Annotated in this window: 107 protein-coding genes and 1 pseudogene (1 of these 108 cut by a window edge); 86 read left to right on the forward strand and 22 right to left on the reverse strand. The window is 69.7% G+C overall.

Annotated elements, in window-relative coordinates:
* Positions 1-216 precede the first annotated feature (216 nt).
* Together B7K20_RS13425 and B7K20_RS13220 are read left to right on the forward strand one after the other, a co-directional pair.
* A pseudogene (locus B7K20_RS13425) lies at positions 217-1,311 on the forward strand (DUF222 domain-containing protein); the annotation flags it as partial.
* 523 nt (positions 1,312-1,834) lie between these two features.
* Positions 1,835-3,169: a DUF2130 domain-containing protein gene (locus tag B7K20_RS13220; RefSeq protein WP_084100081.1), complete on the forward strand. Its 1,335-nt coding sequence runs from the start codon at positions 1,835-1,837 to the stop codon at positions 3,167-3,169.
* Between the two features lie 9 nt (positions 3,170-3,178).
* On the opposite strand, the gene B7K20_RS02715 is transcribed toward B7K20_RS13220, so the two are convergent.
* Positions 3,179-3,910 (reverse strand): alpha/beta fold hydrolase, encoded by a 732-nt coding sequence (locus B7K20_RS02715; protein WP_159449302.1) that lies wholly within the window; start codon positions 3,908-3,910, stop codon positions 3,179-3,181.
* 513 nt (positions 3,911-4,423) lie between these two features.
* On the opposite strand from B7K20_RS02715, the gene B7K20_RS02720 reads away from it, so the two are divergent.
* Genes B7K20_RS02720 through B7K20_RS02730 form a run of 3 tightly spaced genes read left to right on the forward strand, consistent with a single transcriptional unit; the run spans position 4,424 to position 6,044 of the window.
* Positions 4,424-4,825, forward strand: a complete 402-nt coding sequence (locus B7K20_RS02720) for a hypothetical protein (protein ID WP_144018504.1) — start codon at positions 4,424-4,426, stop codon at positions 4,823-4,825.
* A 15-nt stretch (positions 4,826-4,840) separates the two neighbouring features.
* Positions 4,841-5,320 (forward strand): aminoacyl-tRNA deacylase, encoded by a 480-nt coding sequence (locus B7K20_RS02725; protein WP_084100087.1) that lies wholly within the window; start codon positions 4,841-4,843, stop codon positions 5,318-5,320.
* A 10-nt stretch (positions 5,321-5,330) separates the two neighbouring features.
* Positions 5,331-6,044 carry a DUF6226 family protein gene (locus tag B7K20_RS02730; protein WP_084100089.1) on the forward strand — a complete coding sequence of 238 codons (714 nt, stop codon included), beginning with the start codon at positions 5,331-5,333 and terminating at the stop codon, positions 6,042-6,044.
* A 647-nt stretch (positions 6,045-6,691) separates the two neighbouring features.
* On the opposite strand, the gene B7K20_RS02735 is transcribed toward B7K20_RS02730, so the two are convergent.
* The 5 genes from B7K20_RS02735 to B7K20_RS02750 form a co-directional block, all read right to left on the reverse strand.
* Positions 6,692-7,291 carry a dienelactone hydrolase family protein gene (locus tag B7K20_RS02735; RefSeq protein WP_084100091.1) on the reverse strand — a complete coding sequence of 200 codons (600 nt, stop codon included), beginning with the start codon at positions 7,289-7,291 and terminating at the stop codon, positions 6,692-6,694.
* Positions 7,292-7,376: 85 nt separating this feature from the next.
* Positions 7,377-8,153, reverse strand: a complete 777-nt coding sequence (locus B7K20_RS02740) for an anti-sigma factor (protein WP_084100093.1) — start codon at positions 8,151-8,153, stop codon at positions 7,377-7,379.
* Positions 8,150-8,791, reverse strand: coding sequence for a sigma-70 family RNA polymerase sigma factor (locus tag B7K20_RS02745; protein WP_234985685.1), 642 nt, complete (start codon positions 8,789-8,791; stop codon positions 8,150-8,152). The genes B7K20_RS02740 and B7K20_RS02745 overlap by 4 nt, the downstream gene beginning before the upstream one ends.
* A gap of 247 nt (positions 8,792-9,038) precedes the next feature.
* Positions 9,039-9,200 (reverse strand): hypothetical protein, encoded by a 162-nt coding sequence (locus B7K20_RS13035; protein ID WP_159449303.1) that lies wholly within the window; start codon positions 9,198-9,200, stop codon positions 9,039-9,041.
* Between the two features lie 95 nt (positions 9,201-9,295).
* Positions 9,296-11,002 carry a cytochrome c biogenesis protein CcdA gene (locus B7K20_RS02750; RefSeq protein ID WP_084100095.1) on the reverse strand — a complete coding sequence of 569 codons (1,707 nt, stop codon included), beginning with the start codon at positions 11,000-11,002 and terminating at the stop codon, positions 9,296-9,298.
* Positions 11,003-11,070: 68 nt separating this feature from the next.
* Between B7K20_RS02750 and B7K20_RS02755 the strand changes: the two genes are divergently transcribed.
* The 4 genes from B7K20_RS02755 (at position 11,071) to B7K20_RS02770 (ending at position 14,096) form a co-directional block, all read left to right on the forward strand.
* Positions 11,071-11,904 (forward strand): patatin-like phospholipase family protein, encoded by an 834-nt coding sequence (locus B7K20_RS02755; RefSeq protein ID WP_084100098.1) that lies wholly within the window; start codon positions 11,071-11,073, stop codon positions 11,902-11,904.
* A 41-nt stretch (positions 11,905-11,945) separates the two neighbouring features.
* Positions 11,946-12,998 carry a 1-acyl-sn-glycerol-3-phosphate acyltransferase gene (locus B7K20_RS02760; RefSeq protein ID WP_234985686.1) on the forward strand — a complete coding sequence of 351 codons (1,053 nt, stop codon included), beginning with the start codon at positions 11,946-11,948 and terminating at the stop codon, positions 12,996-12,998.
* Complete coding sequence (locus tag B7K20_RS02765) at positions 12,991-13,482, forward strand: isoprenylcysteine carboxylmethyltransferase family protein (protein ID WP_084100100.1); 492 nt, start codon at positions 12,991-12,993, stop codon at positions 13,480-13,482. The genes B7K20_RS02760 and B7K20_RS02765 overlap by 8 nt, the downstream gene beginning before the upstream one ends.
* Before the next feature lie 65 nt (positions 13,483-13,547).
* Positions 13,548-14,096 (forward strand): helix-turn-helix domain-containing protein, encoded by a 549-nt coding sequence (locus B7K20_RS02770; RefSeq protein ID WP_084100102.1) that lies wholly within the window; start codon positions 13,548-13,550, stop codon positions 14,094-14,096.
* 75 nt (positions 14,097-14,171) lie between these two features.
* On the opposite strand, the gene B7K20_RS02775 is transcribed toward B7K20_RS02770, so the two are convergent.
* Complete coding sequence (locus B7K20_RS02775; RefSeq protein ID WP_084100104.1) at positions 14,172-15,944, reverse strand: MFS transporter; 1,773 nt, start codon at positions 15,942-15,944, stop codon at positions 14,172-14,174.
* 328 nt (positions 15,945-16,272) lie between these two features.
* On the opposite strand from B7K20_RS02775, the gene B7K20_RS02780 reads away from it, so the two are divergent.
* From B7K20_RS02780 to B7K20_RS02790, 3 genes are all read left to right on the forward strand, one after another.
* Entirely contained in the window at positions 16,273-17,163 is an 891-nt protein-coding gene (locus tag B7K20_RS02780) for a hypothetical protein (protein ID WP_084100106.1), read from the forward strand.
* Between the two features lie 75 nt (positions 17,164-17,238).
* Positions 17,239-17,781 (forward strand): SigE family RNA polymerase sigma factor, encoded by a 543-nt coding sequence (locus B7K20_RS02785; RefSeq protein WP_084100108.1) that lies wholly within the window; start codon positions 17,239-17,241, stop codon positions 17,779-17,781.
* A complete protein-coding gene (locus B7K20_RS02790) occupies positions 17,778-18,620 on the forward strand; it encodes a hypothetical protein (RefSeq protein WP_084100110.1) in 843 nt (280 codons plus the stop codon). Before B7K20_RS02785 ends, B7K20_RS02790 begins: the two co-directional genes overlap by 4 nt.
* Here B7K20_RS02790 and B7K20_RS02795 read toward each other — a convergent pair.
* The gene (locus tag B7K20_RS02795) at positions 18,601-18,987 is read right to left on the reverse strand and encodes a VOC family protein (protein ID WP_084100112.1); all 387 of its coding nucleotides are present in this window, start codon (positions 18,985-18,987) and stop codon (positions 18,601-18,603) included. The genes B7K20_RS02790 and B7K20_RS02795 overlap by 20 nt on opposite strands.
* 299 nt (positions 18,988-19,286) lie before the next feature.
* Between B7K20_RS02795 and ileS the strand changes: the two genes are divergently transcribed.
* Positions 19,287-22,487 carry an isoleucine--tRNA ligase gene (gene ileS, locus B7K20_RS02800; protein WP_084100114.1) on the forward strand — a complete coding sequence of 1,067 codons (3,201 nt, stop codon included), beginning with the start codon at positions 19,287-19,289 and terminating at the stop codon, positions 22,485-22,487.
* Positions 22,487-23,317, forward strand: a complete 831-nt coding sequence (locus B7K20_RS02805; RefSeq protein WP_084100116.1) for a sulfurtransferase — start codon at positions 22,487-22,489, stop codon at positions 23,315-23,317. Before ileS ends, B7K20_RS02805 begins: the two co-directional genes overlap by 1 nt.
* Here B7K20_RS02805 and B7K20_RS02810 read toward each other — a convergent pair.
* Genes B7K20_RS02810 through B7K20_RS02830 form a run of 5 tightly spaced genes read right to left on the reverse strand, consistent with a single transcriptional unit; the run spans position 23,314 to position 29,783 of the window.
* Positions 23,314-24,609, reverse strand: coding sequence for an amidohydrolase family protein (locus tag B7K20_RS02810; protein ID WP_084100118.1), 1,296 nt, complete (start codon positions 24,607-24,609; stop codon positions 23,314-23,316). The genes B7K20_RS02805 and B7K20_RS02810 overlap by 4 nt on opposite strands.
* A gap of 25 nt (positions 24,610-24,634) precedes the next feature.
* Positions 24,635-25,417 carry an ATP-binding cassette domain-containing protein gene (locus B7K20_RS02815; RefSeq protein WP_084100120.1) on the reverse strand — a complete coding sequence of 261 codons (783 nt, stop codon included), beginning with the start codon at positions 25,415-25,417 and terminating at the stop codon, positions 24,635-24,637.
* Positions 25,414-27,123, reverse strand: coding sequence for a dipeptide/oligopeptide/nickel ABC transporter permease/ATP-binding protein (locus B7K20_RS02820; protein ID WP_084100122.1), 1,710 nt, complete (start codon positions 27,121-27,123; stop codon positions 25,414-25,416). Before B7K20_RS02820 ends, B7K20_RS02815 begins: the two co-directional genes overlap by 4 nt.
* Positions 27,116-28,162 carry an ABC transporter permease gene (locus B7K20_RS02825; RefSeq protein ID WP_084100123.1) on the reverse strand — a complete coding sequence of 349 codons (1,047 nt, stop codon included), beginning with the start codon at positions 28,160-28,162 and terminating at the stop codon, positions 27,116-27,118. Before B7K20_RS02825 ends, B7K20_RS02820 begins: the two co-directional genes overlap by 8 nt.
* Before the next feature lie 49 nt (positions 28,163-28,211).
* The gene (locus tag B7K20_RS02830; protein ID WP_159449304.1) at positions 28,212-29,783 is read right to left on the reverse strand and encodes an ABC transporter substrate-binding protein; all 1,572 of its coding nucleotides are present in this window, start codon (positions 29,781-29,783) and stop codon (positions 28,212-28,214) included.
* Between the two features lie 686 nt (positions 29,784-30,469).
* Between B7K20_RS02830 and uca the strand changes: the two genes are divergently transcribed.
* From uca to B7K20_RS02850, 4 genes are read left to right on the forward strand one after another with little or no spacing between them, the layout of a single operon-like run.
* Positions 30,470-34,057: an urea carboxylase gene (gene uca, locus B7K20_RS02835; RefSeq protein WP_084100127.1), complete on the forward strand. Its 3,588-nt coding sequence runs from the start codon at positions 30,470-30,472 to the stop codon at positions 34,055-34,057.
* A gap of 9 nt (positions 34,058-34,066) precedes the next feature.
* Positions 34,067-34,828, forward strand: coding sequence for an amidohydrolase family protein (locus B7K20_RS02840; RefSeq protein ID WP_084100129.1), 762 nt, complete (start codon positions 34,067-34,069; stop codon positions 34,826-34,828).
* Positions 34,825-35,295 carry a hypothetical protein gene (locus B7K20_RS02845; RefSeq protein ID WP_084100131.1) on the forward strand — a complete coding sequence of 157 codons (471 nt, stop codon included), beginning with the start codon at positions 34,825-34,827 and terminating at the stop codon, positions 35,293-35,295. Before B7K20_RS02840 ends, B7K20_RS02845 begins: the two co-directional genes overlap by 4 nt.
* Positions 35,292-36,101: a creatininase family protein gene (locus B7K20_RS02850; RefSeq protein ID WP_084100133.1), complete on the forward strand. Its 810-nt coding sequence runs from the start codon at positions 35,292-35,294 to the stop codon at positions 36,099-36,101. Before B7K20_RS02845 ends, B7K20_RS02850 begins: the two co-directional genes overlap by 4 nt.
* Positions 36,102-36,258: 157 nt before the next feature.
* Here the strand turns inward: B7K20_RS02850 and B7K20_RS02855 are convergent, their stop codons facing one another.
* From B7K20_RS02855 to B7K20_RS02875, 5 genes are all read right to left on the reverse strand, one after another.
* The gene (locus tag B7K20_RS02855; protein ID WP_144018505.1) at positions 36,259-37,437 is read right to left on the reverse strand and encodes an MFS transporter; all 1,179 of its coding nucleotides are present in this window, start codon (positions 37,435-37,437) and stop codon (positions 36,259-36,261) included.
* 168 nt (positions 37,438-37,605) lie between these two features.
* Positions 37,606-38,313 (reverse strand): GntR family transcriptional regulator, encoded by a 708-nt coding sequence (locus B7K20_RS02860; protein WP_084100138.1) that lies wholly within the window; start codon positions 38,311-38,313, stop codon positions 37,606-37,608.
* 88 nt (positions 38,314-38,401) lie between these two features.
* Entirely contained in the window at positions 38,402-40,099 is a 1,698-nt protein-coding gene (gene atzF, locus B7K20_RS02865) for an allophanate hydrolase (RefSeq protein ID WP_084100140.1), read from the reverse strand.
* 204 nt (positions 40,100-40,303) lie between these two features.
* Positions 40,304-40,483 (reverse strand): hypothetical protein, encoded by a 180-nt coding sequence (locus B7K20_RS02870; protein WP_084100142.1) that lies wholly within the window; start codon positions 40,481-40,483, stop codon positions 40,304-40,306.
* A 32-nt stretch (positions 40,484-40,515) separates the two neighbouring features.
* The gene (locus tag B7K20_RS02875) at positions 40,516-41,076 is read right to left on the reverse strand and encodes a DUF2510 domain-containing protein (RefSeq protein ID WP_084100144.1); all 561 of its coding nucleotides are present in this window, start codon (positions 41,074-41,076) and stop codon (positions 40,516-40,518) included.
* Between the two features lie 174 nt (positions 41,077-41,250).
* On the opposite strand from B7K20_RS02875, the gene B7K20_RS02880 reads away from it, so the two are divergent.
* The 4 genes from B7K20_RS02880 (at position 41,251) to B7K20_RS02895 (ending at position 45,112) form a co-directional block, all read left to right on the forward strand.
* Positions 41,251-42,699, forward strand: a complete 1,449-nt coding sequence (locus B7K20_RS02880; RefSeq protein WP_144018506.1) for a folylpolyglutamate synthase/dihydrofolate synthase family protein — start codon at positions 41,251-41,253, stop codon at positions 42,697-42,699.
* Positions 42,700-42,771: 72 nt separating this feature from the next.
* The gene (locus B7K20_RS02885) at positions 42,772-44,178 is read left to right on the forward strand and encodes a folylpolyglutamate synthase/dihydrofolate synthase family protein (protein WP_084100148.1); all 1,407 of its coding nucleotides are present in this window, start codon (positions 42,772-42,774) and stop codon (positions 44,176-44,178) included.
* Positions 44,175-44,645, forward strand: a complete 471-nt coding sequence (locus tag B7K20_RS02890) for a DUF4233 domain-containing protein (RefSeq protein ID WP_084100150.1) — start codon at positions 44,175-44,177, stop codon at positions 44,643-44,645. Before B7K20_RS02885 ends, B7K20_RS02890 begins: the two co-directional genes overlap by 4 nt.
* Complete coding sequence (locus B7K20_RS02895; protein WP_084100152.1) at positions 44,642-45,112, forward strand: hypothetical protein; 471 nt, start codon at positions 44,642-44,644, stop codon at positions 45,110-45,112. Before B7K20_RS02890 ends, B7K20_RS02895 begins: the two co-directional genes overlap by 4 nt.
* 28 nt (positions 45,113-45,140) lie before the next feature.
* On the opposite strand, the gene B7K20_RS02900 is transcribed toward B7K20_RS02895, so the two are convergent.
* Positions 45,141-45,644: an adenine phosphoribosyltransferase gene (locus B7K20_RS02900; RefSeq protein ID WP_159449305.1), complete on the reverse strand. Its 504-nt coding sequence runs from the start codon at positions 45,642-45,644 to the stop codon at positions 45,141-45,143.
* A gap of 57 nt (positions 45,645-45,701) precedes the next feature.
* On the opposite strand from B7K20_RS02900, the gene ndk reads away from it, so the two are divergent.
* From ndk to B7K20_RS02985, 17 genes are all read left to right on the forward strand, one after another.
* Complete coding sequence (ndk, locus tag B7K20_RS02905) at positions 45,702-46,130, forward strand: nucleoside-diphosphate kinase (RefSeq protein ID WP_084100156.1); 429 nt, start codon at positions 45,702-45,704, stop codon at positions 46,128-46,130.
* Between the two features lie 99 nt (positions 46,131-46,229).
* Positions 46,230-49,814, forward strand: coding sequence for a chromosome segregation protein SMC (gene smc / locus B7K20_RS02910; RefSeq protein ID WP_084100158.1), 3,585 nt, complete (start codon positions 46,230-46,232; stop codon positions 49,812-49,814).
* A gap of 177 nt (positions 49,815-49,991) precedes the next feature.
* Positions 49,992-50,363: a hypothetical protein gene (locus B7K20_RS02915; RefSeq protein WP_084100160.1), complete on the forward strand. Its 372-nt coding sequence runs from the start codon at positions 49,992-49,994 to the stop codon at positions 50,361-50,363.
* A 62-nt stretch (positions 50,364-50,425) separates the two neighbouring features.
* Positions 50,426-51,604, forward strand: a complete 1,179-nt coding sequence (gene ftsY, locus B7K20_RS02920; RefSeq protein WP_084100162.1) for a signal recognition particle-docking protein FtsY — start codon at positions 50,426-50,428, stop codon at positions 51,602-51,604.
* Between the two features lie 270 nt (positions 51,605-51,874).
* The gene (locus B7K20_RS02925) at positions 51,875-53,113 is read left to right on the forward strand and encodes an ammonium transporter (protein WP_084100164.1); all 1,239 of its coding nucleotides are present in this window, start codon (positions 51,875-51,877) and stop codon (positions 53,111-53,113) included.
* Between the two features lie 2 nt (positions 53,114-53,115).
* Positions 53,116-53,454 carry a P-II family nitrogen regulator gene (locus tag B7K20_RS02930; RefSeq protein WP_084076838.1) on the forward strand — a complete coding sequence of 113 codons (339 nt, stop codon included), beginning with the start codon at positions 53,116-53,118 and terminating at the stop codon, positions 53,452-53,454.
* A gap of 17 nt (positions 53,455-53,471) precedes the next feature.
* Positions 53,472-55,232, forward strand: a complete 1,761-nt coding sequence (locus B7K20_RS02935) for an HD domain-containing protein (protein ID WP_084100166.1) — start codon at positions 53,472-53,474, stop codon at positions 55,230-55,232.
* Between the two features lie 90 nt (positions 55,233-55,322).
* A complete protein-coding gene (gene ffh / locus B7K20_RS02940; protein ID WP_084100168.1) occupies positions 55,323-56,918 on the forward strand; it encodes a signal recognition particle protein in 1,596 nt (531 codons plus the stop codon).
* Between the two features lie 20 nt (positions 56,919-56,938).
* Positions 56,939-58,030, forward strand: coding sequence for an amidohydrolase family protein (locus B7K20_RS02945; RefSeq protein WP_144018507.1), 1,092 nt, complete (start codon positions 56,939-56,941; stop codon positions 58,028-58,030).
* Positions 58,031-58,093: 63 nt separating this feature from the next.
* Positions 58,094-58,540, forward strand: coding sequence for an FMN-binding protein (locus B7K20_RS02950; RefSeq protein WP_084100172.1), 447 nt, complete (start codon positions 58,094-58,096; stop codon positions 58,538-58,540).
* Positions 58,537-59,910, forward strand: coding sequence for a ferredoxin reductase family protein (locus B7K20_RS02955; protein ID WP_084100173.1), 1,374 nt, complete (start codon positions 58,537-58,539; stop codon positions 59,908-59,910). The genes B7K20_RS02950 and B7K20_RS02955 overlap by 4 nt, the downstream gene beginning before the upstream one ends.
* A 103-nt stretch (positions 59,911-60,013) precedes the next feature.
* Positions 60,014-61,372, forward strand: a complete 1,359-nt coding sequence (locus B7K20_RS02960; RefSeq protein ID WP_159449306.1) for a ferredoxin reductase family protein — start codon at positions 60,014-60,016, stop codon at positions 61,370-61,372.
* 4 nt (positions 61,373-61,376) lie between these two features.
* Complete coding sequence (locus tag B7K20_RS02965; protein WP_144018508.1) at positions 61,377-61,877, forward strand: hypothetical protein; 501 nt, start codon at positions 61,377-61,379, stop codon at positions 61,875-61,877.
* The gene (locus tag B7K20_RS02970) at positions 61,874-62,671 is read left to right on the forward strand and encodes an FAD:protein FMN transferase (protein WP_084100179.1); all 798 of its coding nucleotides are present in this window, start codon (positions 61,874-61,876) and stop codon (positions 62,669-62,671) included. Before B7K20_RS02965 ends, B7K20_RS02970 begins: the two co-directional genes overlap by 4 nt.
* A 57-nt stretch (positions 62,672-62,728) precedes the next feature.
* Positions 62,729-63,364 carry a hypothetical protein gene (locus B7K20_RS02975; RefSeq protein ID WP_084100181.1) on the forward strand — a complete coding sequence of 212 codons (636 nt, stop codon included), beginning with the start codon at positions 62,729-62,731 and terminating at the stop codon, positions 63,362-63,364.
* A gap of 148 nt (positions 63,365-63,512) precedes the next feature.
* On the forward strand, positions 63,513-63,989 hold the full coding sequence (gene rpsP / locus B7K20_RS02980) for a 30S ribosomal protein S16 (RefSeq protein WP_084100185.1): 477 nt from the start codon (positions 63,513-63,515) through the stop codon (positions 63,987-63,989).
* A 2-nt stretch (positions 63,990-63,991) separates the two neighbouring features.
* Positions 63,992-64,222 carry a KH domain-containing protein gene (locus tag B7K20_RS02985; protein WP_084076829.1) on the forward strand — a complete coding sequence of 77 codons (231 nt, stop codon included), beginning with the start codon at positions 63,992-63,994 and terminating at the stop codon, positions 64,220-64,222.
* Between the two features lie 82 nt (positions 64,223-64,304).
* On the opposite strand, the gene B7K20_RS02990 is transcribed toward B7K20_RS02985, so the two are convergent.
* Positions 64,305-65,531, reverse strand: a complete 1,227-nt coding sequence (locus B7K20_RS02990; RefSeq protein WP_084100186.1) for a carbohydrate-binding domain-containing protein — start codon at positions 65,529-65,531, stop codon at positions 64,305-64,307.
* A 235-nt stretch (positions 65,532-65,766) separates the two neighbouring features.
* Between B7K20_RS02990 and rimM the strand changes: the two genes are divergently transcribed.
* The 14 genes from rimM to B7K20_RS03055 all read left to right on the forward strand — a co-directional run bounded on the left by rimM (position 65,767) and on the right by B7K20_RS03055 (position 78,704).
* A complete protein-coding gene (rimM, locus tag B7K20_RS02995) occupies positions 65,767-66,300 on the forward strand; it encodes a ribosome maturation factor RimM (RefSeq protein WP_084100188.1) in 534 nt (177 codons plus the stop codon).
* Positions 66,297-67,001, forward strand: coding sequence for a tRNA (guanosine(37)-N1)-methyltransferase TrmD (gene trmD / locus B7K20_RS03000; RefSeq protein WP_084100189.1), 705 nt, complete (start codon positions 66,297-66,299; stop codon positions 66,999-67,001). Before rimM ends, trmD begins: the two co-directional genes overlap by 4 nt.
* 129 nt (positions 67,002-67,130) lie before the next feature.
* Positions 67,131-67,478: a 50S ribosomal protein L19 gene (gene rplS, locus B7K20_RS03005; protein ID WP_084076825.1), complete on the forward strand. Its 348-nt coding sequence runs from the start codon at positions 67,131-67,133 to the stop codon at positions 67,476-67,478.
* Complete coding sequence (gene lepB / locus B7K20_RS03010; RefSeq protein WP_084100191.1) at positions 67,429-68,202, forward strand: signal peptidase I; 774 nt, start codon at positions 67,429-67,431, stop codon at positions 68,200-68,202. The genes rplS and lepB overlap by 50 nt, the downstream gene beginning before the upstream one ends.
* Positions 68,203-68,215: 13 nt before the next feature.
* Positions 68,216-68,887, forward strand: a complete 672-nt coding sequence (locus tag B7K20_RS03015; protein WP_084100193.1) for a ribonuclease HII — start codon at positions 68,216-68,218, stop codon at positions 68,885-68,887.
* A 60-nt stretch (positions 68,888-68,947) separates the two neighbouring features.
* The gene (locus tag B7K20_RS03020) at positions 68,948-69,274 is read left to right on the forward strand and encodes a DUF2469 domain-containing protein (protein WP_084100195.1); all 327 of its coding nucleotides are present in this window, start codon (positions 68,948-68,950) and stop codon (positions 69,272-69,274) included.
* A 49-nt stretch (positions 69,275-69,323) separates the two neighbouring features.
* The gene (locus tag B7K20_RS03025; RefSeq protein WP_084100197.1) at positions 69,324-71,081 is read left to right on the forward strand and encodes an MDR family MFS transporter; all 1,758 of its coding nucleotides are present in this window, start codon (positions 69,324-69,326) and stop codon (positions 71,079-71,081) included.
* A 60-nt stretch (positions 71,082-71,141) separates the two neighbouring features.
* Positions 71,142-71,792 (forward strand): TetR/AcrR family transcriptional regulator, encoded by a 651-nt coding sequence (locus tag B7K20_RS03030; RefSeq protein WP_084100199.1) that lies wholly within the window; start codon positions 71,142-71,144, stop codon positions 71,790-71,792.
* A gap of 45 nt (positions 71,793-71,837) precedes the next feature.
* The gene (locus B7K20_RS03035; protein WP_084100200.1) at positions 71,838-73,433 is read left to right on the forward strand and encodes an MDR family MFS transporter; all 1,596 of its coding nucleotides are present in this window, start codon (positions 71,838-71,840) and stop codon (positions 73,431-73,433) included.
* A 231-nt stretch (positions 73,434-73,664) separates the two neighbouring features.
* On the forward strand, positions 73,665-74,021 hold the full coding sequence (locus B7K20_RS13225) for a YraN family protein (RefSeq protein ID WP_234985687.1): 357 nt from the start codon (positions 73,665-73,667) through the stop codon (positions 74,019-74,021).
* Positions 74,018-75,544, forward strand: a complete 1,527-nt coding sequence (locus B7K20_RS03040; protein WP_234985688.1) for a YifB family Mg chelatase-like AAA ATPase — start codon at positions 74,018-74,020, stop codon at positions 75,542-75,544. Before B7K20_RS13225 ends, B7K20_RS03040 begins: the two co-directional genes overlap by 4 nt.
* Positions 75,541-76,707: a DNA-processing protein DprA gene (locus tag B7K20_RS03045; protein ID WP_084100204.1), complete on the forward strand. Its 1,167-nt coding sequence runs from the start codon at positions 75,541-75,543 to the stop codon at positions 76,705-76,707. The genes B7K20_RS03040 and B7K20_RS03045 overlap by 4 nt, the downstream gene beginning before the upstream one ends.
* 202 nt (positions 76,708-76,909) lie before the next feature.
* Positions 76,910-77,860: a tyrosine recombinase XerC gene (locus tag B7K20_RS03050; RefSeq protein ID WP_084100206.1), complete on the forward strand. Its 951-nt coding sequence runs from the start codon at positions 76,910-76,912 to the stop codon at positions 77,858-77,860.
* A gap of 13 nt (positions 77,861-77,873) precedes the next feature.
* Positions 77,874-78,704 carry a FliA/WhiG family RNA polymerase sigma factor gene (locus B7K20_RS03055; RefSeq protein WP_144018509.1) on the forward strand — a complete coding sequence of 277 codons (831 nt, stop codon included), beginning with the start codon at positions 77,874-77,876 and terminating at the stop codon, positions 78,702-78,704.
* A gap of 7 nt (positions 78,705-78,711) precedes the next feature.
* Here the strand turns inward: B7K20_RS03055 and B7K20_RS03060 are convergent, their stop codons facing one another.
* Positions 78,712-79,239: a M23 family metallopeptidase gene (locus tag B7K20_RS03060; protein ID WP_084100210.1), complete on the reverse strand. Its 528-nt coding sequence runs from the start codon at positions 79,237-79,239 to the stop codon at positions 78,712-78,714.
* Between the two features lie 363 nt (positions 79,240-79,602).
* Here B7K20_RS03060 and rpsB point away from each other — a divergent pair, with 363 nt between their 5' ends.
* The 15 genes from rpsB (at position 79,603) to B7K20_RS03135 (ending at position 94,543) form a co-directional block, all read left to right on the forward strand.
* The gene (rpsB, locus tag B7K20_RS03065; RefSeq protein ID WP_084100212.1) at positions 79,603-80,484 is read left to right on the forward strand and encodes a 30S ribosomal protein S2; all 882 of its coding nucleotides are present in this window, start codon (positions 79,603-79,605) and stop codon (positions 80,482-80,484) included.
* A 13-nt stretch (positions 80,485-80,497) separates the two neighbouring features.
* A complete protein-coding gene (tsf, locus tag B7K20_RS03070; protein ID WP_084100214.1) occupies positions 80,498-81,337 on the forward strand; it encodes a translation elongation factor Ts in 840 nt (279 codons plus the stop codon).
* Between the two features lie 54 nt (positions 81,338-81,391).
* Positions 81,392-82,141, forward strand: coding sequence for a UMP kinase (pyrH, locus tag B7K20_RS03075; protein ID WP_084100216.1), 750 nt, complete (start codon positions 81,392-81,394; stop codon positions 82,139-82,141).
* Positions 82,142-82,171: 30 nt separating this feature from the next.
* Positions 82,172-82,729: a ribosome recycling factor gene (gene frr / locus B7K20_RS03080; RefSeq protein WP_084100218.1), complete on the forward strand. Its 558-nt coding sequence runs from the start codon at positions 82,172-82,174 to the stop codon at positions 82,727-82,729.
* Positions 82,730-82,756: 27 nt separating this feature from the next.
* The gene (locus tag B7K20_RS03085) at positions 82,757-83,710 is read left to right on the forward strand and encodes a phosphatidate cytidylyltransferase (protein WP_084100220.1); all 954 of its coding nucleotides are present in this window, start codon (positions 82,757-82,759) and stop codon (positions 83,708-83,710) included.
* A complete protein-coding gene (gene rlmN, locus B7K20_RS03090; protein ID WP_084100222.1) occupies positions 83,707-84,819 on the forward strand; it encodes a 23S rRNA (adenine(2503)-C(2))-methyltransferase RlmN in 1,113 nt (370 codons plus the stop codon). The genes B7K20_RS03085 and rlmN overlap by 4 nt, the downstream gene beginning before the upstream one ends.
* Positions 84,820-85,377: a DivIVA domain-containing protein gene (locus tag B7K20_RS03095; RefSeq protein ID WP_234985689.1), complete on the forward strand. Its 558-nt coding sequence runs from the start codon at positions 84,820-84,822 to the stop codon at positions 85,375-85,377. It begins immediately after the preceding gene.
* Positions 85,374-86,525, forward strand: coding sequence for a 1-deoxy-D-xylulose-5-phosphate reductoisomerase (gene dxr, locus B7K20_RS03100; protein ID WP_084100225.1), 1,152 nt, complete (start codon positions 85,374-85,376; stop codon positions 86,523-86,525). The genes B7K20_RS03095 and dxr overlap by 4 nt, the downstream gene beginning before the upstream one ends.
* 15 nt (positions 86,526-86,540) lie before the next feature.
* Positions 86,541-87,851 (forward strand): RIP metalloprotease, encoded by a 1,311-nt coding sequence (locus B7K20_RS03105; protein ID WP_084100228.1) that lies wholly within the window; start codon positions 86,541-86,543, stop codon positions 87,849-87,851.
* A 55-nt stretch (positions 87,852-87,906) separates the two neighbouring features.
* Positions 87,907-89,040, forward strand: coding sequence for a flavodoxin-dependent (E)-4-hydroxy-3-methylbut-2-enyl-diphosphate synthase (ispG, locus tag B7K20_RS03110; protein WP_084100231.1), 1,134 nt, complete (start codon positions 87,907-87,909; stop codon positions 89,038-89,040).
* A complete protein-coding gene (locus B7K20_RS03115) occupies positions 89,037-89,960 on the forward strand; it encodes a GNAT family N-acetyltransferase (RefSeq protein ID WP_084100234.1) in 924 nt (307 codons plus the stop codon). Before ispG ends, B7K20_RS03115 begins: the two co-directional genes overlap by 4 nt.
* Before the next feature lie 48 nt (positions 89,961-90,008).
* Entirely contained in the window at positions 90,009-91,151 is a 1,143-nt protein-coding gene (locus B7K20_RS03120) for a sensor histidine kinase (RefSeq protein ID WP_084100237.1), read from the forward strand.
* Positions 91,148-91,840, forward strand: a complete 693-nt coding sequence (locus B7K20_RS03125) for a response regulator transcription factor (RefSeq protein WP_084100241.1) — start codon at positions 91,148-91,150, stop codon at positions 91,838-91,840. Before B7K20_RS03120 ends, B7K20_RS03125 begins: the two co-directional genes overlap by 4 nt.
* 110 nt (positions 91,841-91,950) lie before the next feature.
* On the forward strand, positions 91,951-92,634 hold the full coding sequence (locus B7K20_RS03130; protein ID WP_084100244.1) for a hypothetical protein: 684 nt from the start codon (positions 91,951-91,953) through the stop codon (positions 92,632-92,634).
* 106 nt (positions 92,635-92,740) lie between these two features.
* Positions 92,741-94,543 carry a proline--tRNA ligase gene (locus B7K20_RS03135; RefSeq protein WP_234985690.1) on the forward strand — a complete coding sequence of 601 codons (1,803 nt, stop codon included), beginning with the start codon at positions 92,741-92,743 and terminating at the stop codon, positions 94,541-94,543.
* Here B7K20_RS03135 and B7K20_RS03140 read toward each other — a convergent pair.
* On the reverse strand, positions 94,540-95,523 hold the full coding sequence (locus B7K20_RS03140) for a hypothetical protein (protein WP_144018510.1): 984 nt from the start codon (positions 95,521-95,523) through the stop codon (positions 94,540-94,542). The genes B7K20_RS03135 and B7K20_RS03140 overlap by 4 nt on opposite strands.
* 90 nt (positions 95,524-95,613) lie before the next feature.
* Between B7K20_RS03140 and rimP the strand changes: the two genes are divergently transcribed.
* The 18 genes from rimP to B7K20_RS03230 form a co-directional block, all read left to right on the forward strand.
* Positions 95,614-96,075, forward strand: a complete 462-nt coding sequence (gene rimP, locus B7K20_RS03145) for a ribosome maturation factor RimP (RefSeq protein ID WP_084100250.1) — start codon at positions 95,614-95,616, stop codon at positions 96,073-96,075.
* A 35-nt stretch (positions 96,076-96,110) separates the two neighbouring features.
* Positions 96,111-97,127, forward strand: coding sequence for a transcription termination factor NusA (nusA, locus tag B7K20_RS03150; RefSeq protein WP_084100253.1), 1,017 nt, complete (start codon positions 96,111-96,113; stop codon positions 97,125-97,127).
* A gap of 44 nt (positions 97,128-97,171) precedes the next feature.
* Entirely contained in the window at positions 97,172-97,462 is a 291-nt protein-coding gene (locus tag B7K20_RS03155; protein ID WP_084100256.1) for a YlxR family protein, read from the forward strand.
* A 116-nt stretch (positions 97,463-97,578) separates the two neighbouring features.
* On the forward strand, positions 97,579-100,281 hold the full coding sequence (gene infB, locus B7K20_RS03160; RefSeq protein ID WP_084100259.1) for a translation initiation factor IF-2: 2,703 nt from the start codon (positions 97,579-97,581) through the stop codon (positions 100,279-100,281).
* Positions 100,281-100,718 (forward strand): 30S ribosome-binding factor RbfA, encoded by a 438-nt coding sequence (gene rbfA, locus B7K20_RS03165; protein WP_084100262.1) that lies wholly within the window; start codon positions 100,281-100,283, stop codon positions 100,716-100,718. Before infB ends, rbfA begins: the two co-directional genes overlap by 1 nt.
* On the forward strand, positions 100,702-101,634 hold the full coding sequence (gene truB, locus B7K20_RS03170; RefSeq protein WP_084100265.1) for a tRNA pseudouridine(55) synthase TruB: 933 nt from the start codon (positions 100,702-100,704) through the stop codon (positions 101,632-101,634). Before rbfA ends, truB begins: the two co-directional genes overlap by 17 nt.
* Positions 101,635-101,642: 8 nt before the next feature.
* Entirely contained in the window at positions 101,643-102,614 is a 972-nt protein-coding gene (locus tag B7K20_RS03175) for a bifunctional riboflavin kinase/FAD synthetase (RefSeq protein WP_084100601.1), read from the forward strand.
* 40 nt (positions 102,615-102,654) lie between these two features.
* Positions 102,655-103,419: an amino acid ABC transporter ATP-binding protein gene (locus B7K20_RS03180; RefSeq protein ID WP_084100268.1), complete on the forward strand. Its 765-nt coding sequence runs from the start codon at positions 102,655-102,657 to the stop codon at positions 103,417-103,419.
* Positions 103,420-103,470: 51 nt separating this feature from the next.
* The gene (locus B7K20_RS03185) at positions 103,471-104,361 is read left to right on the forward strand and encodes a glutamate ABC transporter substrate-binding protein (protein ID WP_084100271.1); all 891 of its coding nucleotides are present in this window, start codon (positions 103,471-103,473) and stop codon (positions 104,359-104,361) included.
* A gap of 74 nt (positions 104,362-104,435) precedes the next feature.
* Positions 104,436-105,089, forward strand: coding sequence for an amino acid ABC transporter permease (locus B7K20_RS03190; protein WP_084100274.1), 654 nt, complete (start codon positions 104,436-104,438; stop codon positions 105,087-105,089).
* Positions 105,086-105,955, forward strand: coding sequence for an amino acid ABC transporter permease (locus B7K20_RS03195; protein WP_084100277.1), 870 nt, complete (start codon positions 105,086-105,088; stop codon positions 105,953-105,955). Before B7K20_RS03190 ends, B7K20_RS03195 begins: the two co-directional genes overlap by 4 nt.
* A 124-nt stretch (positions 105,956-106,079) precedes the next feature.
* On the forward strand, positions 106,080-106,946 hold the full coding sequence (locus tag B7K20_RS03200; protein WP_234985691.1) for a glutamate ABC transporter substrate-binding protein: 867 nt from the start codon (positions 106,080-106,082) through the stop codon (positions 106,944-106,946).
* Between the two features lie 126 nt (positions 106,947-107,072).
* Positions 107,073-108,143, forward strand: a complete 1,071-nt coding sequence (locus B7K20_RS03205) for an alcohol dehydrogenase catalytic domain-containing protein (protein ID WP_084100282.1) — start codon at positions 107,073-107,075, stop codon at positions 108,141-108,143.
* A gap of 138 nt (positions 108,144-108,281) precedes the next feature.
* Positions 108,282-108,551 (forward strand): 30S ribosomal protein S15, encoded by a 270-nt coding sequence (gene rpsO / locus B7K20_RS03210; protein WP_084100285.1) that lies wholly within the window; start codon positions 108,282-108,284, stop codon positions 108,549-108,551.
* A gap of 342 nt (positions 108,552-108,893) precedes the next feature.
* On the forward strand, positions 108,894-111,116 hold the full coding sequence (locus B7K20_RS03215; protein WP_084100287.1) for a polyribonucleotide nucleotidyltransferase: 2,223 nt from the start codon (positions 108,894-108,896) through the stop codon (positions 111,114-111,116).
* A gap of 422 nt (positions 111,117-111,538) precedes the next feature.
* Positions 111,539-112,858: a pitrilysin family protein gene (locus B7K20_RS03220; RefSeq protein WP_084100290.1), complete on the forward strand. Its 1,320-nt coding sequence runs from the start codon at positions 111,539-111,541 to the stop codon at positions 112,856-112,858.
* Between the two features lie 107 nt (positions 112,859-112,965).
* The gene (locus tag B7K20_RS03225) at positions 112,966-114,216 is read left to right on the forward strand and encodes an efflux RND transporter periplasmic adaptor subunit (RefSeq protein WP_084100293.1); all 1,251 of its coding nucleotides are present in this window, start codon (positions 112,966-112,968) and stop codon (positions 114,214-114,216) included.
* Positions 114,217-114,254: 38 nt separating this feature from the next.
* On the forward strand, positions 114,255-114,781 hold the 5' portion of the coding sequence (locus B7K20_RS03230) for an ABC transporter ATP-binding protein (RefSeq protein ID WP_084100604.1). The gene runs 199 nt beyond the window's last position; 527 of the gene's 726 nt are visible here — the first part of the coding sequence; the start codon lies at positions 114,255-114,257; its stop codon lies off the right edge, out of view.

Consider the following 114,781-nt stretch of genomic DNA (forward strand, 5'->3'; position numbering starts at 1 on the left):
TGGTGTGATGGAGTCATGACCGAAACCACGGCGCAGGCGGCTCCTCCGAGAGCCGGTTTTCGCGCCCGCGGCTCCGACGAATGGGATGCGCGGGTGCGCTCCGCGTTGTCCGAGCGCCGGTCGCTCACGCACGCCGGTGTGAGCGGGATGACTGACGACGACCTCGTGGCGCTCGCCGTGGCGGTTGGTGCCGTGCGCAAGGACGCGGACCGCATGATGGCGGTTGTCGCCGCGGAGCAGGCCGTGCGATCGCGAGCGAAGGCACGCAAGGTCGGGCTCGCTCGGGGCCGGGGTAAGGGTGACGAGCGCGGGCTCGTGTCATCTCAGACCGGCGGCTCGGCTGCCGAGTCGAGCCGGCTCATCGAGTTGGGCGAGACGCTTCGCGATGCGGAACGGGCCGGGCGCGGCGAGCCTGCCGTGGACCCGGCCTCGGAACAACCGGTGGCGGTCTTCCCTGAGGTCGCTCGCGCCGTGAACGCGGGAGAGTTGAGCGTCGAGGCATCGGCCATGATCACGCGGATGCTGAAGCGGGTACGGCAGCGGGTCGCACCGCCGGCTTTGGCGAAGGCTGAGCGCAAACTTGTCTTCGCTGCGCGCCACATGCGCCTCGAGAAGCTCGCCGGCCTCATCACGAGGACCGAGGAACGGCTGGATGCCGAACACCGCGAGGCCCTCGCGCAGGAGCGTCGTGAACGGAGATTTCTCCGGGTCGGTGAATCGGCCGATGGCATGGTCACCGTGAACGGGCGGCTTGACCCGGAAAATGGCGCACCTCTCGTCGCCGTGATGCAGGCGATGGTCAATCAGAACTTCCGCCTGCGCAAGCGCATGCAGGAGGCGGCCAATGCTGGTGAAGCGGTCGTCGTCGACGAGCGCACGCCGGAACAGGTGAGGGCCGATGCCATGGGCGACTTCGCGCGTCACCTCCTCGGTTGCGAGGTATCGGTCTTGCCGAAAGCAGGGGTGACTTTGGTGGTGCGAACCGGACTTGAGGAGCTGCGCGACGGGTGGGGCGGGGCGGAGATCGACGGACACGCTGCGAGTCTCGACGCTGGCGCTCTCCGCCGCGCCGCCGCCGCGGCAGACGTCATCCCGCAGGTGCTAGGCGGGAAGTCAGAGGTGCTCGACCAGGGCGTCAAGCGGCGGCTCTTCACCTTCGAGCAGAAACTGGCGCTCGTTCAGCGCGACGGTGGCTGCGCCATGTGCGGTGCTCCGCCGTCCTGGTGCGACGCGCACCACATCGTGCACTGGTCACGCGGTGGAACCACCGACCTGGCCAACGGTGTGATGCTCTGCGTGCGGTGCCACCACGATGTTCATCGGGCGGGCTGGATCATCGATGCCACCGCGAGCGAGGTCTGGTTCACGCCACCGGCCGAGGTGGATCCGGCGCGACGACGGCGTCCAGGGGGCAGGAGACTGTTCGACGCCTACCCGCTCGAACAGGAATCCCCGCCGGGAGGTGTGAATCCGGGAGAGGCGAAAGATCGGGGAGGAACCTGTGCGTGTGTGAAGTACGAGCCCCGTGGGGCGACCTTGGTCGAAGAGGTCCATGGCGACGGGTCGTTCGAGCGGCACCGCGACGACCTGAACGACGATGGGGCTGAGGCCATCGGCTCGATGCATCCGCACGCACCGTTCGACGAACCTGCTCAGCTCACGACTTGCCGTCGGTTCTCTGCAGGGCCACGCCGCACGGCGCGCCGGAGCCATGCACCTCCGCGCCGTCGCCGGCCACCGGAGGGACGCGTGCCCGCACCGCGCCACGCGGGAGGTACCGGGCCGTCTCCGCCGAGCGCCCACCTACACTCGCAGGCAACGAGGAGGAGTAGGCATGCACGAGATCACCTGCCCGCACTGTGGCAAGGCATTCACGGTCGACGAGGCCGGCTACGCCGACATCCTGAGCCAGGTGCGCACCAAGGAGTTCGACGCCGAGCTCGAGAAGCGGCTTCACCTGGCCGAAGCCGACAAGAAGGCCGCGGTCGACCTCGCCAAGGCGCAGGCCGCCTCGGAAGCGCAGAAGACCGCGTCGGCCAAGGACACGGAAATACAGCAGCTGAAGGCGCAGCTGGAGGCCTCGGGCACCCAGCAGCAGCTCGCGGTCGCCGAGGCGCTCAAGGCGATTGAGAAAGAGCGCGACTCCCTCGCAAACGAACTGTCGCAGGCGAAGGCCGCATCGGCATCGGCCGCCGAGCTTGCCGAAGCCAAGCTGACCGCCGAACTTCAGAAGGCCGTCGCGGCGCAAGAATCGCAGATCGCCGACCTGAAGCACGCGCTGGAGAAGGCCGGCCTCGAGAAGTCGCACGCCGAGGCCTCGCTTAAGGAGAAGTACACCGCCGAGATTGCCTCGCGCGAGATTCAAATCAAGGATCGCGACGACGCCATCGAGCGGCTCAAGGATATGAAGGCGCGTCTGTCGACCAAGATGGTGGGCGAGACGCTCGAGCAGCACTGTGAGATCCAGTTCAACCAGCTGCGCGCGACCGCCTTTCAGCACGCCTACTTCGAGAAGGACAACGACGCGTCGACGGGCTCCAAGGGCGACTACATCTTCCGGGAGTCCGATGCCGAGGGCACCGAGGTGGTCTCGATCATGTTCGAAATGAAGAACGAGTCCGACACCACGGCGACCAAGCACAAGAACGAGGACTTCTTCAAGGAGCTCGACAAGGATCGCCGCGAGAAGGGCTGCGAGTACGCGGTCCTCGTGACGCTGCTGGAGCCCGACAGCGAGCTCTACAACTCGGGCATTGTCGACGTCTCCCATCGCTACCCGAAGATGTACGTGGTGCGCCCCCAGTTCTTCATTCCCATCATCACGCTCCTGCGCAATGCCGCCCAAAGCGCGCTGGCCTACAAGCAAGAGCTCGCACTGGTGCGCGCCCAGAACATCGACATCACCAACTTCGAGTCCGAACTCGAGGACTTCAAGGACAGGTTCGGCCGCAACTGGCGCCTGGCCTCGGACGGCTTCGAGGAGGCGGTCAAGCGCATCGACGAGGCGATCAAGGACCTCGAGAAGACCAAGCAGGCCCTCCACAAGTCCGCGAACAACCTGCGCCTGGCCAACGACAAGGCCGAGGACCTCACCATCAAAAAGCTCACTCGCGGCAACCCCACCATGGCCGCGAAGTTCGCCGAGCTCGAGGCGGGGGAGAGTCGTTAGGCGGCAGCGTTAGGCGCTCGCACGCTCCACGGCCCTCGCCATCGCGGCCGCGGTCTGCTCGGGGTACGTCGCGGCGACATCGTGACCCGCGCCCGGGATGACGACGTGATCGGTGCGGCGCGCATGGACCAGCGTGGCCACCAGCACGGCAGCCTCATCGGCGAACCACGGGTGAGTCTCGCCGCCCGAGATCACGGTCAGCGGCGCGGCGAAGCGGGTGCTGTCCGCATCAGTCCAGCGGGCCGCGAGGAGCGCCGGGATGTCGGCCGCGAAGAACGCCTCCGCGTGGGAGGCGGGCAGCGGGCAACCCGCACCGCCGAGCCCGGCTTGGAAGTTTGCCGCGGCGCGCTCGGCTCCCAGGCGGTCCCGGCTCACGAGCAGCGCACGGTTCGCGGCGCGGAACTCGGCGGTGCTCGCACTCAGCACGGGAGGCGGCTCCACGGCGATGACTCCCGCGACCCGCTCTGGAAAGCCGGCGCCCATCCGTAGCGCTACCGCGGCCGCGTACGAACTCCCCGCGATCACCGCTTGCTCGATGCCGCATGTGTCGAGGAGGGCGACGGCATCCAGCGCGTCCTCGGTGAGCGACCCGGAAGAGTGCTCCGTTCCCTGCGTGCCACGCGGATCGCTCGCGCCGTATCCACGACGACGGAGGGCGAAACAGGCACGACCCGTAAGCGCTGCGGCTCGCTGAGCCGACGGGGCGAGCTCGTCAGGCGTGAGCGCGGTGCCGATCGCCACTAGCGGGGGAAGAGTCCTATGTCCGCCAGTTTCCCCGGGTGCGTCGAGACGGCGCACGTCGAGGACGCCACGTTTCGTGGCGACAGCACTCCACCTTGCCGTCGCTGCCACCTGTCGAACCTACGCCTGAATGCCCCGGCGGACCGGGCAGCGGAGCCCCCGAGCGATGCACGGAAAACCGAACCTGAGCCGATGAGACCCACCTCGTCATGAGCCGCGCCAAACGAACCGCGCCCAACGAGCCGCGCCCAACGAGCCGCGCCAAACGAGCCGCGCCCAACGAGCCGCGCCCAACGAGCCGCGCCAAACGAGCCGCGCCCAGCGGAGGGCGTGCCGACCTGAGGATCACCGCGAGAGCGCGAGCCAACCACGGCATCGGCGGTTGTCCGATTCGCCCCGATTTCGACACTCTCATTGTTGGAACATCACGATTGTGCAACCCAAGATGAGGAATGCCCGCCATGGTGGAAGAGTTGCAGTGATGGCACGCAATCCCCAGACCGTGGAGGAAACGTGACAGTCCCAGAGTTGTCGCTCCCAGCGCTACGAGCGCGCCCCGCACACCGCGCCGCCGTGCCCGCCCCGAGCCCGAGTTGGCTCGACGAGGCCGCACCGCCCAGCGGGGAGATCGACACCGTCGCCCACGTGGCGCCCGCGCACGCCGGCGCCGCTCATCACACGCCCGCAGCCCCGTTCACCGCGAAGGCCGGCGTCGACATCGCCGCCATGGTGGCGAGGGGCGCGCTCATCGGCGGCCTCGTCGCGCTGCTCTATGTGGCGATCGCCGGCGGATGGATCGGAGCCGCCACCGAGGCGCTCAGCGGCTGGTGGGCGGCGGATGTGGCGCCCTGGTTCGCTATCGACATCGTCTCCGACGGCGGCGAGGCCGGGACCGTTCCCGCATCGGTCGGCTGACGCTAGCCTCGAGGAATGACTGACGTCCCTGACACTCCTGCCCTGCGCGCGCTCGCTGCGTTGGGCATCGACTACGAGGTGACGGCGCACGGTCCCGTGCGCTCGCTGGAGGAGGCCGCGGCGGAGCGTGGACTGGATCCGCACCAGGTTCTGAAGACGCTCGTGGTGCGCCGCGGCGACGGCGACTTCCTGTTTGTTCTGGTCCCCGGCGATCGCCAGATCTCGTGGCCCAAGCTGCGCGAGCACCTGGGCGTGAGCCGGCTGTCCATGCCGGACAAGGACGTGGCGCGCGACGTGACGGGCTACGAGCGCGGCACCATCACGCCGTTCGGAGCGACTACTGCGTGGCCCGTTATCGCGGACCGGCTGATCGTGTCGCGCGAGGGGCCGGTATCGATCGGCGGGGGAGCCCATGGCGTCGCGGCGTCGCTTCACCCTGCTCAACTGGTCGAGGTGCTCGACGCGACGGTGGTGGATGTCACCGAGCCCACCTGATGGCGAGCTCGTGACTCCGGCCGGGTACACGCGTCCCGCCATCGATGCTGGGGAGTACCGCGATGATGCTGGCACGGTGATTCCGTACGGCCGCCGCTGGGAGGGCGCGCCCTACGACGGCTTCCCGCCCGAGTGGGCCTACTCGATCTGCCCCCATCCAGAACGCTTCGCGCCCCTCACCACTGTGACCGAGGCAATCGTGGCCTTCCTCGCGTCCACCTACGACGTGAAGGTCGCGACCTTCGACGTGGTCGATCCGGCCGAGCCCGAGGAGGCGCTTCCCGAAGCGGTGCGCCGCCACCTGCGAGAACGTGCCGCGTGGGCGAAGCTCTGGGTGCGCGTGACGGTGCTCACGCCGACTCGTCCTGGCGCGGCGGCGCTCGCCTTCCTCTTCACGGAGTCCGAGGACGGCTTCCCCGGCGGTGCGGTGTTCGCGGGCGAGTCGCTCGACCACAGGACGGCAGGGTGCGGGTGCGATGCGTGCGATGACAGCATCGAAGCCCTTGCGGACGATCTCGAGGAGTGTGTCTTTGCGGTCGTCGAGGGACACGCGTTCGAACGCGTCCGCGATGGTGCGCTGCAGCGTGGATACGACGTTCCAGGCTGGGGGTCATCGATGCGCACGACCCCGGGAAACCGGCGCAACCGGGAGGTGCGACGGCGCGTGGCGGACGCGGTCAGGGCCCGCGGCTCGGAAAAATTCCGTGCGTGGGTCTCGCCATAGTGCCTGGTGGTAGACCATGATGGGAGATGCCGCGACGCGGGCTTGCCCACTCCCCCCGAGTGACCCGCGCCGCGGCCCTTTCCCCCCTAGGGTCCTAGGCGGCCTCCTGAGAGCACCGTTGACGCTTGCGCGCTTCATCCGCTGAGTGGTGATGAAGCATGCTTGCGCCTCCAGGGACCTGTGATGGCGCCGCGCTGGCGATGGCATACCGCGCGCGATGCCGGCTCGTGGTGCCGCTTCGGTAAGTGCTTGGGGTCAGGAACCCCGGGTGGTTCACCGTGACGGCCTGCTGGCGATCGGTGGTGGAGGTCTTCCGGCCTCTGTTGGGGCGTGCTTGTCCGGAAAATGGACGCGCCGTTGTTCTCACCCTGAGCCCCCTCGCGTGAGTACTGCCCCGTTCGCGCCGAGAGGTTTCGGCATGCACCTACCGTTGCCCCGGTGTCACGACCGGGGCCCCCTCAGTGGTCCTTTGACTCGACTGACGCTACACGGTTTCACCAGGTTTAGCGAGAGATTTGTCACACTTTGTGCGTGAACAGGCGATTTGAAAACTCCTGGAAACACGAGATTTATCGGCGTGTCACCGGGACCGGTTACAGTCCGCTCGATATGCGACAGGTGTGGGCCATGGGTGTCGGGGCAGCCGGCTACAGCGTGACGCGCGCGGGTTCCGCCCTGCCCGCATCGATGCGGGCGAGGAAGTCCGCCACGCGCTCCTCGAACGCGTCCGCGGCATCGGCGTCGTAGTCCGCCAGTGTCGGGTCGACGAAGAGGTGGCCCCGGTGGGGGTAGGTGAACACCTCCGCGTGCGGCGCCCCGCGACGCAGCGTCTCCACGTCGTCGGTGGTGCACCAGTCGTCCGGGTCGGCGACGTGGATCTGCAGCGGTAGGTGAGCGGGCCACGCGCTGCCAAGGTGCTCGGGAGGCATGGCTCCACCCATGAGCACGCACCCGCGAATCCCGCGCCGGTGCTGGGCGACCAACTGCGCCTGCATGGTGCCGAGCGAAAAGCCGATCACGACATCGGCCGCCGGATGTTTGCGCGCCGCGCGCATTCCTACGTGCGCGACGGCGTCATGGCCGATGGTCTCGGCGTGGCGCACGCCATCCTCGTCGTTATCGAAGACCCGTCCGGCGTAGGCGTCGGGCGTGTAGACCGTGTGCCCGTCGGCGCGCAGGCGATCCGCGAACGCGCACAGCCCCTCGGTGAGGCCGCGCGCGTGGTGGAACAGCAGGATCTCCGCCATATGCCCAGTCTCGCGCCAGCGGCGCCCCTTCGCACGTCGAAAGGGCGCCGCTCGCGTGGGATATCGACCACGACCGTGGGTGAGATCAGGCCTCCGTGGGCATCTCCGTCACCGCGAAGGGTTCCATCGTGGGAGCCTCCGATCCACCCGCCGGCTCCTCGGTGAGGGCGACCGCGGCCATGTGCGCCACGTCGACCTCGGAGACCGACATGTAGACGCCGTCCTCGCGGGGGGTAAAGGTGGGGCCGGCATCGATGGTGCCGTCATCCATGACCAGCCACAGCTGGTACTCCTTGCCGTCCTCGGGCAGTCCCGCGTCGGTGCCCATGAGCGCCACCGAGTTCATCTCGTGGCTCACCATGACCTTGCCGCTTCCGAGCCCGAGAGAGATGGCTTCCATGTCCTCCGACGAGGCGACCGTCATGACGTCCTTCTCCATGGCGAGCTGGGCCGTGCGCTCGGCACGGGCATCGGCCACCATGACCCCGCCAACGGCCAGCACAGCCACCACGGCGGCCGCCACAGGAGCGGCGATCCACCAGCGACGACGCCTCGTGGCAGGGGAGAAGGAAAGCACGTCGGCGTCGCCGCTGGCGGGCTTGGTGCCCGCGCGCGGCGCTTCATCGAGCAGCGGCGGCAACTGTGCGGTCCTTGACACCTCATCCATCACCCGTGCGCGCAGAGACGGGGGAGGAGTCGCGGTGTGGGAGTCGGCCAAGGCCTCCGTCGCCAGGGCAAGCGAGGCGACCTCGTCGCGGCAGTCGGCACACTCGTCGAGGTGCGCCTCGAAGGCGCGGCGCTCGTCGGTGACGAGCGCGTCCACGGCGTAGGGAGCCGCTAGCGTGTGCAGGTTCTCGTTCATCGCTCGACCCCCAATGCGTCGCGTAGTTTGATGAGTCCGTCTCGTATGCGGGCCTTACATGTGCCCAACGGTATGTCCAGCGCCTGCGCCGCCTCTCGGTGCGTGAAGCCTTTGTAGAAACACAGGTCGAGCGCTTCTCGCTGTCGCTCGGTCAGCTGTTGCAGCCCGGCCTTGACGCGAGCGGCCTGCCATTCGCCGTGCATGGTGTCCACCACGTCCTCGGCTCCGTCATGGTCGATCTCGACAGGCACGGCGTGCGCGTGAAGGCGGTTGGTGTGGGCCTGCTCGGACCGGACCCGGTCCACGGCCCGGCGGTGGGCGATGGTGAGGATCCACGATCGCGCGCTACCGGCCTCACGGTCGAAGCGTGCGGCGCGGCGCCACACCTCCACGAGTGCCTCCTGGGCGACGTCTTCCGCCATGTCGCGGTCGCGCACAATGCGCAGCGCGAGACCGAAGACGGAGCCGGCGACGAGGCTGTAAAGCTCCTCGTAGGCGGCACCGTCGCCCAAAGCGGTCTGTTCCAGGAGTGTCGTCATGCGCACCCCCGGGTCGTCCTCGGGCGCGGGGCCCGGGCGCAAGGTCGGGGGCACGGCACGCAGATGCCTGTCCATGCCGTCCTCCTGTCCGTCCGTCACGAGTTCTCCCTCCACGGCACCAGGGTGGTGGTGCGCGTCATCATCCTGCACCATCGTGTGGGCGTGGGGGTCATCGTGACTCCTTCCTCGCAGCGACGCCGCCTGGGGCGGCCTGACACCTGCTGTTCGGCGCCGGTGGAGACGCGGATGGGTCGAGCGGGGCATCGTTCCGAGGAGCGGTTCCAGACATGCCACGAGGGCGGCCGATGTGCCGGCCGCCCTCGTCACACAGGTCTCGCGCGGTGCCCTATCCCGTGGGCTCCATGGTTGACTCCATGCCTGGGTCCATCGTCGACTCCATCTCTTCTGACGGGGCGCTCGGGTCCTCGGCGGTGGTGTCGCCACACGCGGCCAGGAACGACCCGCCTAGCAAGATGGCGGCGGGAATTGCTGCCTTACGAAGATCCATCGTCGGTTCCTCCTTCAGGTCACGGGCCGCCTTGGCCCGTCGCCTGGTCAACGGGCGACGCACACTCAGATACTTCACAGACGCATCGGCTTGGCCTACCCGAACGTGAACGCGAAGGCCTGCACGCCCGGCGTGAACTCGAGGGTCATGATGTCGTCCACGGGCGCGCCTTCGTACAGGTCGTACAGGTCCGACGTGCCGTCCACCTCGACCACCCGCTCGTAATCCGGGTCGCCCTGCAGCGTCACGCGCACCTCGCCCTCGCCCGCCATCACGAGGTGCACGTCAGCGGCGTAGAAATTCAGCATGAGCATGGAGCCCTCGCCGGCGGCCTCGGCGTACTCCTCGGTGACGGTCCACGGCCCCACATAAGCGAAGTGGTCGGGCTGGGGGACGGCGTCGTGGCCGTAGGTGGTCGGCTCGTCCTCGACCACCTGCCCGGCGTTGTCGGCGTATTGCAGCCGGCCGTAACCCAGGTACGTCTCCTGCGTGCGCCCCTGAGTGTGATTGCCAGCATCTGCTTCCACGGTGTCGCCGCCGCTCATGCCCAGCAGCTCCTGGATGAGGCGCTCCGTCTCCTCGTAGGCGCCCTCCCCGTAGTGCACCTGGCGCACCGTGCCGTCCGCGTCGATCAGGTAGTGAGCCGGCCAGAACCGCTGGCTCCACTCGCGCCACGTCTCGAAGTCGTTGTCGATCGCGATGGGGTAGTCGATCTCATACCGCGACGCGGCGTCGGCGACATTCGCCACGTCCTTCTCGAACGCGAACTCGGGGGAGTGGACGCCGATGATGGTGAGCCCCGCGTCGCGATACTTCTCGTCCCACGCGGTGAGGTATGGGAACGTGCGCTGGCAGTTGATGCACGAGTAGGTCCAGAAATCGATCAGCACGGGTCCGTCGAGCTCCTCGAGCGACAGTGCCTCACCGTCCGCCGTATTGAGCCACTCCTGGATGCCGACCAGGTCGCGCGCCGGCCCGCAGTTCTGCAGCACACCGGGGTCCCCGGCCTCGCACTCGTCAAAGGTGAGTGCGTCCGGAGAGCCTGCCACGGCATCGGCCGTCTCCGAGCGCCCGGTGAGGTCGTCCAACTCCGAGCGCACGGTGTCGTTGTCCTCGATCGCGCTCTGCGCATCGGCCAACACCCCTGGTACCCAGCGCTGGAGCGGCTCGGCGACGTTGGTGGCGATCACCAGGGCAGTCGCGACGAGCACCACGCCGGAACCCACCCGGATGGCCCTCAGGTGCTCTCGCACCCACCGGATACGGGCGCCCATCGCCTGACCCGCGAGGCCGAACCCCAGCAGTGGGATCGCGATGCCCATCGAGAACGCGAGCGTCAGCCCCACCAGGCCCCACGACAGCCCGTTGGTCGCCGCGAGCACCGTGATGGACGCGAGGATGGGACCCGCGCACGGCACAAAGACGAGTCCCAGCGCGAGGCCCATGACGAAGCCGTTGCCGCCGCGGTTCAGTTGCAGCGGGCGGATGCGCTCGAAGGGGCGCTGCAACAGTTCGCCCAACGGCTCGATGGCGAGGCCAAGGCCCACCACGGCAAGGACGATGATTCCGGTCCACCTCAGCAGCGCATCGGGCAGCCCGAGCGAGGACAGCAGGATTCCGCCCAACAGCGTGAAGAACGCGAAACTCGTCACGAGCCCGCCGACCACCACGAGCGGCCGCCGGCGCGAGCGAGCCCCGTCCTGGATCGAGGACGTGAGGATCGCGGGCAGCACCGGCAGGACACACGGGCTGAGGGCCGTGATGATGCCCGACACGAGCCCGACGGCAATCAGCGTGATCATGCGAGGGATTCGTGGCGGCCGATGCCGTGGTTGGGTTTCGTGTCAGGCCTCCCCGCTAGCCTGGCTTCATGACGGTCGGTTTCGTCCTGGGCGGCGGCGGGGTGCGTGGCGCCACCGAGGTGGGCATGCTGCGCGCGCTGTTCGAGGCGGGGGTGGCGCCGGACCTCATCGTCGGCACGAGCATCGGTGCCCTCAACGGCGCGGCGGTCGCGCACGACCCGAGCCCCACGGTGATCGCGACGCTGGAGCGGGCGTGGAACTCGCCCACGGCATCGGCCATCTACGGCGAATGGTGGCCGCGGCAGATCCGCCGCCTCGCTAAGTCACGCACTCACCTCAACAATCCTGCCCCGCTGCGCGACATGATCGTGGACCTGGTGGGGGAAGACTCGCGGTTCGAGGACCTCGCGGTGCCGTTCGCGGTGTGCGCGGCGTCCATCGAGCGGGCGGCCGAGACGTGGTTCGACACCGGTCCGGTGGTCGATGCGGTGTTGGCGTCCGCCTCCGTGCCCGCCGCGCTGCCGCCCACGGTGATCGACGGCGAGCACTACATCGACGGCGGCATCGTGAACTCGATCCCGCTGGGCGAGGCGATCCGGCGCGGCGCCGACGAGGTATTCGTGCTGCAGGTGGGGCGCATCGAGGAGCCGCTGAGCGCGCCTCAGAAGCCCTCCGACGTGGCCAAGATCGCGTTCGAGATCTCCCGGCGCCACCGGTTCGCGAGGGATATGGCCGATGTCCCTGGGGGCATCCGTATCCACGTCTTGCCCTATGGCGGGGCGCAGGAGGGCGACGAGAAGCTGGGCGCGTTCAGGCGGCTCGATACGGTGGGAGCGCGCATGGACGCGGCCCACGCGGCGACAGCCGCGTACCTCGAGGAAGCAGGGGTGACGCGCGGGTGAGACGCTACTGGAGGCTTCCGCCCGTCTGGGTGCGTCGCTGCGTGATCGCCCCCGCCATCGTGCTGCTGGCGTTCGTGTGGCTGCCCATGACGGTGTGGCTCGTGGTGGTCGTCGCGGGCGTGGTCGCGTGGGCGCTGCCCGGTCACGTGCGCATCCTGCGCGTGATCTTCATGGCGGGGCTGTACCTGCTGTGGGACGCGGTCGCGCTGGTGTGGATGCTGGGGCTGTGGCTGATCTCCGGGTTCGGGTGGAGAGTCAACTCGCCGTGGTTCCAGCGCCAGCACTATGCGCTCGCAGGCACCATGCTGCGCTCGCTGTTCCGTGCCGCAAAGTGGACGCTGCGCCTGGAAATCGACACCTCGGCGTGGGACGTGGATGCGGTGGCCGTGGGCCGGCCGCTCATCGTGGTGTCGCGCCACGCGGGGCCGGGCGACTCATTCATCATCGTCGAGTCGCTCATTAACCGGTTCCGCCGCGAGCCCGCGATCGTCCTCAAGGACACCCTGCAGTGGGACCCGGCCGTCGACGTGCTGCTCAACCGCGTGCCGACCCGGTTTGTGGCACCACGTAGTTCGCGCAAGAAGGGCGCGCCGGGCGGCGCGCTGTCCATCGCCGCGATGGCGCGTGACCTGGAGGCCGAGGACGCGCTGCTGATCTTCCCCGAGGGCGCCAACGCGACTCCCGGGCGCCGTGCCAAGCGCATCGCCCAACTGCGCGCCGCGGGCCGCGACGCGCTCGCGGACCGGGCCGAGTCCATGCCCCACGTGATGCCGCCGCACCCCGGCGGCGTGCTCGCGGCGATTGAGGCGTGCCCCGAGGCCGCCGTGATGGTCGTGGCTCACACAGGTCTTGAGAAGCTCTCGACGGTCGCGGACGTGTGGCGCGAGTTGCCCGTCGACAAGGTGATCACGCTTCAGGGCTGGACCGCCTTGCCCGACGAGATCCCCGTGGGCCGCGAGGCGCGCGAGGCGTGGCTGTATGACTGGTGGGAGCGCGTGGACGACTGGATCGACGAGTATCACGCCGAGCCGCTCGCGCCGCGGCGCTCGCGGCTGACCCGGGAGGCGCGCTCCGGGGGTGAGTCGCGTGGCTGAGTCGTTGCTGGGGCGCGCCCGCACGTTCGTGCGTGAGGGGCGCTGGGGCATGGTCGCCGTCCAAGGGCTGATGTTCCTCGCTGTTGCGGCGACCGCGCTGCTGCCGTCGCCCGGGCCGGAGTTCCCGCAGTCGCTGTGGGGCTCGCTGGTGCTCGTGCTGCTGGGATCCGCGGGCGTGCTGTGGACCGGGCGCTCGCTCGGTGGTTCGCTGACGCCGTCGCCGGTGCCCAACGGCGTGGGCCTCGTGGGCTCGGGGCTGTACCGCTTGGTTCGTCACCCCATGTACACGGCCCTGGTGGTGATCTGCCTGGGCGTGGCGGTGGGGGCGGGCAAGTGGACCTGCTATCTCTCCGTGGTGGCCCTGGTGGTGTTCTTCGAGATCAAGACGCGCGCCGAGGAGCGCTACCTGCGCGTGGCCTACCCGGGGTACGGTGCGTACGCGTCGCGCACGGGGAAGTTCATTCCGTGGCTGGGGAGGGGCTAACGAGCTCCCCGACCACGTGTCCGAAATGACCGACAGGCCTCGTATGTCGCCGGTAGAGTGTCGCCATGGGAACGGACCGCGCGCGACTCTTGCTCCACCCAGTACGCATGCGCGTGGTCATTGCCCTCAGCGGCGAGGAGCTCACCACGCGTGATCTGCAGAAGATCATGCCCGAGGTCCCGCAGGCGTCCCTGTACCGCGCCATCTCGCAGCTTCACGACGCGGGCGTGATCGAGGTGGTGAGCTCCGAGCGCCGGGGTGGGGCCATGGAGCGCACGTACCGCGCCGTGCCGCGCGAGAGCATCATGACGCAGGAGGAGTTCACCTCCGGCACGGCCGAGGAGTTCCTCGCCACCATGCAGGCCTTCGCCGATCAGATCGTCTCCACGACCACCCGTTATGTGGGCACCCACGACGGTGACGAGTGGAAGAAGTCCCGCTTCTCGGTGCGTCACGGCGTGAGCTGGTTGACCGCGGAGGAGCGCGGGGACCTCGCGGAGGAGCTCGGCGCGATCTTCGCAAAGTATGAAGACAGGCCGCGGCGCGATGGCACGGCGCCGGTCGCTATCAACGTCGCGGTCGTCCCTGACGTGGCGACCGAACGCGGCGTGTAGCCGGCGCGTCACCGCCGCGCAACCGGCCCGGCGGCTCGGGCTCACGTACGCGAGCCCACCACGGCATCGGCCGGTTTAACGCATGAACAGCGCGCGGTCGAGCGGCACGGGCGACTGGCTCGCGGCCTGACGCCAGCGCTCCTCGGCCTCATGCCGGTGCGCGGCGGCCTCTTGACGGTCGGCATCGGACAGCTCGCGCTGGCGCAGGCGCCACTCGCGGCGGCGCTGCTGCACCTCGTACATGCTCATGCGCGCCATGCGAATGTGACGCGGCACCGACAGCATGACGAGCGTGCGCCGGTCCACGGTGGCGACCACCACGCCCGCGACTGCGGTCAGCAGCAGCGAGAACCACGGCAGCACGGCCGTGGAGAACGTCGCGACCACCCAGGCGCCCAGCAGGGGACCCAGTGCGGAGCCCGCGTTGGCCGTCGACGTGTACACGCCGCCGGCGAGGTCCGTGCGCATGGGGGCGTGGCGCATGGCCCAATTGAGCAGGGCGGCGACGAGCACCGCCCATCCCGAGGACAGCAGCGCCTGCGCGGCGATTGCGGACCACGGCTGGGCGAGCGCCAGCACCACCCAGGACAGCGCGAGCGCCGCGCTACCGACGGCTACCGTGCGCACCGCGTGGCGCGCGAGGAACGGGCCGATCGCGAGCGTAGCGCCCACGGCGAGCAGGCCGCCGATGGCGAACAGCACGGGCACCATGCCAGACGGGAGGCCCGAGACCCCGGTGTAGTACGGCACCACATAGGTCCAGGTGGTGGTCATGGACACCGAGACGAGGAAGGCGACGGCGAGCACGCGAATGAAGGCGCCGCGGTTGGGGAGGTCACCGAGCACGGCCGGCCCGCTGGTCGACCCGCGCGAGGCAGGCAGCGACAGGGCGAGCGCGACGGTCACGACCAGACCGGTCACCGCGAGGGCGACGAAGGGCATACGCCACCCGATCTGGGCGCCCATGACAGTGACCACGGGGGTGCCGAACACGCCCGCGGCCGCAGAGCCCAGCATGATGCCGGTGACGGAGCGCGCGCGCAGGTGGGGCGCGAAGAGGCTTGCGGCCGTCGGCGCCACCATGGCCCAGAACAGCGCGTGCGCGCCGGCGGACAGCACACGGCCCACGGCCAACACCTCGATCGTGGGTGCCGCGGCCGCGACACCGACTCCCGCCGTCCACACCGCGAACGCGGCCGTCAGGGCCACGCGGCGGCTCACCCGCTTGGTCGCGAGCGTCAGCGGCACCGCGGCCGCAACGACGGTGAGCGCGAAGGCCGTCGCGAGGAGGCCGACCGTCGCGACGGATACCCCCAGTCCCGATGCGATGGCAGGCGTGAGGGCGACGACGGCTCCCTCGTTGACGCCCGCCGCGAACGCGCCGAAGGCAAGCACCGCCAGGCCGATCCGCGCGCGCTGGGGTGTGAGCGACAGCGCAGCCTCGTCGCGCTCCGTGGCAAGGGGCTCGTCAAGGACGACGGCCTCGGGCGATCCGCCGAGCACCGGCAGGGAGAACGTCGTGGGCTCGGGATCGACCACGGGGACCGGGGCCCACATGTCCTCGGCGAACTCAGCAGCGTGGGTGTCGGCCTCCGCGGCCTCGCCGGTGGGTTCCTCCTCGGTGCGGTCGCCCTCGTCGATGCCAGCGTCCTGGTCGGTCCCGTCCCCCTCGTCGGGCGTCGCAAACGACCACGTGCCGCCGCCGTGCTCCTCGGCCCAGGCCTCCTCCTCGCCCAGGAGGGGCAGGTCAAGCGTCATCGTCAGCGCATCGGCCGGCGGTTCGTAGGTGTCCGCCGTGGTGTCCGGCTCTTCCGGCGTCCCATCCTGCGGGGCGCGAGCGTCGCTCACGAGGCCTCCTTCCTACCGACCGACTACACCTCTCACCAGGCGCGACGGAGCGGCCCGGGTGTCGAGAGAAACGTTCCCCTGAGCCAACTATGGCGCACGTCGAGATGTTCCTGCGACGGCAAAGATCCCGGACCTCCCTGCCCTCCGCGTCGGACAGTGTCAACCGGAATCGAGAACGATGCGCGGGGGTGACCAGGTCATCGGCCCCTCTCACCGGCGTGGCGCGGGTGAATCCGGTTCACACCGTCTGCGAGGGGCGCCCCAACCCTTGCGGCTGCTGCGGTGTTGAGGCAGTGCCCACGCGCTGTGCTGTCCGGGAGGGAACATCATGCGCACACCTCACGTCCCCCGTCGTCCCGCCGTTCTCGCGGCCGTCGCCGGCGTCGTCGTTGCCGCCGGATGCACAGGGGACCCCGAGGACAAACCGGGGCCCGCCTCGGCCGCGGCGCTGCCCAGCCCCGAAGCCACCGTGACGCCGATGGCTCCGGGCGATGGCTCGCTCAGTCCAGGCGGGGGAGAGGTCGCCGCTCAGGACGGCCTGATCAGCCCGGCGGACGTGCCAGAGATGCGCGACCTCATCGCGTCGTTCTCGCCGGAGATTCCCGGATTTGTTCTCGAGGAGCAGCGCGGCGCGCCTCCGTATGACACGGTCTACAGCTACTGGTTCGCTGCGGGGGCGGAGGTGACCCCGGGCGCGTGTCGGAGCGTCGAGCACGCCATCGAGTTGGCCACCGACGTCGACCTCACCGACGCCGCCCGCGACCTTGTTCAGCCGGACGGGCTCTACGTCACTGCTGAGGAGTCGCCCGTCGCAGGGGACGACGTCGAGGGGCCACATATCCACGTGATCACGCGAATCTTCGGCGATCCGCGGCTCGCGGCGGCGACCGTGGCGGAGCCTCTGGCTGCCGACTGCGACACGTACACGGTGGCGTATCCGGCGCACGACTTCGGCTTCCGGCGCGAAGGTCTGGAGGTCGCGATGGTCGATCTTCCAGGCGTGGAGCTGCCGACCACGCGGATCACCGTCCCCGTCGACGTGTCGTGGGAGGAGGGCCCCGACGGCGCCCCAATCGACGTAGACACCGTCGCGAGCGTCTCCTATGTCCACGTCACGGGTCGCTACGCGGTGCGCCTCTTCATGGCCGAGGTCGACGGCCACGAAGACCTGGCAGCGGACGTCATCGCAGCCTTCGTCGACCACACGTCCGGGCACTGACGCCCTGCATAGCCACATCAGGGCGAGCACAATGGACACGAGGACCGGCAGCCGCCGGCGGGAGGGTCGCTCATCATGAGCGCTTGGCATGGAGTCCTGGAGGAGCTGATCCGGCAGCGACGCAGCGCGCTCGTCGGGTACGCCTACCTGCTCGCCGGTGACCGCCCACTCGCCGAGGACCTGGTCCATGACGCCATCATCCGCACGTTTTCCCGTGCACGTCGGCTCGAGAACGTGGGCGCGGCCGAGGGTTACGTGCGGCGCGCCATCCTCACGCTCTTTCTCAACAATCGGCGCTCGCGCTCGCGGGCTCTGGCCAAGCAGCACCTCCTGGTGGTGCCCGATGTCGCGCCACCCGACGACGCGGCAGGGGACCACGACGTGGTGGTCTGCGCGCTCAACGGCCTCGCGCCGCGCCAGCGCGCCTGCGTGGTGCTGCGGTACTTCGAGGACCTCTCCACCGCGGAGACGGCCGAGCGCCTGGGCCTGTCCGAGGGCTCGGTCAAGCGCTACGTCCACGACGCGATGGTGCATATGCGGGGCGAGTTGGGAGACATTGATCCGGGCCCCGAGCCGACACCTCAGTCGGTGGTGCTGGTGAAGGGAGGTGCGCGATGAGTGCAGAGTTGAGGCGCCTCCTCGCGGAGGTGGCCGAGCGTGAGTCGGAGCGCTTTGCCCGGACGCATCCCGACGACGATGTGCTGCTGTACGAGCGCGCTGTTGCTCCCCGGCGGGCCCTGAGGCGTACGGCACAGGCCAGCGGCGTCGCTGCCGTCGCCGCGTCTGTCGCGCTGGGGTTTGTCGCGGCCGATGCCGTGGTCACCGACCGTCGCGACGCCACCCCTGCGGCGTCCCCCTCGGGTACGTCACTCACGCCGACAGGAACCGGATGGACAGAGTTGCCCGAGGACTCAGCCGCCGATGCCTGGCGCGTGAGCGGCCGACCGCTCGACGCGTTCTTCGTTCCCGAGGGTCCCGACGAGGCCGTGTTGGTGGGCGCCGACGTCACGGGAGACGCCCTCACCACGTGCCAGGTTCTCGATGCCTTCGCCCGCTTCCAGATGCTCGCCGATGCGGCTGAGGCCCCGCTTCCCGAGGCTCCCCTCTCGTCGCAGCGACTGGGAGGGTTCCACGGGCTGGGCGACGTGGGGGTTTACGAGGCGGAGTTCACGCGCCGCGCGGGCGCCGCGGCCTACCTCGCGCTCATGGTCGAGGCCGCGCAGATGTGCCGTCAGGCGGTGGGCGGCGCGGCTGTGGTGAACGTCGAGGAGGACGTCGCGTTCAGTGCCGTGGCAGGTGGCGGCATGCGCGTCGACATCTCTCGCGACGGCACCGACCCATGGCGCCTGTGGGTCCACGTCCAGCAAGGGCGCATGCTCACGGTCATCGCGGAGCCCGGCGGCGCCGATGAGGTCGCGCCCGTGATCACGTCCTACTTCACGGCGTGGGACCGATGAGGTGTAGCCAGTTGCCGGCGGGGTCCTTGAACCAGGCCATGTCCGGCATGGCCCCGTCCGGATCGCGCGCGATGCCGTCCGGATCGCACCACTCGAGCCGCTCAAGCACCACGCCGCGCTGCACCAGCTCCCCGGCGGTGGCGACCACGTCGTCCACGGGGAACATCAGCACCGTGTGGCTCGCTGCCTGGTGACCCTCCTTCTCGTAGATCATCGCCCGGCCGCCGCCTGCGAAGGCGACGTGGAGCATCGGCCCCGGTTCATCGTCCAGGCGCACGTCCAATCCCAGGACGTCTCGATAGAACTCGGCGGCCGTGGCCGCCGAGTCGACGGAAAAGGTGGCAACTGCGGGGCTGTCGGTCAGCATGGGGAACTCCTTTGTCCTCTCGCCAGTGTCACCCCGGGGTCCTCGCGCCGCACGCCGAGCGTCCCGTACACTGGTCGCACCAGCGTCGACCCGGCCATCACCGGTGAGCTTGCGGAAGAACGGGAGCGATCCCTAGTAGAACCGCACGGGCAGCCCGTCACAGCGGCGTCTCCGTGGCAGCGGGGGCATGAGTGGCACTCGTCAGGGTGCAAGCGAGGTGGTACCGCGCAGCGGCCGTGTGACACGCACGGCGAGGCGTCCTCGTGCGAAGGCTAGCGACCCGACGAGGACCACCCCATATGAGCACGTATCCCCAGCATCGGCCGTCCGCCGAGGTTCCCGCGTCCCCGAGCTTCCCCTCCCTCGAGGAGGATGTGCTCGCGTACTGGAAGGAAGACGCCACCTTCCAGGCCTCGATCGACAACCGCGCGGACTCCGAGGAGTTCGTCTTCTACGACGGCCCGCCGTTCGCCAACGGACTGCCGCACTACGGCCACCTACTGACCGGCTACGCGAAGGACGTCGTCCCGCGCTTCGAGACCATGCGCGGCAAGAAGGTCGAGCGCCGCTTTGGCTGGGACACCCATGGCCTGCCCGCCGAGCTCGAGGCCGAGCGGATCCTGGGCATCACCGACAAGTCCCAGATCGAGGAGATGGGCATCGCGGCGTTCAACAAGGCGTGCCGCGACTCGGTGCTGCGCTACACGGACGAGTGGCAGGAGTACGTCACCCGCCAGGCGCGCTGGGTGGACTTCGACAACGACTACAAGACGCTCGATCCCACCTTCATGGAGTCGGTGATCTGGGCCTTCAAGTCGCTGTACGACAAGGGCCTGGCGTACGAGGGTCACCGCGTGCTGCCGTATTGCTGGCGCGACGAGACGCCGCTGTCCAACCACGAGCTGCGCATGGACGACGACGTGTACGCGTCGCGCCAGGACCCCGCGCTCACGGTGACGATGCCCCTGGTGGACGCCCCCGGCGACCTCGCGGGCGCGGAAATCCTCATCTGGACCACCACGCCCTGGACGCTGCCCAGCAACCTCGCCGTGGCCGTGGGCCCCGAGATCGAGTACTCCGTCGTGGAGCCCGGCGCCGACTCGGCCTTCGCGGGCCGCCGCCTGGTGATCGGCTCGGCCCGCCTCGCTGCCTATGCGCGCGAACTGGGGGAGGACGCGACCGTCGTGACGACCGTGACCGGTGCCTCGCTTGGCGGGCTCGCGTACGTGCCGCCGTTTGCCTACTTCGCCGGCATGGAGAACGCCCACCGCGTGCTGGTCGCGGACTTCGTGTCCGTCGAGGACGGCACGGGAATCGTCCACATGGCGCCCGGCTTCGGTGAGGACGACGCCGCGGTGTGTGCCGAGAACGGCATCGGCACCGTGGTGCCCGTCGACTCCAAGGGCCGCTTCACCAGTGAGGCGCCTGACTATGTGGGCGAGCAGGTCTTCGACGCCAACCCCACGATCATCAAGGACCTCAAGGCCCGCGAGCTGGTGCTGCGCCACGAGACCTACGACCACAGCTACCCGCACTGCTGGCGCTGCCGCAACCCCCTGATCTACCGCGCCATCTCCTCGTGGTTCATCAAGGTCACCGACTTCCGTGACCGCATGGTGGAGCTCAACGAGGACATCACCTGGGTGCCCGGCCACATCAAGGAGGGCCAGTTCGGCAAGTGGCTCGAGGGCGCGCGCGACTGGTCCATCAGCCGCAACCGCTACTTCGGGACGCCCATCCCCGTGTGGGTCTCGGACAACCCCGCCTACCCGCGCACCGACGTGTACGGCAGCTTCGAGGATCTCGAGCGCGACTTTGGTCGCCTACCGCTGAACGAGGAGGGCCAGCCCGACCTGCACCGGCCCTACATCGACGACCTCACGCGCCCCAACCCGGACGACCCGACCGGGCAGTCGACCATGCGCCGCATCACAGACGTGTTCGACGTGTGGTTCGACAGCGGCTCCATGCCGTTCGCTCAGGTGCACTACCCGTTCGAGAACGAGGAGTGGTTCGACACCCACAACCCCGCGGACTTCATCGTCGAATACATCGGCCAGACCCGCGGCTGGTTCTACGTCATGCACGTCCTCGCGACGGCGCTGTTCGACCGTCCCGCGTTCTCGACGTCGATCTCCCACGGCATCGTGCTCGGCTCCGATGGTCGGAAGATGTCCAAGTCGCTGCGCAACTACCCGGACGTCAACGAGGTGTTCCACCGCGACGGCTCCGACGCCATGCGCTGGTTCCTCATGTCCAGCCCCATTCTGCGCGGCGGCAACCTGGTGGTGACCGAGGAGGGCATCCGCGAGGGCGTGCGCGAGGTCATGCTGCCGCTGTGGAGCTCGTACTACTTCTTCACGATGTATGCGGGCGCCGCGAACGGCGCGGCTGGCTATATGGCCAAGCCGGTAGCGGCCGATGCCGTGGCTGGCTTGCCTGTCATGGACCGGTATGTGTTGGCCAAGACCGCCGAGCTGGTCGAGACCATGTCCGCCCAGCTCGACGCCTACGACGTGCCCGGCGCGTCCGAGTCGCTCACGCAGTTCATGGACCTGCTGACGAACTGGTACATCCGCACCCAGCGCGACCGGTTCTGGGACGAGGACGCGGCCGCGTTCGACACGCTCTACACGGTGCTCACCACCGTGACGCGCCTGGCCGCGCCGCTGCTGCCGCTCGAGACCGAGGAGATCTACCGCGGCCTCACGGGCGAGCGCTCGGTGCACCTCACGGACTACCCCGTGGTGGAGCAGGCGTGGGTCGACTCGTCGCTCGGCGGCGTGATGGACCAGGTGCGCGAGATCGTCTCCTCCGCTCACGCGCTGCGCAAGGCGGAGAAGATCCGCGTGCGCCAGCCGCTTGCGGCCCTCGAGGTCGCGGTGGCGGATGTTGCGGGGCTCACCCCGTACGCGGAACTGATTGCTTCCGAGCTCAACGTGAAGACGGTGCGCGTGGTCTCGGAGGCCGAGTTCACGGCCGCGCACCCCGTGGAGCAGCGCCTGTCCGTCAACGCCCGCGCGGCCGGCCCGCGCATCGGCAAGGACGTCCAGGCGGCCATCAAGGGCGCCAAGACGGGCGACTGGTCTGTGTCTGGTGCCGGTGAGGTGGTGTCCGGCGGCATCGGCCTGGTCGAGGGCGAGTACGAGCTCGCCACGGTCATCGGTGGCGGCGACGAGGCGGCGGACGAGGCCGCCGCGGTGCTCGGCTCGGGCGGCTTTGTGCTGCTCGAGACGGGCCTCACACCCGAACTCGAGGCGGAGGGCTACGCCCGCGACGTCATCCGTGTGGTGCAGGACACCCGCAAGGCCTCGGGCCTGCAGGTGTCCGACCGTATCGAGCTGGCGCTCACGGTGCCCGCCGAGCGGGTGGGAGCCGTCGAGACGTGGCGTGACCTCATCGCGGCCGAGACGCTCGCGGTCCACCCCGACACGGGCTCCTCGCGAGTGACCGTCGTGGCCGAGGGTGACCTCGCCGCGACCGTGACCGCGGCCAACTGATGACGCTCATCTCTGCCGCCGGGCTCGCGGACGCACTGTCCCGCGAGTCCGGCCGGCCGGTCCTGCTCGACGTGCGCTGGTCGCTCGCCGAGCCCGACGGGCGCGACGCCTACCTGGCCGGGCACCTGCCCGCCGCGGTCTACGTGAGTCTCGAGGACGAGCTGTCCTCGCACGGCGCGCCGTCCGAGGGACGGCACCCGCTGCCGAGCCGGTTGTCTCTTGAAGCCGCGGCCCGGCGCTGGGGCCTGAACGACGGCGATGCTGTGGTGGTCTACGACGCTGCGACGTCGCTCGCGGCAGCCCGCGCCTGGTGGCTCTTGCGCCACGCGGGCGTGGACGTGCGCATCCTCGACGGGGGACTGGCAGCGTGGGCCGCCGCGGGTGGCGCGCTCGAGGCGGGTGACGTGGAGGTCTTGCCCGGTGCGGTGACGCTGGACTGGGGCCGCATGCCCGTCATCGATATCGATGCGACGGCTGCTTTCCCGGAGCGCGGCGTGCTGCTCGATGCGCGTGCGGGGGAGCGCTTCCGCGGCGAGGTCGAGCCGATCGACCCCCAGGCCGGTCACATCCCCGGTGCGGTCAACGTCCCGATGGCGGACTATGTGAACGGCGACGGGTCGTTCCTGCCCACGGCGGAGATCGCCGAGCGCTACGCGGCGGTCGGCATCGACGGCTCACTGCCGGTGGCGTCGTACTGCGGCTCCGGCGTGACCGCTGCGCACCAGGTCGCGGCGCTCGAGACCATCGGCATCACGGCGGCTCTGTACCCGGGGTCGTGGTCCCAGTGGTCGAACACGCCGGGGCGCGAGGTCGCGACGGGGGAGGCCTAGAGGGGGAGCCTCTCGCGCGGCGCGACCTCATCCAGGTCCTTCACGAAGCGCCCTCCCTGGATCACGGCACGGATGCGCTGGGGATCGCCGAGGTCGTGGATGCGCTCCAGGGGGTTGATGTCGGACAGCACCATGTCGGCGAGCATGCCAGGCGCGAGAGTGCCCAGGCGGTCGTCGAGTCGCATGAGCTTCGCGCCGGTCGCCGTGCCCGCGTGGAGCGCCTGAAGTGGCGTGAGGCCCGCCTCGACGAGGTGACCCAGCTCGGTGAGGTTGCGTCCCTGTGGGTGGATGCCTGCATCGGTGCCCATGCCGATGGTGACGCCGGCATCGATGGCGCGCCGCGTGGACGCCACCCCGCGGGCCTGCCAATCCCGCTTGAGGGCGGCGCGCTCCGCGCCCAGGACGGTGGCGTCCGCGGGACGCAGAAGCGTGCTGAGCGTCGGGATCATGGCCGTGCCGTGTTCGACCATGAGTGCAAGGGTGTCGTCGGTGACGTCATAGCCGTGTTCCACGCTCGCGGCGCCGCCGACCACGGCGGCGGTGACGCCGTCGGCGCCCTGCGCGTGCGCGGTCACGGGCTGCGACTGGAGGCGCGCCATCTCCTCGACGATGAGGCGGACGTGCTCCATGGGGAGGCCGGGCTCATCGGGGCCATAGCTGGGCGAAGACATGCCTCCGGTGGTGCAGACCTTGATCACGTCCGCGCCAGTGCGAGCAAGGGTGCGCACGGTCCGGATGACCTCGTCGTCGGTGTCGACCACGCGCCATCCTGGGGTGGTGGCCCGCTCCGCGTACAGAGGCACCGAGCCATTGGGGAACACGGGGTCGCCGTGGCCGCCAGTCGGGGACAGTAGGGCGATCGCAAGGTGCATGCGTGGGCCCAGGGCGCGGCCCTGCGCGATGGCACGTCGGTATCCGGGGGTGAGTCCCGACAGGTCGCGAGCGCTGGTGACTCCGGCCTCGAGCGTCTGGCGCATGGTCGACGCTGTCGCGAGCGCCTCCTCCTCGGGGAACCACAGGCGTTGCTCGTCGAGACCCGCATCATGCGACATGGCGAGGTGCACGTGGAGGTCCACGAAGCCTGGCATGAGGTAGCCGCCGGACGCATCGATCACGGTCGCGCCTGCGCCCGCCTGTGCACGTCGTGGGCCCACATACGTCAGGACTCCGTCCTGGAACTCCACCTCGCCGTTCTCGATCGGGTCACGCAGCGTGCCGTCGAGGATGGTCGCGCCGACAACGCGGGTGGTGGTCGAAGAGGTGGGGGTGAGGGGCAGGATTCCGGCCGGCATGCGTGAAGGGAGCCTTTCGAGAGAGTCAGGCGGCGGGTGCGTCGAGGGTGAACCCGGGCGAGCCGGGGTCGGCCTCGAGGAGCGCCTTGGTGTACCAGTGCTGAGGTGACGAGAAGATCTGTGCGACCGGTCCCGCCTCCACGACGACGCCGCGGTAGAGGACAACGACGTCGTCGCTGACGTGCTGGACCACCGCGAGGTTGTGCGAGATGAACATCATGGTGAGCCCAAGTGATTCGCGGATATCCGCCAAGAGTTCGAGCACCTGTGCCTGGACCGACACGTCGAGCGCGGAGGTGATCTCGTCCGCGATGACGAAGGAGGGATCGATGATGAGTCCACGGGCGATCGCGATGCGCTGGCGCTGGCCCCCGGAAAACTCGTGAGGATAGCGGTGCATCATCGACGCATCGAGCCCCACGCGCTCAAGCCAGTGCGCTATGCGGTCTTGGTAGGGGCGGACGCGCCCGCGACCGGGCTCAATGGCCTCCGCGAGAGTCTGGGCAATGGTCCGTCGCGGAGACAGGGAGGAGAACGGGTCCTGAGGGATCATCTGAATGCGTCGCCGGTATTGCGCGAGCTCTCGACGCGTCGCCAAGCGCACATCCAGGCCGTCGACCCAGATCTCACCGCCAGACGCGGGGACCACTCCGACCAGGGCCTTGGCAAGGGTGGACTTGCCAGAGCCCGACTCGCCTACGACGCCCACGGTGCGGCCCGTGCCCAGGCTGACGGACACGTCCTGCAGTACGTGCGACGTGCCGAAGTGCACGTTGAGGTCGGTCACATTGACCAGGGTGTCGCTCATGCCTTGTCCTCTTCGAGTCGCACGGACGGGGTCGCCGCGAGCAGCTGGCGTGTATAGGGATGGGCTGCGCGCTCGACGGTGAGGTTGTCCATGTCGTCGATCTGTTCGACGATCTGGCCGCGTTGCATCACCAGCACGCGGTCGCATAGGCGGCGCACCACGCCGAGGTCGTGGGAAATGAACAGGACGGCGGTGCCACGCTCCGTGTTGAGGCGGTTGATCAGAGTCAGAACCTCGCGCTGCACCGTGACGTCGAGTGCCGTGGTGGGCTCGTCGGCGATGAGCAGTTCGGGCTTCACGGACATCGCGGAGGCGATCATGGCGCGCTGGTTCATGCCGCCGGACAGTTCGTGAGGGTTCTGGCGCAGCCGGCCCTCGGGATCGGGCATGAGGACGTCCTTGAATGCCGCGAGGAGAGCCCTGCGGGCCTCGCGCCTGTTCATGCCCATGCGCGTGCGCAGCACATCGGACAGCTGTGAGCCCAGCGTAAGAGCAGGGTTGAGGGCGGTGCCGGGGTCTTGGTAAACCAGGCCGATGCGCGACGCGAGTTCCGCCGGAGGGACCTTGCCCGTGAGATCGGTATCGCCCAGCGTGAGGCGCCTGACCGAGGCGGACAGGCCGTCGGCGAGCAGCCGCGACGCCACCGAGGCAGTCAGTGACTTGCCTGAACCCGATTCGCCGACGATGCCGACGATCTCGCCGCGGCGAATGGTGAAGGACACGTCGGAGACCAGCTCGCGGCCGGACTCGATGTGGGTCACTGTGACGCCGTCGGCCACCAGGAGGGCGTCGTCATCCGCGGGCGACAGGGCGCTCGTCTCTCCCTCGCGGAGGGTGAGCTGAGACTGCTTCGCGTTCGAGCGCGGGTTGGCGGCGGCGGCGAGCCCATCTCCGATGAAGAGCGCGGACATCGACACGATCACGATGGCGAGCGCCGGGCCCACGAGCAGGATGGGGTTCGTCATGATCTTCGACAGGCTGTCCGCGAGGAGCGTGCCGTAGTCGAAGTAGGGCGCCTGGGTGCCAAGGCCCACGAACGACAGTCCCGAGATCTCCACGAGCGCGCCGGCGAAGGCCTGGGCCGTGATGATGAGCATGGGTTCGGCCATGTTTGGCAGGACGTGACGGAGCGCGATGCGGTGGGCGGGCACGCCCAGCAGCCGAGCCGTCGACACATATTGGCGTGCGGCGATGCCGGACGCGAGGTTGGCCGTGAGCCGGGCGAAGCCCGCGATCGACGCAGCGGCGACCGCAATGACGGCATTGATGGCGCCCTGGCCGAGGATCGCGGCGACGATGATCGCCAGTAGGAGCCCGGGGTACGAGATGAAGAACTCGATGAGGCGCAGGCCCAGGTTGCGCAGGCGCCGTGGTGCGAGCCAGACGGCGATGCCGAAACCGACCCCGATGGCGGCCGCGAGCGCCGTGGCGGCCAGCGCCATCAGCACGGTGGTGCGCGTCGCCACCAGCGTGCGGGCAAGCATGTCGCGGCCCAGGGTGTCAGTGCCGAGAGGGTGACCCGGCACGGAGCCCAGGCTGGACTCGCCCGTGAGCTCGGCCGCCTGGTCGGCGTAGAAGAAGGGCGCAATGATGGCGACGAGGATGACCGCCGCAAACATGGCGAGCCCCGTCACGAGAGTGCCGTTCCAGCGGAAGCGGCGGCGCGCTGCCACGGGTGCAGGAGCGTGGGCGGTGATCTCAGTCACGGTCTTCTCCAAGGGTGCGGGGGTCGATGGCGCCCAGGACGATGTCGATGATCAGTGTCGTGATCAGCGAGATGGCGCCGATGACGAAGACCGCGGCCCGGATCACGGGATAGTCCTTGTCCTCGGCGATCGCGCGGATGACCGCGCTTCCGATGCCCGGCCACGCGAAGACCGTCTCGACGATGAGTGCGGATCCGAGCAAGGCGGTGAGGATGATGCCGGCCAACGTGAGCGACGTCGTCAAGACGTTGGGCAGGAGGTGCTTGGCGTAGCGGACCATGGCCGGCAAGCGCCATCCGCGTGCGGAGCGCATGTAGTCCATCTCTTCGACTACCGCGGCTTCGCGCCGGACGATGCGCGCCATGCCTCCGATCGATCCGATCGAGAGTGCGGCGATGGGCAGAATCGCCGACTGCCAGTACCCGTAGGCGAGGGTGTAGGCGGGCGGAAACCATGCAAGCCACAGGGCGAAGATGACGACGAGGAAGGTCGCGAGGATGTACGGCGGGATCGACGTCAGGATGCTGGTCACGGTCGTGAACAGCGAACCGAGCCAGCGGTTGCGGTCGCCGCGGGTCGCGATCGCAACGGCGATGCCAAGCGAGACTCCGCCGACGAGGACGATCGCCACGGCGGCGAACGCGATGGTGATCGTGTACGGGGCCGCGGTTATGACGATGTCGAGGGCTGGAACCCCGTAGCGGAACGACTCGCCGAAGTCGCCAGTGAAGACGCCGGTGACGTAATCCCACAACTGGACCAGCATGGGGTCGTCGAGCCCAAGTTCGTCGCGGACGGCCTCGACGGTGGTGGGGGAGGCGTCGGGGCCGGCGATGGCCTCTGCAGGGTCGCCCGGGATCAACTGGACGATGAAGAACGTCATCAGCACCAGCATGACGAGGCTGATGACGAGGCCGGTGAACCGGCGGATCAGGAACGCGCGCCAGACGCGGGCGCGGCTGCCCGCCTGGTGCGCCGTCGGTGCGGGCGCGTCGCCCACATCGGTGGCAGTGAGGTCTTCCGACAGCGTGGTGCTCATATGGTGTCGTTCCTTTCCCTGCAAGTCGATGTGGGCGACGCGGAGGGCCTTAGCCCGCGACCCTCATGGTGGTGAGGTCCCAGGCGCCGGCGATGATCGGCGACGTGAAGCCGTCACGGGCCACGATGTAGTGGGTGTCGGAGATCAGCGGCGCGAAGGCCACGTCCTCGAGTACGGTCTCCTGAGCGTTGAGGAGGGCAGCGCAGGACTCGTCGGCGTCATCGGTGGTGGTCGCGAGCTCGAAGGCAGCGTCGGCCACATCGTTGGCCTTGCCGGTGATGTTCGAGCCGCCGTCCTCGCTCAGCGTGCCCATGACGCGCTCCAGCGAGATGGCAGGAATACCCGAGGTGTTGCCGTCCGCGACCAGAGTGACGTCGTAGGAACCCTTCTCCTCGCGCTGGGCGGCGCGCCAGTCGGCGGGGTCGAGGGCGGTGACCTCGACGGTGGCGCCGGCTGCACGGAGGGACTCGGCCATGTAGTCGGTCGCGGGGTCCCAGTTCGACATGGTCAGGAGGCGAATGTTCTGGCCGTCGAGCACCGATGCCGCGGCGGCGGGGTCGTACGCCTGCAGGAGCGACTCGTCGGTGTTCACGCACGGGGACTGGATGTACGTGATCGAGGCGAGGTCCGTGCCAAGGCCATCGAGCGCGGCGTCGTTGAAGCCGTCGCGCGAGATCGCCTGAGCCGTCGCGGCGCGCAGCTCGGGGGAGTCGACGTAGATCGAGCCGGAGCCGTCGGTCTGGTTGAACACCAGCGAGTAGGCGGAGGCGTTGGTCGTCGAGTACGAGAAGTCGTCGCTCTCCGTGAACTGCAGCGCGTTCGAGTCGTAGAAGCGCGTCACGTCGACGCCGCCGGACTGCAGGAGGTTCGCCGACGTGGTGGAGTCGGCCGCGACCGTGATGTTGATGGTCTGGGCGGGCGTGCCGTCAAGCTCGTAGGGCCACGCGGTGTAGTCGTCGCGAAGCTCGTACGACACCGAAACGCCAGCGTTGTTGTCAGCCAGCGTGTAGGGGCCGGACCAGGCGCCGTCGACGGTGCCAGCCGCGAGACCTTCAAGGTCAGCCAATCCCGCGGGGCAGATGATGCCGGTGTTCTCGAGCGTGAGTCCCGCGAACACGGAAGCGTAGGGCTCGGTGAGGCTGATCGACAGCGTGTCGCCATCCGCCGTGAAGGTCGGAGTGCCGGTCCCGAAGGCCTTCGCGGTCGCGGCCTGAGCTGCCGCGTCGTCGACGGTGGTGAGGTAGGTCAGCGAGTCAGCAGCAATCTGCGCGTCGATGACGGTGCCATCCGAGCAGACAGCATCGTTGCGAATCGTGAGGGTGTAGTCGGTTGCGGACGTCGCTTCCCAGTCAGTCGCGAGGCCGCCCACAAAGCCGTCGTCGCTTGCACGCAGCAGGGTGTCGAAGCCCAGACGGGCGGCGGACACGGTAGCCGAGCCCGAGGCAATCGCGGGGTCGAACTGCGTGGGCGAGGAGAACAGTTCGGTGTTGATGGTGGTGGCCGCTGCCGCGGTGGAGTCGGACGAGGGCGTCGAGTCGGTCTGTTCCGCGGGCGAGCACGCGGCCAGTCCCAGTGTCGCGGCGAGCGCGATCGACGCCAGGGTGGCGGTTTTCTTAGTCATGGTTGCTCCCAAGGGACGGAGGTGAGGAAGACCGCGCGGGCTCTCGTGGCAGCGACGTGGACCGCTCTTGCGGCCCATGTCCGTACCGCGACCGTTGCGGCATCGGGGTCTGCGGGCCGCCGGCGGGGCCGTAAGCATCCAACATCGTCCGATGTGTATCCAATCTAGTCATTTGTGTATCCGACGAGCATCGCTGATGTTACGAGCATGTAAATTCCGGCCGAGCTCGAGGCGTTCTCGTGCGGATGGTCGACGCCGACGTGCGGGAGTGCCGCCCTCGCGGCCGCGCGGGTCGATCCGCCGTGAGGTGCGAGTTGCGCGCCATCTGATATGTCAGGCCGCGGGCGCGAGGCGAGGTTCGTGCCGCGGTGCGCCAGGGGTGGCGGCGCGCCGGCAGGGTGAACGAGGCGCCCTCGGGGGATGCCCTCGTCTGGCGACAGGCCTCTCGCGGGCGACCCCGCCCACACCCCCAGGATCCCCCGACCGGTCGGTAGAAATTGACCACTTGCGTCCGAATTTACCCGCCGGAAACACTGTTGTCGCTGTGCGGATACGTTGTCATGTAAATTGGATCCAAAGTTGTTCGGATCGTGCCCAAGTTGTCCTGACGGGACGCGGTGGACAGCGAAGCAGCCCGGATCGCCGTTCGTGACGGCGGGGCATTCAACGGGAGGACCAGACGTACCGTGACTTCACCGCTTAGCCGCGTCCTCGTGGCCAACCGAGGCGAGATCGCTCGCCGGATCGTCCGCGCCGTCCACGACGCTGGCCTCACGGCCGTAGCCGTCTATACGTCGGCGGACGCGGCATCGGCGCACGTGCGTGAGGCAGATGAAGCTGTCGCGCTCGCCGCCGACGGCGCGGGATACCTCGACGTCGACGAGCTCGTCGACGTCGCGTGCCAGGTGGGCGCGGACGCGATTCACCCCGGGTACGGCTTCCTGTCCGAGAATCCGGCGTTTGCCGCGGCGGTAGAAGCTGCCGGGCTCGTCTTTGTCGGGCCGACCGCCGAGCAGATCGAGCTCTTCGGCTCGAAGTCGCGTGCGCGTGAACTTGCGGACAGCGTCGGTGTCGCGAGCGTTCCCGGCACTGGAGTGCTGACGCGCGGCTCGGAGGCTGCCGCGGCCGCACAGGCGCTGGGCTACCCCGTGATGGTGAAGGCCGTCGCCGGAGGTGGAGGCATGGGTGTGCAGCGCTGCGACGAGCCCAGCACACTCGCCGACACGATCGATGCCGTCAGTTCGCTCTCCGCCCGCCTGTTCGGCAACGGTGACGTCTTTCTCGAAAAGGCCGTCATCGAGCCGCGCCACGTCGAAGTGCAGGTGGTGGGCGACGGTAAGGGCGGCGTCTCCGTGCTTGGGGACCGCGATTGCAGCTTGCAGCGCCGCCACCAGAAGGTGATGGAGGAGGCGCCCGCGCAAGCCCTCAGCGATGACCTGCGCGCCCGCCTGTGGGATGACGCGACGCGCATTGCGGCCGCCGTGCATTACCGCTCGGTGGGCACCGTGGAGTTCCTCGTCGCGGGCGAGGACTCCTACTTCCTTGAGGCGAACACGCGCCTGCAGGTCGAGCACCCCGTGACGGAACAGGTCACGAAGCTCGACCTCGTGGGCCTCATGCTTGCGATCGCCGGTGGCGACCTGGTCCTGCCCACGGCGACCCAGGTGGGGCATGCGGTCGAGGCCCGCCTCTGCGCAGAGGACGTCTTCGCGGGCTCGCGTCCGTCATCCGGCCTCGTCACCCAGGTGGTGCTGCCAAGCGGCGATGGCATCCGCGTCGAGTCGGGCATTGAGTCTGGCGACGTCGTCACGACCGACTACGACAGCCTGCTCGTCAAGGTCATCGCGACGGGCAAGGATCGCGACGAGGCCTTCTCGCGGCTGGCCGAGGGTCTCGACGCCATGCGCATCGACGGCATCGAGACAAATCTGCCCTTGGTGCGTGCTCTCGCTCGCTCGGCCGCCGTGGTGGCCGCAGTGCCGACGACCGCGACGCTCGCGACGGTGGACGTGGCTGACGAACGCGTCACGGTGGTCCGTGCCGGAATGTCGACCACGCTGCAGGACTGGCCGGGGCGAGTGGGGCATTGGCAGGTGGGCGTGCCGCCGTCGGGGCCGTTTGATGATCTGTCGATGCGCCGCGCCAACCGCCTGGTCGGAAACCCCGAGGGTGCGACCGCTTTTGAGGCGACCATGCTCGGGCCCGTCCTCGCGTTCTCGTATGCCACCACGGTGGCCGTGACGGGTGCGCCGGCGCCGGTCACGCTCGACGGCGAGGACGTCCCGCAGTGGCGCGCCCTTGAGGTGCGTCCAGGGCAACGCCTGCAGGTCGGAACTCCCTCCGCGGGTGCTCGTACCTACATCGCGGTGGCCGGCGGGATCGACGTCCCCCAGTATTTGGGAAGCGCCTCGACCTTCGAGGCCGGTGGCTTTGGCGGTCACGGCGGACGTGCGCTGCGGCTGGGCGACGTGCTGCGTCCCGGCGCCGCGCGCACGCTCACTCCGGAGCCTTCGGCGGGCGAGGATGTTCCCGATTTCGGCCACACGTGGGAACTCCACGTTGCCGAAGGCCCGCAACCTGCCCCCGAGTACTTCACTCGAGAGGCGATCGACGAGCTCTATCAGGCATCGTGGCGGGTTCACGTTCACGCCGCACGCACCGGCGTCAGGCTCCTCGGGCCCAAGCCCACATGGTCGCGTCCGGATGGCGGCGAGGCGGGCCTTCACCCCTCGAACCTTCACGACAACCCGTATTCGGTGGGAGCCATCAACTTCACGGGTGACACCCCGTCCATTCTGGGACCCGATGGCCCGTCCCTTGGCGGTTTCGCGTGTCCGGTGACCGTGGTGTCGCCCGACCGATGGAAGCTTGGGCAGCTTCGTCCCGGTGACACCGTTCGGCTGGTGCCGGTCGACGAGACGACGCTCGACGGCGTGCGGGCCGCACGTGCCGCCGCGGTGGCGTTCGTCCCCTCCCACAGTGCGCGCGACGCGGACGAGGGAGTGCTGAGTCGGCGCGACGCCCACGCGGGCGGGCCCGAGGTCGTCTACCGGCGCGGTGGTGACGACAACCTGCTCGTCGAGTACGGCCCCATGGAATTGGACCTCGGTCTGCGGATGCGCGTGCACGCGCTGATGGAGGCGTTGAGCGCACACGCTGGCCCTGGACTTATCGATGTCACCCCGGGAATCCGTTCGCTGCATCTTCACGTCGACGCCGATCGGCTGAGCGTCCGCACGCTTCATGGGCTTCTCGAGGAGTTGGAGGACACGCTGCCTCCCACCGAGGCCCTGAGCGTCCCGAGTCGTGAGGTGCGTCTGCCGATGTCGTGGGACGACCCCGTGGTACGCGAGGCCATCGCTCGCTACGAGGACCTCATCCGTGACGACGCCCCGTGGAACCCCGACAACATCGAGTTCATTCGCCGCATTAATGGCTTGGACAGCGTCGACGACGTGCGCCGCACCGTCTTCGACGCCTCGTACATGGTGTTGGGGCTCGGAGACGTCTACCTCGGCGCACCCGCGGCCGCGCCCATCGATCCGCGCCACCGCCTGGTCACCACGAAGTACAACCCGGCGCGCACCTGGACCGCCGCCGGCACCGTGGGCATCGGCGGCAGTTACATGTGCATCTACGGCATGGATAGCCCCGGCGGCTATCAGCTCGTGGGTCGCACCCTTCCCATCTGGGCGGGCGTCAGGCAATCGAACCCCAATTTCGCGGCCAATGCGCCGTGGCTGTTGCGCTTTTTTGACCGCATCCGCTTTGAAGAGGTCGACGCAGACACGCTGGCCGAGCAGCGCCTCGCCTTCGCGGCAGGGCGCCTGGAGATCGAGGTCGAGGACGGGGAGTTTTCGCTCGCCGAGCACCGCGAGTTCCTCGACCGCGAGGCCTCATCGATCACCGAGTTTCGACAGCGCCAGGCGGTGGCGTTCGCTGAGGAGCGCGCGGCCTGGGAGGCCGCAGGGGAGTTCTCGGCGACAGCCACCGAGCCCGAGCCGACCGCATCGGCCGTCGTCCCCGCTATCGACGTACCCGAGGGTGCCATCGTCTGCGAGGCGCCCATGGCCGGTTCGGTGTGGCGAGTGCCCGTCCAGCCCGGTCAGACCCTTTCAAGCGCCGACCCCGTCGTCATTCTCGAGGCCATGAAGATGGAGCTTCCCGTCGTGCCGGACGTGCACGCAACGGTCCTCGAGGTGCTCGTGAGCGCCGGTCAATCCGTCACCGCCGGACAGCCGGTGGCTGTCGTGCGGCCCACTTCGCAAGGTTAAGGAGAAACCATGATCATCGATGCCTACAACACCACGCAGGACGTTCGCGGGCGCAGCGACTACCTCACCGGTGCGCGCCCGGGGGAGCCGGCGCCGCCGTATGTGCCGTTCGACGCTCAACGCATTCTTACGCGCATGGACGCTGCTGGCGTCGACAAGGCGATGGTGTGCTCTCTCGCGCAGCGCATCGAGAACGACTTCCTGGTCGAACTCGTCAAGCAGCACCCGGACCGCCTGTTCGGCTTCGGACAGGTCATGCCCCAGGACGATGACGCGACCGATCAGATCCGCAGGTTCGTCGACGCGGGGCTCGTGGGACTGAAGCTGCACCCCAGCATGCACGGCTACCACGTAGCCGACCACGGCCTGCTCGACCCCGTCTTCGAGGTGTGCGCCGAACTGGGAATCCCGGTCCTCATCAACGCGCTCGACGACGCCTTCTGTGCGCCGTTCGCCATCGAGGAGATCGCGAAGGACCACCCCACGGTGCCGACCATCATCGCCCACATGGGCGCCGTGTGGAACGTGCCGGAGGCCATCATCGTCGCCGAGCGCCGCGAGAACGTCTACCTCGAGACCTCTGCCACGCTGATGTCGGATATCAAGCGCGCGTACGCTCGACTCGGCGCGACGAAGATTCTCATGGGTTCCGAATGGCCCGGATCCGACTTCGACCTGGAGCGGATGAAGGTTGCCAAGGCCGTCCCGGATGAGGCGGACCGCGCCCTCATCGAAGGAGGCAACATGGCCCGGATCATGGGGTGGGTGTGAGCACTCGCCGACCCACGTTCGCCGAGGCGATCGCGGCGATGGGCGAGGAGGATGCTGTACTCGCCCACGCCGCCCGCGAGCTCCTTGACGCGCGGTATGTCGCTGGGCGCCACGAGGTGGCGGCTGCGGCCCGCACCGACGACGGCGGCATCGTCACCGGCATCCATGTCGAGGCCTCCCAGGGTCGGGCGTCGATCTGCGCCGAGTCCGGCGTGGCATCGGGCGTCGTCGCGGCGGGTAGCAAGGCCGTCGCGCTCGTCGCCGTCCTGCGCAGGCGCGACGGCACCGTCCATCTGATCGAGCCCTGCGGCGTCTGCGCCGAACTGCTGGCCGATATGTGGCCGGACGCACGGGTATGGGCCGCCCGCGAGGCTACCCCCGAGCCCATTGCCGCTGCTGACCTGCTGCCCTTCCGCCACACGCGCATTGGCCGCCTTGACGCTTCTTCGAAGGAGAACCCCGCATGACCGTTTCGTTCCCGCCCACGGGCCTCGACATCCGCTCGCTCGCCGCCGAACTCGGTGGCACCGGCGTTCCTCTGCGCTGGGAGGAGCTTGACTGGCCCAGTGTGCCAAGCGTCGTCGAGCACACCCGCGCCGCAATCATTCCCATCGGCGCGGTGGAGCAGCACGGCCCCCACCTGCCCATGAACGTCGACACCGAGATCGACACGGCCGTGACGGACTGCGTGTCCGCCGTCACGGGCATCCCCGTCATCCCGCCGGTGTCGATTGGCGTCTCCGCCTCGCACGGCGACTTCCCCGGCACCTTGACGCTCAGCCCCGAGACGCTCATCGCGGTCATGCAGGACCTCACCGACTCGCTGTACCGCTCGGGTGTGCGCCAGTTCATCTTTATTTCGGGTCACATCTGGAACAACGGCGCGCTCGACGTCTCGATCGAGAAGCTCCGCACGCGGTACCCGGACGTGCGCGCGCGCTCCATCGGCTACGTCACGATGTACCCGGGACCGGAAGTGAACGGTCGCGTGAACTACGGCCGCGGCCTCATGCACGCCAACTTCTTCGAGACGTCGGTCATGCTTCATCTGCGGCCCGACCTGGTGCGCATGGACCGGGTCGTCTCGCACTCCGACCGAGATTCCTTCTGGGACTACCGCATGGATCAGGTGTCCGATTCCGGCGTCTGGGGCAACGAGGTCGGCCAGGCCAACGCCGAGCACGGACGCGCAGAGTTCGACCGCTGCGTCGAGCGCACCGCACGCGCCCTCGCCGCGGCGATCAGGGAGCCGGAGCCCGAGCGCACCCGCTAAACCACCAACCGGCCCCGTCACGCCGGCGACCGTCCACTGGGCGGTCGCCGGCGTCATGCTGTGCGTGGTCAAGCGCAAGGACGGCCGGTCGTGCGGAGCCGCAGGTCGAGAGCATGGGGGAGCCCGGTCCGCGTCCGTAGCCCGCCGCGACCCGGTCTTAGAGCGCAGCACGCACCTTCGCTGCTCGCGCGAGCGTGGGGATCACCGCGAGCTGAACGACGGCGCACAGAGTGATGGTGATGGAAGTCCCCAGGGTGCCGATGAGGAAGCCTCCCGCAAGGGCACCCAGCGACATTCCGGCCGAGGTGAAGGCGGAAAACCATCCGATGGCCGTCGCTCGGCGTGGCCCGTCGAGCGTGGTCGTGGCGAGCATGGTGAGTGAGGGGTACAGAGGGGCGTATCCAAACCCCATGACCACCGCGGAGAGGCACGCGATGGCGAACGTGGGCGACCAGGCAAGGCCCACGAGGCCCGCGGCCACGACCACCAGGGACGCGCGCGCTGCACGCGCCGGGCCGAGGGAATCGGTGACTGCGCCGAGCACCACACGGGCGATGAGCACGGATGCGGCGAATACCAGGAGCACCGACGCTCCACCCATGACGCCCGTGGCCGGTACCCCGGCGGACTCGAGGTGCGCGACCACAAAGGTGGTGATGACGCCCTGGGCTCCCCACGCCGCGACGGCGATTGCCGCCGGTACGCTCACGGCGCGAGCGATCGATACCGACGCGTCTGCCGTGGTGGCCACTGCCGGTGTGGCCGTCGGTGCTTCTCGGACCATCGCGGCCATGAGTAGGCTCGCCGCTTGCACCGCGAGCAGCAGGGCCCACGTGGAACGGTTTCCGATCCAGGCGTACGAGTTCTCGGCGAGGACCGGCCCGATGGCGAGACCGATCCAGACGCTCATCCCGTAGTACCCCAGCGCGCGGCCGCGGGTCGCCTCGGGAGACGTGGCGCTGACCCATGCCGTGGTCGCCACGGTGATCCCCGCGTTGCCCAGGCCGTAGGCGATCCGACTGAACGCGATACCGGGGATCGTGAACGACACGACGGCGATGGCGACGCCGGCGACGGCGATGGCCGCCGCGGCGAGGGTCACTCGGCGAGGGCCGAAGCGTCCTGCGAGATAGCCAAGGCCCGGCATGGTGGCCATGCCGACGAACCCTGCGATGGACACCAGTGATCCCGCCAAGGCGGTATCAAAGCCCAGCAGCTCTGTGACGCCGCGGTTGAGAAGGGGAGAGGTCCCTGACATGACGCCGTAGTTGGCGGTGGCGGCCGCGGTGATGAGCCAGAAGCCCCACGAGCGGAACCCAGCGGCTGTCAATGTCACGGTTTCTCCCGCATCGTCGGTTAGATGTATCCGAAAGACATTGTATTGGATACAACTAGCGTGGATGACACGCGCGGGAGGTGGTGAGCGGTGACGGCAGGTCGAGCCTGCGCGGTGGGCAGCGAACTCGCCCCACCGGGTGACGATGGGGGAGGGAGCGCTACGGGATCAGCGTGTCATCAGGCTGGACGAGCGCCGCTCGTACCAGCGCGCCACCTGTTCCCCTGCGGCGATGACGTGGTCGCGCATCAGGCGGCCGGCCTCGTCGGCGTCGTGGGTCGCGAGTGCGTCGATGATGCGCGTGTGCTCGCGATGGTTTTCCTCGCGATGGCTCGCATTCTCGAGGAGTAGCAGGCCGGGCACATTCTTGGGAAGGGACGCTTGCACGCCGTCAAGAACGGACTGCAGGCGCGCGTTGTCGGCCGCTGCGAGGATGGTGGGGTGCAGTGCGTGCTCGTTGGCCTCGTCGAGGATTTGGCTGCGCGATGGCTCGGCGCCGTCTCGCGCCGCGGCGCGAGTGAGCTCGAACAGCTTGTCGTTGTGCTCGCGCATACGGTCGATATCGTCGCTCGACAGACGCGTCGCCGCCCGCCGCGCGGCAAGCGCCTCGAGTTCGGCGCGTACCTCGTACGCCTCGCGCACTTCCCAGGGCGTGGGGATGCGCACCACGGCACCTCGGTGCGGGTAGATCTCGATGAGCCCGCCCGCCTGAAGCTGTCGGAGGGCTTCGCGCACGGGCGTGCGGCTCGTGCCAAAGCGCTCGGCGAGATCCGCCTGCCGTAGCGGCGTGCCAGCGGCAATTTCGCCGGACACGATGAGGTCGCGAATGTTCCGTGCGAGGTCGTCGACCAGGGCAGAGGTATCGGTGGTGGGCATGCGGCGTCCTCGCTCGTGCTGACGGGCGAGCGCAATCCCGCCCCCATTGGATCCAATAGGGGCGAGTCTAGGGCGTGTGGCGACCATCTCAGCGCGACTGGCCGACGTAGGCGCGCCAACCGCCAAGATGCGTGATGTCCTCGCCTGCCATGTCTGTCGACACGAATCCCGCCACGACCGTGCCGTCGTGAAGGGTGAGGGGGCCAAGGGCGAGGGGTGCCTTCACGTCCGCCAGGAGGTCGCTCAGCGATGCCGCGGGCACGAGCCACTTCTCGCCCTCGAGGCCGTGAGCGACAGGCTCCAAGGCGGGGGCGACGCCCGGACGTGCCAGCGCGCCGGGTAGGGCGACCATGCGATAGCGCGGGGCGGTGACGACCGGACCGGCCAGGCGGGCGCCGCGTTCCGTCAGCTGGTAGTTGAGCGGCTGGCCTGCCAAGTGCGCGCCGAATACCACGACGGGAACGCCGTCGTCAGGTCGCAGCGACGGGGCCTCCTCTCCCGTGAGGCGAGCAGCGATATCGACCGCCACCTGGTCGCGAAAAGCTGGTGCGACGACCGTGACGCCGAATCCACCCGTGGGAGTGTCGGCCGCGGGTACCGCGACGCCGCACAGGTCGAGCAGGTTCATGAAGTTGGTGAAGGTGCCGAGGTGTGCATTGGCCGCGATCGGCTGGGCCTCGACCTCCTCGAACGTGGGGTGGGCGGGGGCTGTGGGGATCAGCAGGGCGTCGAGAGTCGCAAAAGTCTCGCGAGCGTCACGGCGCGCGCAGTCGAGGCGCTCGACGTCGTCGACGAAGCTCACGGCGGTGTGGACGCCGGCCGCGGCGGCGATCTGGCTCACCACGGGGTCCGCTCCTGAGGGGTGGTCCGCGAGGAACGTGCCGTAGGCGGCGGCACGTTCCGCGACCAAGGCGCCGCCATAGAGGAGGGTCGCGGTCTCAAGCATGCCGCTGATGTCAACGGTGACGAGCGTGGCGCCCTGCGCCTCAAGTCGCGCGGCCGCCGAGGCGAATGCCTCGGCGCGGTCGGAATCGAGCGACACGAGGTCCTCGGGGCGCGGGACACCCACCGTCGGGCGCGGGGGAGCGGCAAGCGGAGCGTCGGGGGTCCACCCTCGCGACAGCGTGTCGCGTTCGCTGGGCCCGATGATGGCCGCGGCCGCGCGGCTCGCCTCGGTGAGGGACCGCGCGAACACGGTGACGCAGTCGTACGAGCGCGAGGCGGGGACGACGCCCGATGCCGGCACCAGCCCGCGCGTGCACTTCAGTCCAACGATGCCGTTGAAGGCTGCGGGCACGCGTCCGCTGCCAGCGGTGTCGGTGCCAAGCGCGAGGTCGACCAGCCCGCGTGCGACCGCGACTGCGGAGCCGGACGATGACCCGCCCGAGATGCGGCCTGGATGGGTCGCGGACTCGGGCGCGCCAAAGGGGGAACGGGTGCCCACCAAGCCGGTGGCGAATTGGTCCATGTTGGTGGAGCCCATCACGATCGCCCCCGCGGCACGGAGGCGGGCGACGGCCTCTGCATCATGCGCGGCGACGTCGCCGAACTCCGGGTGTGCCGCCGTCGTGCGCAGCCCCGCCACATCGATGTTGCCCTTCACTGCGACGGTGAGGCCCGCCAGCGGGAGGTCATCGCCGGCGGCCAGGCGCCGATCAACCTCTGCCGCCTCCGCGAGCACCGTCTCCGCGGCGACGCGCTCAATCCACACGCTGGGAGTGGGGTCGGACTCGATGCGTGCGAGGGCGGCACGCACCCGGTGCACAAGGTTCGTTGCTGCGGACAAGTGCGGCCTCCTTCGGGTTTCGTCGAGTGTATCCGAAGAACATCAAATTGGATGCAATATGCAACGCGACCGTGTGAAGACGTGCCGGTGCCGCCTGAGCGCGCCCGCGCACGACTTCCGGCGCCGCCGCGAGTGGCGCAGCTCGCCGGGAGCGTCGGTGGCCCGGTTGAGAAGGCGGCGCCGCGTGCGCGATCCTGGAGTTCGTTAGCCGACGACGACGACCGCGGCGGAGGCGGTGGGGCTTTCGGCGGGCTCCGTGTCGGTCAGGGACCGGCTGAGCAGGATGATGCCGATCACGACGGCCATGCCGACGATGCCGGCGACGCCGGCCATGATGAGCGACCATCCGGTCGACAGCTGGCGATGCCCATACTTGTCCTTCACGCGGACATCATCTCATCGGCGGGCGCGCCGCCTCAGGGGCAGGGGCCGTCTGCCATCCCGCCCAGGCTCGAGTAGTGCACCGTGGTCGCGTCTGCGGTGGTGGCGATGCAGAAGTCCACGCCGTCCGTCGCGAAGTCCGCGAGCGTGACGCCCTCGGAGGCCGGCAGGGTGACGAAGCCCCAATCGGGCGTGCCGACAAGGTAGTTGGCGCCGTCCCACTCAACGGCGGGCATGGACATGTTCTCGACGGCGTAGGCCGCCACTTCCGAGGAGAGTGCGGCGGCGTCGGCGCGGGCTGCGGCGACCTGCGCTTCGGACCGCTGGCTGAGGAAGATGGGGATGGCGATCGCGGCGAGCAGGCCGATGATCATCAACGCGCCCAACACCACCCCCACGATGATGAGGGCGACGGTCGCACCAGAGCGACCCTTCGCCGGCGTCGCCCCAGGTGCCGCCCCAGGTGCCGCCCCAGGCCCCGGAGCGCCCGTGATCGGCGCCACGTGCGCGGTCCAGGCGGTGCCGTCCCAGTAGCGCATCTGACCCGGCGATTGAGTGTCGCGGTACCAGCCCGCGGGTGTGGTGGTCTCGGTCATGATCTACCCCCTCGCGCCGGACGCTAGCAGTGCGGCCGGCGCGGCGGTAGATCCGGGTCCCAATCGCCCCGAAAAGTCGACTATTTTCCCTGGTAAATCAGGTAAAGCGAAGGTCAAGAAAATTGGTGGTCGAAACGGTCGTGAGCACGCCAAATCGTGCCGCACAATATCTCAGTGACCCACCCCGTTTTCGCAGGAATGAACCCTGCTGACGCCGAGCGCGAGATCGACGCTCTGATCTTTTCCCGCAGCCCCGAGGCCGACCACGCGGCCAAGCTCCGTCGCGTCGCGGCGGCCCTCAGTCGCTTGGGCGATCCTCACCGCGAGCTGCGCATCGTCCACGTCACCGGCACCAACGGCAAGACGTCGACCAGCCGCATGATCGAGTCGCTGCTGCGCGCCCACGGCCTCAGCACCGGCCTGTTCACGTCGCCGCACCTCACCACCTTCCGCGAGCGCATCCAGATCGACGGTCAGCCGCTCGCTCAGGAGGCCCTGGTGCGCCTGTGGGAGCGCGTCGCACCGGTGATTCACGCGGTGGACTCGGACTCGCGCGCGATCGGCGGGCCGCGCATGTCGTTCTTCGAGATCCTCACGGTCCTGGGTTTCACCGCGTACGCGGATGCGGGAGTGGACGTCGCCGTCATCGAGGTCGGCATCGGCGGCTCGCGCGATGCGACCAACATCGGCGATGGAGAGGTCGCCGTCCTCACGCCGATGGCGGAGGACCACTCCAACTACTTCGTGGGTGGCATCACGGGCGTCGCCGCAGAGAAGTCCGGCATCATCAAGCCCGGCGCGACCGTGGTGTCCGCGATGCAGCCCGAGGTTGCGGAGGACATCATCCGCGCGGCGGCAGCGAGCGCGGGCGCCGTGATGCGGTGGGAGGGCGTGCACCATGAGGTGCTGGGCCGCGCGGCCGACCCTGCCGGCCAGGTGGTGCGCATGCGCACCATGGGCGCCGTCTCCGAGACCCTCGTCGCTCTTCACGGCGACTTCCAGGCCCAGAACGCGATGATCGCGCTCGCGTCCACCGAGGCCTTCCTCGAGCTCTTCCACCGCGTCCCCGCGGCTCAGGCGCTTGACGCCGAGGCCGTCGCGCGCGGCTTTGCCGGCGCCACCTCGCCCGGCCGGCTCGAGGTCATCCACGATCAGCCCACCATCGTCGTGGACGCGGCGCACAACCCCCACGGCGTCGAGGCTCTCGCGTCGACCCTTCCGGAGGCATTCGGCTTCTCGACGACGGTCGGCGTGGTCGCAGTGCTCGCCGACAAGGATGGCGAGGGCATCCTCACAGGCCTGTCGCGCGTGGTCGACCATGTGGTCGTCACGCAGACCGACTCGCCGCGCGCGACCCCCGTCGCGAACCTCGCGGCGGCCGCTACCGACGTATGGGGCGCCGAGAACGTGACCGTCGCCCCCACGGTCGCGGAGGCGATGGCGACGGCCACGGCCATGGCCCTCGACGCGGGTCCCGACGCCGGCGTCCTGGTCGCGGGCTCCATCACGCTCGTCGCCGCCGCGCGGCGCGTGGTGCAGCGCGAGCACGAGTCCCAGGTCAAGATCGTCCCGCCGCGACTTGCGGACGCGGGCGAGTCGTCGACGGAGACCATCCCGGCCTGAGGGGCGCCCGCGTCACCGACGCCCGCTGAGGACCGAAGGCCCGCGGCGGCTACGCATGGGAGACTTGACCCCATGCCTGACGCCAACGACCTGGTCCTCGGCGGGCTCACCCCCGATGAGGCCGAGCGCGAGATCTACCAGCACATCCTGTCGCGCAGTCCCGAGCACGACTTTGAGCCCACGCTCGACCGCGTGCGCGAGGCCTGCGAGCTCCTGGGCGACCCCCAGAGTTCCTTCAAGGTGATCCACCTCACGGGCACCAACGGCAAGACCTCGACGGCTCGCATGGCGGAGTCGCTGGTGCGCGAGCACGGCCTGCGCACCGGCCTGTTCACGTCGCCGCACCTCACGAGCGTGCGCGAGCGCATCCAGATCGACGGCGAGCCCATCGCACAGGACGAGTTCATCCGATTGTGGAGCGAGGTCGCCCCGATCATCCACCTGGTCGACGCGCGCTCGGTCGAGGTCGGCGGACCGCGCATGTCGTTCTTCGAGGTGCTCGTGGTGCTCGCCTACGCGGCCTTCGCAGACGCCCCGGTGGACGTCGCCGTGATCGAGGTCGGCATGGGCGGCGTGTGGGACGCGACCAACGTGGCCGATGGCGACGTATCCGTCATCGCCCCGATCTCCATGGACCACGCGCAGTGGCTGGGTGACACGCTCCACGCGATCGCGACGGAGAAGGCCGGCATCATCAAGGACGGCGCCGCCACCGTGATCTCTCACCAGAGCGAGTCCGTGGTGCCCGTCCTCCTCGAGGCGGTCGCGGCCAATAACGCGCGGGCCCGCTGGGAGGGGGACGACCTCGAGGTCGTGGACCGCCAGCCTGGCGTGGGCGGCCAGCTCGTCACGCTGCGCACCAGCGCCGCGACGTACGAGGACATCTTTGTGCCGCTGTACGGCGAGCACCAGGCCCACAACGCGCTGCTCGCGCTCGCGGCCGTCGAGGCCTTGCTCGCCGACGGGGGAGAGCCACAGTCGCTTGCGGCCGATGCCGTGGAGGCCGGGTTTGGTGCCGTCACCTCTCCCGGGCGCCTGGAGGCGGTGCGCACCTCGCCCATGGTCTTGGTCGACGCCGCGCACAACCCCGCGGGCGTGGACGCTCTCGTGGAGGCGCTAGAGGAGTCCTTCACGTTCGAGACCCTCGTGGGCGTCGTGGGTGTGCTTCAGGACAAGGACGCCGAGGGCATCCTCGCGGGCCTCGAGCCCGTGCTTGACCACGTCGTCATCACGTCCTCGCAGTCGTCGCGGGCCATCCCGGCCGACGACCTCGCGGCCATCGCGATCCCGCTCTTCGGCGAGGACCGCGTCACCGTGGCAGGCACGTTGCCCAACGCGATCGACGAGGCGGTCCAGCGCGCCGAGCGTGACCATGACATGGGTGCGGGTGTCATCGCCGTCGGGTCGATTACGGTGGTGGCGGAGACGCGCATTCTCATGCGCGCCGACGAGCGCAAGGGAACGGGGCAGGCGCGATGACCGAGGCTCACGAGCCCGAGCAGGCCGGTGACGCCGTGCAGGCCGAGCAGCCCGCCCCCAAGAAGCCCCGCTCCGCGTCATTGGTGTTCCGCCAGACGGTGCTGCTGTGCGAGGCGTTCACCATGTTCTTCGCCACGCTGTTGGGCTACGGCCTGGTGCGCGGCGAGCTCATCGACGCCACCATGACGCAGATTCTGGTGGGCGGCCTCGCGCTGACCGTGTTGATGGGCTGGGCCTCGGGCGTCCAGAAGAGGTCCTGGGGCATCTGGGTGGGCTGGGCCATGCAGGTGCCGCTGCTGGCGGCCGGCGTGGTCGACACCGCGATCACCATCATGGGTGTCATCTACCTCGTGGTGTGGATCGCGGGCGTCCGCCTGGGAGGGCGCATCGACCGCGAACGCGGCGAGCGCGACGCCGCCGCGGCCGCACGCGAGGCCGCGGCCTCGGAGAACGCGGCGGACGCGTGAGCCGCCTGGCCTGGCGCCTGTTCGCGGACGCCGTCATCGGCGTCACGGGCCTCGTGATGCTGTTCTGGGCCCTCGAGACCATCTTCCTGGTCAGCGCCGCCGCGGCCCGCGACGGTGGTGAGGCCGAGCTCGCCTTCACCACGTACCTGATGCTTTTCGCCGGCCTGGTGCTGGGCGCGGGCGCCATGTACGACGCGCTCAGGCGCTGGTCTATTCACTTGCGCGGCCACCCGCGAGACTCGCAGGCGCCTGCGTGGCTGCTCACCATCGTGATCGTCGTGGGCGCGATCGCGCTGCTCGTGGGCCTCGTGATCCACACCGCGTACATCGCGGACCTCGACGCCGTGCCCAGCCGCCCCAGCCAGGGCTACGTGCTGTTCCAGGTCACGGCGGCGATCTTCATGCTGCTGCCGCTGGTGCCGCTGTCGGTCCGGTGGGCGCCGGGCTACCGCCGAGCGCGGCTGTAACTACACCGCGCACGCGGCGCACCCAGCCTCAGTCGACCGTGACGACCGACGTCACGTCGTAGCCGGCCAGGCGCTCGCGCCCGGGCAGCCCCGCGATCTCCATGAGGAACGCGAAGCTCACGCTCGCGGCTCCCGCACGTTCCAGCATGTCCGCGACGGCGCGCGCCGTGCCGCCGGTGGCGAGCACGTCGTCGATCACCAGCAGGCGCTTGCCTGCCAAACCGTTGGGGCTCACGACCAGTTCGGAGGCGCCGTACTCGATCGTCGCGTCGGCCTCCAGCAGCTCGCCGGGCATCTTGCCCTTCTTGCGCACCATCGACATGCCCACGCCCTTGGTCTGCGCGACCACGGGGGCGAAGATGAAGCCGCGCGCGTCCACGCCCACCACCGCGTCGATCTCACCGGCGGGGGTGAGGGCTTCACAGGCCTCCTTGAACTTCGCCGGGTCGGCGAGGATGGGGGAGATGTCGTAGAAGAGGATGCCCTCGACCGGGAAGTCGGGGAAGGTGTCGAAGTCGGCGAGCGTGATCACGTGCCCCATGGTCCCACGGATGCTGACCGTTCAGCCGTGGCCTGTATCCTCGCGGCCATGACTGTCCCCACCGAACGCACCCTCATTCTTGTGAAGCCCGACGGCGTCGAGCGCGGCCTGTCCGGCGAGATCCTTCGCCGCATCGAGGCCAAGGGCTACACGCTCGTGGCCGTCGAGCTGAAGAGCGCGACCCCCGAACTGCTCGAGCAGCACTACGCCGAGCACGTTGGCAAGCCCTTCTATCAGCCGCTCGTGGACTTCATGCTGTCCGGCCCCGTCCTCGCGATCGTGGCCGAGGGCGACCGTGTCATCGAGGGCTTCCGGTCGCTTGCCGGCGCCACCGACCCCACCACCGCGGCGCCCGGCACCATCCGCGGCGACCTGGGCCGCCACTGGCCCACCAAGGTCATCCAGAACCTCGTCCACGGCTCGGACTCCGAGGAGTCCGCGGCCCGCGAGATCGCGATCTGGTTCCCGGCGCTGTAAAGCCCACCACGGCATCGGCCATCCCTACGGAGGGCCGATGCCACACGGCCCTGGTGGGCCTCACCCACCCTCCGTACGTGGCTCGCTAGGCTGACCCCCGTGCATCTCAAGACGCTGACGCTCCGTGGCTTCAAGTCCTTCGCGTCCGCGACGACCCTCGAGTTCGAGCCGGGCGTCACCTGTGTGGTGGGCCCGAACGGCTCGGGCAAGTCCAACGTGGTCGACGCCCTCGCGTGGGTGATGGGCGAGCAGGGCGCCAAGACGCTGCGCGGCGGCAAGATGGACGACGTCATCTTCGCCGGTACCTCCGGGCGCGCACCGCTGGGCCGCGCTGAGGTGTCCCTCACCATCGATAACTCCGACGGCGCGTTGCCGATCGAGTACACCGAGGTGACGATCAGCCGCACGCTGTTCAGGACCGGCGGCTCCGAGTACCGCATCAACGGCTCCGCGTGCCGCCTGCTCGACATCCAGGACCTGCTGTCGGACTCGGGCCTCGGCCGCGAGATGCACGTCATCGTCGGTCAGGGCCAGCTCGACGCCGTGCTGCGCGCGACCCCAGAGGACCGGCGCCACTTCATCGAAGAGGCCGCGGGCATCCTCAAGCACCGCAAGCGCAAGGACAAGGCGTTGCGCAAGCTCGACGCGATGCAGGGCAACCTCACGCGGGTGCAGGACCTCACGGCGGAGATCCGCCGCCAGCTGGGCCCGCTGGGTAAGCAGGCCGAGGTAGCGCGCCGTGCCCAGTTCATCCAGGTGGACGTGCGCGACGCCAAGTCCCGCCTGCTCGCCGACGACCTCGCGCAGATGCAGGGGCGCCTGGCGCAGGAGAAGGCCGACGAGTCCGCGCTGATCGAGCGCCGCGAGCAGGTCGAGAAGGAACTGGCCGCCGCGCGCGCCCGCCTCGCCTCGCTCGAGCAGGCCGCCGCCGAGGCCACCCCGGCGCTCACGCGCGCCAACGACACGTACTACCGCCTCTCCGCGCTGCGCGAGCGCCTGCGCAACCTCGAGTCGCTCGCCCAGGAGCGACTCAGGATGCTCGGCACCCAGGGCGACACCACGCCGCCCACCGATCTGGTCGATCTGGACGAGCAGCTCGAGCGCGCCCGCGACGCGAAGCGCGAGCTCGACGCCGAGGTCGCCGCCGCAGGCGTCACCCTCGAGGAGGCCGAGGTCGCCCGGCGCGAGGCCGAGGCTGTTGCCGAGGCCTCCGAGCGTCACCTCGCCAACCTGCTGCGCTCCGTCGCCGACCGCCGCGAGGGCGTCGCGAGACTCGCCGGCGATGTCGCAGCGCGCCGCTCGCGCGTCGAGGCCGCCGAGGCCGAGATTGGGCGCCTGCGCGAGTCCAAGGCCGCGGCCGAGAAGCGCGCCCATGAGGCCACCACCGAGTTCCAGCACCTCGAGACCTCCGTCGCATCCGTCGAGGACGGCGAGGAGGACCTGGACGCCGCCCACGAGGCCGCAACGGCCGAGTGGGACGAGGCGAAGTCCGCTCTCGACGCCCTCAAGGAAGCGATGCACACCGCCACGCGCGAGCGCGACACCCACGCGGCCCGTGCCGAGGCGCTCGAACTGTCGCTGACCCGCAAGGACGGGGCGGGGGAGCTGCTCGCGGCCGGCGTGACCTCGGTGCGCGGCACGGTGGCCGCGCTGATCGAGGTGGCGGCCGATGCCGAGGACGCCATCGCGGCGGCGCTCGGCCCGCTCGCGGACGCCTTGGCAGTGGACTCGGTCGAGTTGGCCGTGGACGCCATCCGGTGGCTGCGCGACGAGGACGCGGGACGCGCCCGATTCCTCGTGGCCGATGCCGCGGCGGTGGCCGCCAACCCCGCGGTGTCGCTGCCCGACGGCGCCGCATGGGCGTCCGACCTCATCAGCGGCGCGGGCGGCATCGCGGACACGGTCCGCGCACTCGTGTCTGGCGTCGCCGTCGTCGACGACCTTGCCGCGGCCCGCGCGCTCGTCGCGTCGCTGCCCCAGGTCACCGCGGTGACACGTCGCGGAGACGTGCTGGGGGCGCGCAGCGCCTCTGGCGGCGCGGGCGATGCCCCGAGCGTGCTGCACATGCAGGCCGCACTCGACGAGGCCAAGGCCAAGCGCGACGGTGCCGCTGCGGACGTGGAGCGCACGGGTTTCGCGCTGCGCGAGGCCGAGGAACGCGAGTCGACGGCACGCGCGGCCCAGCGCACCACTCTCGAGCGGCTGAACGAGTCCGACGCCCGCATGGCCGCGGTCGCCGAGCAGCTCGGTCACCTGGGAGCGACGGCCCGTGCCGCGAAGGACGATGCTGCCCGGCTCGAGACCCAGATCGAGGCCGCACACGGCCGCATGGACGAGCAGTCGCGCGAGCTCGAGTCGCTCGCCGAGCGCCTGGCCGCCGCGCAGGCCGAGCCCGAGCAGACCGAATCCGACACCGTCGAGGCGCAGACTCAGCGCGACGAGGACGCCCAGGCCGCGGTGGCCGCCCGCGCGCGCGAGACCGAGGCGCGGCTTCAACTGCGCACCTCGGAGGAGCGTGCACGGGCGCTCGCGGCCCGCGCCGAGTCGCTCGAGCGCGCCGTGATCGCCGAGCGCGACGCCCGCGCCCGCGCCGAGGAGGCCGCCAAGCGTCGCGCCCGCCAGGCCGGCGCGGCACGCGAGGTGATCGCCGGCTGCGCCGACGCCCTCGCCGCGATCGACATCTCCGTTGCGACCGCCGACGACCGGCGCGCAGCCGCCGAGCAGGCCCGCGCCGAGCGCTCCGGTGAGCTGGGCGACGTCCGCCAGCTGGTCGAGGCTCACGCCGACGAGCATCGCCGCCTCACCGACGACGCCCACCGCGACGAGGTCGCACGCGCCCAACTCTCAGTGCGCCTCGAGCAACTCGAGCAGCGCTCCGTCGACGAGCTCGGCATGGACCCCGCGCAGCTCATCGAGGAGTTCGGACCCCACCTGCCGGTGCCGGTGCGCGACGACTCAGCCACGGCATCGGCCGCAGAGACGGACGGGGAGAGCGCCGAAGGCGAGCGAACCGAACCGTACGTCCGCGAGCGTCAGGAAAAGCGCCTGCGCGCCGCCGAGCGCGCCATGAACCAGCTGGGCAAGGTCAACCCGCTGGCCCTCGAGGAGTTCGCCGCACTCGAGGAACGCCACAAGTTCCTGCAGGACCAGCTGAGCGACATCAAGAAGTCGCGCGAAGACCTCATGGAGATTGTGCGCGAGATCGACGAGCGCGTGGAGCAGATCTTCGCGCAGGCCTTCGAGGACACCAAGGCCCAATTTGACCGCGTCTTCCCTCGCCTGTTCCCCGGTGGCGAGGGCAAACTCGTGCTGACCGACCCCACGAACATGCTCACCACGGGCATCGAGGTCGAGGCGCGCCCCGCGGGCAAGAAGGTCAAGCGGCTGTCCCTGCTGTCTGGCGGCGAGCGGTCGCTCACCGCCGTCGCGCTACTCGTGTCCATCTTCAAGGCGCGCCCCAGCCCGTTCTACGTCATGGACGAGGTCGAGGCGGCGCTGGACGACGTCAACCTGGGCCGCCTGCTGGAGATCTTCCGCGAGCTCCAGGAGGACTCGCAGCTGATCGTCATCACCCACCAAAAGCGCACCATGGAGATCGCGGACGCCCTGTACGGCGTCACCATGCGCGGCGACGGCGTCACCACCGTCATCTCGCAGCGCCTCACCGACGGCGACGCGGCGTAGAGACCGGCTGCACCACTCTCAGTCACCTGAGAGCGCGGGAAGTAAACTGACTGCGGCATTGTTGCCGCCGTGCGGGAGCACTGGCTCAGCCGCGACGATCCCCCTGATCTCGTTCGTGGCTCACGTTTGCCCGCACGTCCCGTCCCTTTTGTCCGTCTAGCGCCAAGGAGCAGCTCCATGCCGTCCTCCCTCACCTCCGGTCTCGCCCTCGCCCTCACCCTGTCGGTGATCGTGTTCGTGGTCGCGGCCTTTGCCGAGGGTCGGGCCCAGCACCTGGTGCGGATCATCCTGCGCGTGGACGAGCGCCGCGGCATGGACCACGTCTACGACGAGGTCGAGCGCGAGGACAACGCCTGGGAACTGCTCCACGGCATCGACTCCGAACCCGAGTCCGTCTCCGGTGGTGAGCGTGCCGCCGCGTGGGCCCGCGAGGCCGCCGCCGAGGCTCGCGAGGTCGCCATCACCGCCCGCGACCGCGTCCAGGCGCTGCGCGCCAGCGATGTCGAGGCGGCGACCGCCACCGGCGAGATCGCGCTGCCCCGGCACTAGCCCACTGCCTCGAGCCGTCATCGGCGGGCCGTGAGCCCGTCCCTACCTGACACACTGGTGCCATGGACGTGACCTGGATTCCTGGAGACGCCGACCTCGTCGTCGTCATCGTCGCCGCCGTGGCCGTCATCGGCGGCATCTTCGGCGTCAGCCGCCGCGCCAAGGGCTCGCACCGCGCTCAGTCGCAGGCTCCCGCGCGGCCCACCGACGTGGCGGTGCCGAGCGCTGCGTCGCCGGAGCCGTCGCCTGAGGAGTCGCCGGAAGGCGAGCCCGCCGCCGTCCCGACCCGGACGCTGCCCGCCGAGGCTGCCGTCGTTACCGAGGCCCCCGAGGACCCCGAGACCCGGTTGGGGCGCCTGCGTTCGCGCCTCAGCGGGGGATTGGGTGCGAGCCTGCTCGCGATCTTCTCGAGGGGTTCCCTGGGGGAGGACGACTGGGACGAGCTCGAGGAGACCCTGCTGCTCGCCGACGTGGGCGCCGCGGCCACAGACGACATCCTCGATGCCTTGCGTGCCCGGCTGAAGGCCGACCCCGAGGCGGACCCGCGGGCGACCCTGCGCGCCGTGCTGCTCGAGATCGTCGACCCGACGCTCGACCGCGAGCTCAACCTCTCCGCCCCTGGCAGCGGCGCGCACGAGCCCATCGTGGTGGTGGGTGTCAACGGGGTGGGCAAGACCACGTCGGTGGGCAAGATCGCGCGCGTGCTGGTCGCGGAGGGCCACAGCGTGGTGCTCGGAGCGGCCGACACGTTCCGTGCGGCCGCGGCGGATCAGCTCGAGACCTGGGGAGCACGCGTGGGCGTGCCCGTGGTGCGCTCAGAGATCGACGGCGCCGACCCCGCCTCCGTGGCGTTCGACGCCGCCTCCCGTGCGCGCGACGACGGCGCCGACGTGGTGCTGATCGACACCGCCGGCCGCCTGCAGAACAAGGCCGGCCTCATGGATCAGCTGGGCAAGATCATCCGCGTGTCGTCCAAGGTGGCCGCCCCTGTCGAGGTGCTGCTGGTGCTGGATGCCACCACCGGCCAGAACGGCATGACGCAGGCCAAGGTGTTCGCCGAGGTCGCACCCATCACCGGCATCGTGCTGACCAAGATGGACGGCACCGCCAAGGGTGGCATCGTCGTCGCCGTCCAGCGAGAGCTGGGCGTTCCCGTCAAGCTCATCGGCCTGGGCGAGGGGGCTGACGACCTTGCCCCCTTCGACGCCGAGCAGTTCGTGGACGGGCTCCTGGGGGCCTGACACCCGTCACCGATTCCGGTCATGAGCGCCGGTCCGCCCGTCACGGGTGGGCCGGCGCTCGTGCGTCGAGATCCGTCGCCGCGCGCGTGCGCCCGTCGCCCACAACGGACAAAGCGTGCACGGTGATCCCGTGATCGGCGCCTCGCAACAAGGGTTTTACCTCCGCGCGGCCCTGTTAACCGATGCGAAACATGCCGGTGTTTCAGGGGCAACACTTCTTCGCCAGGCTGTCTACGACTCGCCGAGGGGCGGGACTTAAGGAGAAGCAGAATGGATAGCGGCAACATTGCCTGGCTCCTGACCTCTGCATCGCTCGTGCTGCTGATGACGCCTGGTCTGGCGTTCTTCTACGGTGGCATGTCGCGCGGCAAGTCGGTGCTGAACATGATGATGATGAGCTTCGGCGCCATGGCCGTCGGCGTGCTCGCCTGGATCACCTTCGGATTCTCGATCTCCGCCGGTGACACCATGGGCGACATCATCGGTAACCCGATGTACGACTTCGGCCTCATCGACACCCTTGAGGGTGGCGACGCGATGGCCATCATCTCCGCCGGCTTCGGCGCGACCTTCGCGATCATCACGGTCGCCCTGATCTCGGGATCGGTCGCGGACCGCATGAAGTTCGGCTCCTGGCTGCTCTTCGCCTTCCTGTGGGTCATTCTCGTCTACGCGCCCGTCTCGCACTGGGTGTGGGGTGACGGCTTCGCCGCCCTGCTCGGCCCCGACGGCCCGTGGTTCGGCTCGCTGCCCGGCCCGTACGACTTCGCCGGCGGTACCGTCGTTCACATCAACGCTGGTGTGGCCGGCCTGGTCATGGCCCTGCTGCTCGGTGTCCGCAAGGGCTTCGGCAAGGAGCCCATGCGCCCCCACAACCTGCCCTTCGTCATGCTGGGTGCCGCGCTCCTGTGGTTCGGCTGGTTCGGATTCAACGCCGGTTCGGCCTTCGCCGCTGACGGCTTCGCCGCGACCGCGTGGGTCAACACCACCGTTGCGACCGGCATCGCGATCCTCGGCTGGATCCTCGTCGAGAAGATCCGCGACGGCAAGGCCACCTCGCTTGGTGCCGCCTCCGGTGTCGTCGCCGGTCTGGTTGCCATCACCCCGGCCTGTGCCTCGCTTGACCCCATCGGCGCCGCCATTGTCGGTCTGCTCGCCGGCGTGTTCTCCGCTCTCGCGGTGGGCCTGAAGTACAAGTTCGGCTACGACGACTCGCTCGACGTCGTGGGCGTCCACCTGGTCTCCGGCCTCTGGGGCACGCTGGCCATCGGCCTGCTGGCCAACGGCACCATCAACGGCGACGCCGGCCTGTTCTACGGTGGCGGCATCACGCTGTTCGGTGTTCAGGCTGCGGCCGCTGGCGTCACCATCGTCTACTCCGCGATCGCTACGCTGATCATCGGACTGGTCATCAAGTACACCATCGGTCTGCGCGTGAGCGAGGAGGTCGAGGTCTCCGGAATCGACCTCGCCGAGCACGGTGAGACCGCCTACGAGGAGGCGAAGTAGCAATGAAGCTGGTCACTGCGATCATCCAGCCGCACCGCACGGACGAGGTCCGCGCCGCACTCGAGGCCGCCGGCGTCAAGGGCGTCACGGTCTCGGAGGCAGCCGGTTACGGCCGCCAGAAGGGCCACACCGAGGTCTACCGCGGTGCCGAGTACACCGTGGACCTGGTGCCCAAGACCCGCCTCGAGGTGCTGGTCGACGACGCCGACGCCGCGACCGTGACCGAGGCGATCGTCTCGGCCGCTCAGACCGGCAAGATCGGTGACGGCAAGGTCTGGACGGTTCCGGTCGACGACGTGGCCCGTGTCCGCACGGGTGAGCACGGCGCCGACGCTCTCTAAGGAGCCATTCGAGATACATGGAGCACATCCCCAGCGCTGCTGAGGGCTCCGACGCTGAGGTCCCGCACCCTTCCGGGGTGCGGGACCTCAAGCGTTCGAGGGCCCAGGTCGCGGCGCAGCTCACCGCAGACGGCGTGCCGGGTCCCGAGCGCCGCCGCCGCCTGACCGCGCTCGTCAAGGACGCGCTGGTCGCGCACTGGGCCGAGGCTGCCGGCCCCGCCGAGGGCGTCGCGCTCGGCGCCGTCGGATCGCTCGGACGCGGCGACGCCGGCCCCTGGTCAGACCTCGACCTGGTGCTGCTGCACGACGGCCGCCAGTCGAAGGACGCTCTCGCGGAGCTCGCCCAGCGGCTGTGGTACCCCATCTGGGACGCCGGGCTCGAGCTCGACTATTCGATGCGGTCGCTCACCGAGTGCCGCCAGGTGGCCTCGAAGGACCTCGCCGCCGCCGCCGGACTGCTCGACATCCAGCCCGTCGCGGGCGATGACACCCTGGTGGCGCAGGCCCGCGCCGCGATCTATCACGACTGGCGCGCGGCCTCCCGCAAGCGCCTGCCCGAACTTCTCGCCGCCTCGCGCGCCCGCGCCGAGCGCCATGGCGAGCTCGCGTACCTCATCGAGCCGCACCTCAAGGAGGCCCGCGGGGGCCTGCGCGACTACATGAGTCTCTCGGCTCTCAGCGCGACGTGGCTCACCGACCGCCCTCACGGCTCCGTGGACACCGCCGGCGAGCACCTGCGCGACGTGCGCGACGCCCTCCACCTGGTCTCGGGGCGCCCCGTCAACGTGCTCGGACGCCACGTCACCGACGAGGTCGCCGAGCTGATGGGTTTCACCGACCCCGACGATCTGCTCGCCTCGGTCGCCGATGCCGGACGTTCCGTCGCGTACGCCCTCACCCAGACCGAACGCGGCGCGCGCCGCTCGCTCGAGCGCTCCGGCATCGGCTCGGTGGCGTGGAAGGCCAGGCGGCTGTCCAAAGCCCCGCGTCACGTGAGCGTGGCCGAGGGGCTCATCGACGTCGACGGAGAGCTCGCCCTCGCCCCTGGGGCGGAAGCGAACGTCGACCCGCTCCTGCCGCTCAGGGCCGCCGCGACCGCGGCGACGACCGGGTTGTCGTTCACTCCTGGCCTGCTGGAGGCGATGCAGGCCTCGCCCGACCTGAGCGAGCCGTGGCCCGAGCAGGCTCGCACGCACCTACGCGACCTCTTGCGCTCCAGCCATCACCTGGTGTCGGTGTGGGAGGCGATGGACCTGCACGGCTTCGCGGTGCGCTGGGTGCCCGAGTGGGAGGGCGTGCGCAACCGTCCGCAGCGCAGCGCCATCCACCGCTACACCGTCGACCGCCACATGATCGAGTCGGTGGTGCTGGCAGCGAAGCACCGCAGGGACGTGCCGGACCAGGATCTGCTGTTCGCGACGGCATGGCTGCACGACATCGGCAAGCGGGCGGGCGCGACCGACCATTCGGTAGACGGCGCCGCGCTCATCCCCGCGATCGGCGCCCGCCTGGGGTGGTCGCCGGCCTTCACGGCGGACGTCGAGACTCTCGTGCGCCACCACCTGCTGCTGTCCATCCTGTCGACCACGCGTGATCTCGACGACCCCGAGACCGTCACCGCGCTGCTCGACGCTCTCGGCCATCGCGAGGACCTGCTGCTGACCCTGCGCGCGATCACCGAGGCCGATTCGCATGCGGCCGGGCCCAAGGTGTGGACCACGTGGCGGGCGAGCCTCGCCGACACGCTGACGGCCAAGGCGAGGGCAGCGCTGAACTAAGCCACGGCATCGGCCATCGTTCGCTGGCCGCGCAGGGCGCCGTCGCCGACCCCAGGTAGGCTTGAGGCCGCGCTTGAAGAAGGGACACCTGTGTTCGCCAACCTGTCCGACCGCTTGACCTCGACGTTCCGGAACCTCCGGGGCAAGGGCCGCCTCACCGAGGCGGACATCGACGGCACCATCCGCGAGATCCGTCGCGCCCTGTTGGACGCCGACGTCGCCGTGCCGGTGGTCCGCACGTTCACCGGCAACATCCGGGAGCGCGCGCTCGGCGCAGAGGTCTCGGGTGCGCTGAACCCGGGTCAGCAGGTCGTCAAGATCGTCAACGAGGAGCTCGTCGCGATCCTGGGCGGCGAGGCGCGCCGCCTCAACTTCGCGAAGTCCGGCCCCACGGTCATCATGCTCGCCGGTCTGCAGGGTGCGGGTAAGACCACCCTGGCCGGCAAGCTCGCGCACCACCTCAAGGAGAACGGCCAGACGCCGCTGCTGGTCGCCGCCGACCTCCAGCGCCCCAACGCCGTCAATCAGCTCCAGGTGGTCGGCGAGCGCGCGGGCGTGCCCGTGTTCGCGCCCGAGCCGGGCGTCACCCGCGAGGGCGAGCGCGTCAAGGGCAACCCCGTCAAGGTCGCGAAGAAGGGCCTCAAGGAGGCCGAGCAGCGCCAGCACTCCGTGGTCATCGTCGACACCGCGGGCCGCCTAGGCATCGACCAGGAGCTGATGAAGCAGGCCGCGGACATCCGCAAGGCCATCGAGCCCGACGAGGTCCTGTTCGTCATCGACGCGATGATCGGTCAGGACGCCGTCGCGACGGCGCAGGCCTTCGACCAGGGCGTCGACATCACCGGTGTGGTTCTCACCAAGCTCGACGGCGACACCCGCGGTGGTGCGGCGCTGTCGGTGCGCGAGGTCACCGGCAAGCCCATCCTGTTCGCGTCGACCGGCGAGAAGCTCGACGAGTTCGAGGTCTTCCACCCGGACCGCATGGCGAGCCGCATCCTCGACATGGGCGACATCATGACGCTCATCGAGCAGGCCGAAAAGAAGTTTGACCAGGCCGAGGCCGAGCGCATGGCGGCCAAGGTCACCAAGGGCGAAGACTTCACCTTCACCGACTTCCTCGCGCAGATGCAGCAGCTCAAGAACATGGGCTCGATGAAGAAGATGCTGGGCATGCTGCCCGGTATGGGCGCCATGCGCGACCAGATCGAGAACTTCGACGAGCGCGAGCTGGTCCGCACCGAGGCGATCGTCCAGTCGATGACGCCGCTCGAGCGCGACAATCCCAAGGTCCTCAACGGCTCGCGCCGCGCGCGCATCGCGAAGGGATCTGGCGTCACCGTCGCGGACGTGAACTCCTTGGTCAAGCGCTTCGAGCAGGCGCAGCAGATGATGCGTGCCATGGCCCGCGGCGGCGGTATGCCGCAGCTTCCCGGCCAGGGCGGCGGCCCCGGCGCGTGGGGCGGGATGCCCGGCGGCAAGAAGTCCAAGGGCAAGCAGGCGCCGCAGAAAAAGGTCAAGGGCAAGTCGGGCAACCCCGCCAAGCGTGCCCAGCAGGAGGCCGCGGCACGGAACAAGTCGGCCGCCCCGCAGGCACCCTCCGGCAGTGCCTTTGGCCTCAGCCAGCAGCCCGAGGACTTCGACCCGTCCAAGCTCGAGTCCGATCTCGGCAAGTACCTGGGGCGCTAAGCCGCATGACGGGAGGGCCGATGCCGGGGCCGGGTGACGCCCTGCACCTCACCGGCCCGGTCCTCGTCGACGACGACACCGTCCGCGCAGAGGCGTGGGTGGTGGGCGGCCGGATCACGTATGAGCGGCCGATGCATTCCGGCACCCCCGTACGGATCGACGGCTGGGTCACCCCCGGCCTGGTCGACGTCCACTGTCATATTGGGCTGGATTCCGGCGGCGCGACCGACCGCGATCTCGCGGTCAAGCAGGCGACCGTGGACAGAGACGCCGGCACCTTGCTGATTCGCGACGCGGGCAGCCCCCTCGACACCTCCTTTGTGCACGAGCGCGACGACCTTCCGCGCCTGATCCGCTCCGCACGCTTCATCGCCCGGCCCAAGCGGTACCTGCGCGGCTACGCACGCGAGATCGAGGCGGCGGACCTGCCGACGGTCGCCGAAGAGGAGGCGCTGAAGGGCGACGGCTGGGTCAAGCTCATCGCCGACTGGATCGACCGTGACCACGGCGACCTCACGCCGCTGTGGTCGCCGTCGCAGCTCGCCGAGGCTCTGACGCGGGTCCACGCCGCCGGTGCGCGGGCGACGGCGCACACCTTTTCGACCGAGGCGATAGGTCCGCTTCTCGAGGCCGGCATCGACTGCCTCGAACACGGCACCGGCATGACCGCGGAGCACATCGCGACCGCCGCGAAGCGTGGGATTCCCGTGGTCCCCACGCTGCTCCAGGTGGACAACTTCGTGGGATTCGCCGATGCCGGGGAGGCGAAGTTTCCCGCCTACGCCGCGCGCATGCGCCGCATGCACACCCGCCGCTACGAGCACGTACGCGACCTCTACGACGCTGGCGTGCCGCTCCTCGTCGGCACCGACGCGGGCGGCACGCTCGGCCACGGCCTGCTGCCGCGCGAGGCGAGCGAGATGGCCAAGGCCATTCCTGCACGGGCCGTTCTCGCCGCCGCCTCCTGGAAGGCCCGCGCCTTCCTCGGGGCCGACACCCTCACCGAGGGCGCGAGTGCCGACCTGGTGGTCTACGACCGCGACCCGCGCGAGGACATCCGCGTCCTCGCCGAGCCCACCGCTGTGGTGCTGCGCGGCGCGCGCGTGGCCTGACTCTGAGCAAACTCTGAGGCCGCGGGCGGCCGGCTCCCAGCCTTCGTCGGTGGGATAGAGGGCATGAAGCTCTCCTCGGGCATTATCGTCACCGGCCTCGCCGCCACCATGCTCACCACCGGCGCCGTTCTTGGCACAGGGTTCCTGGGCCCGGCCGATGCTTCGGTCGCCTCGGGCGCCGCCGTCGCCGCGGCAGCGGCCCCCTCCGACGCTGCCGCGTCCGCCGCGGTCGCGGCGACCTACGACGGCGAGGCGGTCCAGACGCGCTACGGCGCGTTCCAGGCCTCCATCACGGTGGTCGACGGCGTGGTGACGGAGATCTCGTGGCTCCAGGAGGGCGAGAGCGACCCCCATTCGCAGCGCATCAACGAGGAGGCGGTGCCGGAACTGGTCGATGCGATCCTTGCGGCGCAAAGCGTCGACGTCGGCTACATCTCGGGCGCCAGTTACACGTCGCAGGGCGTCGAGGAAGCGGTGCAATCCGCGTTCGAGCAGGCCGGGCTCGCATGAGTGCGCCGGCAATCACCAGGCCGGTGGCGCGGGCGAGTCGCGGGACCACCACGCGCTCGCGAACCCAAGACACGCTGGAAGCGGTCGCGTGGCTGGTGGGAACCGGGGCCGTCGCGTGCATGCTCGCCTCGGGCACGGTCGACCTGTCCACCGGGGCCGGCGCTCTCGTGGCCGGCGCACGCGTCACTGGGATGGTCGCCTCCACGACGATCCTGGTGCAGCTGGTCCTGATCGCCCGCGTGCCGCTCGTGGAGCGCGCCATCGGCCACGATCGCGCCGCGGTCCTCCACGGCCGCCTGGGGCGACTGGGATTCCTGGTCATCCTCGCGCATGTGGCGCTCAGCATCGTGGGCTATGCCGCCAGCGCCAGCCAGGGCGTGGTGGCGCAGGCATGGGAGTTGATAGTCGGGTTCGGCGAACCCATGTTCATGGCGTGGGCGGGGCTTGCCGTCCTCGTCGCCGTCGTGGTGACCTCATACGCCGTGGTGCGCGCGCGCTGGCGGTACGAGAACTGGCACGCCGTGCACGTGTTCAGCTACCTGGCGATCGGCCTCACCATCCCGCATCAGCTCACCGACGGCGAGACATTCCTCAGCATGGGTTTCGCGTGGTGGTACTGGATGCTGCTGTGGTCGCTCGCGGTCGGCTCGCTGCTCGTGTTCCGCGTTCTGCGTCCGCTCGTGCGTGCCGTGCGGCACCGCACCCGCGTCGCCGCGGTGACGCCTCTGCCCGACGGCTCGGTCGACCTTGTGCTTCATGGCCGCGCCCTGTCACGGATGTGGGCGCGCTCGGGACAGTTCGTGCTGCTGCGATTCATCGCTCCCGGGATGTGGGGCCAGGCGCACCCGTATTCGCTGTCGCGTGCTCCGCTGCCAGAGTGGTGGCGGTTCACCATCAAGCCGCTCGGCGACGCGTCTCGAGCGGTCGCTCACGTGCCCGTGGGGACGCGTGTGATCGTCGAGGGTCCGCTGGGCATCTTCACCGCTGACCGCGCGACGGGAGAGCATCTGGTGCTGGCAGGAGCCGGAGTAGGCGTCACGCCCTTGATCGGGTTGCTCGAGGATGCTCCCGACGGTGGTCGCTGCACGGTGATCGTGCGCGGCTCGACCGAGCACGACATCCCGCACCTCGACGAGATCCGCCGCTTCGCCACCGCGAAGGGTGCCGCTCTCCACGTGCTGACCGGACCTCGCGGCGACGGCTGGCGTCCCCTCGCGGACCACCACGGCATCGGCCATCTGGTGCCCGACCTCGCCCGGAGCGACGTGTATGCCTGCGGTCCCGCCGGCTGGGTGGACGCCCTCGAAGCGGATGCCAGGGCCGCGGGCCTCACGGCACGGGCTTTTCACCGCGAGTTGTTCGCCTGGTAGGTCGTGGGGACGGCGCGACGGTTCGCTGAGGATTGTCGAAGGGCCGTGGACCGTTCGGTGTCGCCCCGGGGATACTGGTCCCACGCCAACCGAGGAGGACCCCATGACGACGGTGACCACCGCCGCCCGCGCTCGCGTGACCGCGAGACGCGCCTGGTGGGCCGACGGCCTCGAGGCCGGCGTATGGCTGGCCAGCGTGGCAGGCGTCGCCCTCATGATCGCCTCGGGCGGGCTCGCCTATGTCGAGACGACCGCGGACTGGCTCTACGCGTTCGGCCGCGTGCTGGGGATCGTCGCCGCCGTGCTGATGATGGCGCAGGTGCTCCTCGCCTCGCGCGCGCCCTTCGTCGAGCGGTCCATGGGCCACGACCGCGCCATCGCCACGCATACCCGGCTGGGCAAGATCGCCATCGTCCTCATGCTGGTGCACCTGATCCTCATGACGACCGTGACGGCCTCCTATGACGGACGCTCGGCGATCGACCAGGTGTTGACGTGGCCCGAGTACGGCTGGTGGATGCTGCTCGCGCTCCTCGCGGGCACCGCCTTCCTCGTCGTGTTGCTCACGTCGCTCACGGCCGTGAGGCTCCGGTGGCCATACGAGCGCTGGCACGCCGTCCACATGCTGGTCTACGTGGGTGTCGCGTTCGCCGTGCCCCATCAGTTCCTCGAGGGCTCGACGTTCCGCTCGGGTGGGCTCGCGTGGTGGTTCTGGGCGGTGCTGTGGACCGTGTCGATCGGCTCTTTTGTGGTGTGGCGGCTCGCGCGGCCCCTGGTGCTGATGGCGCGTCACGGACTCACCGTGGAATCCGTGACGCCCTTGCCCGACGGCTCCGCGACCGTCACGATGACCGGGCGCGACCTCGACCGGCTGGGTGCACGGCCGGGCCAGTTCTTCCTGTGGCGGTTCCTGGGTGATGGCCTCGCCACCCAGCAACACCCGTATTCGCTGTCCGCCGCGCCGGGGGAGTACCTGCGCATCACCGCCAAGCCCTCGGGCGACGGCTCACGCGCGCTCGCGGGCCTCACTGCGGGCACGCGGGTCATGGTCGAGGGGCCCTTGGGGGTGTTCCACCACGGCACGCGCACCGGATCCTCCCTGGTGCTCGTGGCCGCGGGGATTGGCATCACGCCGATTCGCGCCATGCTTGAGCAGTGCGATGCCGGCGAGAACGTCACGGTGGTGGTGCGTGCACGCTCGCGCGAGGAGGCGCCCCTGCTGGACGAGGTCGAGGCCCTCGCGGCCGAGCGCGGCGCGCGCCTCATCGTCGCTTTTGGACCGCGCGGCGAGACGTGGGGCAGTGCGGACACGCCGCTCGCGGTGCGCGACCTCGTCAACGAACCCGCCACCACGGACCTGTACGTGTGCGGCCCGCGCGCCTGGGCGCTCCAGGTGGCGGCCGATGCCCACGCGAGCGGCCTGCCCCCGCACGCGATTCATCGCGAAGAGTTTGGATGGTGACCGCATGAGGACTCAGGCAGGCGTGATGGTGGTGGGCGCCTCGGCGGTCATGCTCACCGCCGGGGTGATCGCCGCCCCCGACGTGACGGGCGCGGTGGGCGCGGACGCCGACCCCACGGCGACGGGTGACGCGACCGGCGGTGCCACCGACGGCTCGCAGACCCCCGACTCGAGCGCTACCGGCACGGACGGGGGTACGGACGGGGGCGCCGACGCCGGCGCTGGCGTCACGGGCACCTTCGACGGCCCCGTCGTCTCGAACCTGCGCGGCGACTACCAGGCGAGCCTGACGTTCGAGGACGGCGTGCTTGTTGACGTGACCTTCCCCGTCGCTGGCACCGACGCCCCCGAGTCGCGCTTTGTCAACGAGCAGTCGCTGCCCGTTCTCGAGGAAGAGATGCTCGCCGCCCAAGACTGGGACGTCGAGTACATCTCGGGGGCGAGCTACACCTCCCCGGCGATGGTCGAGTCCGCCCAGGGCGCCTTCGAGGACGCGGGCCTGTGACCGAGCGCCGGACGTTCGTGGCCATGGCCATGGACGTGGATCTTGAGGTCGTGGGAGATGTCGAGGCCGATGCCGTGGATGCGCTGGCAGCGCACCTCGAGTCCGACCTCGCTTGGGTCGACAGCGTGTTTTCGACGTACCGCGAGGACAGCTGGATCAGCCGGATCAACAACGGCAAGGCGAGCCTCGGCGAGGCGCCGCCCGCGCTCGCGGAGGTCCTGGACCTGTGCGAGAGCTTCCGCGACGAGACAGGTGGACTGTTCGACGCGCGCACGCCCGACGGCCGGATCGACCCCACCGGGATCGTGAAGACCTGGGCGCTCGAGCGCGTGCGCTGGCGCCTCGCACTCCTCGGCGCCGACGGCTGGCGCCTCGCGTGCTCGGGCGACGTGACGGTCGCGGGGCGGGCGCCTACGGAGGCCGGCTGGCGCATCGGCCTCGCGGACCCCCGGCACGCGCCCGGACCCGACGTCCCCGTCGTGGGAGTCGTCACGCTCGGCGCAGGCGGCCTGGCGGCCACCGGCCGCCACGCGCTCGCGACCTCGGGCCTCGCCCATCGCAGCGGCCACATCTGGGATCCCCGCACCGGCCAGGCGGCCGCACAGGTGGCCCAGGCGAGCGTCATCGGTGACGACCTGGTGCGCTGTGACGCGTGGGCCACGGCGGTCGTGGTGGGCGGCAAGGCCGCGGCCAAGGCGGCCCAGCGCGAGGGGCTCGACGTCCAGGCCCTCACCATCGTCGATGGGACGGTGCGCGCCTCGCGTACGCCGGGCTGGCGATCCACAGGGTCCTAGGGGGGGTTCACCCCGGTGCGCTACTGTGACGGGCACAGGTCCTGGCGAGAGGGAACGATGGCACAGCGCATCCTTTCCGCCGCGGCTCTGGCGCTGGGGGGCGCGCTGGCGCTCGGTGGATGTAGCTCGATGTCGAGCGACGTGGCACTGACGAGCACCGTGGTCGAGACGGCGTCCCCGCCGGCCGAGGACTCGGCGACGCCCGCGCCCGGTGCGGCGCGCATCGGCCTGGCCGACGACACTCAGTCGGACATCGCCCGCCTGATCAAGATGAACGCCGCCCTCAACGATGACGGCACCATGGGCTCGGGCTGCGCCCCGCAAGAGGATGCCGGGGTGCCGGACGGCACGTGGTTCGTCTTCGTCTCCCACGTGACAGCCGAGGGCGCCGACGTCGACATCGCCTGCGTGTTCGGCGAGGGCTCCGAGCCGTGGGAGGTCGCCCGCGAGGAGGCCGACGCTGACTGGGCCAACCACGTCGTCACCAACGACGTGGTGAACCGGGTCGCGATCGAGACATCGCCCGATGTCGAGGCGTATCTGAGTGCCTTTGACTGGGTGCCGGTCGATGCCGCGACCGCGATGGCGCAGGGCGAGCCCCTGGGCGACGGCGAGTCCGCCGGGGTGTGGATCGTTGTGGAGGAGGGACGGATCGTGCAGGTCATCGAGCCCGAGGGCGCGCGCGCCACCTGACGCATTTCCCCCGCGCCGCCGGATCTGGCACAATAGTGCGTTGGCTGGCGCGGCCCTCTACCCGCCCGGCTATTCGTCTTGCTAGCGGACCCTTCCCGATTTCCCCGGGACCGGCGAGCCGGCTCACACCGAATAAAGGAGAACAGCCATGGCTGTGAAGATTCGCCTCAAGCGCTTCGGCAAGAAGCGCGCCCCGTTCTACCGCGTCGTGGTGATGGACTCGCGCACCAAGCGTGACGGCCGCGCCATCGAGGAGATCGGCAAGTACCACCCCACCGAGGAGCCCTCGGTCATCGAGATCGACTCGGAGCGCGCGCAGTACTGGCTCTCCGTGGGCGCCCAGCCCACCGAGCAGGTTGCCGCACTCCTGAAGCTCACCGGCGACTGGGGCAAGTTCAAGGGCGAGAAGGATGCCACCAGCACCGTCAAGGTTGCCGCTGGCAAGGCCTCGGCCGAGGACCAGATCAAGGCTCAGGCCGACGCCGCCGAGAAGCTGAAGGCCGACAAGGCCGCTGCCGCGGAGAAGGCCAAGAAGGAGGCCGAGGAGGCCGCCAAGGCCGAGGCCGCCGAGGCCGACGCCGAGGCTCCCGCCGCCGACGAGGCCGCTGAGTCCGAGGAGAACTAATCGTGGTCGTCGACGCCCTGGAGTTCCTGGTCAAGAGCATCGTCCGCAACCCGGACGATGTCACCGTGACCGAGCGCTCGGGCCGTCGCGGCACCACCCTCAACGTGGTGGTGCACCCCGATGACCTTCCCCGAGTGATCGGCCGCCGCGGCCGTACCGCGACCTCGATCCGCACCGTTATCGACGCCATCGCGCGCGAGGACGTTCGGGTCAACATCGTGGACGTCGCCTAAGCCTCACTCACGCACGACACCCCCGCCACCCTGAAGGGTGGCGGGGGTGTCGTGTTTCGTGGGGCCCGTGCCGTGGCGGGCGTTAGGGGCGGTCGTGGCCGCCGCCCATGCCGCCTCCACCCATGCCGCCGCCCATCATCTGGCCAGTCATTTCCGTGACTGCCTCGCCGTTGACTGTGACGGTCGCGCCAGTGAGGGTGCCGGAGCCGTCGTAATCGAACGCCGACTGGGCAGTGATGTCGAGGGTGCCGCCGGTGATGGTGAGGTCTCCGTTGGCGTCGATGGCGTCGGTGTCTCCCGAGCCCATCGTGATGTCGAGGGTGCCGCCGTTGATCGTGATGGCGATGCCGCTCGTGATGATGTCCGAGGCCGCGGCGTTGATGCCGTCGTCGCTCGCATTGAGGGTGATGTCGCCGCCGTCGATCACGATCACGGGTGCCTCGATGCCCTCCACCGATACGGTGATGTCGAGGGTGCCTCCGGTGATGGAGACCTGCTGCTCGGCCTTCACAGCGTCGTCGCCGGACGAGACCGTGATGTCGCCGCCGGCGATCGTGAGGACGCCCTCGCCCAGGTCGGTGCTGTTGGAGGCCTTGAGGCCGTCGCCCGTCGCGTCCACGGTGACCGTGCCGCCCGTGATCGTGAGCGTGTCCTTGCCGCGGATCCCGTCGTCGACGCTCGCGACGCTGACGGTGCCCGACTCGATGGTGAGATCGTCCTTACCCACGATGCCGTCGGCGAAGGTCGCGGTCACGCTGAGCTCGCCGCTACCGGTGATCACGAGATCGTCCGCGGAGTAGATGGCGCCGTCGATCTCCTCGTCGGCGCGGGAGTCTGCGTCGGCGACGGTGTTGGTGCTGCCGTCGGCGAGTTCGACCACGGTGAGCTCGGCGGCATCGATCTGGATCGCCGCGCCGTCGGTCGAGGCGATGTCGACGCCGTCGAGGATCAGCCGCACGTCGCCGTCGGTGTCGACGACGACCTGCCCGGTCGAGGACCCACTGAGCACATAGGTGCCCGCCTCCGTGATGGTGAGGCCGTCGTCGGTGAGGGCGACGTCGGTGGTGGGAAGCGCGTCCCAGTCGACGTCGGTGGCCGAGAGGGTCGAGGTGGAGGTGGTGTCGCTCGAGGTGGACTCGGTGCCGCCGGCCGTGGTGGCATCAGTCGTGGTGTCGGTCGCGTCCGTGGTCTCGGTGACAACGGTGCTGTCCGTCGTTCCCGTACCGTCCGTCGCGTCACTCACGCTGCAGCCGGTCAGGATGAGCGCGCCGGCGAGCAAACTGGCGGTGATGGTGGCGGGCAGTTTCATGGTGGTCCTTCCGTGGGGATGATGGGATCCATTGCACCCGTCGTGCCTGGGAGTGGGCTGGGAAGGGGCTAGGGGCTTGCTCCGGCCTTACCACCGCCTGCTTCGCCGCGCGCCGCCCACCCCCGTGCGTCCCTGGAGGAGGCGGGTGCGAGTTTTCGCGCGCCCAGTCGCACCCACCTCCTCACAGCGCGCAGGTGGGAGCAGCCGCCCCCGCACCGCCCCGTAACCTGTACGCATGAAGTTGACCGTCGCGCGCATCGGCCGCGCTCATGGGCTCAAGGGCGAGGTGACCGTCGAGGTCCGCACCGACATTCCCGAGGACCGCCTGGTCCCCGGCGAGAGCTACGAGACCGAGCCCGCAAGCGCCGGGCCCCTCACCATCGCGAACGTCCGTACCCAGGCGGGCCGCTGGTACCTGAAGTTCGACCAGATCACCACGCGCGAGGGAGCCGATGCCGCCCGCGGCGTCGAGCTCGTGATCGACGGCGAGCAGTCCGACGAGGACGACGCCTGGTACGTCCACGAGCTCGTGGGCCTCAGCGCTCAGCGCCCCGGCGGTGAGGTGATCGGCGAGGTCGTCGACCTCCTCAGCATGCCCGCGCAGGACATCCTCGTGGTCAAGGAGCCGAACGGCCACCGCGCGATGATCCCGTTCGTCGACGAGTTCGTGGGCGAGGTGGACCTCGAGGCCGGCACCGTGGTCCTCACCCCGCCCTACGGACTGCTCGCGGGTGAGACCCCCGAGGACACGGGGGAGACCCGCGGATGAGGCTCGACGTCGTCACGATCTTCCCCGAGTTCTTCTCGGTTCTGGACCTGTCGCTGCTGGGCAAGGCCCGCGCCAAGGAGTTGGTCGACGCCCGCATCCACGACCTGCGCGACTGGACCAATGACGTCCATGGCACGGTCGATGATGCCCCGTTCGGCGGCGGCGCCGGCATGGTCATGAAGCCGGACGTCTGGGGCGCGGCTCTCGACGACATCATGGAACCGGGCGCCCACCTGGTCATCCCCACCCCCGCGGGCGTCCCGTTCACCCAGGCGAGGGCCGCGGAGCTCAGCCACGAGAGCCAGCTGGTGTTTGCGTGCGGGCGCTACGAGGGCATCGACGCCCGCGTGGCGCAGCATTACGCCGACAAGGGCCACCCCGTCTCCGAGATCTCCCTGGGCGACTACGTGCTGAACGGGGGAGAGGTCGCGGTCGTCGCGATGATTGAGGCCATCACGCGGCTCATTCCCGGCTTCATGGGCAACGCCCAGTCGCTTGTCGAGGAATCGCACGAGAACGGGCTCCTCGAGTACCCCAGCTACACCCGCCCTGCCACCTGGCGCGGACTCGACGTCCCCGACGTGCTGCTGAGCGGCCACCATGGCAAGATCGCCGCGTGGCGCCATGAGCAGCAGGTGGAACGCACGCGCGAGCGCCGCCCGGATCTCCTGGCACAGTCGCCAACGGATGTGGCAGAATAGACCCTCGGTGCGCGCGGTGCCCAGGTCTGCCACAGGGGGCCGGGCAATGACCGCGACGCGCTGACATCTACCGATTGCCATCAGGCAAGAACCACGTATGACCTGTGGCGTGCGTGTGGAGAAAGAGTCATGCAGAAGCTTGACAGCATTACCGCGGGCCAGCTCCGCGACGACGTCCCGGACTTCCGCCCGGGTGACACCGTCAAGGTGCACGTGAAGGTCGTCGAGGGCAACCGCTCGCGTATCCAGGTCTTCCAGGGCTTCGTGCTCGGCCGTCAGGGCCAGGGCATCGGCGAGACCTTCACGGTCCGCAAGATCTCGTTCGGCGTGGGCGTCGAGCGCACCTTCCCGGTGCACGCTCCCACGATCGACCACATCGAGCTGGTCAGCCGCGGCGACGTGCGTCGCGCCAAGCTGTACTACATGCGTGAGCGTCGCGGCAAGGCCGCTCGCATCCGCGAGAAGCGCGAGAACTGAGATCAGCGACACCGCTGACGCGCCGGCGGAGGGGCACGCCCCCTCCGCCGGTCGTCGTCTGTGGGGGTGGACCAAAGAGGTCCTCATCATCGTCTTCAGCGCGCTCGCGCTGTCGCTCATCCTGAAGACGTTCTTCTTCCAGTCCTTCTGGATCCCATCGGGATCGATGATCCCCACCCTTCAGGAAGGCGACCGCATTCTGGTCTCGAAGTGGCGCCCCGCGCCGCTCGACCTGCGCCGCGGCGACATCGTGGTGTTCCACGACACCTTCAACTGGCTGGGCGCCACTCCCGCCTCGGGCACCGAGGACACGCCCCTCGAGTCCGTCGGCAAGAACATCCTGACCTTTACAGGCCTCCTGCCCGAGGATGCCGGCGAGCACCTCGTCAAGCGCGTGGTGGGCCTGCCCGGCGAGACCGTGGCGTGCTGCGACGCCGAGGGCAACATCACCATCGACGGCGAACCCCTCGACGAGGACTACCTGCCCGCCGACATCGACCCGTCGCTGACGGACTTCGAGACCACCGTGCCAGAGGGCTACGTCTGGGTCATGGGCGACAACCGTCCCCACAGCGCCGACTCCCGCGCGCACATGGGCGATCCCGGTGGCGGCGCCATTCCCATTTCCTCGATCGTCGGGACCGCCTTCATCACCGTGTGGCCCTTCGAGAACTTCCACACCCTCACCAACCCCTACGCCGACCCCGACGTCGCGCAGCAGTGACGGCGGCGCGCTGATGCCCGTCTCGCTCGATCACGAGCGCGCCCTGTGGGACGCCGGCGCCCGCGTGGTCGCCGGCATCGATGAGGTGGGCAGGGGAGCGCTCGCCGGCCCGGTCACGGTTGGGGTCTGTGCGGTGGGCCCGTGCGACGGCTGGCCCGAGGGCCTGGCCGACTCCAAGCGCCTGTCGCCACGGCGCCGCGAGGCGATGGCCGATGCGTTGGTTGGCTTCGGCGTCGCACGCGCCGTGGCGCACGCGAGCCCCGCGGAGATCGACGAGCTCGGCATCATCGGTGCGCTTCGCCTCGCGGGCAATCGCGCCCTCACCGCGATCGCCGCCGAGGGCGTCACGGTCGACGCCGTCCTGCTCGACGGCAAACACGACTGGCTCACCCCACCCACGGCAAGCCTGTTCGACGACCCAGCCACGGCATCGGCCGTCACCACCCCTCCGGTGATGATGGTGATCAAGGGCGATGACGCCTGTGCGTCGATCGCCGCGGGCTCCGTGCTCGCGAAGGTCGAGCGCGACGCGCTCATGGTCGCCGCGCACGCCGAGCACCCGCAGTTCGGGTGGGACGGCAACAAGGGCTATGGCGCCGCCGCGCACCTCGAGGCGATTCGCGTCCACGGCCCGAGCGACCTGCATCGGCGATCGTGGGCGCTGCCCGAGCGCGACGCGTTGTAGCGACGGCGCAGACGGCGCGGCGGATTCGCACGCCGGAGCCCAAGCGACCATGATGGTCCGGTGAGCAGTGACGACCTCGAAAACTATGAGACCGCGGCCGAGCTGGCCCTGTACCGCGAGTACCGCGACGTCGTGGGCCTGTTCCAGTACGTCGTCGAGACCGAGCGCCGCTTCTACCTGTGCAACAAGGTGGATCTGCAGGTGCGCGCCTCGGGCGGAGACGTCTACTTCGAGGTGACGATGACCGACGCCTGGGTGTGGGACGTGTACCGTTCGGCGCGCCTGGTGAAGTCCGTACGCGTCGTCACGTTCAAGGACGTCAACATCGAGGAACTGTCGGACAACGACGACTCGATCCCCGATATCCGCCAGCTGCGCGGTCGCTGACCAGGGCATTCACCCTGCACGGCGGGCATTCCGTCGCTAGCGTGGCCTCATGAGCGCCGCGCCAGCCGCCGTCCCGTCCGCCACACCGGCGCGCCCCGCGGGGATCGTGCCGATGTTCATCGGCCTCATGACGGCCATGCTCCTGTCGGCCCTCGACCAGACTATGTTCGCCACGGCACTGCCCACGATCGTCGGTGAGCTCGGCGGCGTTGACCTCATGCTGTGGGTGACCACCGCCTACATCCTCGCGGCGACCATCACGATGCCGATCTATGGCAAGTTCGGCGACCTGGTGGGCCGCAAGGGCCTGCTGCTCATCGCGATCGCCATCTTCATTGCCGGCTCGGTGGTCGGCGCGTTGGCCTCCGATATGCCCGAGCTCATCTTGGGCCGCGCCATCCAGGGGATCGGCGGAGGCGGGCTGATGGTGCTCGCGCAGGCGATCATCGCTGACGTGATCCCCGCGCGCGAGCGTGGCCGCTACATGGGCTTCCTGGGCTCCGTGTTCGCGCTGTCGAGCGTGCTGGGCCCGCTCTTGGGCGGCTGGTTCACGGAGTCCATCGGCTGGCAGTGGTGCCTGTGGATCAACCTCCCGATGGGCGCGATCGCCGTCGTGACGGTGATGTTCTTCTTGCACCCTCCGCGGGTGGAGCGCGCCAAGGTGGTGCCGGACATTGCCGGGATGACGCTGCTCGCGGTCGCGACCACGTGCCTGGTGCTCGCGACCACGTGGGGAGGTCACGAGTACGCGTGGATCTCGCCCATGATCATCGTGCTGCTGATCGTGACCGTGGGAGCGACGGTAGGTCTGGTGATGGTGGAGCGCCACGCCGCCGAGCCCGTGCTGCCCCTGGGCCTCTTTCGCCGCCGCAACTTTGTGCTCACCACCCTCGCCGGCCTCATGGTCGGCATCGCGATGTTCGGCACCGTGACCTACATGCCCACCTACATGCAGATGGTGACGGGGGTGAACGCGACCGTCGCGGGCCTGCTGATCGTGCCGCTCGCGGCGACTCAGGTGGCCACGTCGATCATCGCGGGCCGGCGGGTGAGCCGCACGGGCAAGTACAAGTCCGTCCTGATTGCGGGCGTGGCGATCGTCACCGTCGCGCTCTTGCTGATGTCGACCATGGTCTACGACGAGCCGCTGTGGCTCACGTGCCTGTACCTCGCCATTCTCGGCCTCGGCCTGGGCATGGTGATGCAGAACCTGGTCCTGGTGGTGCAAAACACGTTCCCCCTGTCGGTGGTGGGGACCGCGACCGCCGCGAACAACTACTTCAGGCAGATCGGCGCGACGCTCGGCGCAGCTCTCGTGGGATCCGTCTTCACCGGGCGGCTGACGTCGCTGCTGACCACCAGGCTTCCGGCCGATGCGGTGGAGGCCTCCGGCGCCGACTTCAACTCGATCACTCCCGAGGCCGTCGCGGCCCTGCCGGATCCGTATCACGACATCGTCGTGAGTTCCTATAACGATGCGTTGGCGCCGGTGTTGGGGTGGATCGCGCCTCTGACGCTGCTCGCTGTGGTGCTGTTGCTGTTCGTGCGTGAGGTGCCGCTGCGCACCTCGACGCACCGGGATGAGGCGACGGGACAGCCCGAGCCCGTGACCGAGGGGGTGGGGGAGAGCCTGGACTGGGACGGCAGGCTCGAGTCCGACTACGCGTCGTCGCTCAGCCCGCAGGCGCGGGCGGAGCTGCTTGCCGAGGAGCGTGCGGAGCTCCAGGAGCGGCTGGGGGAGATCGACGCCGAGGTCTCGACGCTCGAGCTGCAGATCCGGGAGTCGGAGGGCCGCTCGCCGCAATAGTCTCCGGCAGCACAATGTTGCAGGTTGTGCAAAGTTGCACATTATGCAAAACTGCACTCTATGCAAGATGTCGAGGAGTGTGTCGCGTCCGAGGGTCGGCGCGCGCGCAAGCTGCGCGAGGCGAAGGTGGCGACCCAGCGCGCTGGCCTCGAGCTGTGCGCCGAGCACGGCTACGCCGCGGTGACGGTCGAGATGATCGCGGACCGCGCGGGCATCTCGCCGCGCACGTTTTACAACTACTTCCCTTCGCGTGAGGCGGCGTTGCTGGGCGAGGCCAAGCCCACGCCGACCGAGGAGGCCGTCGAGGCCTTCATCTCACGCGACGATTGCTCCGACGTCGAGGCGTTCGCGCTGATGATGGCCCAGGCGTGGTCCGCGAGCGAGCCCGACCGCGAGCTGTTCCGCCTGCGCCGCGCCGTGATCGACGCCAACCCCGAGCTCGCAGGCGTGAACCTGGGGCGGATCTCCGAGTCCCGCGCGCATTACGCCGCCATCGTGAGGCGCCGGCTCGAGGCCCGCTACCCCGAGCTCGACGAGGCAGCCATCGAGGTGGAGTCCAGCCTGACCGTCGCGATCGCGATGAGTGCGATTCAGGCCGTCGCCAAGGACTGGATGGCAGGAGGCGCCGCCCTTGACGCCGACCTCACCGCGCTGATCCACGAACTTTTCCCCCGCGTCCGCCGGCTCACCCAGCCCGCCGACGCCTCGTAACCCCGCGCCTGCCACCGCAGGCGCCGCACGTCCCAAGGAGTCCCCATGACTGACACCACTGTGCCTCAGGGCACCGCGCCGTCCGCGCGCGACACCGAGGCGCCCGGCCGGCGCCACATCCTGTTGATGTTCGTCGGGCTGATGACGGCCATGCTGCTGTCGGCGCTCGACCAGACCATCTTCGCCACCGCCCTTCCCACCGTCGTGGGCGACCTCAACGGCGTCGACCACATGTTGTGGGTGACGACCGCGTACATCCTCGCGGCGACCATCATGATGCCCATCTACGGCAAGATGGGCGACCTCATCGGCCGCAAGAGCCTGTTCATGATCGCGATCTCGCTGTTCATGGTGGGCTCCGTGGTCGGCGCCCTGTCGCAGGGCATGACCGAACTGATCGTCGGTCGCGCCATCCAGGGCGTAGGCGGCGGAGGCCTCATGATCCTGTCGCAGGCGATCATCGCGGACGTCGTGCCCGCGCGTGAGCGCGGACGTTACATGGGCATCATGGGCGGCGTCTTCGCGCTCGCGTCGGTCGCCGGCCCGCTGCTGGGCGGATGGTTCACCGAGTCCATCGGCTGGCAGTGGTGCATGTGGATCAACATCCCGCTCGGCATCGTCGCCCTCGTGTCCGCGACGCTGTTCCTGAAGCTGCCCACCCCCGACCGCTCGAAGGCGCGCATCGACGTCGCCGGAATGGCGCTGCTTGCGATCGCCTCCGCCGCGCTGGTGCTCGCCTCCTCGTGGGGCGGGCACACGTACGCGTGGGGCTCGTGGCAGATCATCGGCCTGTTCGCCCTCACGGTCCTTGCGGGCCTCGCGTTCGTCCTGGTCGAGCGCTCGGCCGCCGAGCCGGTCATGCCGCTTCACCTGTTCACCAAGCGCAACTTCGTGCTCACCACCGCCGCGGGCCTGCTGACCGGCATCGTGATGTTCGGCACCCTGGCCTACATGCCCACCTACCTGCAGATGGTGGCGGGCGTGAACGCGACCGAGGCCGGCCTGCTCATGATCCCGATGATGGGCTGCATGCTCGTCACGTCGATCATCAGCGGCCGCTACGTGACCCGCACCGGGCGCTACAAGTGGCTGCCCATGGTCGGTGCGGTGTTCCTGGGTGCCGCGATGGTGCTGCTGTCGACCATGACCTGGACCCAGCCCATCTGGGTGACCTGCATCTACCTGGGGCTCATGGGCATCGGCCTTGGCATGACCATGCAGATCCTGGTGCTCGTGGTGCAGAACACGTTCCCGATCACGATGGTGGGCACGGCGACGGCCGCGAACAACTACTTCCGTCAGATCGGCGCCTCCCTGGGTGCCGCCGTCGTGGGCTCGGTGTTCACCGACCGCCTCATCGACCTGCTGGGCGAGCGCCTGCCCGAGTCCGCCGGCGGGTCCATGAGCGACCTCAACTCGCTCACCCCCGAGGCCGTGAGCGAGCTGCCCACGCAGATGCACGACATCATCGTGAGCTCGTACAACGACGCCCTCACGCCGGTGTACCTGTGGCTGCTGCCGCTCGCCGTGATGTCGTTCATCCTGCTCGCGTTCGTCAAGGAGTCGCGCCTGGCGACCACGCTCGCGCAGTCGGGTCACACCGACGAGCTCGAGGAGCAGCTCGAGGTCGTCGCGCGCTAACACCGCCCGCCTGATCGGGGCGCCCTTCCCTTCGGGGGAGGGCGCCCTTTTTTGCGGCCGATGCCGTGGCTGGGTGGCGTACGGCGTGTTGGCCCCATCTGTGGTGCTCACCCGGTGTGTCGTGACCAGACCGTCGTCCCCAGGCTGCCGTGCACGTGCCGTCCTCCCCAGATCGGCGCGCGGCCGTGCCGAGGCGCCGGCTCACGGTGGAGCGTGGACGCGGAGGTGGCCATGAATGGGACGCAGGCGGTCGGACGCCACGGCGAGGACGTCGCGGAGCGGTGGATGCGCGAGCGGGGATGGGAGGTCCTCGCGCGCAATTGGAGGTGTGGCCAAGGAGAGGCGGACATGGTCGCCACCGACGCCGGAGCCCTCGTAGTGGTGGAGGTGAAGACCCGCAGGTCGGTCGCCTACGGGGAGCCCTTCGAGGCGGTCACGCGCTCCAAGCTCGCGCGGCTGAGGCGGATCGCTGGCGCCTGGCTCGCCGACGACCCCCGCCGCTACAGCACGGTACGCATCGACGTCCTTGCGGTGCGACTGCCCCGTGCCGGCGCGGCCACCGTCGAGCACCTGCGGGGCGTCGAGTGATCGGGCGCGCCCGCGCCGTGGTCCTCACGGGGCTGGCGGGCCATGTCATCGACGTCGAGGCCCACGTCGCGCAGGGACTGCCGTCGTTCACGCTCGTGGGGCTGCCAGATGCGTCGCTGAGCGAGGCGCGGGACCGTGCCCGCGCCGCCGTCGCGTCCTCGCGGCTGGCGTGGCCCGCGCGACGCGTCACCGTGAGCCTGTCGCCCGCGTCCCTGCCCAAGACCGGCGCCGGCACGGATCTGGCGATTGCGGTGGCCGTGCTGGCCGCAGACGGACAGATCTCCGCGAGTGCGTCCGCACATGCCGTCCACCTGGGCGAGCTGGGCCTAGACGGGCGGGTGCGCGCCGTGCGCGGTGTGCTGCCCGCCGTCGCGGCGGCGGCCAAGGCGGGCGCCTCTCGCGTGGTGGTACCCGCCTCGTGTGTGGAGGAGGCGTCGCTCGTGGGCGGGATCGAGGTGCGTGGGGTGCGCAGCCTGGCTCAACTCCTCGCTGGCTACGGCAACGACGAAGCGCGGGAGTTGGCGGGGCTCGCGGAAGCGGCGAGGGAGGCACCCGACGGTGCGACGGTGCGCGAGGTAGCCACCGTGGACCTCGCGGACGTACGCGGCCAGCACGAGGCCAGGGCTGCGCTCGAGGTCGCCGCGGCCGGAGGTCACCACCTGCTCATGACGGGGCCTCCCGGCACGGGCAAGACCATGCTGGCCATGCGCCTGCCGGGCTTGCTGCCCGACCTCTCGGCCGAGGACGCGGTAGAGGTGACCTCCGTGCACTCGCTCGCGGGAAGCTTCGACCCCTCCCAGGGGCTCATGACGCGACCGCCGTTCGAGGCGCCTCACCACTCCGCCACCGCCGCGGCGATCGTGGGCGGCGGCGCGGCGCTCGCGCGGCCGGGCGCCGTCTCGCGCGCGCACGCGGGCGTGCTCTTCCTCGACGAGGCGCCGGAGTTCCCCATGCGAGTGCTGCAAACCCTGCGCCAGCCGCTCGAGGACGGCGAGATCACGCTGCACCGCGCGATGGGTGCGACCAGGTACCCCGCTCGCTTCCAGCTGGTGATGGCGGCCAATCCCTGTCCCTGCGGCAAATACTTCGGCCAGCAGCCCGACTGTCACTGCACACCGCACGTGCGCCGCACCTATCTGCACCGGCTCTCCGGGCCACTGCTCGACAGGGTCGACCTCCAGGTCGAGGTGCGACCCGTGCGCCGCGTCGATGACGATGAGGCGGAGTCAACCGCTACTGTCGCGGCTCGCGTGGCGGCCGCGCGCGAACGGGCGCGCGCAAGGCTTGCCGTTCACGGGTGGGGAGCCAATGCCCAGGTGCACGGGCGGTGGCTGCGGGAGCACACGCCGCCTGAGGCATGCGGGAGCCTGTGGCGAGCGCTCGATCGCGGCGTCATCAGCGTGCGCGGCGCCGATCGCGCCCTGAGGGTGGCGTGGACGCTCGCGGACCTCGACGCCGTCGCCGCGCCGGACGAGGCACACGTCGCCCGGGCCCTCGCGCTGCGCTCGCGGGAGGGCGCGTGAGCGAGGAACGCGATGCGCTCCTGCGGTGGGCCGTCATCGCCGAGGCTGGTGACAGTGCCGCGGCCTGGCTCGTGCACGCCCTGGGCCCGGCCCCCGCGCTCGCGTGGGCGAGCGCGGCCGTCGACGACCCGGTGACGGCGACCGCGCGGCTCGCGCCGCTGGCGCCCGTCAAGGACGTCGATACCGTGATCGCAGCAGTGCCCCGCTGGACGCAGCGACTGGACGGCGCCGATCCCCGCGAGACGGAGCGGCGGGCGCGCGTGTGCCGAGCGCGCCTGCTGGTCAGGGGCGACCCGGGTTGGCCCGCCGCGTTCGGCGACCTCGCAGCGGCGGAGCCCTATGCGCTGTGGGTGCGCGGCGACGCGGACCTCGACGCGGCCTGGGGCGGGGGCGTTGCCCTCGTGGGCTCTCGTTCGGCGACGGCCTATGGCGAACACGTGACCGCGGAGATCTCCGGAGCTCTCGCCGAAGGCGATCTCGCCGCCGGGCGTCGCCCGCGAGCGGTGATCTCGGGCGGGGCGTACGGGATCGACGCGCGCGCCCACCGCGCGGCGCTCGCGGTCGGCGGCACTACCGTCGCCGTCCTCGCCGGCGGCATCGACCAGTGGTATCCCGCAGGCAACGCGGAACTGCTGGACCGGATCGTGAGCGCGGGCGCCGTGGTGTCGGAGACGCCTCCCGGCCAGGCGCCCTACCGCTCCCGATTCCTGTCGCGCAATCGGCTGATCGCGGCGGCATCGGCGACGGTGGTGGTCGAGGCCGCCGTGCGGTCGGGCGCGCTCAATACGGTCGCGCACGCATTGCGGATGGTCCGACCCATCGGAGCCGTCCCGGGCCCCGTCACGTCGACGACCTCGGCGGGATGCCACGAGCTGATTCGCGACGACAAGGCGGTGCTGGTCCGTCATGCGAAGGACGTCGAGGAACTTGCGGGACCCCTTGACCCGCGTGGAGAGCCCGACCCGGTGAGCGGGCCCGACTATGCCCACCCCCACGACCGCGCGGCCTTCGACGCCGTCGGCGGCCGGGGCGCGAGCGCGACCGATGTGGCGATGCGCGCGGGCCTCACCGCGACGGAGGCGATGACGAGCCTGGGCCGGCTCGAACTCGCCGGCGCGGTGACCCAGTCCGGGGGAGTGTGGAGGCGCCGCCGCGAGGCGTGACGTCAGCCACACGACGGCGTGTCGACCCGGCGTGACAGGCGTCGGCGCCGCGGGTGGCCGTCGGACGCGGCGCCCCCAGGGTCTCGTCCGGGCGAAAAAACTACGACAAAACCGGACAAAGATGGACACCGGCGCGTGGCTGATGTGACAAATGTGACTCGAGGGGTTGATTTGACGAATGTGACAGTGCCAGAGTGTCGTCATGCCTGGCACGGGAGCAGTTGAGGTGAGCGGCCTGCTCACACGCTTCGCGGGGTATCTGCGCCACGAGCGCGGCCTCGCGGAGAACACTGTGCGCGCCTACAGGTCGGATCTGATCCATCTCGCGACGCGGCAGCTGGGCGTCGAGGATGCCGACGGTGCCTCCGATCTTGAGATCGACGACGCACTTGCCACCGTGACCCTGGCCGACCTGCGCGCCTGGCTCGCCGCGATGGCGGCCGAGGGCCTGAGCCGCACCACCCTGGCACGTCGCGGCGCCGCCGTGCGGTCGTTCTACGGCTGGGCGCGAGTCACCGGCGCCCTGCGCGACGACCCCGCCGCACGGCTCGCATCGGCACGTCCCTCGTCCACGCTGCCGGAGGTGCTGGGAGCTAGCGACGTCGCCGCCATGCTCGACATCGCGCAGGCGCGATCGGACGACGGCGATCCCGTGCACCTGCGTGATTGGGCGGTGGCAGAGCTGCTGTACGCCACTGGCATGCGCGTGGGTGAACTCGCCGGAGTGGACATCGCCGACATCGACCTAGCCGAGCGCCTGGTGCGTGTGGTGGGTAAGGGCGACAAGGAACGCGTCATCCCGTTCGGGGTGCCGGCTGCCGAGGCCGTGGGCCTGTGGCTCGACGGCGGACGGCCCGCGCTCGTGCGCCCGCACACCGACGCGGCGCTCTTTCTCGGCAGGCGCGGCCACCGCGTGGACCAGCGCCAGGTGCGCGAGGCCGTCCACGCGCTGTGCCAGGCTGCCGGCATCGCGGATGTCGCGCCGCACGCGCTGCGGCATACCGCGGCGACACATCTTCTGACTGGGGGGTCGGACCTGCGATCGGTGCAGGAGGTACTCGGACATGCGAGCCTCACCACCACGCAGCGCTACACACATGTGTCCGCAGAGCGACTGCGGGCCACATATCAGCTCGCCCATCCGCGAGCATGAGGGGACACACACCATGCCCGATTCGACTGAGACGCTGAGTCAGTCCGAGCCGGTCGCCACGACGGGGTCACGTACCCCCGGAGACGACGTCGTCGCGTCCTGGTGGCGCGCCTTCGCGGGGACGGATCCCGAGTTCAGGGCCGCCGCGCGTGATGCACTGATCACCCACTACGCCCCGCTGGTGACCCAGGTGGCCACCCGCCTCATCGGGCGCCTTCCCGACCAGGTCGAGCTCGCGGATCTCGTGTCCTACGGCATGTTCGGCCTCATCGACGCCGTCGAGAAGTTCCAGCCCGAGCGGGGCTTCAAGTTCGAGACCTACGCCTCCCAGCGCGTGCGCGGCGCCATCATCGACGAGCTGCGCGCAGCCGACTGGGTTCCGCGCTCCGTGCGGTCCAAGGCACGCACTGTCGAGGCTGCCTCGCGGGCGCTCGAGCAGCGCCTCATGCGCCCCGTCACCGACGACGACGTCGCCGCCCACTTGGGTTGGGCGCTGGCCGAGGTGCGCACCGTGCGCGCCCAGGTCGCCATGTCGCACGTCAGTGCGCTCGACGGCATGCCCGCCACCGGCGAAGCCAACGCCCTCGACACGGCGGTGGCGTTGGCCATGCCAGAGGCGTCGTCCCCCGTCGAGGCGCGCGAGACGCGATCGCTGCTGGCAAGCGCCATCCAGTCGGTGCGCGACCGCGAACAGCAAGTGCTGCGCCTGTACTACTTCGAGAACCTCACGCTCGCCCAGATCGGCCAAATCCTGGGGGTCACGGAGTCGCGTGTCTCTCAGATCCATTCGGGAGCCGTGAAGAAGCTGCGCGAGAAGCTCATCAAGACGGGAGCCTTCTCGTAGGCGCGGCTCACCACACGCGCAGCAGGCGGACGGGACCGAACCCCACCAGCAGGTCGAGGGGGTCCAGGTAGGTCTCGCCGTCGCGCACGCCCCAATGCACACAGGCGGCCGGATCGCAGTGGCCCGGCGCGTCGGCAACGACGCCGACAGGATCGCCCCTGCTCACCGGCGTGCCACGTGCGATGGTGGCGGTGACGGGCTCGACGCTCGAGCGTCGTCCGTCGCCAAGGCGCACCGTCACCACGGGTCGGTCCACCACCACGCCCGCGAAACTCACCACGCCGTCGGCGGGGGAGAACACCACCTGGCCGGCGCTCGCGGCGAGGTCGATGCCGCGATGGCCCGCGAGCCACGGGCGCGCGGGGATGTCAGCGCCCGCGACCATGGTGAGCGGCTCGACGGGGGAGTCGAGTGGCGGCCACCCTCGGGCAGCGTGGCCGTCGGCAGCGCTCGCGGCGGGTGTGCCAGCGGCCGTCACCACCACGGCGGCCGCCGCCAAGAACCAAGCCGACCACGGCGGAAGGTGAGGTGTCATGCTCACTACGCCATCGCATCGGCCGGTCGTCCGCGAGCAGTGTGAGGCAGTCTGGGGATAACGGCGCGCGCCGCCAAGGCTGGGGACGACGCCAGCGGTCGCCGCCTCCTACGCCCGTCCGGTATGATCGTGACTCGCATCCGGCATGCCCGGATGACGTCGCGTGTCATTCGCGCTCGCCACGGCTTACCCCGTGTCGGACGCGCCGGGACGGCAAGGTCTGGATCTCACGATCCGGTGCCCGACCGCGTTGACACCAGGGATGGATCCCCACCGGGGAGCACATCGTCAACCGCAAGCGCGGGGTCAACACCCCGCCCCAACGCAAGGCACGCGCCCACGCGCGTGCGGATAAGGACAGCCATGGCAGTCGTGACCATGCGCGAGATGCTGGACTCGGGCGTCCACTTCGGACACCAGACCAGCCGCTGGAACCCCAAGATGAAGCGCTTCATCTTCACCGAGCGCAACGGCATCTACATCATTGACCTGCAGCAGTCGCTCGCCAAGATCGACGCCGCCTACGAGTTCGTGCGCGACACCGTCGCCCACGGCGGCTCGGTGCTCTTCGTCGGCACCAAGCGTCAGGCGCAGGAGACCATCGCCGAGCAGGCCGCTCGCGTGGGCATGCCCTACGTGAACGAGCGCTGGCTGGGCGGCATGCTCACCAACTTCCAGACCGTGAGCAAGCGCATCGCGCGCCTCAAGGAGCTTGAGGAGATCGACTTCGACGACGTGGCCGGTTCCGGTCGCACCAAGAAGGAGCTCCTCGGCCTGCGCCGCGAGAAGGAGAAGCTGGACAAGGTGCTCGGCGGCATCCGCGACATGGCCAAGGTGCCCTCCGTCGTGTGGATCGTCGACACCAACAAGGAGCACCTCGCCGTGGACGAGGCCCGCAAGCTGGGCGTCCCCGTGGTCGGCATCCTCGACTCGAACTGCGACCCCGACCAGGTCTCCTACGGCATCCCCGGTAACGACGACGCCATCCGCGCGGTGGGTCTGCTCACCCGCGTGATCGCCGACGCCTGTGCCGAGGGCCTGCGTATCCGCCACACCCCGAAGGCCGACGAGGCCGCCGCCGAGGGCGACACCGAGCCCCTCGCCGAGTGGGAGCAGGAGCTGCTCGAGGGCAAGACCGAGGACAAGGCCGCCGACAAGGCGGAGGAGACCAAGGCTGCGGACGCCGAGCCCGCCGCCAAGGCCGACGAGACGGCCGCCAAGGCCGTCGCCACCGACGAGAAGTAAGGGAACCACCCACATGGCGAACTACACCGTCGCTGACATCCAGGCGCTCCGTGAGCGCACCGGTGCCGGCATGCTCGACGTCAAGAAGGCGCTCGACGAGGCTGACGGCGACCTGAACAAGGCCGTCGACATCCTCCGCGTCAAGGGCCTCAAGGGCGTCGCGAAGCGCGAGGGCCGCTCGGCCTCCGAGGGCCTCGTCGTGGCGTCGATCGCTGACGCCGACGGCGGCCAGGTCGGCACGCTCATCGAGCTCAACTCCGAGACCGACTTCGTGGCGAAGAACGAGAAGTTCATCTCGCTCGCGAACGACGTGCTCGCGGCTGCGGCCGCGGCCGGTGCCGGTGACGCCGAGGCCGCGCTTGCAGCCCCGATCGAGGACACCACGGTCGGCGCGTACATCGACGCCGCCGCTGGCACGCTGGGCGAGAAGATCGTGCTGCGTCGCGTCGCCCACGTCGAGGCCCCCGTCGTCACCGAGTACCTCCACCGCACCAACAAGGACCTGCCCGCGCAGGTCGGCGTGCTGGTCGGCTCGGACGCCAAGGCCGGCGAGGTCGCCCGCGACATCGCCATGCACATCGCCGCGTACTCGCCCGTCTACCTGGTGCGCGATGACGTGCCGGCGGAGACCGTCGAGAACGAGCGCCGTGTGGCCGAGGAGACCGCGAAGGGCGAGGGCAAGCCTGAGGCCGCCCTTCCCAAGATCGTCGAGGGTCGCCTGAACGGCTTCTACAAGGAGAACACCCTGGTGGACCAGGCGTTCGCGAAGGACCCCAAGACCACGGTCGGCAAGGTCATCGAGAACACCGGCGGCGAGGTTTCGGCCTTCGCTCGCTTCCGTGTGGGAGCCTGATCTCCACAGCAAGACCAGCCAGTAACGCGCCGCTACGCCTAGGAGGAACACCCCATGCCCGACGACAGTGACATGACGACGGGCAAGGGGAAATCCTCGGGCGAGCGGCGCGTTCTGCTGAAGCTCTCGGGCGAGATGTTCGGCGGCGGCAAGCTGGGTCTCGACCCCGATGTCGTGAGCCGGGTGGCCCGCGAGATCGCCGATGCCGTACGCCAGGGTGTGCAGGTTGCCGTGGTCGTGGGCGGCGGCAACTTCTTCCGCGGTGCGGAACTGTCCGAGCGCGGCATGGAACGCTCACGCGCCGACTACATGGGCATGCTGGGCACGGTGATGAATGCCCTCGCCCTGCAGGACTTCCTCGAGCAGGCAGGCGTGACCACTCGCGTGCAGACCGCCATCACCATGGGCCAGGTCGCCGAGTCCTACCTGCCGCTGCGTGCCATCCGGCACATGGAGAAGGGCCGCGTGGTGGTGTTCGCCGCCGGTGCCGGTATGCCGTACTTCTCCACCGACACCGTGTCCCTCCAGCGCGCGCTCGAGACGCGCTGCTCGGAGGTGTTGATGGGCAAGAACGGCGTGGACGCGGTCTACTCCGCGGACCCGCGCAAGGACCCCGACGCCGAGCGCCTGGAGCACGTCACCTATGCAGACGCCCTCCAGAAGCGCCTGGCCGTGATGGACGCCGCGGCGTTCTCGCTCGCGATGGACAACCGGATGCCCATGCAGGTGTTCGGGCTCGACGCCCCCGGAAACGTGACCCGCGCCCTGCTGGGTGAAAGAATCGGGACCCTGGTCACCGCGTAAGCGGCGGCTGCGACAGTCAAGGAGACAGACGTGATCGACGAGATCCTCCTCGAGGCCGAGGAGAACATGGACCGCGCGATCGGCGTGGCCAAGGACAACTTCGCCTCCATCCGTTCGGGACAGGCGTCCGCCGCGATGTTCGCGAACATCACCGTGGACTACTACGGTGCCCCGACCCCGCTGCAGCAGATCGCCGCGATCTCGGTGCCCGAGGCCCGCATGGTGCTCATCTCGCCCTACGACGCCTCGGCGAAGAAGGACATCGAGACCGCGCTGCGCAACTCGGACCTGGGCGTCAACCCCAGCGACGACGGTAACGTCCTGCGCATCGTCATGCCCCAGCTGACAGAGGAGCGCCGCCGCGACTACGTCAAGCTCGCCAAGTCCAAGGCCGAGGACGCCCGCGTCACGGTGCGCAACATGCGTCGCAAGGCCAAGGATCAGATCGATTCGGCCGTGAAGGACGGCGAGGTCGGCGAGGACGAGGGCAACCGCGCGGAGAAGGACCTCGACGCGATGACCAAGAAGCACGTGGACGCGATCGACGCTTTGCTGTCGGCGAAGGAGAGCGAGCTGCTCGAGGTCTGACCTCGGGCGGCCCCGCGGGCCCCTGTCATGAGTATTTTCCGACGCCCGGACCACGGCGACGCTGAGGATCCCGGGGAGGACACTCCCGGCACGGCCGCGGACGCGACCCCTGTCGACCCGCCCACCGCGGTAGGCGTGGAGTCACCCGTCCCTCAGGTGGCTCCCGTCTCGCGCTCGGGCCGCAACATGCCCGTCGCGACCGTCGTCGGCGTCTCGATCCTGGTGCTCGCGCTCGGCATCGCCTGGTGGGACGCACGCGCATTCTCCGTGCTCCTCATGCTGGTGTGTGTGGCGGCCGTGCTCGAATGGCGCACCGCGCTGCGCCACCACGACCGTCGCATCGCGGTGGTGCCCACCATCGTCGCGACTCTCGGCCTGGGGGTGGCCACCTACTTTGGTGGCCCCGAGGGCCTGGTCGTTGCGCTCATGGTGGCGTGCGCGGGAGTCGTCGCGTGGCGCGTGGCCGACGAACGCATCGAGAACACGATGGCCGATGCCATGGCATCGATTCTCACGGTCCTGTGGATCCCGTTCCTCGCGAGCTTCCTGATCCTCATGGAGACCGCGGGCAACGGCTGGACGCGCGTCCTCATCCTCGTGCTCGCCGTGGTGGGCAACGACACCGGTGGCCTGTTCGCCGGCATGGTGTTCGGCAAGCACAAGATGTCGCCCCGCGTGAGCCCCAAGAAGACCTGGGAGGGCTTCGCAGGCGGCGTCCTCCTTGGTACCGTGGCGGCCACGGTTGCCGCGTTCGTCCTGTACGACGGACGCTGGTGGATCGGCGCCGCCGTGGGGCTTGCCTGCTCACTCGCGGCCGTGCTCGGCGACCTCGCCGAGTCCGCGCTCAAGCGCGACCTGCAAGTCAAGGATATGTCGAGCCTCATCCCCGGCCACGGCGGCATCCTTGACCGACTCGATTCCATCCTCGTGGCCGCTCCCGCCGGCTACGTGGTACTCGCTTTCTTCCTGGGGGCCTCATGACCGACCGTCCCGTCCTGCAGATGGCCGCGCCCCGCCGGGGCAAGCCGCCGCAGCACTTCGCCGACCTGAGCCACGACGAGCGTGCCGCGCTGATGCGCGAGCACGGGCTGCCGTCGTTTCGCGCCAAGCAGCTCGCGAACCATTACTACGCGCACCTGACCGTCGACCCCGACGACATGACAGACCTGCCCGCGGACGCCAAGGGTCCGCTGACGGAGGCGGTGTTCCCGCCGCTGATGAAGAAGGTCACGTCCCTGGCTGCGGACGGCGGCGCGACGCTCAAGACGCTGTGGGCGCTGCACGACAACGTCAAGGTCGAATCCGTCCTCATGAAGTATCCCGAGCGCGCCACCCTGTGTGTCACGAGCCAGGCTGGGTGCGGCATGGCCTGCCCGTTCTGCGCGACCGGCCAGATGGGCCTCACCCGTAACCTCTCGGCCGCGGAGATCATCGAGCAGGTGCGCCTCGCGGCCCGTGCGGCCCGCGACGGCGACCTGGGCGGCGACCCCGTGCGCCTGTCCAACGTGGTGTTCATGGGCATGGGCGAGCCGCTGGCCAACTACAAGGCCGTGATGGCGACCGTCCGCGCGCTCGTCGCGCCGGCCCCCGAGGGCTTTGGCCTGTCGACCCGCCACGTCACCGTGTCGACAGTGGGCCTGGTGCCCGCGATCGACAAGCTCGCGAAGGAGGGCATCCCCGTCACCCTCGCCCTCAGCCTGCACGCCCCCGACGACGAGCTGCGCAACGAGCTGGTGCCCATCAACACGCGTTGGAGCGTGGATGAGGCCCTGGACGCCGCGCGCCGCTACTTCGACGCGACCGGCCGCCGGGTGTCGATCGAGTATGCGCTGATTCGCGACATGAACGACCACGCACACCGCGCGGACCTGCTGGGCGAAAAGCTGCGTGCCAGGGGAGACGGCTGGGTGCACGTGAACCCCATCCCGCTGAACCCCACGCCGGGCTCCAAGTGGACGGCGTCCGACCCCGCGGTGGAGCAAGAGTTCGTCCGACGGCTGCGTGCTCACGGAATTCCGACGACGATCAGGGATACTCGAGGCAGCGACATCGACGGAGCCTGCGGACAGCTGGCGATCAAGGAGGCGTAAGTGGCGGAACTGCTGTTCCCGAAGGTCGGGGCCATGCGCCTGGGATACGACCGCTCGGACGTGGACGACTTCTTCGGCAAGGCCCGCACGGCCTACGAACAGCCGGGCATCCCCGAGGACTTCGCCCCCTTCGAGGTGCGCCGCGCCAGCTTTGACCTCAAGCACGGCGGCTACTCGACCGCCGCCGTCGACTCGGCTCTCGACCGCCTCGAGACCGCGTTCGCGACCCGCATCAGGGAGCGCTACTCCAAGGAGCACGGCCCCGACGCATGGATGCGCGACCTCGCCGACCGCGCCCAGGCGCTCTACCCGCGCCTGCGCCGCCCCGCAGGGGACCGCTTCACGCACCCGTCGGGCATGTCGAAGGGCTATGACGCCCGCGACGTGGACGTCATCATGGACCGCCTGGTGGCGTTCTTTGACCAGGGCACTCCGCTGACGGCTGACCAGGTGAGAGGCGCCACGTTCGGCAGCCGCCGCGGCAAGAAGGCGTACTCCGAGCGCGTGGTCGACGTCTACCTCGCCCGCGCCGTCGACATCCTGCTCGGCGCCCAGTGACCCGCACCGTCGCCCTTCTGGGCTCGACGGGATCGATCGGCACCCAGGCGATCGACGTCATCGCTCGCAACTCCGACGACTACGACGTGGTGGCGCTCGCCGCCGGTGGGTCCGATCCCGCGCTCGTCGTCGAGCAGGCCCGTGCCCTCCGGCCCGCGTTTGTCGCGGTCGCGGCGGCCGATGCCGTGGCTGAGATTGCCGCAGCCCTGCCGGGTATCGAGGTGGCGGGGGGAGCCGATGCGGTCGTGGAAGCTGCCGCACGCGGGGCCGACGTGGTGCTGAACGGCATCACCGGCTCGGTGGGGCTGCGCCCCACCCTCGCCGCGCTCGAGGCCGGCAGTACCCTGGCCCTGGCGAACAAGGAGTCGCTCGTCGCCGGGGGAGCGCTCGTCAAGGCCGCCGTCAAGCGCCCCGGCCAGATCGTGCCCGTTGACTCGGAGCACTCGGCGCTCGCGCAGTGCCTGCGCGGCGGCAGCGCCGACGAGGTGCGCCGGCTCGTGGTCACCGCATCGGGCGGCGCCTTCCGTGGCCGCTCGCGCGAGTCCCTCGCCGACGTCACCGCCGCCGATGCCCTGCGTCACCCCACGTGGGACATGGGAGCGGTCGTCACCATCAACTCCGCGTCGATGGTCAACAAGGCCCTCGAGGTGATCGAAGCGCACCTGCTGTTCGACATCCCCATGGAGCGCATCGACGTGGTGGTGCACGCCCAGTCGATCGTCCACTCGATGGTCGAGTTCGTCGACGGCAGCACGCTGGCCCAGGTGTCGCCGCCCGACATGCGGCTGCCCATCGCGCTCGGCCTGTCGTGGCCCGCACGGATCCCCGACGCCGCCCCCGCGATGGACTGGACCCAGGCCGGTACATGGACGTTCGAGCCGCTCGACGAGGCCGCGTTCCCCGCGGTGAGCGTCGCGCGCGAGGCCGTCGCGGCATCGGCCCTCCACCCGGCCGTGTTCAACGCGGCCAACGAGGAGTGCGTCTCCGCCTTCATCGACGGCCGCCTGCCGTTCCTGGGGATCGTCGAGACGGTCCGGCGCGTTGTGGAGGCGTACGAGGCCCCCGGCGAGCTGACGCTGGAGGCCGTGGACGGCGCCGAGCGGTGGGCGCGCGAGACTGCTCGCGCCGCCATCGCAGGCGTCCGCTGAGCCTAGGGTAGGGATATGGCAACCGTCATCGGCGTCGTCGTGCTCATCGTCGGCCTGCTGATCTCGATCGCGCTGCACGAGCTGGGGCACATGATCCCCGCCAAGCGCTTCGGCGTGCGAGTGAGCGAGTACTTCGTGGGGTTTGGGCCGCGGATCTGGTCACGGCGCGGCAAGGAGACCGAGTACGGGGTGAAGGCGATCCCGCTCGGCGGCTACGTGCGCCTGGTGGGCATGATCCCGCCGGCCGATGCCGTGAAGCCCGTGCGTGGCACCGGCTGGGCCTCTCGCCTCATCGAGGACTCCCGCGAGGCCGCCGTCGAGGAGATTCAACCGGGCGAGGACCACCGCGCCTTCTATCACCTTTCCTGGTGGCGCAAGGTGATCGTCATGATGGGCGGCCCGCTCGTCAACCTGGTGCTCGCCGTCCTGCTGTTCACCGGCGTGCTGTTCTTCGTCGGCAGCCCCACCGCGACCCTCACCGTGGACGCGGTGGTGCCGTGCGTGCCCGCCGAGGGTACGGTGGAGTGCGCCGCGGACGACCCGGCCTCGCCGGCCGCCGAGGCCGGCCTCATGGCCGGCGACACCCTCACGGCCGTCGATGGCCAGAGCGTCGACAGCTGGGAGCAGGCAACGGGACTCATCGCGGCATCGGCCGGACAGACGATCCCGGTCGACATCGTGCGCGATGGCGAGCCCATGACGCTCGCCGTCACTCCCGCCCAGCGCGAGCGTGCCGTGGTCGACGACGCGGGCGAGCCGGTGCTCGCCGAGGACGGCACGCCCGTCACCGAGACGGTCGGGTACATGGGCATGTACTCCGAGGTCGAGGTGCAGCGTCAGCCCCTAACCGCGGGCGCCGTGCTGACCTGGGATTACCTGGGCCAGACGGTTCACGTGGTCGCGACCCTGCCCGAGCAGCTGTGGCACACCGCACGCGCGGCCTTCGGCTACGAGGACCGCGACGCGAACTCGGTCATCGGGGTCGTCGGCGTGGGCCAGGTGGCAGGAGAGATCGCCTCGGCGGACGTCGACGGGTACACGTTCACTCAGCGCATTGGCGACATGCTGATGCTGCTCGGGGGACTGAATCTGGCCCTGTTTGTGTTCAACATGATCCCGCTGGTTCCGCTCGACGGCGGCCACGTCGCCTCGGCGCTGTGGCAGGGCGTCAAGAACGGAGCCGCACGGGTGAGGGGACTGGCGACGCCGGCCCCCGTGGACGTGGCGCGCATGATGCCGCTCGCGTACGGGATGTTCGCGTTCCTGCTGGTCATGGGCGCGGTGCTGATCTACGCCGACATCGTCGCGCCCGTCACCGTGGCGTGAGCCGGGCATCAAGCGACAAGGAGATAATGAGACTGTGACCACTATCGGACTCGGAATGCCCGCCATGCCCGCCCCCGTCCTCGCTCCGCGGCGTAAGACCCGCAAGATCAAGGTCGGCACCACCTACGTTGGCGGAGACGCGCCCGTCTCGGTGCAGTCGATGACGACCACCAAGACCCACGACATCAATGCGACGCTGCAGCAGATCGCGGAGCTCACTGCTGCCGGCTGCGACATCGTGCGCGTGGCCTGTCCCACGCAGGACGACGCCGACGCGCTGCCCGCGATCGCCAAGAAGTCGCAGATCCCCGTGATCGCCGACATCCACTTCCAGCCCAAGTACGTGTTCGCTGCCATCGAGGCCGGGTGCGCCGCCGTGCGCGTGAACCCCGGCAACATCCGCAAGTTCGACGACCAGGTCAAGGAGATTGCCCAGGCGGCGAAGGACCACGGCACGTCGCTACGCATCGGCGTCAACGCCGGCTCGCTCGACCCGCGCCTGCTGCAGAAGTACGGCAAGGCGACGCCAGAGGCGCTCGTGGAGTCCGCCGTGTGGGAGGCGAGCCTGTTCGAGGAGCACGACTTCCACGACTTCAAGATCTCGGTCAAGCACAACGACCCCGTCGTCATGGTCGAGGCCTACAAGCAGCTGAGCGAGCGTGGCGACTGGCCGCTGCACCTCGGCGTCACCGAGGCAGGGCCCGCGTTCCAGGGCACCATCAAGTCAGCGACGGCCTTCGGTGCGCTGCTCAGCCAGGGCATCGGCGACACCATTCGCGTGTCGCTGTCCGCGCCTCCCGTCGAGGAGGTCAAGGTGGGCCTGCAGATCCTGCAGTCGCTCAACCTGCGTGAGCGCAAGCTCGAGATCGTCTCGTGCCCCTCCTGCGGACGCGCCCAGGTGGACGTGTACGAGCTCGCGGAGAAGGTCACCGCCGGCCTCGAGGGCATGGAGGTGCCGCTGCGCGTGGCCGTCATGGGCTGCGTCGTCAACGGCCCCGGCGAGGCCCGCGAGGCCGACCTGGGCGTCGCCTCCGGCAACGGCAAGGGTCAGATCTTCGTCAAGGGTGAAGTCATCAAGACCGTGCCCGAGTCGCAGATCGTCGAGACCCTGATCGAGGAGGCGATGCGCATCGCCGAGTCGATGGAGCCCGTCGAGGGCGCCTCGCCTGAGGTGGTCGCCACCTCATGACCGATTCGCTGCTCCGGCGCGCTCAGCACACGCTGACGCCGGCGCAGCGACGCGACCTCACCGCCCTCGCGCAACTGTGCGCCGCGGATCCCGTGGCCCACGTGGTGCCCCGCATGCACCTCGACGCGGCCCTGCGCTCCGGCGTGGTGCCCGGCGGGCTGTGGGTGGTGCGCAGGCGCGTGGGGCTGTCGAGAGAGATCGCGGGCCTCGTGTGGGCGGGCGCCAACCTCACCATCACCCTGGGTCCGTGGGGCGACGAGGAGTCCCAGGACGACCTGCGTGCGGACCTCGCGGCCGCGTTGGTGGGTCGGCTGAGCCGGCCAGCCGCGTTGGTGGGCGAGGCCTCGCTGATGCTCGACCTGTGGGGGCGCGTGGAGCCGTGGTGGGGTCCCGCGCGCGAGGTGCGCGAGCATCAGGTGTCGATGCGGATCGATGGGCCCGCCGCCGGGATCGCGCCGCTCGACGGGGCCGGCATGCGCCTCGAGCCCGTGCGTCTCGCCGAGCCGGACGACTACGACATGCTGCTGCCCGCATGCGTGCACATGTTTATTGGCGAGGTGGGCTACGACCCCATGCGCCACGGTCGCGCCGCCTACGAGGACCGGCTGCGCTTCCTCATCCGCGCGGGCCGGGCGTACCTACAGATGGGCGTCGTCGACGGCGTGCGCCAGGTGGTGTTCAAGGCCGAGGTGGGCGCGCTCGGGGGAGACGTCGCTCAGCTCCAGGGAGTGTGGGTCCATCCGGCACTGCGCGGACGCGGACTGGCGCGCGCTGGGCTGGTCGAGGTGATTGACCAGGTGCGTGCCCACACGGCGCCTACCGTGTCGCTGTATGTCAATGACTTCAACGACGCCGCCCTCGCCGCGTACCGCGCCGTGGGCTTCCACGAGGTCGGGGCGTTCGCGACCGTGATGTTCTAGGGCCTCCAGGGCTATCGCGCGGGCCCCCTGGTGGGCTAGTTTTCCCCCGTGAGCGCCCTTGCGCAGCCCACGGGCGGGCCGCTGCGGCCACCGGCCATCGACATCGCGATCGCCGCGTGCTTTGTCGCGCTCACGGTCGCAGAGGCGCTCTCCGCGCACGACGACAGGAGCGCGTGGCGGCTGGGGATTGCGCTCGTCGGTGTCGGCGCCCTCGCATGGCGGCGACGAGCCCCGATCCTCGTCGCCGCGATCCTGGTCGGGGCCGATCTGCTGTCGAACCCCGAGGGCCGGTTTTCCACCGTTCTCGCGCTCGTGACCGCGTCCTACACCGTGGGCTTCGAGTCGCCGTCGCCCCGGCGTTACGCGGGGCTCGCGCTGCTCGTGGTGCCCTTCGTGGGCGCGGCCGTCGCCCGCCCCGAGTTCGAGTTTTCCGATCTTGCCGCATCGGTGGTCTTCATCGTCGGCCCATGGATGGTGGGCCTGGCGACGGCGGTGAGGGCTGAGCGCGCGGCCACCGCGATCGCGCACGCCGACCGTGTCCAGCGTGAGCAGGCACAGCGAGAGGCCGATGCGGTCGCGGATGAGCGTGCCCGCATCGCGCGAGAGCTCCACGACGTGGTGGCGCACTCGCTCACGGTCGTCACGATTCAGCTTCAGGCCGTCCGGCGCCGGCTGGGCGAGGACAACCGTGACGAGGCGAGGGATCTGAGCGCCGCAGAGGCGGTCACGCGCGAGGCGATGGGGGAGATGAGGCGCCTGCTAGGAGTCTTGCGCGGCGGCGGCGGGGGCGACCTCGCCCCACAGCCGGGGCTGGACGAGCTGCCGCGCCTGATCGCGCGCCTCGGCAGCCCCGGGACACCCGTCACCCTCACCGTGGCCGGGCAGCCCGTGGCGTTGTCCCCTGGCATGGACCTCGCGGTGTTCCGCGTCGCGCAGGAGGCCCTGACCAACGCGACCAGGCACGCCCACGCGAGCCGCATCGACGTCGAGGTGAGGTGGGACGGTGGGCGCGTCACCGTGACCGTGAGCGATGACGGCAGGGGGCTTGGAGACACGGCGAGCGCCGGCGGCCACGGGCTGGTCGGAATGCGCGAGCGCGTGGCTTTGTATGACGGGACGCTCCAGATCGGCGACCGCCCCGGCGGCGGTGTCACGGTAAGCGCGACCTTCCCGGTCGAGGAGGCGGCATGAGCGAGCAGACGGTCCGCGTGGTGATCGCGGACGACCAGGGGATGGTGCGGGCGGGGCTCGGCTCTCTCCTCAGCGCAGAGCCGGGCATCGAGGTGGTGGGTGAGGCTGGCGACGGCGAGGCCGCCATCGCGGCCGTGCGGCGCGAACGCCCCGACGTGGTGCTGATGGACATCCGGATGCCCGTGCTCGACGGCATCGAGGCGACGCGGCGGATCATCGAACACGGAGGGCGCACGCGTGTGCTGGTGCTCACCACCTTCGATCTCGACGAGTACGTCTTTGCCGCGCTCCAGGCGGGGGCCTCGGGGTTCATGCTGAAAGACGCCCCGGCAGAGGAGCTCTCCGCGGCAATTCGCGTGGTCGCGGCGGGTGAGGCGCTACTCGCGCCGCGGATCACCGCTCGCGTCATCGACGCCTTCGTGACACGTGCCGCACTGCCCCGTCCCGCGGCGGGAAGGGAGCTCGAGCGCCTGACCGCGCGCGAACTCGAGGTGCTGCAGCTGGTGTCCACCGGCCTGTCCAACGCCCAGATCGCCGCCGCGCTGGTGGTGTCGGAGGCCACCGTCAAGACGCACGTGTCGAATCTGCTCGCCAAGCTGGGCCTCAAGGATCGCGTCCACGCCGTGATCTACGCGTACGAGCACGGCGTCGTCGCCCCCGGAGAGGGAGCGTTTCCTCCCCAGGGCTGAGGGCCGTCTCCATCCCGAGGGCGAGGCGAATTTCAGGCGCTCGGGCGATCCCTTCGACGCGCGCAGTCGCGACGCTGGTGGTGTCCGCTCCACTCGAAGGGAAACACCACATGTCCACGTCCACCACCCAGCCACGCGACCTCGTCGCGGCCTCACCCGCGCCGCTCGCGGTGCGGATGCGCCGCTGGGCGCTGATCGCCATGCCCGTCGCTGCCGGCGTGCTGTGCACCATCGCCACCCTCGCCGACCCCGCGCCGGGCGTCACCGGCCCCGAACTCAACGAGGCGTACACCGACGGCATGGCCGCCCTGCAGATCAAGTCCTTCGCGTTCCACTGGGGCTACGCGCTATGGGTGCTGCCGGCGCTGCTGCTGGCAAGGAGCGTGACCGGCCGTGGTCGCGCCATCGCCAACATCGCCGCGGTGCTCGGGCTGTTCGCCCTCGCCACCATGCCCGGCATGCTCATGGTCGACTGGATCCAGTCCGCGATCGGCCAGCTCTACGGGCCCGAGGCGATCGACGAGGTCTTCACGCTCGTGACGGAGCAGGCATGGGCGTTCCCCCTGCTTCAGATCCCCGCGATGCTGGGCCTGTTCCTCGCGCTCCCGCTCGCGATGGTGGCGCTGTGGCGCGCCGGTCGCGCCCGGTGGTGGGCCCCGACCGCCGCCCTCGCCGCGTTCCTTGCGTTCATGCTCTCCGGCGCGACCTGGCCCGGCACGGTGGCCGCGACCGCCGGTCTCGCGATCGTCGGTGTGGCGCTGGAGCGGGCCACCCGGCACGAGGCGAGCGCCTAGCCTCGCCGCCGCGCGCCGCCCGTCGGAGACCCGGCGGGCGGCGTCGTGCTCGCGCGGTGAGTCTCGGGGCACGAAGGCGCCGGCCGCCGCCAGTAGTCTTGACCCCATGCTTCGCATGTCCACGCTCTTCCTGCGCACGCTGCGCGAGAACCCCTCCGACGCCGAGGTTGCGTCGCACCAGCTGCTGGTCCGCGCCGGCTACATCCGCCGCGCCGCGCCCGGCATCTACACCTGGCTGCCGCTCGGCCTCAAGGTCCTCGCCAAGGTCGAGAAGATCGTGCGCGAGGAGATGGACGCCGCGGGCGGCCAAGAGGTCCACTTCCCGGCGCTCTTGCCGCGCGAGCCCTACGAGGCCACGGGACGCTGGGATGAGTACGGCCCCAACCTGTTCCGCCTGAAGGACCGCAAGCAGGGCGACTACCTCCTCGCGCCCACGCACGAGGAGATGTTCACGCTGCTCGTCAAGGACCTGTACTCGTCGTACAAGGACCTGCCTCTCACCATCTACCAAATCCAGACCAAGTACCGTGACGAGGCGCGTCCGCGCGCCGGACTGCTGCGCGGGCGTGAATTCATCATGAAGGACTCGTACTCGTTCGACATCGACGACGAGGGCCTCGACGCCTCCTACGCCGCGCAGCGCGCCGCCTACATCCGCATCTTCGAGCGCCTGGGCCTCGAGTACGTCATCGTGCAGGCGCAGTCGGGCGCGATGGGTGGCTCCAAGTCGGAGGAGTTCCTGTCGCCCACCGAGGTGGGCGAGGACACCTTCGTACGCTCGCCCGGCGGCTACTCCGCAAACGTCGAGGCCGTCACGACGCCGGTGCCCGAGGCGATCGACTGGGCGGATGCGCCCGCGGCGCACGTCGAGGACACCCCCGACACCCCGACCATCGAGACCCTCGTCGCCGCGGCCAACGCCGCGCATCCGCGCGAGGACCGCCCCTGGACGGCCGCGGACACCCTCAAGAACGTCGTCCTTGCGGCGACCAACCCCGCCGGCGAGCGCGGCCTGCTCGTGGTCGGCGTGCCCGGCGACCGCGACGTCGACCTCACGCGCCTGGAGGCGGCGCTTGCGCCCGCCACCGTCGAGGCGGCCAACGAGGACGACCTCAAGGCCCATCCCGAGCTCGTCAAGGGCTACATCGGCCCCGGCGCGCTGGGCCCGCAGGCCCGGCCCGAGGGAGTGGAGCTCGACGCCGAGGATGACACCGCGATTCCGTATCTGCTGGACCCGCGTGTGGTGCCCGGCACGCGCTGGATCACCGGAGCCAACGTCCACGGCAAGCACGTGTTCGACCTCGTGGCCGGGCGCGACTTCGTGGGCGACGGCGTGATCGAGGCCGCGGACGTGCGCGCGGGCGACCCGGCCCCCGACGGCTCGGGCCCCCTCGAGCTGGCGCGCGGCGTCGAGATCGGCCACATCTTCCAGTTGGGCCGCAAGTACGCCGAGGCGCTCGACCTCAAGGTGCTCGACGTCAACGGCAAGCAGCAGGTCGTCACGATGGGCTCGTACGGCATCGGCGTCACGCGCGCCGTCGCGCTGCTCGCGGAGAACAACCACGACGAGCTCGGCCTCGTGTGGCCCATCCAGGTCGCCCCGTTCCACGTCCAGGTGGTCGCGACGGGCAAGGACCAGTCGGTGTTCGACGCGGCGCAGCAGCTCGCCGACGGGCTCGACGCGGCCGGCGTCGAGGTCCTCTACGACGACCGGCCCAAGGTCTCGCCCGGCGTGAAGTTCAAGGACGCAGAGTTGCTGGGCGCCCCCTACATCCTGGTCGTCGGCCGTGGCCTCGCGGACGGCGAGGTCGAGCTCAAGACTCGTACGACCGGTACCAGCGAGAATGTGCCGGTGGCCGATGCCGTGGCTGAGATTTCGCGCCGCGTCGCCGAGGCTCTGGGCGCTTAACCCTCGTCCGCGGTGATCCCCGGCAGCGCCGGGATCACCGCGTCGTGGGTGCTCGGGTCGGCGTAGGCCGCAGCCTGCGCGTAGGCGTCGAACGCCGCCGAGAGGATCCACGGCCATTCGACCTGTTCCGCCTCGCCGAGCATCGCCGCGTACCGGTCGCCCAGCGTGGTCTCGGCCGCCTGCGCCGCGGCGATCCGACCGGCGGAATCCTCGAGCCCCGCGTTGTCGACCACGTACACCGCCGCGCGCCTGTCCTCGACGCCGGGCAGGGCCGCGAGGGCATCGGCGCGCGCGGCCTGGAGGTCACGCCTGGCCAGCCACTGCTCTCGCTCCTCGTCGGCGGCCTTCGCGGCCAGGACCTCGTAGAGATAGCGGGCGCGGTCGTGTTCCTCGACAAGCGTGGCGATGGCCTCGGCGTCGAGCGAGGTGGCGTCCGGGACGGGCGCGACGGTATTGGTGGTGGCCGAGCTGAACATGCGTTCCACCACGACCGGAGTCTCCGGGTCGGTGAACGCCTTCTCGGCCCACCCGGCATACCAGCCCATGAGGTCGTGCGACAGCGCGGTGGAGGCGAGCAGCAGCGCGAGGTCCTCGTCGGTCGTCTCCATCGCGTCGGCGATCGCGCCGTCGCGGGCGGCGACAACGGCATCGGCCGGTGCCGGCACGGCGGCGGGAGACGGCGAGGCCGACGGCGTGGCGTCGGGGTAGGCGACGTAGACGCCGCCGAGCGCGTCCAGGCGCTCGGGCGCGGCCGCGCCCTCGTAGGCGACGAGCACCTCGTCGGAGGCCGTGCCGTCGGGAGAAGCGAGCGCATCGATGACGGACTGTTCGCGTTCGGCCGCCGCGTCGCGCGTGAGCGTGACGGCGTCGGGGGAGGGCCACGTGGGCTCGGGGGTCTCGAGGCGCCACGAGCAGCCGGCGAGCGACGCGGTGGCGAGGGCCGCGGCGCCGGTCCAGGCGGCGGCACGGGTCGCGATCATGGCCGCCATCATTCCACGCGACACGGGTAAGATGTCTCCGACCGAACTTCAGCAACGGAACGCGTGTCGCACGCGTGGGGAGGCGATGCCATGGACATCTCTGACAGGATTGCCGACCTCGCAGGGCCGGCAGCTGAGACCGCTGGTCTCGTGCTCGACACCGTGACGGTGTCGCCCGCCGGCAAGCGTTCGCGTGTCACCGTGACGGTCGATCTCCCCGAGACCGAGGTGGGCTCGGCCGATCTGGACCGCGTGGCGGAGGCCTCGCGCGCCATCGGCGCCGCCCTCGACGAGGCCGACGTGCCGTCGACCCCTTACGTTCTCGAGGTCTCGACCCCCGGCACGGACCGCCCCCTCACCGAGCGCCGCCACTTCCTGCGCGCCCGCACGCGCCTGGTCGAGCTGGTGCTCGCCGACGGCTCCCTCACGGGCCGCCTCACGGACGTCGACGGGGACACCCTCGTGCTCGACGTCGACGGCGAGCGCCGCGAGGTCGCCCTGGGTGACGTGACGCGAGGACAGATCGTCGTCGAGCTGAAGCGCCTGGACTAGACCGCACGACCGCAAGACGAGCAGTAGGAGAAGACATGGATATCGACATGCTGGCCCTCAAGGGCCTCGAACGGGAGAAGGAGATCTCCCTCGACGTGCTCGTCGACGCGATCGAGCAGGCCCTGCTGTCCGCGTATCACAAGACCCCCGGCGCCTATCGGGATGCTCGCGCCCACGTGGACCGCGTGACCGGCCGCGTCGCGATCTTCGCCCGCGAGGACGCCGAGCCCGATGAGGACGGCGTGGTGGTGCGACAGCCCGAGTTCGACGACACCCCCGACGACTTTGGTCGCATCGCGACCGCGACGGCGCGCCAGATCATCATGCAGCGCATGCGCCAGGTGGGCGACGACGCGGTGCTCGGCACCTACGCCGACAAGGCCGGCCACCTCGTGTCCGGCATCATCCAGCAGGCGGCAGACCCGCGCGCCGTGCACGTCGACATCGGCGACGTCGAGGCCGTGCTGCCCCAGCACGAGCAGGTGCCCACCGAGACCTACCCGCACGGCGAGCGCATCCGCGGCTACGTCCTCGACGTGTCGCGCGGCAGCAAGGGCCCGTCGATCACGCTGTCGCGCACGCACCCCAATCTGGTGCGTCGACTGTTCGAGATGGAGGTGCCGGAGATCGCCGACGGCACCGTCGAGATCATGTCGCTTGCCCGCGAGGCCGGCCACCGCACCAAGATGGCCGTGCGTGCGACCGTTCCCGGCGTGAATCCCAAGGGCGCGTGCATCGGCCCCATGGGCTCGCGTGTGCGTGCGGTGATGAGCGAACTGCGCGGCGAGAAGATCGACATCGTGGACTGGGACGAGGACCCCGCCACGTTTGTCGGCAACGCCCTCAGCCCCTCGCGCGTGGTCTCGGTCGAGGTCGTCGACGAGGAGGCGCGCGCCGCGCGTGTGGTGGTGCCCGACTTCCATCTGTCGCTCGCGATCGGCAAGGAGGGCCAGAACGCCCGCCTCGCCGCCCGCCTCACCGGGTGGCGTATCGACATCCGTTCCGACGAGGCCCCCGACACCCCCGCCGCGCGCCGCGCCGCAGGGGAGTGACGGCGCGCTCGCCGGGCGCGCTAGACTGTCAAGGCCGAGAAGACATGTCCGCCGACGTCGCGGTGCCCGTGCCAGGCTCATCCGAGCCAGTGCGCACGTGTATTGGATGCCGCGACAAGGACGCTCGGTCGGCCCTGATGCGGCTGGTCCTTGACGGCGATCGCGTGATCGTCGATGAGGCCGCCACCAGGCCGGGCAGGGGAGCGTGGCTGCACCCTCACCCGGACTGCCTGGCACTTGCGATACGAAGGAAGGCCTTCGGACGAGCCCTGCGCTCACCCGGAGCCGACCCGAGTGCGGTCGCGGTGCCGGACCGCAACGGGACCGTGCTCTAGCCCACCATTGAAGACAAGGGATGAAACCCCATGGCTGTCCGATGAGTAACTCGAGATGAGCATCCACCCTTAAACGTGGTTCGACCCTGCCTCGGTCGAACCGAGACAGGAGAATTGTGGCTAAGCCCCGCGTTCACGAGATCGCGAAGGAGCTCGGAGTTCCGAGCAAGGAATTGATTGCCAAGCTCAACGAGCTCGGCGAATACGTCAAGGGACCGTCGTCGACCCTGGAGGCCCCCGTCATCCGCAAGGCCCGCGAGGCCTTCCCCGGTGGCGGCTCCAAGGAGTCCACGGCCCCCGCAGCACAGGCACCGGCCAAGAAGGCCGCGCCCAAGCCCGGACCCAAGCCTGGACCGAAGGCCGCCCCCGCGGCCGAGGCGGCCCCCGCCGAGCCCGAGGCCCAGACGCCCGCGCCCAAGCCCGCCGCGAAGCCTGCTACGAAGCCTGCTGCGAAGCCCGCGGCCGAGGCCCCCGAGGCATCGGCCCCCAAGCCCGGTGCGCCGAGCCCCGCCGACATGCCCAAGCCCCGCCCCCGTCCGGGCGGTAACAACCCGTTCTCGGAGCGCTCGGCCGGACCGCGTCCGCGCCCGCGTCCCGGCGGCAACAACCCCTTCCAGACCAGCCGTCCCGGGCCCCGTCCCGGCGGCGGTCGCCCGGGTGCGCCCGGCGGCCAGGGTGGCCCCGGTGGCGCCCCCGGTCGCGGTGGCCCCCGCCCCACGCCCGGCCAGATGCCGCAGCGTGCGACGCCCGGTCTGGCCCGTCCCGGCGCCCCCGCGGGTGGCCGTGGCGGACGTCCCGGTGCCCCCGGCGCCGGCGGTCCTCAGCGTCCCGGCTTCGGCGGCGGTCCCGGCGGTCGTCCGGGCCCCGGCGGTCGCGGTCGTGGCGGCACGGCAGGTGCCTTCGGTCGTCAGGGCGGCAAGCCCGCGCGTTCGCGCAAGTCGAAGCGCGCCAAGCGGGCCGAGTACGAGCAGCAGCAGGCGCCCGCCATCGGCGGCGTCAACATTCCTCGCGGTGACGGCAGCACGCTCATTCGTCTGCGTCGCGGCGCGACCCTGACGGACTTTGCCGAGCGCATTGACGTCAACCCCGCGTCGCTCGTGACCGTCCTGTTCCACCTGGGCGAGATGGCCACGGCCACGCAGTCGCTCGACGAGGACACGTTCGAGACCCTGGGTGCCGAGCTGGGTTACAAGATCCAGATCGTCTCGCCCGAGGAGGAGGACAAGGAGCTGCTCGAGGACTTCGGGCTCGACCTTGAGGCCGAACTCGAGGCGGAGACCGACGAGGACCTCCAGCCCCGTCCCCCGGTCGTCACCGTCATGGGTCACGTCGACCACGGAAAGACGCGCCTGCTGGACTCGATCCGCAAGGCCGACGTCATCTCCGGCGAGGCCGGCGGCATTACCCAGCACATCGGTGCCTACCAGGTTCACCACGAGCACGACGGCGTCACCCGCGCCATCACGTTCATCGACACCCCGGGTCACGAGGCGTTCACCGCCATGCGTGCCCGTGGTGCCCAGGTGACCGACATCGCGATCCTCGTGGTCGCGGCCGATGACGGCGTCATGCCCCAGACGATCGAGGCGCTCAACCACGCTCAGGCGGCCAACGTGCCGATCGTGGTCGCGATCAACAAGATCGATAAGGAAGGCGCGAACCCCGACAAGATCCGTCAGCAGCTCACCGAGTACAACCTGGTCTCGGAGGAGTGGGGCGGTGACACGATGTTCGTCGAGGTCTCGGCCCGTGACGGTGTCAACATCGACGGCCTGCTGCAGGCCGTGCTGCTGACCGCGGACGCCGGCCTTGACCTGCGTGCCAACCCCGACAAGGACGCCCGCGGTGTCGCTGTCGAGGCGCACCTGGACAAGGGCCGCGGTGCGGTCGCGACGGTGCTGGTCAACTCGGGAACGCTGCGGGTGGGCGACTCGATCGTCGCCGGCACGGCCCACGGCCGTGTGCGTGCGATGTTCGACGAGCACGACAACCCCGTCGACGAGGCCACGCCGGCACGCCCGGTGCTCGTGATCGGTCTGACGTCGGTTCCCGGCGCAGGCGACACGTTCCTCGTGGCCGAGGACGACCGCACCGCCCGTCAGATCGCGGAGAAGCGCGAGGCCGCCGAGCGTGCCGCTCAGCTCGCCAAGCGCCGCAAGCGCATCTCGCTCGAGGACCTCAACAAGGCGCTCGAAGAGGGCAAGATCGACACCCTCAACCTCATCATCAAGGGTGACGTGTCCGGTGCCGTCGAGGCACTCGAGGACGCGCTGCTCCAGATCGATGTGGGCGACGAGGTCGACCTGCGCATCATCCACCGCGGTGTGGGTGCCGTCACGCAGAACGACGTCAACCTGGCCACGGTCGACAACGCGATCATCCTGGGCTTCAACGTCCGTCCGGCCGAGCGGGTCCAGGACCTCGCCGACCGCGAGGGCGTCGACATGCGCTTCTACTCGGTCATCTACCGTGCCATCGAGGACGTCGAGGCGTCGCTCAAGGGCATGCTGAAGCCCGAGTTCGAGGAGAAGCAGGTCGGCGCGGCGGAGATCCAGGAGATCTTCCGCTCGTCGAAGTTCGGCAACATCGCCGGATGTCTGGTGCGCAGCGGCAAGATTGTCCGCAACGCCAAGGCACGTGTGGTGCGCGAGGGCGTCGTCATCGGCGAGCCCACCATCGACACCCTGCGTCGCTTCAAGGATGACGCCACCGAGGTCCGCGAGGGCTTCGAGTGCGGTATCGGCCTGGGCAAGTTCAACGACATCCAGGTCGGTGACATCATCGAGACGTTCGAGATGGTCGAGATCCCGAGGGACTAATGGTCGACAACGCACGTGCGATGAGGGTCGCGGGCACCATCAAGAAGGTGGTGGCCCGCGCCCTCGAGACCGAGATCAAGGACCCCCGCCTGGGGTTCGTCACCGTGACCGATGTGCGCGTCACCGGCGACCTCCAGCAGGCGTCCGTGTTTTACACCGTGTATGGCGGGGACGAGGAGCGTGCGGCCACGGCCGCCGCCCTCGGCTCGGCGAAGGGACGCCTGCGTACCCTCGTGGGCCGCGAGCTGGGCATCCGGCTCACCCCGTCGCTCGAGTTCCACCTCGACGCCGTCCCCGAGACGGCGGCGACGCTCGACAAGGCGTTGCACGAGGCTCACCAGCGTGACGAGGAGCTGCGCCGCCTGCGCGAGAACGCCTCGTACGCGGGCGACGAGGACCCCTACCGTCGCAAGGACGAGGATGGCGAAGACGCCTAAAGCCGAGCCAGCCCCCGGGCTGGTCTTGGTGGATAAGCCCGCGGGCTGGACATCGCACGACGTCGTCGGGCGTATGCGCCGGCTCGCGGGCACCCGCAAGGTGGGCCACGCCGGCACCCTTGATCCGATGGCCACGGGCCTGCTCGTGATCGGTATCGGCAAGGCCACCAAGCTGCTCACCTACGTGGTGGGCCACGACAAGGTCTACGAGGCCACCATCCGGCTGGGCCAGTCCACGGTGACGGACGACGCCGAGGGCGACGTGACCGCGACGGCCGACGCCAGCGGCGTCACCGACGCCAAGATGGCCGATGCCGTGGCGGGGTTGACGGGTGACATTCAGCAGGTGCCCAGTTCCGTCAGCGCCATCAAGATCGACGGGCAGCGTGCCTACAAGCGCGTGCGCGACGGTGAGGACGTCGCGCTTCCCGCGCGCCCGGTCACGGTGCACGACTTCGAGGTCCTCGCGGTGCGCCGCGAGGGCGAGACGATTGACCTCGACGTGCGCGTCGACGTGTCCTCGGGCACCTACGTGCGCGCGCTCGCCCGCGACCTGGGAGCGGCGCTGGGAGTCGGCGGCCATCTGACGGCCCTCAGGCGCACCAGCGTGGGCGACCTCGAGGTCAAGGACGCGATGACGCTCGACCAGCTGGGTGCCATGGTGGACGCCGGGGGAGAGGTGCCCCGCCTGCCGCTGGGTGCGGCCGCCGCGGACATCCTGCCCGTGCGCGCGCTCACGGAGCGCGAGGTCGCGACCCTCGGCTTTGGTCAGTGGCTCGACGCGGACACGGATTTGGCCTACGACGGGCCTTTGGCGGCGCTCGATGCCGCCGGCGACCTCGTCGCGATCGTCGAGCGCAAGGGCGACAAGCTCAAGCCGCAGATCGTCTTCCGCACGGCCTCCGCTGGGGCATGATGGGCGCCATGCAGATCTGGCGCTCGCTCGACGACGTCCCCGGCGATCTGGGCCCCACGGCCGTCACCATCGGCAACTTTGACGGTGTCCACCGGGGCCACCAGGCCGTGCTGTCGCAGATGGTCGCGGACGCCCGCGCGCGCGGCGAGCGCGCGGTGGCGATGACCTTCGACCCGCACCCCAAGACAGTGCACGACCCCGAGCACCCTCCTGTGCTCATCACCGGTCTCGACGACAAGCTCGACTTCATGGCCGCGACCGGCCTGGACGGCACCATCGTGGTGCCGTACACGCTGGACTTCGCGCAGCAGACGCCCGAGGAGTTCGTGCTCGCATGGCTCGTCGAGGGCCTCCATGCCACATCGGTGGTGGTGGGCCAGGACACGAAGTTCGGACGCGGCAACGCGGGCGACGTGACCACCCTGCGCGAGCTCGGTGTGCGCTACGGGTTTGACGTCCACGTCATCGACGACGCGTGTGCGCTGTCGGAATCCGGCCGGCGTTGGTCGTCGACGTGGGTGCGCGAGCTTCTCGACGACGGCAAGCTCGTCGAGGCCGCCGACGTCCTGGGCCGTCCGCACCGTCTGCGGGGCACCGTGGTCGACGGCGACAAGCTGGGCCGCACCATCGGCTTCCCGACCGCAAACCTGGAGGTCAGCGGCGGCATGATCCCTCGTCACGGCGTCTATGCGGGGTGGCTGACGGTGCTGAGGCCCGGCGACGGCGCGGGTGCCACCCAGGTCGCCGACCGCCTTCCCACCGCCATCAGCATCGGCTACAACTACACCGTTGGCGTCGAGGAACTGCGCGTCGAGGGTTTCGTCATCGACTCATCGGGCCTGGATCTCTACGGTGCCGAGGTCGCCCTCGATCTGGCCCAGTGGCGCCGGCCCATGCTTGACTTCGGATCGCTCGAGGCTCTGATCGCCGCGCTCGACGAGGACGTCGCCTGGTGTCGCGGCGTGTTACAACTCGATTAAAACCAGGCCATTCGCGGTTGTGTGCGGCTATGGTCGTGTGATGGATGCACAACCCGCGGCTGTCGAGGGTGGTCCCCTCGTCGTCCTTGAGCAGGTCAACAAGCACTTCGGCGAGCTTCACGTTCTCCAGGACATCAACCTCACGGTGAACCGGGGCGAGGTCGTCATCGTGATCGGCCCGTCGGGCTCCGGCAAGTCCACGCTGTGCCGTTCGATCAATCGCCTCGAGACCATCGACGACGGAACGATCACGATCGACGGTGAGGAGCTGCCGGCCGAGGGCAGGCCGCTGGCGCGACTGCGCGCGGACGTCGGCATGGTGTTCCAGTCGTTCAACCTGTTCGCGCACAAGACCATCCTCGAGAACGTGACGCTCGGCCCCATCAAGGTGCGCGGCACCTCGAAGGCCCAGGCACGCTCCGAGGCGATGACGCTCCTGGAGCGCGTGGGCGTCGCTAACCAGGCCGACAAGTACCCCGCGCAGTTGTCCGGCGGACAGCAGCAGCGTGTCGCCATCGCGCGGTCTCTCGCGATGAAGCCCAAGGTGATGCTCTTCGACGAGCCCACCTCGGCCCTCGACCCCGAGATGATCAACGAGGTCCTGGACGTCATGGCCGACCTTGCCAAGGACGGCATGACCATGATCGTCGTGACCCACGAGATGGGTTTCGCGCGCAAGGCCGCCAACCGTGTGGTGTTCATGGCCGACGGCGCCATCGTCGAGCAGGCCACCCCGGAGGAGTTCTTCACGAACCCGCAATCGGATCGCGCGAAGGACTTCTTGTCAAAGATCTTGACGCACTAGCGGCGTCGGGCCTCGGGAGACCCCTGGGGCTGGGTAGCAAGGGAGGAACGGATGTTCACGAAGACGAAGGTGGCCGCGCTGGGCGCGGCCGCGGTGATCGCGCTGAGCGCGTGTAGTTCTGATGATCCCGCCGAGGAGGCGACCGGGTCGGCCGGCGGCGAGGCGCCAGCAGAGTCGGGCGACTTCCCGGAGGGTTCGACCATGGCGGCGCTCGCCGAGGCCGGCTCGATCACCATCGGTACAAAGTTCGACCAGCCCCTCTTTGGTCTGGTGGGCCCCGACGGCGTTCCTGTGGGTTTCGACGTCGAGATCGGCAAGATGATCGCCGCCGAGCTTGGCATCGACGAGTCGGGCATCGAGTGGGTCGAGACCGTGTCCGCGAACCGCGAGCCGTACATCGAGGGTGGTCAGGTCGACATCGTGGTCGCCACCTACACGATCAACGACGAGCGCAAGGAAGTCGTCTCGTTCGCGGGCCCGTATTACAACGCCGGTCAGGCGATGATGGTCATGGCCGACAACGAGGACATCACCACCCCCGATGACCTCGCGGGCAAGAACGTGTGTTCGGTCGAAGGCTCGACGCCCGCGGCCAACATCGCGGAGAACTACCCCGACGCGAACCTGGTGCTCTTCGGTGCCTACACCGACTGCCTCGAGCCGCTGCGCAACGGCCAGGTGGACGTCGTGACGACCGACAACGTCATCCTCGCCGGCTACGTCGACGAGTCGGACGGCGAGTTCAAGATCGCCGGCGACCCGTTCACCGAGGAGCCCTACGGCATCGGCCTCGCGCTCGAGGACGACGACTTCCGCTCGTGGATCAACGACGTCCTCGAGGCGTCCTTCGAGGACGGCCGCTGGATGGAGGCGTGGAACGCGACGGCAGGCACCGTGCTGCCCGAGCCGGAGCTGCCCACCGTCGACCGCTACGAGAACTAGCCCGCTGTGGTGCCCCGGCCGCGACCGGCCGGGGCGCCACGGTTGGCCGCCGTCCTCTTCACAGGAAGTCACACATGTCAGCTTTGATCGACAACTTTGATCTGTTCGCACGCGCGTTCGGCGTCACGCTGTGGGTGTCGCTCGCCTCTGGGATTCTCGCGTTTGTCTGGGGGCTGTTGCTCGCGGCATTTCGCGTTTCACCCGTGGGGCCGCTGCGCACCTTTGGTGCCGCGTACGTCAATGTGGTGCGCAACACTCCGCTGACGCTCATGTTTGTCTTCCTCGTCTCCGCGGCGCCGTCGCTTCTGGGACTCACGGTGCCCCTGGGCCAGCCGATGGCGATCCTCGCGCTCACGTTGTACACCGCGACCTTTGTCTGTGAGGCGATCCGCTCGGGCATTAACTCCGTGGGCGTGGGGCAGGCGGAGGCCGCGCGCAGCGTGGGTCTCACGTTTGTCCAGACGCTCTCGCACGTGGTGCTACCGCAGGCGTTTCGCTCCGTGCTGCCGCCCATGATTAATGTCTACATCGCACACATCAAGAACTCCTCCGTCGCCGCGGGCTTCGCCGTGACGGAGCTGGTGGCTATCGCGAACCGCCTGTCCAACGGCAACCCCGGCGACGTCATCGGAATCTTCGCCGGCGTGGGCCTGGGCTACCTGGTCATTACCGTCCCGCTGTCCGTCACCGCCGAGAGGCTCGAGGCACGAGTGGCGGTGGCGCGATGAGCGACAAGCAGCAGGTCCTGTATGACGTCCCCGGGCCCAAGGCAGTCCGGCGCGACAAGGTTTACACGGTGGTCTTCACCCTTGCGTTTGTCGGGCTCATCGCGGGGCTCGTCTATGGCGCCGCGCAGCGTGGCATCTTCGACGACCGCTGGAACGTGCTGTGGGCCGGGGACCGTGGCTTCACGGGCCTCGATGTGTGGCGCCGGCTGCTGTGGGACGGGCTCGTCCTCGGCACCCTCAAGGCGGTAGCTATCGCCGTGCCGGTCGTCGTGGTCCTGGCACTCGTGCTCACCATCGCGCGCCAGGCCCCCACGCGCGGGGTGCGCTGGGTGGCCTACGGATTCACGCACGTGTTCCGCGGTATTCCGGTGCTCCTCCTCATGTACTTCGGTGTCCTCGCGCTGAACCTCGATCCCCTGTGGGCCGTCGTGCTCGGGCTCGTGGTCTACAACACGGCCGTGGTCGCCGAGATCCTTCGCGCCGGAATCGCCGCGCTGCCCAAGGGTCAGAAGGAAGCGGGGCTGAGCATCGGCCTGTCGCCGCTGGCGACCATGCTGCGCATCCAGCTTCCTCAGGCCGTCCGCATCATGATGCCGGCGCTCATCAGCCAGATCGTCGTGTTGCTCAAGGACACATCGCTGGGCTTCATCATCGCGTACGTCGAGTTGCTCACCGTGACGAAGAACCTCTACAACTTCTTCGGCAACACCTCGATAGTGCCGATTGTGTTCGCGTCCGCCGTGATCTACATCACGGTGAACATGCTCGTCGCGCGCCTCGCGACGGCGATCGAGGCACGCCTACGCCGTACCTCGCCCGTCGCTGCCGCTGAGCCGGAGGCCGTGGGAGCGGCGGGACCGCACTAGACGAGCCTTCGATCACCGCATGGCCGGAGCCGGGGCCGTGTGGTGAGGCAGCTGAGGCCTCCGTGCGAAACCTTTCGCGATTTTGGGACCGCCGTGTACCCTCATGGGCCAGAGGGGACTGATGATGGCACTGAGGACTTCTACGGGCCGCTTCGTCGCGGCCATATCAGCCGCCGCGGGAGCGATGGCCCTGTCGGGCTGCGCGACCCCGGGCGAGCTTCCCGATGGCTCGACCATGGCCGCGCTCGCCGAGGCGGGCGAGATCGCCGTCGGCATCAAGTACGACCAGCCGCTGTTCGGCGAGATGGGGGCGGACGGCGTGCCCGCCGGCTTCGACGTCGAGGTGGCCAGGATCGTCGCCGATGAACTCGGCATCGACGAGGACGGCATTACCTGGGTCGAGGCCCCCTCCGGCGACCGTGAGGACCTCTTGTCCAGCGGGCGCGTGGATATGGTGGTCGCGACCTACACGATCTCGGATGAGCGCAAGGAGCGCGTGGGGTTCGCGGGACCGTACTACGTCGCGGGCCAGTCACTCATGACGCGTACCTCGGACGCCGAGATCGCCTCCGCCCTCGACCTCGACGACAAGCAGGTGTGCTCGGTCGAGGGGTCGACCGCGGCGAGCACCATCAAGCGCATGGCGCCGGATGCTGGCCTGGTGCTCTTCGACGACTACTCGGACTGCATCGACCCGCTGCGCACGGGCCAGGTGGACGTCGTCACCACGGATGACGTCATCCTCGCCGGCTATGCGGCCGATGCCCAAGGCCAGTTCCGTGTCGTGGGCGGCGCCTTCACCGCCGAGCCCTACGGCATCGGCGTCGCACTCGAGGACGACGACTTCCGCCTGTGGATCGACGACGTGCTCGAGGCGGCCATGGAGGACGGCCGCTGGCTCGCCGCCTGGAACGACACCGCCGGCGCGGTGCTGCCAGAGCCGCAGGTGCCACACCTGGACCGCTACGCCCGCGCCGCGTCGGGCGAGTAGCCGTTCACCTGTTCGCAACGGACGTGGCCCCGTGGGTAGCGGGACGGTAAACCTTCGCTGAACATCGCACGGCGGCGCGCCGCGCGCCCTTGTGGTGCGCGCCAGTCACGCGAGAGGGTCGCGCCCGTGCCCCCGATCGCTGCCCCCGCCACCACCGCGCGCGTCGCCCTGTGGGAGGGCGCCTCGGGGGTGAGCGTGTCCTCGGCACCCGTGCCGCGCTTGGCTCCTGGTGAGGTGCTCGTCGAGGTACGCCTGGCCACCGTATGCGGCTGCGTGCGCGACGCGGTGCGCGAGCGCCGCCTGGGGTCCCTGCCCACGGTGCTCGGACATGAGGGCGTGGGCACGGTCGCGGCGGTCGGCAGGGGAGCCGAGGCGGTGGGCGTCGACGGCGTGTCCCTCGCGCCCGGCATGCGCGTGGTGTGGGGGCGCGATGTGGGCTGCGGCCAGTGCACCGCGTGCGCGGCACACGCGTATGACGACTGTCCCGAGCCGCGCGAGCTGGGCCACCAGCCCATGCAGCACGACTGGATTCTCTCCGGCAGCCTCGGCACGCATCTCGTCTTGCCGCGCGGCGCCCACCTTGCGGGGGTCCCCTCGGGGGTGCCCGACGCCGTCGCCTCGCCCGCCGGTTGCGCCCTCGCCGTCGCCGCGGCGGCCGTCGACCGGGCGGGGGCGCTGGCGGGCAGGCGCGTGGTCGTCCTCGGAGCGGGCCTTGTCGGACTCGGGGCGCTTGCGATGGCGGTCGAGGCCGGGGCGGCGTCCACCACCGTGGTCGAGCCGCGCGCCAAGCGTCGGCGCCGGGCCCTGAGCTTCGGCGCGGATGCCGCGCTCGACTGCGACACCCGCGTGCCGGGCTGCGACGTCATCATCGACGCCGCCGGGGGAGCGGACACGTTCGCCCGCGTGCTCGATTCGCTCGCACCGGGCGGCACGGCCGTGGTGGCGGGCACCCGCTCGCAGGTGCCCGACGCGAGCGTGGACCTCGAGCGCCTGAGCCGCGATGGCCTGTCGCTGCTGGGACTGGGCAGGCCTGACGGGCGCCACCTCGCCCAGGCCGTTGCTTTCCTCGCGGCGACTCACGCGATGCGCCCGTGGGCGGATATTGTGTCTCAGCCGCGCGGGCTCGACGGGGTGGTCGAGGCCGTCGCCCACTCGGGCGGCAAGATCGCGCGGGTGGCGATCGCGCCGCGCGCCTAGCGCCCGCGCAATACAGGTCGCGCCGAGGGCGTCCGCGCGTGTATGCTTGATCGTCGCCGTGAAACGGCCGCGGAACCCAGTGCCCCCGGAGAACATGCCCGGGAGCTCCGCGCAACAAGACGAAGAAGGAGATGCGCCGTGCCTTTGGACGCAGCCGTCAAGAAGTCCATCATGACCGAGTACGCCACCTCGGAGGGTGACACCGGTTCGCCCGAGGTCCAGATCGCGATGCTGTCGCAGCGCATCTCCGACCTTACCGAGCACCTTAAGGAGCACAAGCACGACCACCACTCGCGTCGTGGCCTGCTGCTGCTCGTCGGTAAGCGTCGCAACCTGCTGAACTACCTTCAGCGCGTCGACATCGAGCGTTACCGCTCGCTGATTGAGCGCCTGGGCCTGCGCCGCTAAGGCTCGCCCGGTCGCGCTCGGCCCGGTCGCTCCCTCCTCACGGAGGTCGAGTGACCGGGCTTTTCGCTTTTTTGTGGCCGATGCCGTGGCGGGGCTTCGTACGAAGCCCCGCCACGGCATCGGCCCGTCCCCGTGTCACGGACGCCGTCCCTGATACGATGAACACGGCTCGGATCCCCGAGCCACCAACACAACCTGGCAGGCCAGCCGGATGCTGATCCTCGGTGGTGATGGGCAGAACCCCTCCCGCATGGAGCCGTTCTGAGCATTTCGACTGACGATCAGTTGCGTGGCACACGCCACATCCGCATGCCTGCCATAAGGCAAGGAGTACTCATCCCTATGGAGGGTCCTGAGATCAAGGCCGCAGAAGCGGTCATCGACAACGGCAAGTTCGGTACCCGCACCGTGCGCTTCGAGACGGGTCGTCTCGCGCAGCAGGCCGCCGGTACCGTCGCCGCCTACCTCGACAACGACACCATGCTGCTGTCGGCGACCACCGCCGGCAAGCACCCCCGCGACGGCTTCGACTTCTTCCCCCTGACGGTGGACGTCGAGGAGCGCTCGTACGCCGCCGGCAAGATCCCCGGCTCGTTCTTCCGTCGCGAGGGCCGCCCCTCGACCGACGCCATCCTCACCTGCCGTCTCATCGACCGCCCGCTGCGCCCCACCTTCGTGTCGGGTCTGCGCAACGAGGTCCAGGTCGTCGTGACGGTGCTCGCGATCAACCCCGACGACGCGTACGACACGCTCGCGATCAACGCCGCCTCGGCGTCGACGCAGCTGTCGGGCCTGCCCTTCACCGGCCCCGTTGCCGGTGTGCGCATCGCCCTGGTCGACGGCCAGTGGGTCGCCTTCCCGCGTTACTCCGAGAAGGAGCGCGCGGTGTTCGATATGGTCGTGGCCGGCCGCATCGCCGGTGACGACGTCGCCATCATGATGGTCGAGGCCGAGGCGACCGACGACGCCTTCCAGCTGGTCTCCGAGGGCGCCACCGCGCCCACCGAGTCCGTCGTGGCCGAGGGCCTCGAGGCCGCCAAGCCCTTCCTGCGCGCGCTGTGCGAGGCGCAGATCCAGCTCGCGAACGAGGCCGCCAAGGAGACGCAGGAGTTCCCGCGCTTCCTCGACTACGAGGACGACGTCCTCGAGGCCGTGACCGCCGCGACCGAGGCGGACCTCACCGAGGCCCTCCAGATCGCCGACAAGCAGACCCGCGAGAACCGTCTCGACGAGATCAAGGCCTCCGCGCTCGAGTCTCTCGGTGCCCAGTTCGAGGGCCGCGAGAAGGAGATCTCCGCCGCGGTGCGCTCCGTCACCAAGAAGACGGTGCGCCAGCGCATCCTCAAGGACGGCGTGCGCATCGACGGCCGTGGCCTGCGCGACATCCGTCCGCTGTCGGCCGAGGTGGGCCCCATCCCGCGCGTGCACGGCTCCGCGATCTTCGAGCGTGGCGAGACCCAGATCATGGGCATCACCACCCTCAACATGCTCAAGATGGAGCAGCAGATCGACTCCTTTAACCCGGAGACGAAGAAGCGCTACATGCACCACTACAACTTCCCGCCCTTCTCCACGGGCGAGACCGGTCGTGTGGGTTCCCCCAAGCGTCGCGAGATCGGCCACGGCGCCCTCGCCGAGCGTGCCCTGGTTCCCGTCCTGCCGTCGCGTGAGGACTTCCCCTACGCGATCCGTCAGGTCTCCGAGGCGTTGGGCTCGAACGGCTCGACCTCCATGGGTTCCGTGTGCGCCTCGACGCTCGCGCTGCTGAACGCCGGTGTGCCGCTGAAGGCCCCCGTCGCCGGTATCGCCATGGGCCTCGTGTCCGACACCGTTGACGGCGAGACCCGCTACGCGGCGCTCACCGACATCCTGGGCGCCGAGGACGCGTTCGGCGACATGGACTTCAAGGTCGCCGGTACGTCGGAGTTCGTCACCGCCATCCAGCTCGACACCAAGCTCGACGGCATCCCCGCCTCGGTGCTCGCCGGCGCGCTCGACCAGGCCAAGGAGGCTCGCCTCCACATCCTGGACGTCATGGCCGGTGCGATCACCGAGCCCGACGAGATGAGCCCCCACGCTCCCCGCATCATCACGGTGAAGGTCCCCGTCGACAAGATCGGTGAGGTCATTGGCCCCAAGGGCAAGATGATCAACCAGATCCAGGACGACACGGGCGCCGACATCTCGATCGAGGACGACGGCACGGTCTTCATCGGTGCCGTGGACGGCCCCTCGGCCGAGGCCGCGCGCTCGGCGATCAACGCGATCGCCAACCCGCACGTTCCCGAGGTCGGCGAGCGCTACCTGGGCACGGTCGTGAAGACCGTCGCCTTCGGCGCGTTCGTCTCGCTGTCGCCGGGCAAGGACGGTCTGCTGCACATCTCGCAGATCCGCAAGCTCGTGGGCGGCAAGCGCGTCGAGAACGTCGAGGACGTGCTGTCCATCGGCCAGAAGATCCAGGTCGAGATCACCGAGGTCGACCCGCGCGGCAAGCTGTCGCTCGGCGTGGTCGAGGAGAAGTCGGACGAGGCCGCCGAAGGCGCCTCCGAGGAGGCCGGCGAGTAATCGCCCCTTCCTGATTCACCGCGAGGGCGGTCCCGGGTTGCCGGGGCCGCCCTCGCGGCGTCTCCGTGGTGGGCCGAGTGCGGAGCCCAGCCACGGGGTCGGAGCGCCCGGCGCATGTGCGTGCACGAGGTGCGGTCAATCCGCGGATCGCCCGCGCGGGTGGCCCATGTCGCGCGCGGGTGCGGGCAATGCGCGAAATGACCGCACCGTAGGCCGTGGGTCGCGCACGTTTCGCCGTGAGTCGGCAGCCCAGCCCGTCGATCGGCCAGATGACGGGCTGAAATGCTCACAGGGGCACGGTGGCACGGCGAGTTCAGATGTGACGGGCTGGAGTGCGCCGCGGCCCCGCCACCGGGCGCGCCGCTCACCCCAGGCTCGCCCCCCGCACCGCACGCGAAGCCACCCGCGTTAGGCTCACCGGTATGCCTCACGCCTTGCCGCTCGTCGGCGCCGCCGCCACCGGAAGCCACCTCACCGTCGAGCAGGATGCGGGGGCGATCATCCGCCGCTCGGTCCTGCCCGGGGGAGTGCGGGTCCTCACCGAACATATCCCGGGTATGCGCTCCGCAACCATCGGCGCGTGGGTGGGGGTGGGCAGCCGCGACGAGACCCCCGAGCACGCGGGCTCCACCCACTTCCTCGAGCACCTGCTGTTTAAGGGCACGCCCCGGCGCACCGCTCAGGACATCGCGGTCGAGTTCGACCGCGTGGGCGGGGAGTCCAACGCCATGACGGGCAAGGAGTTCACCTGCTATTACGCGCGGGTGATCGATCGCGACCTGCCCACCGCGATCGACGTGATCCTCGACATGGTGACCTCTGCGTCGATCACCGAGGATGACTTCGAGATGGAGCGGGGCGTCATCCTCGAAGAGCTTGCGATGAACGACGACGACCCCGGCGACGTCGCCCACGAGCGCTTCACCGAGGCGGTCCTCACGGGCCACCCGCTGGGCCGTCCCATCGGCGGAACCCCCGACATCATCCGCTCCGTGACCCGCGACGCGGTCATCGAGCACTACCGCGAGCACTACAAGCCGTCGGGGTTGATCGTGTCCGCCGCTGGCAACGTCGACCACGACACGGTGTGCGGGATGGTCCAGGAGGCCCTCGCGCTCGGCGGGTGGGACCTCACGGGTGACATTGCGCCCGTCGGCAGGCGCGACGCATTCGCTGCCGTCGAGGCGACCCTCACCCCCGAGGTCCGTATCACCCGCGACCTTGAGCAGGCACACGTGGTGCTCGGCTCGCGCGGCTTCCGCGCCACCGACGAGCGCCGCGCCACCCTGGGCGTCATGAACGCGATCCTGGGCGGCGGCATGTCGTCGCGCCTGTTCCAGGAGATTCGCGAGAAGCGCGGCCTCGCGTACTCGGTGTACTCGTTTGGCGCGCCCTCGGCCGAGGCAGGCATCTGGGGCATGTACGGCGCGTGCAACCCGTCCAAGGCCGACGAGGTCGAGCGCCTGCTCGCCGGCGAGCTCGAGCGCATGACCGCGGGCATCACGGACGAGGAGCTCGAGCGCGCGAAGGGCCAGATCGCGGGCACCACCGTGCTGCGCCTCGAGGACTCGTACTCCCGGATGTCTCGCCTGGGCAAGGCCGAGCTGGTCTTCGGTGAGCTGTGGAGCATCGAGGAATCCCTGGCCCAGGTGCGGGCTGTGACGGCCGATGCCGTGGTCGCCATGGCTGCCGATCTCGCCTCGCGTGAGCGTGTCTCCGTCAGGGTAGGGCCCGCCCGCTAAGCGCCTGTTTTCCTGGGGTGACGCAAGTCTCAGCCCATTCCCAGCGTTTCCCCAGGAACCGTCCATAGCCTCATCGCGACAGCACGTCACGAGGGACAGGACGGAATATGCCGCAGTTCACTTTTTCCCGCGCTCGCCTGCGCGCATGGGGTATTCCCGCCGCGACGCTCGTCGCCGGCGCAGGGATCGGCGTCGGCGCGATGGCCCTGTGGGGGCCCGCAGGTACCGACACCGCCCAGGCGATGGGGCGCGGCGCGACGGCAGGTGGCGGTACCCAGACCGTCACGGTCGCGCTGCAGACCCTCGAGGAGACGGTGGACGCCACGGGCACCCTCGCTGCCGTGACGAGCTCGGCGCTGGCCTTCGAGGCCTCGGGAGAGGTCACGACGGTCAACGTCGAGGAGGGCGACACGGTGGCCGAGGGGGACGTCATCGCCGAGATCGACACCCTGGCGCTCACCGCATCGCTGCGCGCCGCCGAGGCCGATCTCGCCCAGGCGGAGGCCTCGCTGTCGAACCTTGAGGACGAGGCCGACGGAACGGACGCGTCCGACGCCCAGATCGAGGCCGCCCAGTCCCAGGTTGACGTCCTCGAGAGCTCCGTGGAGGAGGCCGAGGACGCGATGAGCGACGCGCAGCTCGTCGCCGACATTGCCGGGCTCGTGACGAGCCAGCCGTACGAGGTGGGAGACGTCGTCTCCGGTGGCGCCAGCGCCGGCGGCACCGATGCGGGCGGCATGGACACGGCCGCCACGACGACCACGACGGCGTCGAGCGGCGTCACGATCGTGGGCCAGGACCAGTGGACGGTATCCGTGAGCCTCTCCGAGGCGGACGTCGCCGAGATTGCCGAGGGTGACCAGGTCACCTTCACGGCCGACGACCTCACAGACCCGTTCTTCGGCGTCGTCACGGACATCGCGAACCTCCCCACCACCACCGGCGGCAGCGCGACCTATGCCGTCGAGCTCACCGTGACGGGCACCGTCGAGGGCCTGTACGAGGGCACGTCGGTGGACGCGAGCATCGTGACCCTGCGAGAGGCGGACGTGCTCGCGATCCCCGCGAACGCGATTTCCACCACGGACGGCGCGTCGACGGTGACCGTCGTGGGTGACGACGGCGAGACCGAGGAGCGCGAGGTGACGACCGGCGGGACCATCGGCGCCTATACCGAGATCACGGAAGGCCTGACCGAGGGGGAGCAACTCGAGGTGACCGTCATGGCCTCGGCGGGCACGACCGACGGCGACGACGCCGCGGCCGGCTTCGGTGGGCAGTTCCGCGGCGGTGAGCTTCCCGAGGGGATGACGTTCCCCGGCGGCGAGATGCCCACCGGTCAGGCGCCGGGCCAGTGACCGCCCGCCGCGCCGCGCCTCACGACGAGGACCGTCAGATGACCTCCCCTTCCACCGTCATGCTTGACCTGGATGCCCCGGTGATCGAACTCTCCGGCGCCCGCAAGACCTACCTCACCGGGGACATCGAGTTCGAGGCCCTACGAGGGATCGACTGCCGCATCTATCCGGGCGAGTACGTCGCCATCGTCGGCCCCTCGGGTTCGGGCAAATCCACGCTGATGAACATCCTGGGCTGCCTCGACGTGCTCACCGAGGGCAGCTACGTCCTCGCGGGCGAGGACGTCTCCCACATGAATGAGGTGTCTTTGGCCTCCGCGCGCAATCGGCGCATCGGCTTCGTGTTCCAGCAATTCCACCTGCTTCCCAGCCTCACGGCTGTAGGAAACGTGGAGCTTCCGCTCGTCTACGCGGGCGTGGCACCCGGTGAGCGCCGTGAGCGGGCGCTCGCGGCGCTCGACCGAGTGGGCCTCGCGGACAAGGCGAGGAACCACCCCGGTCAGCTCTCGGGCGGCCAGCAGCAGCGCGTCGCCATCGCGCGCGCGCTCGTCACCGAGCCCGCGAT

The sequence above is a fragment of the Demequina sp. NBRC 110051 genome (assembly GCF_002090055.1).
Taxonomy (GTDB): domain Bacteria; phylum Actinomycetota; class Actinomycetes; order Actinomycetales; family Demequinaceae; genus Demequina.

Bases quoted from the DNA above. Each gene is read 5' to 3' on its own strand.
- B7K20_RS02795 (WP_084100112.1), bottom strand. From the start codon at position 18,987: ATGCTGACCGACAGCCCCGCAGTTGCCACCTTTTCCGTCGACTCGGCG.
- B7K20_RS02785 (WP_084100108.1), top strand. From the start codon at position 17,239: ATGAGCGCTTGGCATGGAGTCCTGGAGGAGCTGATCCGGCAGCGACGC.
- B7K20_RS02755 (WP_084100098.1), top strand. From the start codon at position 11,071: ATGACGGTCGGTTTCGTCCTGGGCGGCGGCGGGGTGCGTGGCGCCACC.
- B7K20_RS02975 (WP_084100181.1), top strand. From the start codon at position 62,729: ATGGCACAGCGCATCCTTTCCGCCGCGGCTCTGGCGCTGGGGGGCGCG.
- B7K20_RS02725 (WP_084100087.1), top strand. From the start codon at position 4,841: ATGACTGACGTCCCTGACACTCCTGCCCTGCGCGCGCTCGCTGCGTTG.
- B7K20_RS02875 (WP_084100144.1), bottom strand. From the start codon at position 41,076: ATGACCGAGACCACCACACCCGCGGGCTGGTACCGCGACACTCAATCG.
- B7K20_RS02810 (WP_084100118.1), bottom strand. From the start codon at position 24,609: ATGCCGGCCGGAATCCTGCCCCTCACCCCCACCTCTTCGACCACCACC.
- nusA (WP_084100253.1), top strand. From the start codon at position 96,111: ATGGATATCGACATGCTGGCCCTCAAGGGCCTCGAACGGGAGAAGGAG.
- rbfA (WP_084100262.1), top strand. From the start codon at position 100,281: ATGGTCGACAACGCACGTGCGATGAGGGTCGCGGGCACCATCAAGAAG.
- B7K20_RS03195 (WP_084100277.1), top strand. From the start codon at position 105,086: ATGAGCGACAAGCAGCAGGTCCTGTATGACGTCCCCGGGCCCAAGGCA.
- B7K20_RS03055 (WP_144018509.1), top strand. From the start codon at position 77,874: ATGCCCGATTCGACTGAGACGCTGAGTCAGTCCGAGCCGGTCGCCACG.
- B7K20_RS02770 (WP_084100102.1), top strand. From the start codon at position 13,548: ATGGGAACGGACCGCGCGCGACTCTTGCTCCACCCAGTACGCATGCGC.
- rimP (WP_084100250.1), top strand. From the start codon at position 95,614: ATGGACATCTCTGACAGGATTGCCGACCTCGCAGGGCCGGCAGCTGAG.
- B7K20_RS02955 (WP_084100173.1), top strand. From the start codon at position 58,537: ATGAGTGCGCCGGCAATCACCAGGCCGGTGGCGCGGGCGAGTCGCGGG.
- rlmN (WP_084100222.1), top strand. From the start codon at position 83,707: ATGACCGACCGTCCCGTCCTGCAGATGGCCGCGCCCCGCCGGGGCAAG.
- B7K20_RS13225 (WP_234985687.1), top strand. From the start codon at position 73,665: ATGAATGGGACGCAGGCGGTCGGACGCCACGGCGAGGACGTCGCGGAG.
- B7K20_RS03105 (WP_084100228.1), top strand. From the start codon at position 86,541: ATGGCAACCGTCATCGGCGTCGTCGTGCTCATCGTCGGCCTGCTGATC.
- B7K20_RS03135 (WP_234985690.1), top strand. From the start codon at position 92,741: ATGCTTCGCATGTCCACGCTCTTCCTGCGCACGCTGCGCGAGAACCCC.
- B7K20_RS02840 (WP_084100129.1), top strand. From the start codon at position 34,067: ATGATCATCGATGCCTACAACACCACGCAGGACGTTCGCGGGCGCAGC.
- B7K20_RS02925 (WP_084100164.1), top strand. From the start codon at position 51,875: ATGGATAGCGGCAACATTGCCTGGCTCCTGACCTCTGCATCGCTCGTG.
- ileS (WP_084100114.1), top strand. From the start codon at position 19,287: ATGAGCACGTATCCCCAGCATCGGCCGTCCGCCGAGGTTCCCGCGTCC.
- B7K20_RS03175 (WP_084100601.1), top strand. From the start codon at position 101,643: ATGCAGATCTGGCGCTCGCTCGACGACGTCCCCGGCGATCTGGGCCCC.
- B7K20_RS02735 (WP_084100091.1), bottom strand. From the start codon at position 7,291: ATGGCGGAGATCCTGCTGTTCCACCACGCGCGCGGCCTCACCGAGGGG.
- rpsP (WP_084100185.1), top strand. From the start codon at position 63,513: ATGGCTGTGAAGATTCGCCTCAAGCGCTTCGGCAAGAAGCGCGCCCCG.
- B7K20_RS02950 (WP_084100172.1), top strand. From the start codon at position 58,094: ATGAAGCTCTCCTCGGGCATTATCGTCACCGGCCTCGCCGCCACCATG.
- B7K20_RS02915 (WP_084100160.1), top strand. From the start codon at position 49,992: ATGCCGTCCTCCCTCACCTCCGGTCTCGCCCTCGCCCTCACCCTGTCG.
- B7K20_RS03225 (WP_084100293.1), top strand. From the start codon at position 112,966: ATGCCGCAGTTCACTTTTTCCCGCGCTCGCCTGCGCGCATGGGGTATT.
- B7K20_RS03155 (WP_084100256.1), top strand. From the start codon at position 97,172: ATGTCCGCCGACGTCGCGGTGCCCGTGCCAGGCTCATCCGAGCCAGTG.
- B7K20_RS02965 (WP_144018508.1), top strand. From the start codon at position 61,377: ATGAGGACTCAGGCAGGCGTGATGGTGGTGGGCGCCTCGGCGGTCATG.
- truB (WP_084100265.1), top strand. From the start codon at position 100,702: ATGGCGAAGACGCCTAAAGCCGAGCCAGCCCCCGGGCTGGTCTTGGTG.
- B7K20_RS02945 (WP_144018507.1), top strand. From the start codon at position 56,939: ATGCCGGGGCCGGGTGACGCCCTGCACCTCACCGGCCCGGTCCTCGTC.
- B7K20_RS02935 (WP_084100166.1), top strand. From the start codon at position 53,472: ATGGAGCACATCCCCAGCGCTGCTGAGGGCTCCGACGCTGAGGTCCCG.
- ftsY (WP_084100162.1), top strand. From the start codon at position 50,426: ATGGACGTGACCTGGATTCCTGGAGACGCCGACCTCGTCGTCGTCATC.
- B7K20_RS03015 (WP_084100193.1), top strand. From the start codon at position 68,216: ATGCCCGTCTCGCTCGATCACGAGCGCGCCCTGTGGGACGCCGGCGCC.
- B7K20_RS02860 (WP_084100138.1), bottom strand. From the start codon at position 38,313: ATGCCCACCACCGATACCTCTGCCCTGGTCGACGACCTCGCACGGAAC.
- B7K20_RS03180 (WP_084100268.1), top strand. From the start codon at position 102,655: ATGGATGCACAACCCGCGGCTGTCGAGGGTGGTCCCCTCGTCGTCCTT.
- B7K20_RS03190 (WP_084100274.1), top strand. From the start codon at position 104,436: ATGTCAGCTTTGATCGACAACTTTGATCTGTTCGCACGCGCGTTCGGC.
- B7K20_RS03140 (WP_144018510.1), bottom strand. From the start codon at position 95,523: ATGATCGCGACCCGTGCCGCCGCCTGGACCGGCGCCGCGGCCCTCGCC.
- B7K20_RS03220 (WP_084100290.1), top strand. From the start codon at position 111,539: ATGCCTCACGCCTTGCCGCTCGTCGGCGCCGCCGCCACCGGAAGCCAC.
- B7K20_RS02740 (WP_084100093.1), bottom strand. From the start codon at position 8,153: ATGAACGAGAACCTGCACACGCTAGCGGCTCCCTACGCCGTGGACGCG.
- B7K20_RS02990 (WP_084100186.1), bottom strand. From the start codon at position 65,531: ATGAAACTGCCCGCCACCATCACCGCCAGTTTGCTCGCCGGCGCGCTC.
- B7K20_RS02780 (WP_084100106.1), top strand. From the start codon at position 16,273: ATGCGCACACCTCACGTCCCCCGTCGTCCCGCCGTTCTCGCGGCCGTC.
- B7K20_RS02830 (WP_159449304.1), bottom strand. From the start codon at position 29,783: ATGACTAAGAAAACCGCCACCCTGGCGTCGATCGCGCTCGCCGCGACA.
- ispG (WP_084100231.1), top strand. From the start codon at position 87,907: ATGCCCGCCATGCCCGCCCCCGTCCTCGCTCCGCGGCGTAAGACCCGC.
- B7K20_RS03125 (WP_084100241.1), top strand. From the start codon at position 91,148: ATGAGCGAGCAGACGGTCCGCGTGGTGATCGCGGACGACCAGGGGATG.
- B7K20_RS03050 (WP_084100206.1), top strand. From the start codon at position 76,910: ATGCCTGGCACGGGAGCAGTTGAGGTGAGCGGCCTGCTCACACGCTTC.
- pyrH (WP_084100216.1), top strand. From the start codon at position 81,392: ATGCCCGACGACAGTGACATGACGACGGGCAAGGGGAAATCCTCGGGC.
- B7K20_RS03030 (WP_084100199.1), top strand. From the start codon at position 71,142: ATGCAAGATGTCGAGGAGTGTGTCGCGTCCGAGGGTCGGCGCGCGCGC.
- trmD (WP_084100189.1), top strand. From the start codon at position 66,297: ATGAGGCTCGACGTCGTCACGATCTTCCCCGAGTTCTTCTCGGTTCTG.
- B7K20_RS03200 (WP_234985691.1), top strand. From the start codon at position 106,080: ATGGCACTGAGGACTTCTACGGGCCGCTTCGTCGCGGCCATATCAGCC.
- B7K20_RS02890 (WP_084100150.1), top strand. From the start codon at position 44,175: ATGACCGAGGCTCACGAGCCCGAGCAGGCCGGTGACGCCGTGCAGGCC.
- B7K20_RS03215 (WP_084100287.1), top strand. From the start codon at position 108,894: ATGGAGGGTCCTGAGATCAAGGCCGCAGAAGCGGTCATCGACAACGGC.
- B7K20_RS02805 (WP_084100116.1), top strand. From the start codon at position 22,487: ATGACGCTCATCTCTGCCGCCGGGCTCGCGGACGCACTGTCCCGCGAG.
- B7K20_RS02960 (WP_159449306.1), top strand. From the start codon at position 60,014: ATGACGACGGTGACCACCGCCGCCCGCGCTCGCGTGACCGCGAGACGC.
- B7K20_RS02885 (WP_084100148.1), top strand. From the start codon at position 42,772: ATGCCTGACGCCAACGACCTGGTCCTCGGCGGGCTCACCCCCGATGAG.
- B7K20_RS03035 (WP_084100200.1), top strand. From the start codon at position 71,838: ATGACTGACACCACTGTGCCTCAGGGCACCGCGCCGTCCGCGCGCGAC.
- rpsB (WP_084100212.1), top strand. From the start codon at position 79,603: ATGGCAGTCGTGACCATGCGCGAGATGCTGGACTCGGGCGTCCACTTC.
- B7K20_RS03025 (WP_084100197.1), top strand. From the start codon at position 69,324: ATGAGCGCCGCGCCAGCCGCCGTCCCGTCCGCCACACCGGCGCGCCCC.
- ndk (WP_084100156.1), top strand. From the start codon at position 45,702: ATGACTGTCCCCACCGAACGCACCCTCATTCTTGTGAAGCCCGACGGC.
- B7K20_RS03060 (WP_084100210.1), bottom strand. From the start codon at position 79,239: ATGACACCTCACCTTCCGCCGTGGTCGGCTTGGTTCTTGGCGGCGGCC.
- B7K20_RS02930 (WP_084076838.1), top strand. From the start codon at position 53,116: ATGAAGCTGGTCACTGCGATCATCCAGCCGCACCGCACGGACGAGGTC.
- B7K20_RS03185 (WP_084100271.1), top strand. From the start codon at position 103,471: ATGTTCACGAAGACGAAGGTGGCCGCGCTGGGCGCGGCCGCGGTGATC.
- B7K20_RS13035 (WP_159449303.1), bottom strand. From the start codon at position 9,200: ATGGATCTTCGTAAGGCAGCAATTCCCGCCGCCATCTTGCTAGGCGGG.
- B7K20_RS02850 (WP_084100133.1), top strand. From the start codon at position 35,292: ATGACCGTTTCGTTCCCGCCCACGGGCCTCGACATCCGCTCGCTCGCC.
- B7K20_RS03130 (WP_084100244.1), top strand. From the start codon at position 91,951: ATGTCCACGTCCACCACCCAGCCACGCGACCTCGTCGCGGCCTCACCC.
- B7K20_RS03115 (WP_084100234.1), top strand. From the start codon at position 89,037: ATGACCGATTCGCTGCTCCGGCGCGCTCAGCACACGCTGACGCCGGCG.
- tsf (WP_084100214.1), top strand. From the start codon at position 80,498: ATGGCGAACTACACCGTCGCTGACATCCAGGCGCTCCGTGAGCGCACC.
- B7K20_RS02790 (WP_084100110.1), top strand. From the start codon at position 17,778: ATGAGTGCAGAGTTGAGGCGCCTCCTCGCGGAGGTGGCCGAGCGTGAG.
- B7K20_RS13220 (WP_084100081.1), top strand. From the start codon at position 1,835: ATGCACGAGATCACCTGCCCGCACTGTGGCAAGGCATTCACGGTCGAC.
- B7K20_RS02815 (WP_084100120.1), bottom strand. From the start codon at position 25,417: ATGAGCGACACCCTGGTCAATGTGACCGACCTCAACGTGCACTTCGGC.
- B7K20_RS02825 (WP_084100123.1), bottom strand. From the start codon at position 28,162: ATGAGCACCACGCTGTCGGAAGACCTCACTGCCACCGATGTGGGCGAC.
- B7K20_RS03085 (WP_084100220.1), top strand. From the start codon at position 82,757: ATGAGTATTTTCCGACGCCCGGACCACGGCGACGCTGAGGATCCCGGG.
- B7K20_RS02750 (WP_084100095.1), bottom strand. From the start codon at position 11,002: ATGATCACGCTGATTGCCGTCGGGCTCGTGTCGGGCATCATCACGGCC.
- rimM (WP_084100188.1), top strand. From the start codon at position 65,767: ATGAAGTTGACCGTCGCGCGCATCGGCCGCGCTCATGGGCTCAAGGGC.
- rplS (WP_084076825.1), top strand. From the start codon at position 67,131: ATGCAGAAGCTTGACAGCATTACCGCGGGCCAGCTCCGCGACGACGTC.